This window comes from Variovorax sp. RO1 (genome assembly GCF_002849325.1).
Classification (GTDB): Bacteria; Pseudomonadota; Gammaproteobacteria; order Burkholderiales; family Burkholderiaceae_C; genus Variovorax.
The window spans coordinates 1,033,480-1,145,672 of sequence record NZ_PKMT01000002.1; the positions used below are offsets into that span (position 1 = coordinate 1,033,480).

103 protein-coding genes and 1 pseudogene (2 of these 104 only partly in view) are annotated in these 112,193 nt (G+C 68.0%); 47 read left to right on the plus strand and 57 right to left on the minus strand.

Annotated features, from left to right (window positions below; all coding sequences use genetic code 11):
- The 4 genes from cphA to CY658_RS15920 form a co-directional block, all read left to right on the plus strand.
- A protein-coding gene (gene cphA / locus CY658_RS15905) for a cyanophycin synthetase (protein WP_101491096.1) crosses the window boundary here: on the plus strand, positions 1-599 show its 3' portion. 1,969 nt of this gene lie to the left of the window's left edge; the window shows 599 of its 2,568 coding nt (coding positions 1,970-2,568); its start codon lies beyond the left edge, outside the window; its stop codon occupies positions 597-599.
- Between the two features lie 207 nt (positions 600-806).
- Entirely contained in the window at positions 807-1,223 is a 417-nt protein-coding gene (locus CY658_RS15910; RefSeq protein WP_101491097.1) for a hypothetical protein, read from the plus strand.
- Positions 1,224-1,272: 49 nt separating this feature from the next.
- On the plus strand, positions 1,273-1,779 hold the full coding sequence (locus CY658_RS15915) for a hypothetical protein (RefSeq protein ID WP_101491098.1): 507 nt from the start codon (positions 1,273-1,275) through the stop codon (positions 1,777-1,779).
- Between the two features lie 147 nt (positions 1,780-1,926).
- Positions 1,927-2,181, plus strand: a complete 255-nt coding sequence (locus CY658_RS15920) for a hypothetical protein (RefSeq protein ID WP_101491099.1) — start codon at positions 1,927-1,929, stop codon at positions 2,179-2,181.
- Between the two features lie 21 nt (positions 2,182-2,202).
- Here the strand turns inward: CY658_RS15920 and CY658_RS15925 are convergent, their stop codons facing one another.
- Positions 2,203-2,982: an SDR family NAD(P)-dependent oxidoreductase gene (locus CY658_RS15925; protein WP_101491100.1), complete on the minus strand. Its 780-nt coding sequence runs from the start codon at positions 2,980-2,982 to the stop codon at positions 2,203-2,205.
- Between the two features lie 119 nt (positions 2,983-3,101).
- Here CY658_RS15925 and CY658_RS15930 point away from each other — a divergent pair.
- Positions 3,102-3,968, plus strand: a pseudogene (locus CY658_RS15930) (LysR family transcriptional regulator); the annotation flags it as partial.
- A 49-nt stretch (positions 3,969-4,017) separates the two neighbouring features.
- On the opposite strand, the gene CY658_RS15935 reads toward CY658_RS15930, so the two are convergent.
- The 10 genes from CY658_RS15935 to CY658_RS15980 are packed head-to-tail and all read right to left on the minus strand — an operon-like array spanning position 4,018 to position 16,571.
- Positions 4,018-4,935 carry a dihydrodipicolinate synthase family protein gene (locus CY658_RS15935; RefSeq protein WP_101491101.1) on the minus strand — a complete coding sequence of 306 codons (918 nt, stop codon included), beginning with the start codon at positions 4,933-4,935 and terminating at the stop codon, positions 4,018-4,020.
- Between the two features lie 8 nt (positions 4,936-4,943).
- Positions 4,944-6,680 carry an IlvD/Edd family dehydratase gene (locus CY658_RS15940; protein WP_101491102.1) on the minus strand — a complete coding sequence of 579 codons (1,737 nt, stop codon included), beginning with the start codon at positions 6,678-6,680 and terminating at the stop codon, positions 4,944-4,946.
- A gap of 10 nt (positions 6,681-6,690) precedes the next feature.
- A complete protein-coding gene (gene yjfF / locus CY658_RS15945; protein WP_101491103.1) occupies positions 6,691-7,719 on the minus strand; it encodes a galactofuranose ABC transporter, permease protein YjfF in 1,029 nt (342 codons plus the stop codon).
- Positions 7,716-8,750 carry an ABC transporter permease gene (locus CY658_RS15950; protein WP_101491104.1) on the minus strand — a complete coding sequence of 345 codons (1,035 nt, stop codon included), beginning with the start codon at positions 8,748-8,750 and terminating at the stop codon, positions 7,716-7,718. Before CY658_RS15950 ends, yjfF begins: the two co-directional genes overlap by 4 nt.
- A complete protein-coding gene (locus CY658_RS15955) occupies positions 8,747-10,267 on the minus strand; it encodes a sugar ABC transporter ATP-binding protein (RefSeq protein WP_101491105.1) in 1,521 nt (506 codons plus the stop codon). The genes CY658_RS15950 and CY658_RS15955 overlap by 4 nt, the downstream gene beginning before the upstream one ends.
- Positions 10,268-10,271: 4 nt before the next feature.
- A complete protein-coding gene (gene mmsB / locus CY658_RS15960) occupies positions 10,272-11,477 on the minus strand; it encodes a multiple monosaccharide ABC transporter permease (RefSeq protein WP_101491106.1) in 1,206 nt (401 codons plus the stop codon).
- Positions 11,464-12,990, minus strand: coding sequence for a multiple monosaccharide ABC transporter ATP-binding protein (gene mmsA / locus CY658_RS15965; protein ID WP_101491312.1), 1,527 nt, complete (start codon positions 12,988-12,990; stop codon positions 11,464-11,466). The genes mmsB and mmsA overlap by 14 nt, the downstream gene beginning before the upstream one ends.
- A 29-nt stretch (positions 12,991-13,019) precedes the next feature.
- Positions 13,020-14,090 carry a multiple monosaccharide ABC transporter substrate-binding protein gene (chvE, locus tag CY658_RS15970; protein ID WP_101491107.1) on the minus strand — a complete coding sequence of 357 codons (1,071 nt, stop codon included), beginning with the start codon at positions 14,088-14,090 and terminating at the stop codon, positions 13,020-13,022.
- Positions 14,091-14,102: 12 nt separating this feature from the next.
- Positions 14,103-15,068, minus strand: a complete 966-nt coding sequence (locus tag CY658_RS15975) for an ABC transporter substrate-binding protein (protein WP_101491108.1) — start codon at positions 15,066-15,068, stop codon at positions 14,103-14,105.
- Positions 15,069-15,116: 48 nt separating this feature from the next.
- Positions 15,117-16,571: an aldehyde dehydrogenase family protein gene (locus CY658_RS15980; RefSeq protein ID WP_101491109.1), complete on the minus strand. Its 1,455-nt coding sequence runs from the start codon at positions 16,569-16,571 to the stop codon at positions 15,117-15,119.
- Between the two features lie 147 nt (positions 16,572-16,718).
- On the opposite strand from CY658_RS15980, the gene CY658_RS15985 reads away from it, so the two are divergent.
- Entirely contained in the window at positions 16,719-17,678 is a 960-nt protein-coding gene (locus tag CY658_RS15985) for a LysR family transcriptional regulator (RefSeq protein ID WP_101491110.1), read from the plus strand.
- 15 nt (positions 17,679-17,693) lie between these two features.
- Complete coding sequence (locus CY658_RS15990; protein WP_101491111.1) at positions 17,694-18,191, plus strand: DUF4274 domain-containing protein; 498 nt, start codon at positions 17,694-17,696, stop codon at positions 18,189-18,191.
- A gap of 4 nt (positions 18,192-18,195) precedes the next feature.
- Here the strand turns inward: CY658_RS15990 and CY658_RS15995 are convergent, their stop codons facing one another.
- Complete coding sequence (locus tag CY658_RS15995) at positions 18,196-18,969, minus strand: SDR family NAD(P)-dependent oxidoreductase (protein WP_374221115.1); 774 nt, start codon at positions 18,967-18,969, stop codon at positions 18,196-18,198.
- A 135-nt stretch (positions 18,970-19,104) separates the two neighbouring features.
- Here CY658_RS15995 and CY658_RS16000 point away from each other — a divergent pair, with 135 nt between their 5' ends.
- Entirely contained in the window at positions 19,105-20,049 is a 945-nt protein-coding gene (locus CY658_RS16000) for an SMP-30/gluconolactonase/LRE family protein (RefSeq protein ID WP_101491113.1), read from the plus strand.
- A 13-nt stretch (positions 20,050-20,062) separates the two neighbouring features.
- Here the strand turns inward: CY658_RS16000 and CY658_RS16005 are convergent, their stop codons facing one another.
- The 4 genes from CY658_RS16005 to CY658_RS16020 form a co-directional block, all read right to left on the minus strand.
- On the minus strand, positions 20,063-21,115 hold the full coding sequence (locus CY658_RS16005; RefSeq protein WP_101491114.1) for an aldose epimerase family protein: 1,053 nt from the start codon (positions 21,113-21,115) through the stop codon (positions 20,063-20,065).
- On the minus strand, positions 21,112-22,062 hold the full coding sequence (locus CY658_RS16010; RefSeq protein WP_101491115.1) for an alpha/beta hydrolase family protein: 951 nt from the start codon (positions 22,060-22,062) through the stop codon (positions 21,112-21,114). Before CY658_RS16010 ends, CY658_RS16005 begins: the two co-directional genes overlap by 4 nt.
- Positions 22,059-26,843 carry a CapA family protein gene (locus tag CY658_RS16015; protein WP_101491116.1) on the minus strand — a complete coding sequence of 1,595 codons (4,785 nt, stop codon included), beginning with the start codon at positions 26,841-26,843 and terminating at the stop codon, positions 22,059-22,061. Before CY658_RS16015 ends, CY658_RS16010 begins: the two co-directional genes overlap by 4 nt.
- A gap of 69 nt (positions 26,844-26,912) precedes the next feature.
- On the minus strand, positions 26,913-27,791 hold the full coding sequence (locus CY658_RS16020; protein WP_101491117.1) for a LysR family transcriptional regulator: 879 nt from the start codon (positions 27,789-27,791) through the stop codon (positions 26,913-26,915).
- 142 nt (positions 27,792-27,933) lie between these two features.
- Here CY658_RS16020 and CY658_RS16025 point away from each other — a divergent pair, with 142 nt between their 5' ends.
- On the plus strand, positions 27,934-28,902 hold the full coding sequence (locus CY658_RS16025) for a DMT family transporter (RefSeq protein WP_101491118.1): 969 nt from the start codon (positions 27,934-27,936) through the stop codon (positions 28,900-28,902).
- Between the two features lie 15 nt (positions 28,903-28,917).
- On the opposite strand, the gene CY658_RS16030 is transcribed toward CY658_RS16025, so the two are convergent.
- The 3 genes from CY658_RS16030 to CY658_RS16040 are packed head-to-tail and all read right to left on the minus strand — an operon-like array spanning position 28,918 to position 30,489.
- Positions 28,918-29,301, minus strand: a complete 384-nt coding sequence (locus CY658_RS16030; protein ID WP_101491119.1) for a PaaI family thioesterase — start codon at positions 29,299-29,301, stop codon at positions 28,918-28,920.
- A 46-nt stretch (positions 29,302-29,347) separates the two neighbouring features.
- Entirely contained in the window at positions 29,348-29,887 is a 540-nt protein-coding gene (locus CY658_RS16035) for a GNAT family N-acetyltransferase (RefSeq protein ID WP_101491120.1), read from the minus strand.
- On the minus strand, positions 29,884-30,489 hold the full coding sequence (locus tag CY658_RS16040) for a helix-turn-helix domain-containing protein (RefSeq protein WP_101491121.1): 606 nt from the start codon (positions 30,487-30,489) through the stop codon (positions 29,884-29,886). The genes CY658_RS16035 and CY658_RS16040 overlap by 4 nt, the downstream gene beginning before the upstream one ends.
- Before the next feature lie 159 nt (positions 30,490-30,648).
- On the opposite strand from CY658_RS16040, the gene putA reads away from it, so the two are divergent.
- A complete protein-coding gene (gene putA, locus CY658_RS16045; protein WP_101491122.1) occupies positions 30,649-34,392 on the plus strand; it encodes a trifunctional transcriptional regulator/proline dehydrogenase/L-glutamate gamma-semialdehyde dehydrogenase in 3,744 nt (1,247 codons plus the stop codon).
- A gap of 6 nt (positions 34,393-34,398) precedes the next feature.
- Here putA and CY658_RS16050 read toward each other — a convergent pair whose 3' ends face one another.
- A complete protein-coding gene (locus CY658_RS16050) occupies positions 34,399-34,791 on the minus strand; it encodes a carboxymuconolactone decarboxylase family protein (RefSeq protein WP_062481171.1) in 393 nt (130 codons plus the stop codon).
- A gap of 170 nt (positions 34,792-34,961) precedes the next feature.
- On the opposite strand from CY658_RS16050, the gene CY658_RS16055 reads away from it, so the two are divergent.
- Positions 34,962-36,431, plus strand: a complete 1,470-nt coding sequence (locus CY658_RS16055) for a YadA family autotransporter adhesin (RefSeq protein WP_101491123.1) — start codon at positions 34,962-34,964, stop codon at positions 36,429-36,431.
- Between the two features lie 53 nt (positions 36,432-36,484).
- Positions 36,485-36,889: an outer membrane protein assembly factor BamE gene (locus tag CY658_RS16060; RefSeq protein ID WP_101491124.1), complete on the plus strand. Its 405-nt coding sequence runs from the start codon at positions 36,485-36,487 to the stop codon at positions 36,887-36,889.
- On the opposite strand, the gene CY658_RS16065 is transcribed toward CY658_RS16060, so the two are convergent.
- Complete coding sequence (locus CY658_RS16065; RefSeq protein ID WP_374221116.1) at positions 36,890-37,333, minus strand: YbaN family protein; 444 nt, start codon at positions 37,331-37,333, stop codon at positions 36,890-36,892.
- A 118-nt stretch (positions 37,334-37,451) separates the two neighbouring features.
- On the opposite strand from CY658_RS16065, the gene CY658_RS16070 reads away from it, so the two are divergent.
- Entirely contained in the window at positions 37,452-37,964 is a 513-nt protein-coding gene (locus tag CY658_RS16070; RefSeq protein ID WP_101491125.1) for a bacteriohemerythrin, read from the plus strand.
- A 15-nt stretch (positions 37,965-37,979) separates the two neighbouring features.
- Here CY658_RS16070 and CY658_RS16075 read toward each other — a convergent pair whose 3' ends face one another.
- The 5 genes from CY658_RS16075 to CY658_RS16095 all read right to left on the minus strand — a co-directional run bounded on the left by CY658_RS16075 (position 37,980) and on the right by CY658_RS16095 (position 42,829).
- Entirely contained in the window at positions 37,980-39,491 is a 1,512-nt protein-coding gene (locus tag CY658_RS16075) for a tripartite tricarboxylate transporter permease (protein WP_101491126.1), read from the minus strand.
- Positions 39,492-39,524: 33 nt separating this feature from the next.
- Positions 39,525-40,013 carry a tripartite tricarboxylate transporter TctB family protein gene (locus tag CY658_RS16080; RefSeq protein ID WP_099795151.1) on the minus strand — a complete coding sequence of 163 codons (489 nt, stop codon included), beginning with the start codon at positions 40,011-40,013 and terminating at the stop codon, positions 39,525-39,527.
- 138 nt (positions 40,014-40,151) lie between these two features.
- Positions 40,152-41,531, minus strand: a complete 1,380-nt coding sequence (locus CY658_RS16085; RefSeq protein WP_101491127.1) for a sensor histidine kinase — start codon at positions 41,529-41,531, stop codon at positions 40,152-40,154.
- Positions 41,528-42,211, minus strand: coding sequence for a response regulator transcription factor (locus tag CY658_RS16090; RefSeq protein ID WP_099797390.1), 684 nt, complete (start codon positions 42,209-42,211; stop codon positions 41,528-41,530). The genes CY658_RS16085 and CY658_RS16090 overlap by 4 nt, the downstream gene beginning before the upstream one ends.
- A gap of 183 nt (positions 42,212-42,394) precedes the next feature.
- Entirely contained in the window at positions 42,395-42,829 is a 435-nt protein-coding gene (locus CY658_RS16095; RefSeq protein WP_101491128.1) for a hypothetical protein, read from the minus strand.
- A 270-nt stretch (positions 42,830-43,099) separates the two neighbouring features.
- On the opposite strand from CY658_RS16095, the gene CY658_RS16100 reads away from it, so the two are divergent.
- Both CY658_RS16100 and CY658_RS16105 read left to right on the plus strand, forming a co-directional pair.
- Positions 43,100-43,621 (plus strand): hypothetical protein, encoded by a 522-nt coding sequence (locus CY658_RS16100; protein WP_101491129.1) that lies wholly within the window; start codon positions 43,100-43,102, stop codon positions 43,619-43,621.
- 3 nt (positions 43,622-43,624) lie between these two features.
- Positions 43,625-44,431, plus strand: coding sequence for a DUF1266 domain-containing protein (locus CY658_RS16105; protein ID WP_101491130.1), 807 nt, complete (start codon positions 43,625-43,627; stop codon positions 44,429-44,431).
- A 226-nt stretch (positions 44,432-44,657) separates the two neighbouring features.
- Here CY658_RS16105 and glmS read toward each other — a convergent pair whose 3' ends face one another.
- Positions 44,658-46,538: a glutamine--fructose-6-phosphate transaminase (isomerizing) gene (glmS, locus tag CY658_RS16110; RefSeq protein WP_101491131.1), complete on the minus strand. Its 1,881-nt coding sequence runs from the start codon at positions 46,536-46,538 to the stop codon at positions 44,658-44,660.
- 140 nt (positions 46,539-46,678) lie between these two features.
- On the opposite strand from glmS, the gene CY658_RS16115 reads away from it, so the two are divergent.
- On the plus strand, positions 46,679-47,161 hold the full coding sequence (locus CY658_RS16115; RefSeq protein WP_101491132.1) for an Lrp/AsnC family transcriptional regulator: 483 nt from the start codon (positions 46,679-46,681) through the stop codon (positions 47,159-47,161).
- Positions 47,162-47,179: 18 nt separating this feature from the next.
- Here the strand turns inward: CY658_RS16115 and otsA are convergent, their stop codons facing one another.
- The 4 genes from otsA to CY658_RS16135 form a co-directional block, all read right to left on the minus strand.
- Positions 47,180-48,565, minus strand: coding sequence for an alpha,alpha-trehalose-phosphate synthase (UDP-forming) (gene otsA, locus CY658_RS16120; protein ID WP_101491133.1), 1,386 nt, complete (start codon positions 48,563-48,565; stop codon positions 47,180-47,182).
- Positions 48,562-50,496 carry a glycoside hydrolase family 15 protein gene (locus CY658_RS16125; protein WP_101491134.1) on the minus strand — a complete coding sequence of 645 codons (1,935 nt, stop codon included), beginning with the start codon at positions 50,494-50,496 and terminating at the stop codon, positions 48,562-48,564. Before CY658_RS16125 ends, otsA begins: the two co-directional genes overlap by 4 nt.
- A complete protein-coding gene (gene otsB, locus CY658_RS16130) occupies positions 50,493-51,284 on the minus strand; it encodes a trehalose-phosphatase (protein ID WP_101491135.1) in 792 nt (263 codons plus the stop codon). The genes CY658_RS16125 and otsB overlap by 4 nt, the downstream gene beginning before the upstream one ends.
- Before the next feature lie 72 nt (positions 51,285-51,356).
- Positions 51,357-52,628: a multifunctional CCA addition/repair protein gene (locus CY658_RS16135; protein ID WP_101491314.1), complete on the minus strand. Its 1,272-nt coding sequence runs from the start codon at positions 52,626-52,628 to the stop codon at positions 51,357-51,359.
- A gap of 165 nt (positions 52,629-52,793) precedes the next feature.
- On the opposite strand from CY658_RS16135, the gene CY658_RS16140 reads away from it, so the two are divergent.
- On the plus strand, positions 52,794-53,531 hold the full coding sequence (locus tag CY658_RS16140; RefSeq protein WP_101491136.1) for an OmpW/AlkL family protein: 738 nt from the start codon (positions 52,794-52,796) through the stop codon (positions 53,529-53,531).
- Between the two features lie 21 nt (positions 53,532-53,552).
- Here the strand turns inward: CY658_RS16140 and CY658_RS16145 are convergent, their stop codons facing one another.
- From CY658_RS16145 to CY658_RS16155, 3 genes are all read right to left on the minus strand, one after another.
- On the minus strand, positions 53,553-54,239 hold the full coding sequence (locus tag CY658_RS16145) for a glutathione S-transferase family protein (protein WP_101491137.1): 687 nt from the start codon (positions 54,237-54,239) through the stop codon (positions 53,553-53,555).
- A gap of 109 nt (positions 54,240-54,348) precedes the next feature.
- Positions 54,349-54,915 (minus strand): MgtC/SapB family protein, encoded by a 567-nt coding sequence (locus tag CY658_RS16150; protein ID WP_101491138.1) that lies wholly within the window; start codon positions 54,913-54,915, stop codon positions 54,349-54,351.
- Between the two features lies 1 nt (position 54,916).
- Positions 54,917-56,947 (minus strand): lytic transglycosylase domain-containing protein, encoded by a 2,031-nt coding sequence (locus tag CY658_RS16155; RefSeq protein ID WP_101491139.1) that lies wholly within the window; start codon positions 56,945-56,947, stop codon positions 54,917-54,919.
- A 9-nt stretch (positions 56,948-56,956) separates the two neighbouring features.
- Here CY658_RS16155 and CY658_RS16160 point away from each other — a divergent pair, with 9 nt between their 5' ends.
- A complete protein-coding gene (locus CY658_RS16160) occupies positions 56,957-57,574 on the plus strand; it encodes a 5-formyltetrahydrofolate cyclo-ligase (RefSeq protein ID WP_101491140.1) in 618 nt (205 codons plus the stop codon).
- Positions 57,575-57,580: 6 nt separating this feature from the next.
- Here CY658_RS16160 and CY658_RS16165 read toward each other — a convergent pair whose 3' ends face one another.
- Complete coding sequence (locus CY658_RS16165; RefSeq protein ID WP_101491141.1) at positions 57,581-58,564, minus strand: LysR substrate-binding domain-containing protein; 984 nt, start codon at positions 58,562-58,564, stop codon at positions 57,581-57,583.
- Positions 58,565-58,738: 174 nt separating this feature from the next.
- On the opposite strand from CY658_RS16165, the gene CY658_RS16170 reads away from it, so the two are divergent.
- Positions 58,739-59,056, plus strand: a complete 318-nt coding sequence (locus CY658_RS16170; RefSeq protein WP_101491142.1) for a DUF2917 domain-containing protein — start codon at positions 58,739-58,741, stop codon at positions 59,054-59,056.
- A gap of 81 nt (positions 59,057-59,137) precedes the next feature.
- Here CY658_RS16170 and CY658_RS16175 read toward each other — a convergent pair whose 3' ends face one another.
- A complete protein-coding gene (locus CY658_RS16175) occupies positions 59,138-59,572 on the minus strand; it encodes a BLUF domain-containing protein (protein ID WP_101491143.1) in 435 nt (144 codons plus the stop codon).
- 91 nt (positions 59,573-59,663) lie between these two features.
- On the opposite strand from CY658_RS16175, the gene CY658_RS16180 reads away from it, so the two are divergent.
- Entirely contained in the window at positions 59,664-60,434 is a 771-nt protein-coding gene (locus tag CY658_RS16180; RefSeq protein ID WP_101491144.1) for a Crp/Fnr family transcriptional regulator, read from the plus strand.
- A 22-nt stretch (positions 60,435-60,456) separates the two neighbouring features.
- On the opposite strand, the gene CY658_RS16185 is transcribed toward CY658_RS16180, so the two are convergent.
- Positions 60,457-61,299, minus strand: a complete 843-nt coding sequence (locus tag CY658_RS16185) for a DUF6279 family lipoprotein (RefSeq protein WP_257884888.1) — start codon at positions 61,297-61,299, stop codon at positions 60,457-60,459.
- Between the two features lie 55 nt (positions 61,300-61,354).
- Here CY658_RS16185 and glmU point away from each other — a divergent pair, with 55 nt between their 5' ends.
- The gene (gene glmU, locus CY658_RS16190; RefSeq protein WP_101491145.1) at positions 61,355-62,785 is read left to right on the plus strand and encodes a bifunctional UDP-N-acetylglucosamine diphosphorylase/glucosamine-1-phosphate N-acetyltransferase GlmU; all 1,431 of its coding nucleotides are present in this window, start codon (positions 61,355-61,357) and stop codon (positions 62,783-62,785) included.
- A gap of 46 nt (positions 62,786-62,831) precedes the next feature.
- Here the strand turns inward: glmU and CY658_RS16195 are convergent, their stop codons facing one another.
- Positions 62,832-63,170: a hypothetical protein gene (locus CY658_RS16195; protein WP_101491146.1), complete on the minus strand. Its 339-nt coding sequence runs from the start codon at positions 63,168-63,170 to the stop codon at positions 62,832-62,834.
- A 171-nt stretch (positions 63,171-63,341) separates the two neighbouring features.
- Between CY658_RS16195 and CY658_RS16200 the strand changes: the two genes are divergently transcribed.
- The gene (locus CY658_RS16200; RefSeq protein ID WP_101491147.1) at positions 63,342-64,856 is read left to right on the plus strand and encodes an aminotransferase-like domain-containing protein; all 1,515 of its coding nucleotides are present in this window, start codon (positions 63,342-63,344) and stop codon (positions 64,854-64,856) included.
- Here the strand turns inward: CY658_RS16200 and CY658_RS16205 are convergent.
- The 8 genes from CY658_RS16205 to CY658_RS16245 form a co-directional block, all read right to left on the minus strand.
- Complete coding sequence (locus CY658_RS16205) at positions 64,829-65,755, minus strand: ROK family protein (protein ID WP_101491148.1); 927 nt, start codon at positions 65,753-65,755, stop codon at positions 64,829-64,831. The two genes, CY658_RS16200 and CY658_RS16205, sit on opposite strands and share 28 nt — an antisense overlap.
- Before the next feature lie 51 nt (positions 65,756-65,806).
- Entirely contained in the window at positions 65,807-66,001 is a 195-nt protein-coding gene (locus CY658_RS16210) for a DUF2905 domain-containing protein (protein ID WP_056575522.1), read from the minus strand.
- Positions 66,002-66,010: 9 nt separating this feature from the next.
- Positions 66,011-66,787, minus strand: coding sequence for a histidinol-phosphatase (gene hisN, locus CY658_RS16215; RefSeq protein WP_101491149.1), 777 nt, complete (start codon positions 66,785-66,787; stop codon positions 66,011-66,013).
- Positions 66,788-66,889: 102 nt separating this feature from the next.
- Positions 66,890-67,759 carry an ABC transporter permease gene (locus tag CY658_RS16220; RefSeq protein ID WP_101491150.1) on the minus strand — a complete coding sequence of 290 codons (870 nt, stop codon included), beginning with the start codon at positions 67,757-67,759 and terminating at the stop codon, positions 66,890-66,892.
- 121 nt (positions 67,760-67,880) lie between these two features.
- Complete coding sequence (locus CY658_RS16225; RefSeq protein ID WP_101491316.1) at positions 67,881-68,642, minus strand: ABC transporter ATP-binding protein; 762 nt, start codon at positions 68,640-68,642, stop codon at positions 67,881-67,883.
- Positions 68,643-68,795: 153 nt separating this feature from the next.
- Positions 68,796-69,806, minus strand: a complete 1,011-nt coding sequence (locus tag CY658_RS16230; RefSeq protein ID WP_101491151.1) for an ABC transporter substrate-binding protein — start codon at positions 69,804-69,806, stop codon at positions 68,796-68,798.
- Positions 69,807-69,848: 42 nt separating this feature from the next.
- A complete protein-coding gene (locus CY658_RS16235; protein ID WP_101491152.1) occupies positions 69,849-70,745 on the minus strand; it encodes a TauD/TfdA dioxygenase family protein in 897 nt (298 codons plus the stop codon).
- A 405-nt stretch (positions 70,746-71,150) separates the two neighbouring features.
- Positions 71,151-72,263, minus strand: a complete 1,113-nt coding sequence (locus tag CY658_RS16245) for a class I SAM-dependent methyltransferase (RefSeq protein ID WP_101491317.1) — start codon at positions 72,261-72,263, stop codon at positions 71,151-71,153.
- Between the two features lie 40 nt (positions 72,264-72,303).
- Here CY658_RS16245 and CY658_RS16250 point away from each other — a divergent pair, with 40 nt between their 5' ends.
- Genes CY658_RS16250 through CY658_RS16275 form a run of 6 tightly spaced genes read left to right on the plus strand, consistent with a single transcriptional unit; the run spans position 72,304 to position 76,550 of the window.
- Entirely contained in the window at positions 72,304-73,086 is a 783-nt protein-coding gene (locus CY658_RS16250) for an SDR family oxidoreductase (RefSeq protein ID WP_101491153.1), read from the plus strand.
- Positions 73,087-73,100: 14 nt separating this feature from the next.
- Entirely contained in the window at positions 73,101-73,478 is a 378-nt protein-coding gene (locus CY658_RS16255; RefSeq protein ID WP_056576172.1) for a dihydroneopterin aldolase, read from the plus strand.
- 52 nt (positions 73,479-73,530) lie between these two features.
- A complete protein-coding gene (ttcA, locus tag CY658_RS16260; protein WP_101491154.1) occupies positions 73,531-74,460 on the plus strand; it encodes a tRNA 2-thiocytidine(32) synthetase TtcA in 930 nt (309 codons plus the stop codon).
- 46 nt (positions 74,461-74,506) lie between these two features.
- Positions 74,507-75,139, plus strand: a complete 633-nt coding sequence (locus CY658_RS16265) for a DUF4136 domain-containing protein (RefSeq protein ID WP_101491155.1) — start codon at positions 74,507-74,509, stop codon at positions 75,137-75,139.
- 22 nt (positions 75,140-75,161) lie between these two features.
- Positions 75,162-75,812 carry a histidine phosphatase family protein gene (locus CY658_RS16270; RefSeq protein ID WP_101491156.1) on the plus strand — a complete coding sequence of 217 codons (651 nt, stop codon included), beginning with the start codon at positions 75,162-75,164 and terminating at the stop codon, positions 75,810-75,812.
- Positions 75,813-75,857: 45 nt separating this feature from the next.
- Positions 75,858-76,550 (plus strand): Crp/Fnr family transcriptional regulator, encoded by a 693-nt coding sequence (locus CY658_RS16275; RefSeq protein ID WP_101491157.1) that lies wholly within the window; start codon positions 75,858-75,860, stop codon positions 76,548-76,550.
- Positions 76,551-76,791: 241 nt separating this feature from the next.
- Here the strand turns inward: CY658_RS16275 and CY658_RS16280 are convergent, their stop codons facing one another.
- Positions 76,792-79,962 (minus strand): efflux RND transporter permease subunit, encoded by a 3,171-nt coding sequence (locus CY658_RS16280; RefSeq protein ID WP_101491158.1) that lies wholly within the window; start codon positions 79,960-79,962, stop codon positions 76,792-76,794.
- On the minus strand, positions 79,959-81,104 hold the full coding sequence (locus CY658_RS16285) for an efflux RND transporter periplasmic adaptor subunit (protein ID WP_101491318.1): 1,146 nt from the start codon (positions 81,102-81,104) through the stop codon (positions 79,959-79,961). The genes CY658_RS16280 and CY658_RS16285 overlap by 4 nt, the downstream gene beginning before the upstream one ends.
- 256 nt (positions 81,105-81,360) lie before the next feature.
- Here CY658_RS16285 and CY658_RS16290 point away from each other — a divergent pair, with 256 nt between their 5' ends.
- From CY658_RS16290 to CY658_RS16330, 9 genes are all read left to right on the plus strand, one after another.
- The gene (locus CY658_RS16290) at positions 81,361-81,819 is read left to right on the plus strand and encodes a hypothetical protein (RefSeq protein ID WP_101491159.1); all 459 of its coding nucleotides are present in this window, start codon (positions 81,361-81,363) and stop codon (positions 81,817-81,819) included.
- Between the two features lie 88 nt (positions 81,820-81,907).
- Complete coding sequence (gene miaB, locus CY658_RS16295; RefSeq protein ID WP_101491160.1) at positions 81,908-83,272, plus strand: tRNA (N6-isopentenyl adenosine(37)-C2)-methylthiotransferase MiaB; 1,365 nt, start codon at positions 81,908-81,910, stop codon at positions 83,270-83,272.
- Entirely contained in the window at positions 83,272-84,699 is a 1,428-nt protein-coding gene (locus tag CY658_RS16300; RefSeq protein ID WP_101491161.1) for a sensor histidine kinase, read from the plus strand. The genes miaB and CY658_RS16300 overlap by 1 nt, the downstream gene beginning before the upstream one ends.
- A gap of 86 nt (positions 84,700-84,785) precedes the next feature.
- Complete coding sequence (locus CY658_RS16305) at positions 84,786-85,397, plus strand: hypothetical protein (protein WP_257884890.1); 612 nt, start codon at positions 84,786-84,788, stop codon at positions 85,395-85,397.
- Entirely contained in the window at positions 85,394-86,782 is a 1,389-nt protein-coding gene (locus CY658_RS16310) for a sigma 54-interacting transcriptional regulator (RefSeq protein WP_101491163.1), read from the plus strand. Before CY658_RS16305 ends, CY658_RS16310 begins: the two co-directional genes overlap by 4 nt.
- Positions 86,783-86,975: 193 nt before the next feature.
- Positions 86,976-87,176 carry a hypothetical protein gene (locus CY658_RS16315; protein ID WP_082818265.1) on the plus strand — a complete coding sequence of 67 codons (201 nt, stop codon included), beginning with the start codon at positions 86,976-86,978 and terminating at the stop codon, positions 87,174-87,176.
- 8 nt (positions 87,177-87,184) lie between these two features.
- A complete protein-coding gene (gene mdoH, locus CY658_RS16320; protein WP_101491164.1) occupies positions 87,185-89,200 on the plus strand; it encodes a glucans biosynthesis glucosyltransferase MdoH in 2,016 nt (671 codons plus the stop codon).
- Positions 89,201-89,504: 304 nt separating this feature from the next.
- Positions 89,505-90,410: an RNA ligase family protein gene (locus tag CY658_RS16325; RefSeq protein WP_101491319.1), complete on the plus strand. Its 906-nt coding sequence runs from the start codon at positions 89,505-89,507 to the stop codon at positions 90,408-90,410.
- Positions 90,407-91,546, plus strand: a complete 1,140-nt coding sequence (locus CY658_RS16330) for an AAA family ATPase (protein WP_101491165.1) — start codon at positions 90,407-90,409, stop codon at positions 91,544-91,546. Before CY658_RS16325 ends, CY658_RS16330 begins: the two co-directional genes overlap by 4 nt.
- Positions 91,547-91,611: 65 nt before the next feature.
- On the opposite strand, the gene ffh is transcribed toward CY658_RS16330, so the two are convergent.
- On the minus strand, positions 91,612-93,006 hold the full coding sequence (gene ffh, locus CY658_RS16335) for a signal recognition particle protein (protein WP_101491166.1): 1,395 nt from the start codon (positions 93,004-93,006) through the stop codon (positions 91,612-91,614).
- 194 nt (positions 93,007-93,200) lie between these two features.
- Between ffh and CY658_RS16340 the strand changes: the two genes are divergently transcribed.
- The 8 genes from CY658_RS16340 (at position 93,201) to CY658_RS16375 (ending at position 103,548) form a co-directional block, all read left to right on the plus strand.
- Positions 93,201-94,013, plus strand: a complete 813-nt coding sequence (locus tag CY658_RS16340) for a cytochrome C assembly family protein (protein ID WP_101491167.1) — start codon at positions 93,201-93,203, stop codon at positions 94,011-94,013.
- Positions 94,010-94,267 carry a PP0621 family protein gene (locus CY658_RS16345; protein ID WP_101491168.1) on the plus strand — a complete coding sequence of 86 codons (258 nt, stop codon included), beginning with the start codon at positions 94,010-94,012 and terminating at the stop codon, positions 94,265-94,267. Before CY658_RS16340 ends, CY658_RS16345 begins: the two co-directional genes overlap by 4 nt.
- Positions 94,264-95,961, plus strand: a complete 1,698-nt coding sequence (locus tag CY658_RS16350; protein WP_101491169.1) for a two-component system sensor histidine kinase NtrB — start codon at positions 94,264-94,266, stop codon at positions 95,959-95,961. The genes CY658_RS16345 and CY658_RS16350 overlap by 4 nt, the downstream gene beginning before the upstream one ends.
- Before the next feature lie 5 nt (positions 95,962-95,966).
- A complete protein-coding gene (locus CY658_RS16355; protein WP_101491170.1) occupies positions 95,967-97,520 on the plus strand; it encodes a sigma-54-dependent transcriptional regulator in 1,554 nt (517 codons plus the stop codon).
- A complete protein-coding gene (gene ampD / locus CY658_RS16360; protein WP_101491171.1) occupies positions 97,507-98,124 on the plus strand; it encodes a 1,6-anhydro-N-acetylmuramyl-L-alanine amidase AmpD in 618 nt (205 codons plus the stop codon). The genes CY658_RS16355 and ampD overlap by 14 nt, the downstream gene beginning before the upstream one ends.
- 348 nt (positions 98,125-98,472) lie before the next feature.
- On the plus strand, positions 98,473-101,385 hold the full coding sequence (locus CY658_RS16365; RefSeq protein ID WP_101491172.1) for a ribonucleoside-diphosphate reductase subunit alpha: 2,913 nt from the start codon (positions 98,473-98,475) through the stop codon (positions 101,383-101,385).
- Positions 101,386-101,597: 212 nt separating this feature from the next.
- The gene (locus tag CY658_RS16370) at positions 101,598-102,788 is read left to right on the plus strand and encodes a ribonucleotide-diphosphate reductase subunit beta (RefSeq protein WP_101491173.1); all 1,191 of its coding nucleotides are present in this window, start codon (positions 101,598-101,600) and stop codon (positions 102,786-102,788) included.
- A gap of 199 nt (positions 102,789-102,987) precedes the next feature.
- The gene (locus CY658_RS16375) at positions 102,988-103,548 is read left to right on the plus strand and encodes a histone H1-like DNA-binding protein (RefSeq protein WP_099795107.1); all 561 of its coding nucleotides are present in this window, start codon (positions 102,988-102,990) and stop codon (positions 103,546-103,548) included.
- Positions 103,549-103,664: 116 nt separating this feature from the next.
- On the opposite strand, the gene CY658_RS16380 is transcribed toward CY658_RS16375, so the two are convergent.
- From CY658_RS16380 to CY658_RS16410, 7 genes are all read right to left on the minus strand, one after another.
- Entirely contained in the window at positions 103,665-104,567 is a 903-nt protein-coding gene (locus CY658_RS16380; protein ID WP_101491174.1) for a carbohydrate kinase family protein, read from the minus strand.
- 58 nt (positions 104,568-104,625) lie between these two features.
- Positions 104,626-106,011: a zinc-ribbon and DUF3426 domain-containing protein gene (locus CY658_RS16385; protein ID WP_101491175.1), complete on the minus strand. Its 1,386-nt coding sequence runs from the start codon at positions 106,009-106,011 to the stop codon at positions 104,626-104,628.
- Between the two features lie 82 nt (positions 106,012-106,093).
- Entirely contained in the window at positions 106,094-106,984 is an 891-nt protein-coding gene (gene prmA, locus CY658_RS16390) for a 50S ribosomal protein L11 methyltransferase (RefSeq protein WP_101491176.1), read from the minus strand.
- 23 nt (positions 106,985-107,007) lie between these two features.
- Positions 107,008-108,357, minus strand: coding sequence for an acetyl-CoA carboxylase biotin carboxylase subunit (accC, locus tag CY658_RS16395; protein ID WP_099795103.1), 1,350 nt, complete (start codon positions 108,355-108,357; stop codon positions 107,008-107,010).
- Positions 108,358-108,359: 2 nt separating this feature from the next.
- Positions 108,360-108,818: an acetyl-CoA carboxylase biotin carboxyl carrier protein gene (gene accB, locus CY658_RS16400; protein ID WP_101491177.1), complete on the minus strand. Its 459-nt coding sequence runs from the start codon at positions 108,816-108,818 to the stop codon at positions 108,360-108,362.
- A 101-nt stretch (positions 108,819-108,919) separates the two neighbouring features.
- Entirely contained in the window at positions 108,920-109,480 is a 561-nt protein-coding gene (locus tag CY658_RS16405) for a TlpA family protein disulfide reductase (RefSeq protein ID WP_101491178.1), read from the minus strand.
- The gene (locus tag CY658_RS16410; RefSeq protein ID WP_101491179.1) at positions 109,481-110,077 is read right to left on the minus strand and encodes a hypothetical protein; all 597 of its coding nucleotides are present in this window, start codon (positions 110,075-110,077) and stop codon (positions 109,481-109,483) included.
- Between the two features lie 101 nt (positions 110,078-110,178).
- On the opposite strand from CY658_RS16410, the gene mpl reads away from it, so the two are divergent.
- Together mpl and CY658_RS16420 are read left to right on the plus strand one after the other, a co-directional pair.
- The gene (mpl, locus tag CY658_RS16415) at positions 110,179-111,588 is read left to right on the plus strand and encodes a UDP-N-acetylmuramate:L-alanyl-gamma-D-glutamyl-meso-diaminopimelate ligase (RefSeq protein ID WP_101491180.1); all 1,410 of its coding nucleotides are present in this window, start codon (positions 110,179-110,181) and stop codon (positions 111,586-111,588) included.
- The gene (locus CY658_RS16420) at positions 111,588-112,097 is read left to right on the plus strand and encodes a cupin domain-containing protein (protein WP_101491320.1); all 510 of its coding nucleotides are present in this window, start codon (positions 111,588-111,590) and stop codon (positions 112,095-112,097) included. The genes mpl and CY658_RS16420 overlap by 1 nt, the downstream gene beginning before the upstream one ends.
- A 12-nt stretch (positions 112,098-112,109) precedes the next feature.
- Here the strand turns inward: CY658_RS16420 and CY658_RS16425 are convergent, their stop codons facing one another.
- Positions 112,110-112,193, minus strand: the 3' portion of a protein-coding gene (locus CY658_RS16425) for a 3-deoxy-7-phosphoheptulonate synthase (protein WP_101491181.1). Its footprint extends 1,035 nt past the window's final position; the window shows 84 of its 1,119 coding nt (coding positions 1,036-1,119); the start codon falls outside the window, past its right edge; it ends in the stop codon at positions 112,110-112,112.

Below are 112,193 nucleotides of genomic sequence, written 5' to 3' on the forward strand. Positions count from 1 at the left end.
GCATCGCGCTGCGCGACGTGCCGATCACGCGCGGCGGCACCATCGGCTTCCAGGTCGACAACGTGATGGCCTCGGTGGCCGCCGCCTGGGCCGTGGGCCTCGATTGGGACACCATCCGCAGCGGCCTGTCGAGCTTCATGAACGACGCAGCCGGCGTGCCCGGGCGCTTCAACGTCATGGACTACCGCGGTGCCACGGTGATCGCCGACTACGGCCACAACACCGACGCCATGAAGGCGCTGGTGTCGGCCGTGGACACCATGCCCGCCAACAAGCGCTCGGTGGTCATCAGCGGCGCGGGCGACCGGCGCGATTCCGACATCCGCGACCAGACCGCGATCCTCGGCCAGGCCTTCGACGACGTGATCCTGTACCAGGACGCAGCGCAGCGCGGGCGTGCCGACGGCGAGGTCATGGCGCTGCTGCGCCAGGGCCTGCAGGGCGCATCGCGCACGCGCCAGATCGACGAGATTCGCGGCGAGTTCGTCGCCATCGACACCGCACTGGCGCGGCTGCAGCCGGGCGACCTGTCGCTCATCTTGGTCGACCAGGTCGAAGAGGCGCTGGCCCACCTCGCGCAGCGCATCGCGCAGGGCTGATCCCCTCGCACCGCAGCGCAGGAGGCACGCCCTCCTCGCGCTGACGGACGTGTCCCACACGCAGGGGCGCGTCCGGCCCGCTCCACGGCGTGCGGCTTGTCCCACAGCCCCGCGCCACCGGCCGGCCCACACTGGGACACCGGTCGCGCCCTGCGTTCTTTTGGTTTCTGTTCTCTGTTCGCACGGCGCGCCGCCTCAGGAGCCCCGATGACGATCCACACCTTCCGTTCCACGCTCTCGACGGCTGCCCTCGTGGCAGTCGGCGGCTTCTTCATGGCCGGTGCGCCGCTGGCTTCGGCCCAGGCGCCCGGCAGCGATGCCCGCATGCAGAAGGAGCGCGCCACCTGTGACGGCGTGCAACAGGACCGCGCGGCCTGCCTGCGCGAAGCCGGCGCCGCGCGCCAGGAAGCCGGGCGCCACGGCCTGACCACGCCCGACGCGGTGCGCGAAGACGCCAACGCGCTCGCACGCTGCCGCGAACAACCCGTGGCCGACCGGGCCGATTGCGAAGCACGCATCCGCGGCGGTGCACGCACCTCCACCGAAGGCAGCGTGATGGGCGGCGGCGTGATCCGCGAAACCGTCACCCCGCTGCCGCCACAGCCCGTGCAGCCGGTGCGTTGATCGAAACAAGGCCGGCCTTCACCCCGATACGCCAGACAAGGAGCACACCATGCCAAACAATGCGCGTTCGATGATCTTCGCCCTGCTCGCACTCAGCGGGCTGGCCACCACCACCATCGCCACGGCCGCCCGCGGCGACGGTGGCAGCACCTACCAGCAGGAGATTGCGGTCTGCGGCCACAACCAGCAGGACCGCGCCGCCTGCATCCGCGAAGCCGGTGCCGCACGCCAGGCCGCGGCACGCGGCGGCCTCACCTCAGCGCCCGACTACCGCGCCAACGCCGTGGCCCGCTGCGGCCTGCAGCCGCCGGCCGAGCGCGCCGACTGCGAAGCACGCGTGCTGGGCAGCGAGGGCAACATCCGCAGCAATGTCGATGGCAGCGTGATGGGCGGCGGTGTGATCCGCGAGTCGGTCTCGACCCGCGTGGTGAACATACCGGCCACCTCACTGCCGCCGCCGATGGTCGCGCCGATGCCGGCCCCCATGCCTGCGGAACCGATGCCCATGCCCATGCCGAGGCCCATGCCGCGCCCGGCACCGATGCCGCTGCAGTGACGCGATGCGCATCCCCCGGGAGCGTCTCGGTGATAACACCGACGGGCGCTCCCGTGGCGATGCCCTCGTTTGTCATGAAACGGTCACAAAACAAAGGCATGTGCTAGCTATAGTTCCCGGTCCCTGCCAACCGAGGAACACTTTCCCATGAATGCCATCAAGGTCGCTCGCCGATTCATCGAAACGGACCCGGCCAACGAATCGGCCAAGATCCTTGCCCAGCTGGTGCTGGCGCTCGAATCCGAACGCAGCTTCGAGCTGATCACGCTCTACAGCCTCGACTACAAGAGCTTCGAACTCGCGATGGACATCCTCAAGGAGTGGCGCCTGGACCGCTACTACGCCAGCAAGTCCAAGCTCTTCGACCTGTCCCTGCAAGTCACCGAACTCGAGAAAAACTGAGCCTCTCGCAGCACGCGGTGCTCAGGCGAACATCCCGCCCGACACCTCGATGCGCTGGGCATTCACCCAGCGATTTCTCTCTCCCAGCAAGCCCGCGATCGCACCGCCGATGTCATCGGGCTGGCCCGCACGTCCGAGCGCCGTGAAGCTCGCGACCATCGCGTTCACCTGTGCGTTGTCGCGCACCCTGCCGCCGCCGAAATCGGTTTCGATCGCGCCCGGCGCAATGGTGTTCACCGCGATGCCGCGCTTGCCGAGTTCCTTGGCGAGGTAGCGCGTCAGCACTTCCACGGCGCCCTTCATCGCGGCATAGGCCGAAGCGCCCTCCATCGCGAAGCGCGTGAGCCCCGACGACACATTGACGATGCGCCCGCCGTCGTTGATGACCGGCAGCAGCTTCTGCGTGAGGAAGTACGTGCCCTTGAAGTGGATGTTGTAGAGCGTGTCGAACTGCGCTTCGGTCATGTCCTCGAAGCTCACATGCAGGCCGACACCCGCGTTGTTCACCAGGAAGTCGAAGCGCTCGCGCTGCCACGTGGCGGCCAGCGCCGCCTTCACTGACGCGGCGAACGCGGCGAAGGCCGTGCTGTCGCCGACGTCGAGCTGCAGCGCGACCGCGCGGCGCCCCTTCGCCTCGATCTCCGACACCACCGCCTGCGCACTGGCTTCGTTCGACACGTAGGTCAGGATCACATCGACGCCGTCGGCGGCGAGCGCCAGCGCGGCGCTGCGGCCCAGGCCTCGGCTGCCGCCGGTGATGAGTGCGATGCGCGACGGGTTGGAAGTGGTGGAAGCGGTCATTTCAAAGTCCTCGGTGGTTGATCGGTGAATCGATGGGAGGACTTTAAAAATTACCGGCAGAAAGATAAATTCCGCCAGACGACGCACACTGTTGTCCAGAAACGAAACAATCAGCCGCCATGAGCACCGACGAACTGCGCATCTTCTCGAAGGTGGCCGAGCTCGCGAGCTTCAGCCGCGCCGCCGACCAGCTCGGCCTGACCCGCGCGCGCGTCTCGGTGGCCGTGCAGCAGCTCGAAGAGCGCCTGGGCACGCGGCTCCTGCAGCGCACCACGCGCAGCGTGCGCCTCACCGAAGACGGCACGCGCTTTCTCGACCGCTGCAAGGATTACCTGGACGAAGGCGAGCAACTGGCCACCATGTTCCGCGCGCACACCGGCGGCCTCACGGGGCGCCTGCGCATCGACCTGCCGGCCACCGTGGCGCGCGACCTCGTCATTCCGCGGCTGCCCGAATTCCTCGCGCGCCATCCCGCGCTGGAGATCGGCATCAGCACCACCGACCGCCGCGTCGATCTCGTGAACGAGGGCTTCGACTGCGTGCTGCGCGTGGGCGTGCTGGGCGATTCCGAACTCGTCGCGCGGCCGCTCGGCTTCATGCGCATGGCCAACGCCGCCAGCCCGGCCTACCTGCAGGCGCACGGCACGCCGCAGACGCTCGCCGACCTCGCGCAGCACCGCATCGTGCATTTCGCGCAGACCCTCTCGCCGAACGACGCAGGCTGGGAGTACTTCGACGCGGCCCAGGGCCGCTACCGCATGCACCCCGTGCGCGCCCTCGTCACGGTGAACGGCACCGACGCCTACAACGCCGCGGCGGTTGCGGGCCTCGGCCTGATCCAGGCGCCGATCAGCGGCCTCCTGCGCGGCTTTGCAGCGGGCTCGATCGTGCAGGTGATGCCGGCGTTCAGCGCGCGACCGATGCCGGTGTCGCTGGTGTACGTCAACCGGCGCCAGCTCGCGCCGCGCGTGCTCGCCGTGATGAACTGGCTGAGCGAGATCCTCGCGCCCTACTTCACCGACGACAGCGAACTCGCTATTTCCCCCAGCGCAGCACCAGCGGATCGAGCCGCTTCGCCGTCTCGATCAGGCCCGCGCGCGTCGCGGGGTGCATCGCCGGCAGCGGATGCCGCGGCGCCTCGCAAGCGATCACGCCGCCCTCCTTCATGAGCGACTTGCAGGCCAGCAGGCCCGCCTGGCGGTTCTCATAGTTGATGAGCGGCAGCCACTGCTGGTACAGCGCGAAGGCCTTGTCGCGATCGCCCGCGCGGTGCGCTTCGATGATCGGGCGAATGCCGTCGGGATAGCCGCCCCCGGTCATCGAACCGGTCGCGCCGGCATCGAGATCGGACATCAGCGTGATGGCTTCTTCGCCGTCCCACGGCCCTTCGATGGCATCGCCGCCCAAGCGGATCAGCTCGCGCAGCTTCGACGCCGCACCGGCCGTCTCGATCTTGAAGTACGCAACCTGCTCGATCTCCTTGGCCATGCGCGCGAGGAACGGCGCTGACAGCACCGTGCCGCTCGCGGGTGCGTCCTGGACCATGATCGGAATCGTCACCGCATCGGACAGCCGCGCGTAGAACTCGTAGATCTGTGGCTCGGGCACTCGGAAGGTCGCGCCGTGGTACGGCGGCATCACCATCAGCATCGCCGCGCCCATGTCTTGCGCGCGACGGCTGCGCTCGGCGCAGACCTGGGTGCTGTAGTGCGTGGTCGTCACGATCACCGGCACGTGGCCCTTCACGTGGTTGAGGATGGTGCGCGTGAGCACCTCGCGCTCCTCGTCGGAGAGCACGAACTGCTCGGAGAAATTCGCGAGGATGCACAACCCGTCGGAGCCCGCGTCGATCATGAAATCGACGCAGCGCTTCTGGCTCTCGAGGTCGAGCGCGCCCTGTTCGGTGAAGGTGGTGGGCACCACCGGGAAGATGCCGCGGTATCGGGGGGTCATGGGTGAGATCAATGGGAGTGGCGGGGAACGGCCGAGCCTCTGCAGCCGACCAGGAAATCGAAGTCGCAGCCTTCGTCGGCCTGCAGCACGTGGTTCACGTAGAGCTTCTGGTAGCCGCCGCCGCGCGTGCTCATCGGCTGCGCATCGGATGCGGACAGCGACGCGAGGCGCGACGCCAGTTCTTCATCGCTGATGTCGAGGTGCAGGCGTCCTGCGTCGCAGTCGAGCTCGATCCAGTCGCCGTCACGCACCGCCGCGAGCGGCCCGCCATCGGCCGCTTCGGGCGCGACGTGCAGCACCACCGTGCCATAGGCCGTGCCGCTCATGCGTGCGTCCGAGATGCGCACCATGTCCTTCACGCCCTGGCGCAGCAGCTTGGGCGGCAGGCCCATGTTGCCGACCTCGGCCATGCCGGGGTAGCCCTTGGGGCCGCAGTTCTTCAGCACCATCACGCAGCTCGCATCGATGTCGAGGTCTTCATCGACGATGCGTGCCTTGTAGTGCTCCAGGTTCTCGAACACCACGGCGCGGCCCCGGTGCTTGAGCAGCTCGGGCGTGGCGGCCGAGGGCTTGAGCACCGCGCCGCGCGGCGACAGGTTGCCACGCAGGATGCGGATGCCGCCATCGGCGATCAGCGGCTTGTCGAGCGGGCGGATCACCTCGTCGTCGAGGCTCGGCGCCTCGCGCACGTTGTCCCAGATCGAACGGCCGTTGACGGTGAGCGCATCGGGGTGCGGCAGCAGGCCGTTCTCACCGAGGCGGCGCAGCACGGCGGGCAGGCCGCCCGCGTAATAGAACTCTTCCATGAGGAAGCGGCCCGAAGGCATGAGGTCGACGATGGTCGGGGTGTTGCTGCCGATGCGCGTCCAGTCTTCCAGCTCCAGCTCGACGCCGATGCGGCCCGCGATCGCCTTCAGGTGGATCACCGCGTTGGTCGATCCGCCGATCGCCGCGTTCACGCGAATGGCGTTCTCGAAGGCCTCGCGCGTGAGGATCTTCGACAGCGTGAGCCCTTCCTTGGCCATCTGCACCGCGCGCATGCCCGACATCTGCGCCAGCACATAGCGCCGCGCATCGACCGCCGGAATCGCCGCGTTGTGCGGCAATGAAGTGCCCAGCGCCTCGGCCATGCATGCCATCGTCGAGGCCGTGCCCATCGTGTTGCAGGTGCCCGCCGAGCGCGACATGCCGCCCTCGGCCGAGAGGAACTGGTGCAGGTCGATCTCGCCGGCCTTCAGCGATTCGTGCAGCTGCCACACGGCCGTGCCCGAACCGATGTTCTTGCCGTCGAGCTTGCCGTTGAGCATCGGCCCGCCCGTGACCACGATGGCCGGGATGTCGCAGCTGGCGGCACCCATCAGCAGCGCCGGCGTGGTCTTGTCGCAGCCCGTGAGCAGCACCACGGCGTCGACCGGGTTGCCGCGAATCGCTTCTTCGACGTCCATGCTCGCGAGGTTGCGCGTGAGCATCGCGGTGGGCCGCAGGTTCGACTCGCCGTTCGAGAACACCGGGAACTCGACCGGAAAACCGCCCGCCTCCGAGATGCCGCGCTTCACGTGCTCGGCGATCTTGCGGAAGTGCGCGTTGCAGGGCGTGAGTTCCGACCAGGTGTTGCAGATGCCGACGATCGGCCGGCCATCGAACTCGTGGTCGGGGATGCCCTGGTTCTTCATCCAGCTGCGGTACATGAAGCCGTTCTTGTCGGCGGAGCCGAACCATTCGGTCGAGCGCAATTTCTTTGTCATGGGGAAGTGGTCAGCGGCGCGGGGCGCGCAAGGTGAAGAAGCGTTGGAGCAGGCAGAACGCGAAGAGCAGCGCGCCGACCACGATGCGGGTCCACCACGAACTCAGCGTGCCGTCGAAGGAAATCAGCGTCTGGATGATCCCGAGCATCAGCACGCCGAAGAGCGTGCCCGCCACGTAGCCCACGCCGCCCGTGAGCAGCGTGCCGCCGATCACCACGGCCGCGATGGCGTCGAGTTCCAGCCCGACCGCGTGCAGGCCGTAGCCCGAGAGCATGTAGAAAGTGAAGATCACGCCCGCCAGCGCAGAGCAGAAGCCCGAGAGCGTGTACACGCCCACGAGCGTGCGGCGCACCGGCAGGCCCATGAGCATCGCCGAATGCTCGCTGCCGCCGATGGCGTACACCGCGCGGCCAAAAGGCGTGCAGTGCGCGATGAACACCGCGGCCAGCAGCACCGCGATGGCGATCACCGCGCTGATCGACACCGAGGCCTCGCCCCAGATGGGAATGCGGACCTGCGAGACCTCCGAGTAGAACGCGTTCGTGATGCTGATCGAGTCGATGCTGATGAGGTAGCAGAGCCCCCGCGCGAGGAACATGCCCGCGAGCGTGACGATGAAAGGCTGCAGCCGGAAGCGCTCGATGAGCAGGCCCATGAACGCACCGAAGGCCGTGCCCATCGCCAGCACCAGCGGAATCACGACCGCCGGGCTCCACCCGTGCTTATCGACCAGCGAGGCCGACACCATCGTCGTGAGCGCAATCACCGAACCCACCGACAGGTCGATGCCGCCCGAGAGAATCACGAAGGTCATGCCGACCGCGACGACGATGAGGAAGGCGTTGTCGATCAGCAGGTTGAGGAACACCTGCGCCGAGAAAAAGCCGTCGTAGAACACCGAGCCCAGCGTCGCCATCAGCATGAACAGCGAGATGGTCGCGGTGAGCGGCAGGTACTTCGGATTGAGCCCCTTCTTGCCCCCTCTCCCGCGGGCGGGAGAGGGTTGGGGTGAGGGAGCCGCTTCGATCACGGCGCTCATGCCCTGCTCCCATCACGCACCGGCCGCTGCACCAGTGACCGCACTTCCGCCCTGAACTCCGGCGACTGCATCAGCATCACCACGAACACCACCACCGCCTTCACCACGAGGTTGATCTCCGGCGGCACGCCCAGCGAATAGATCGCGTAGGTCAGCGTCTGGATGATCAGCGCACCGATCACGCTGCCCACGAGGCTGAAGCGCCCGCCGGTCAATGCCGTGCCGCCGAGCGTGACCGCGAGGATCGCGTCGAGCTCCAGCAGTTGCCCGGCGTTGTTGCCGTCCGCGCTCTTCACGTTCGAGCTGATCAAGAGGCCCGCCACGCCCGCGCACGCGCCGCAGAACGCATACGCACCGACAACGAGCCGCCGCGACTGGATGCCCGCCACGCGCGCCGCCGTCGGGTTGATGCCGACCGCCTGGATGAACAGGCCGAGTGCGGTGCGCGTGATCGCCAGGTAGAGCAGCACGAACACCGTCGCCACGATGAACAGCGAGAACGGCAGCCCCAGCAGGTAGCCGCTGCCGAGGAAGAAGAAGGGCTTGTAGTAGATCGTGATGATCTGCCCGTCGGCAATCAGCTGCGCGATGCCACGCCCCGCCACCATGAGGATCAGCGTCGCGATGATCGGCTGCATGCCGACCTTGGCGACCAGCAGGCCGTTCCACAGGCCACACAGCAAGGCGACCGCGATGGCCGCGAGGATCGCGAGCGGCATCGGGAAGCGGCTCACGTCGCTGGAGACAGAGCCGCCGATCATCCAGGCCGCGACCGCCGCCGCGATGGCGACCACCGCGCCCACCGAGATGTCGATGCCGCGCGTGGCGATCACCAGCGTCATGCCGAGCGAAACCAGCACCAGCGGGGCCGCGCGGTTCAGGATGTCGATGAGGCTCCCGTAGAGATGGCCGTCGCGCCATTCGAGGTGGAGGAAGCTCGCGTTGAACGCGGTGTTGATGGCGAGCAGGAGCAGCAGCGTGATGACGGGCCAGGCAAGGCGATGGCTCATGAGGGACGAAAGGCGGTTCATGCGGCAGCAATCATTTCGTACACCTCGTCCTCGGTCGAACCGCCCGGCAGCTCGCCCACCTTCTTGCGATCTCGCAGCACCACGATGCGATGCGCCACGCGCACCACCTCGCTCATCTCCGACGAGATGAAGATCACCGCCATGCCCGCGCGCGCGAGCCGCAGGATCTCTTCCATGATTTCCTGCTTGGCAGCGACGTCGATGCCGCGCGTGGGCTCGTCCAGGATCAACAGGCGCGGCTCGGTCGCGAGCCAGCGCGCGATCATGGCCTTCTGCTGGTTGCCGCCCGAGAGCAGGCCGATGGGCGTTTCGACGCTCGCCGTCTTGATGCCCAGCGAAGCGACGAAGCGCTCGGCCATCGCGGTCTGCTCGGCGTGCGAAAGAAACTTCCGCGTGCCGAGCCGCGCCTGCAATGCGAGCGCGATGTTCTCGCGCACCGACAGCTCGGCCACGATGCCGTCGGTCTTGCGCTCTTCAGGGCACAGCGCGAGACCTTCACGGATCGCATCGGCCGGGTTCGAGAAGCTGACAGAGCGGCCGTCGATCTTCAACACGCCACGGTCCGGCGATTCGAGCCCGAACAGCAGCCGCGCAAGTTCAGTGCGCCCCGCGCCCAGCAGCCCCGCGATGCCGACGACTTCGCCCGCACGCACGCGCAGATCGGTCGCCTGCAGCTGCCCGGCCTGCCCCAACCCTTCGGACTGCAGCAGCGCGGGCGCCGCTTCGTCGAACGCCGGCAATGCCGCGGGCCGCGCCGATTGCGCCGCCAGCTCGCGCCCCAGCATCGCTGCGATCAGCGCCTGTGGCCCGAGGTCTGCCGCCTTCCACTCGCCCACCCAATGGCCATTGCGCAGCACCGTGATGCGGTCCGACACCGCGTACACCTGGTTGAGGAAGTGCGTGACGAACACGATCGCCAGCCCTTCGCCGCGCAGTCGCCGCAACACCTCGAACAGCTTCTCGACCTCGTCGTCATCGAGGCTCGAGGTCGGCTCGTCGAGGATCAGGACCTTCGACGACACACCGAGCGCCCGCGCGATGGCCACCATCTGCTGCACGCCCACCGAGTAGCTCGACAACAAGCGCGTCACGTCGATGTCGAGCCCGATGCGCGCCAGCAGCGCCTCGGCGCGACGGTTCACAGCCGCCCAGTCGATGCGAAAGCCCTGCAGCGCGCCGCAGCGCGGATAGCGCCCCGCGAACACGTTCTCCGCCACCGAGAGGTTCGGGCACAGGTTCACTTCCTGGTAGACGGTGCTGATGCCCAGCTTCTGCGCCTCCAGCGGCGAAGCGGGCCGGATGGCCTGGCCATCGAGAAACATCTCGCCGCCGCTCGACGGCAGCACGCCCGTGAGCACCTTGATGAGCGTGGACTTGCCCGCGCCGTTCTGCCCCATCAGCGCGTGGACCTCGCTCGGGTAGAGCTTGAGCTGCACGTCGTTCAGCACGGCGATGCCGCTGAAGTGCTTGTGGATGCCCCGCAGCTCCAGCACGGGGGTGACGCTGCTGCCGGTCATGCGTTCACTTGTTCTTGTTGTAGACGTCGATGAACACCGCCGCCAACAGCACCAGCCCCTTGATGACCTGCTGGTAGTCGATGCCGATCCCCAGGATCGACATGCCGTTGTTCATCACGCCCATGATGAAGGCGCCGATCACCGCGCCCATCACGCGGCCCACGCCGCCCGAAGCCGAGGCGCCGCCGATGAAGCAGGCGGCAATCACGTCGAGTTCGAAACCCAGGCCCGCCTTGGGCGTGGCCGTGTTCAGGCGCGCCGCGAACACGAGGCCCGCGAGTGCGGCCAGCGCACCCATGTTCACGAAAGTGAGGAACGCGAGCCGCTGCGTCTTCACGCCCGACAGCCGCGCCGCCTTCTCGTTGCCGCCCAGCGCATAGATGCGCCGGCCGATGGTCGTGCGGTTGGTGACGAAGTCGTACACCACGATCAGCACCGCCATCACCACCAGCACGTTGGGCAGGCCCTTGTAGGTGGAGAGCAGGTAGCTGAAGAAAAGAATGATCGCCGCGAAGAACAGGTTCTTCACGAGGAAGAAAGCGTAGGGCTCCTGCTCCATGCCGTGCGCCTTGAGCTTGGCGCGCCCGCGCAGCTTGAAGAACACCAGCGCCGCAGCCGCCAACGCACCCACGACCAGCGAAGTGGTGCGCAAGGTGTCGCCGCCCAGCGGATCGGGAATGAAGCCCGAACTCAGGCGCTGGAACTCCACCGGAAACGGCCCCACCGATTGCCCGGCGAGCAGCGCCAGCGTGAGCCCCTTGAACACCAGCATGCCCGCGAGCGTGACGATGAACGACGGGATCTTTCGGAACGCGACGAACCAGCCTTGCGCCGCACCGATGACGGCACCGGCCACGATGCTGATGAGCGCCGTGGGCACGAAGTGCCATTCGTACTCCACCATCAGCACCGCCGCGAGCGCGCCGATGAAGCCGCAGACCGAGCCCACCGACAGGTCGATGTGGCCCGCCACGATCACCAGCAGCATGCCCAGCGCCATGATGACCACGTAGCTGTTCTGCAGCAGCAGGTTGGTGAGGTTCAGCGGCCGCAGCAGCGTGCCATCGGTCAGCACCTGGAACAGCACCATGATCGCGACCAGCGAGATCAGCATGCCGTACTCGCGCAGGTTGTTCTTCAGGAAGCCCACGTGCAGCTTCGGTGCCACGGGGGCGGCGCCCTGCACCGCGTTGGCTTCAGGCGGCGACATGGACAGAACTCCCTGCACTCACGATGGCATGCATGATGCGTTCCTGCGACGCCTCGGCCGCCGTGAACTCGGCGACGAAGCGGCCCTCGTTCATCACGTAGATGCGGTCGCACATGCCGAGCAACTCCGGCAGTTCGGAAGAGATCATGAGAATGCCTTTGCCTTCGCTCGCGAGCTGGTCGATGATGGTGTAGATCTCGTACTTGGCGCCCACGTCGATGCCGCGCGTGGGTTCGTCCAATATCAGCAGCTCGGGTTTCGTGAAGAGCCACTTGCTCAGCACCACCTTCTGCTGGTTGCCGCCCGACAGGTTGACCACCAGCTGCTCGACGCCCGCGCAGCGGATGTTCAGCGCCTTCTTGTAGTCGTTCGCCACCTTGAACTCGCGGCCGTCGTCGATCACAGAGCGTTCGGAAATCGCATCGAGGTTCGCGAGGCTGATGTTCTTGCGGATGCCTTCCTCCAGCACCAGCCCGAGGCCCTTGCGGTCTTCGGTGACGTAGGCGATGCCGTGGTCGATGGCCTTGCGCACGGTGCTCACGTCCACGGGATTGCCGTGCATGCGCACCGAGCCGCTGATGCGCTGGCCGTACGACTTCCCGAACACGCTCATCGCCAGCTCGGTGCGGCCCGCGCCCATGAGGCCCGCGATGCCGACGATCTCGCCCTGACGCACATTGAGGTTCACGCCCTTGATCTGCTCGCGGTCGGCGTGCAGCGCGTGGTGCACGCGCCAGTCGCGCACCTCCAGCACGGTCTCGCCGATCTTCGGCGAGCGCTGCGGATAGCGGTGTTCCATGTCGCGGCCCACCATGCCGCGGATGATGCGGTCTTCGCTGATCGCCTGCTTTGCGCAGTCCATCGTCTCCACCGTCGCGCCGTCGCGCAGCACGGTGATCGAATCGGCCACCTTGGCGATCTCGTTGAGCTTGTGCGAGATGAGGATCGACGCGATGCCCTGGCGTTTCAGTTCGAGCAGCAGCATCAGCAGCGCATCACTGTCGTTCTCGTTGAGGCTCGCGGTGGGCTCGTCGAGGATCAGCAGCTTCACTTCTTTCGCGAGCGCCTTGGCAATTTCCACCAGCTGCTGCTTGCCCACGCCCAGGTCGGTCACCAACGTAGTGGGCAGCTCCTTCAGGCCCACCTTGGCGAGCAGCTCGCGCGTCTTCGCATAGGCGGCGAACCAGTCGATCACGCCGCCGGTGGCGATCTCGTTGCCGAGAAACAGGTTCTCGGCAATCGAGAGCAGCGGCACCAGCGCGAGCTCCTGGTGAATGATGATGATGCCGAGCTTCTCGCTGTCGGCAATGCCCTTGAAGCGGCGCAGCTCACCCTCGAAATGGATCTCGCCGGTGTACGAGTCGCACGGGTAGACGCCGCTCAGCACCTTCATGAGCGTCGACTTGCCCGCGCCGTTCTCTCCGACCACCGCGTGGATCTCCCCCGCGCGCACGGCGAGGTTGACGTTGCTCAGGGCCTTGACCCCGGGAAACGTCTTGGTGATCCCGCGCATCTCGAGGATCGTGCGTTCGCCTGCCTGGCTCACTTGACCTGGCTTTCCTTGTAGTAGCCGCTGTCCACCAGCACCTGCTTCCAGTTGGAGCCGTCCACGCTCACCGGCTTGAGCAGGTACGAGGGCACGACCTTGATGCCGTTGTTGTAGGTCTTGGTGTCGTTCACCTCGGGTGTCTTGCCCGAGAGCATGGCGTCGGCCATGGCCACCGTCACCTTGGCGAGTTCGCGCGTGTCCTTGAACACGGTGGAGCTTTGTTCCTTGCGCAGGATCGACTTGACCGACGGAATCTCCGCGTCCTGCCCCGACACCACCGGCATCGGCTGCGAGCCCGAGCCGTAGCCCACGCCCTTGAGCGACGAGAGGATGCCGATCGACAGGCCGTCGTACGGCGACAGCACCGCATCGACGCGGTTCTTCGTGTAGTAGGCCGACAGCAGGTTGTCCATGCGCGCCTGCGCCACCGCGCCGTCCCAGCGCAGCGTGCCGACCTTGTCCATGCCCATCTGCTTGCTGCGCACCACCAGCTTGCCGCTGTCGATGTAGGGCTTGAGCACCGACATCGCGCCGTTGTAGAAGAAAAAGGCGTTGTTGTCGTCGGGCGAACCGCCGAACAGTTCGATGTTGAACGGACCCTTGCCGCTCTTCAAACCCAGCGCCGCCTCGATCGATTGCGCCTGCAGCACGCCGACCTGGAAGTTGTCGAAGGTGGCGTAGTAGTCGACGTTCTTCGAGCCCTTGATGAGCCGGTCGTACGCGATGACCTTCACGCCCTTGTCTGCGGCCTTCTGCAGCACGTCGGACAGCGTGGTGCCGTCGATGGCCGCGATGACCAGCACCTTCGAGCCCTTGGTCACCATGTTCTCGATCTGCGCGAGCTGGTTCGGAATGTCGTCGTCGGCGTACTGCAGGTCGGTCTTGTAGCCCTTGTCCTTGAAGTACTTGACCATGTTGGCGCCGTCGGCGATCCAGCGCGCCGACGACTTGGTGGGCATCGAGATGGCGATGAGGCCCTTGTCCTGCGCATGGGCCATCGGCGTGAAGCCGACGACGGCAAAGGCGAGGCCCGCGAGCGAGGCTTTGAGGAAGTTGCGTTTCATGTCGGTCGGCTCTCAGTACTTGCGATTGGGAAATTCTTTGGCCGCGACTTCCATCGGGAAGATGCCTTCTTCGGTCACGATGCGCTTGGGCAGCGGCTTGCCGGCCTTGATGTCCTTCACCGCCTGCATGAGCTGCGGCCCGAGCAGCGGGCTGCATTCCACCGACACGTTGAGCTTGCCGGCGATCATGGCTTCGAAGGCGCCCTTCACCCCGTCGATCGAGATGATGGTGATGTCCTTCGCGGGCTTGAGGCCGGCTTCTTCGATCGCCTGGATCGCGCCGATGGCCATGTCGTCGTTGTGCGCGTAGAGCACGTTGATCTTCTTGCCCTCGGCCTTGAGGAAGGCTTCCATCACCTCCTTGCCCTTGGCGCGCGTGAAGTCGCCGGTCTGCGAGCGGGTGATCTTGAACTTCGGGTCGGCCTTGATGATCTCCTCGAAGCCCTTCTTGCGGTCGATGGCCGGCGCCGAGCCCACGGTGCCCTGCAGCTCGACGATGTTCACCTCGCCCTTCTGGTCCTTCATCTTCTCGACGAGCCAGCGGCCGGCTTTGCGGCCTTCTTCGGTGAAGTCGGAGCCCATGAAGGTCACGTAGAGCGAGTCGTCCTTGGTGCTCACGGAGCGGTCGGTCAGCACGACCGGAATCTTCGCGGCCTTGGCTTCGCGCAGCACGGTTTCCCAGCCCGACTCGACCACGGGCGAGAACGCGATCACGTCGACCTTCTGCGCGATGTACGAGCGGATGGCCTTGATCTGGTTTTCCTGCTTCTGCTGCGCATCGGAGAACTTCAGTTCGATGCCCGCCTCCTTGGCCGACGACTTGATCGACTCGGTGTTGGCCGTGCGCCATTCGCTCTCGGCGCCCACCTGCGCGAAGCCGAGCACGAGTTTCTTCTGCGCAAAGGCGGACACGGGCAGCAGGCTGCCCAGGGCTGCGGCGGCGAGCGCGGTGTGGAGGGTGCGGCGATTCATGGTCATGGTTGTCTCCTTCTTGATGAGTCTGTGGTGAGTCTGTGATGAGTTCGGTCAGGCCAGCATGTAGCCGGTCTTGACCGTCGTGTAGAACTCCGCGGCGTGGCGCCCTTGTTCGCGCGGCCCGTAGCCCGACCCCTTGCGGCCGCCGAAGGGCGCATGAAAGTCCACCCCCGCGGTCGGCAGATTGACCATCGTCATGCCGACCACGGCATGGCGTCTGAAATGCATCGCGTGCTTCAGCGAGTTGGTGCAGATGCCCGCGCACAGGCCGAAGGGCGTGTCGTTGCACAGCGCGAGCGCTTCGTCGTAATCGCCGGCGCGCAGCACGCAGGCCAGCGGCCCGAAGATCTCTTCGCGTGCGATGCGGTGCTCGGGCCTGGCCAGAAAGAGCGCAGGGCTCATGTAGTGGCCGGCGGTGGCGCGCTGCAGTGCGTCGCCGCCCCACACGTGCTCTGCCCCCTCTTCGCGCGCGATGTCGATCCACGCGAGGTTCTGCGCCAGCCGCTCTGCGTCGGCCACGGGACCGATGTCGATGCCGCGCTCCAGCGCGTGGCCGATCTTCAATATCTTCAGACGTTGGCGCAGCTTTGCCACGAAGGCGTCGTGCACAGTCGCCTCGACGATGAGCCGGCTCGATGCCGTGCAGCGCTGGCCGTTGGAAAAGTAGGCGCCCTGCACCGCGCAGTCGACGGCGCGGTCGAGGTCGGCATCGGCCAGCACCACGAGCGCGTTCTTGCCGCCCATCTCCAGCTGCACCTTGGCGCGCCGTGCGGCGGCGGCCTGCAGCACGCGTTCGCCATTGGCGGCCGAGCCGGTGAAGCTCAGCGCATCGACCAGCGCGCTGTCGACCAGCGCCTGGCCCGCTTCGCGCCCGCTGCCCATCACGAGGTTGAACACGCCGGCCGGCAGCGTCGCGCGGCTGATGATGTCGGTGAGCGCCCAGCCGCAGGCCGGCACCAGCTCGGCCGGCTTGAAAACCACGCTGTTGCCATGCGCCAGCGCCGCGGCAATCTTGGAGGCCGGCACCGCGAAGGGCGTGTTCCACGGCGTGATGAGGCCCACCACGCCGACCGGTTCGCGCGTCACGTCGACCTGCACGCCGGCGCGCACCGAGGCCACGTTCTCGCCACCGCCGCCGCGCAAGGCTTCGCCCGCGAAGAACTTGAAGATCTGGCCCGCGCGCGCCACCTCGGCCACGGCCTCGGGCAGCGTCTTGCCGACTTCGCGCGCCAGCAGCAGGCCCAGGTCGTCCTTGCGTGCGAGCAGCTCGGCGCCGATGCGGTCGAGCACGTCGGCGCGCCGCTGCGGCGTGCTGTGGCTCCAGTGCATGAAAGCCTCGTTGGCCGCGCGGATCGCCAGCTCGACCTGGCGCCGGTCGGCACGTGCGTACTCGGCCACCACCTCGCTGGTGTCGGAAGGATTGACGCTGACACCCGTGGTCGCGCTGGTTTCCCAGCGGCCGTTGATGTACTGGCGCACGCTCTGCCGAAGCTCGCCGTGGATCACCGTGGCGTTGCCTTGTCTCTGTTGTTGTGGGTCTGGGCCGGAAGTCTAGAAACGATTTCGATATCGATCCAATCGTTTTTTAGACAAAATGCATATCAATCGGTGGATTCTGGAAAACCCCGTCAGACCTTCGTTCCCACCTTCTTCATGAACACCTACAACCACTGGTTCATTCGCGCCCGCCTCAAGACCCGCCAGCTGCTGCTGCTGGTGGCGCTGGCCGAGGAAGGCAACATCCACCGCGCGGCGCAGGTGCTCAACATGACGCAGCCCGCTGCCTCCAAGTTACTCAAAGACCTGGAAGACGTGCTCGAGGTGCCGCTGTTCGACCGGTTGCCGCGCGGCATGCGCCCGACCTGGTACGGCGAAACCATGATCCGCCACGCCCGCGTGGCGCTGGCCAGCCTGAACCAGGCGCACGACGAGCTCACCGCGCTGAAGGCCGGGCGCTTCGGCCAGGTGAACGTGGGCGCCATCACCGCACCGGGCCTCACGCTGATGCCGCCGGCCGTGGCGATGGTCAAGCGCGAGCAGCCCGACCTGCGCGTGTCGCTGGAGATCGAAACCAGCGCGGTGCTGATGGAGCGTCTCGCGCAGGGCAAGCTCGACATCCTCGTGGCGCGGCTGTTCGCCGAGCACGACAAATCACAGCTGCGCTACGAGGCCCTGGCCGAAGAACCGGTGTGCGCGCTGGTGCGCCCGGGCCATCCGCTGCTGGGCGTGAGCGGGCTCACGCTGCGCGACGTGGTGGGCGCCGGCTGGATCGTGCCGCCCGCGGGCAGCGTGCTGCGCCACCGCTTCGAGCTGATGTTCCAGGAGGAAGGCCTCGCGCCGCCGGCCAACATCATCGAGAGCCCGGCGCTGCTGTTCATCACGCGCATGCTGCAGCAGAGCGACATGGTCGCGGTGCTGGCGAGCGACGTGGCGCGCTACTACGCGGCGCACGGCATCGTGTCGCTGCTGCCGCTGGACATGCCCTGCCACATGGACCAGTTCGGCATCATCACGCGCACCGACCGGCTGCCGTCGCCGGCCGCGAAGGTGATGATGAAGGCACTGAAGACGGCGAGCATGAGCGTCTACGGACGCAAACTCGAGATGGACTGAACCGGAAGAATTTCGATGACCGACGAAGAACGCACGCAAACCATCCGCGACATCGTGCTGTCGTACCTGGAGGGGGCCACGCCCGAGCAGCGGCACGTGTACGTGGCCCGCTCCAACTACGACGACAACGCCCCGGCGCTGCGCTGGCTGATCGACAACCCCCAACTCGACCGCGGCACCGCGCTCATGATCTATTGGTACCTGGGCGCGGCCGGCTACGTGCAGTTCGCGTCGGAGGACGGCTTGAAGGACTACGAGAAAGACACCTTCCAACTCCTGCTGCTGATCGAGCAGCGCTACGCCGGCGGCTTCTACACGCAAGCCCGCATCTGGTTCGCGCCGGAGCATTCCGAAGGCGGCGGGCCCGGCGACTCCCGCCTGCCGAATGTGCGCCCCGTCTCCACGCTCATGCGGGAAGAAGTGGGCACCGAGTTCGTCGATCTCGAACCCGAGAACTACGACGACGGCCTGCCCTTCGAAGTGGTCGAGAAAATCGAGGCGCTGTTCGACTGAGCGCTCAGGTCCAACCGGCGTCCACCGTGAACTCCTGCGCGGTGCACATCTTCGCGTCGTCGGATGCAAGGAACAGCACCATGCGCGCGATGTCTTCCGGCATCAGCTTGTCGGGCAGGCACTGGTTGCGGTGCAGCGCCTTCTCGCCCTCGTCGTCGAGCCACAGCTTCACCTGCCGCTCGGTCATCACCCAGCCGGGCGACACGGTGTTGATGCGAATGCGGTCGCGGCCCAGCTCCACGGCGAGCCCGCGCGTGAGGCCGTTCACCGACGACTTGGCGATCGCGTAGCAGGGGTAGCCCGAGCCCTTGGTCTGCCAGCCCGTGGAGCCGAGGTTGACCACCGAGCCGAAGCCCAGGCGCTTCATGCCCGGCACCACCGACTGGATCGCGAACAGCGCGGGCCGCTCGTTGATGGCCATGCGGTTGTCGTAGTAGTCGGGCGTGACCGATTCGAGGGTGTGGCGATCGTCGCTCGCCACGTTGTTGACCAGCACCGCGAAGTCGCCGAGTTCGGCGGCCGCGTCGGCCACGGCCTTCTGCAGCGCGCCGATGTCGCGCACGTCGCAGGCGCGCCACCACGGCGCAGCGTGGCCGGCCTCGGTGATCTGCGCGGCGAGCGCCGCGCTGGCACCTTCCGCAATGTCGACGAAGGCCACACGCGCGCCCTGCGCCGCGAAAGCAGCGACGATGGCCGCGCCGATGCCGCTGCCGCCGCCGGTGACGAACACGGTGCGGTTCTTGAGGCTGGGATGGATGGAAAGTTGAGGGGAATTCAAGGAAAAGGTCTCCAGGGCGCATCTCATGACATTGCAAAACAAATATCAATCGATGCCGATATTTTCGATTTCAGTTATCAATATGCCTTGATACGATCCGCCGCGTCAAGGCGACATGACATTCAGAAAGAACAAATGACCATGCAAGAGACAAGCGCCCCTTCTTCGCCGCTCGCGGCCCCTCGCGTGCTCGGCACGCCCGAATGCCTCTGGCCCGCCGCCGCCGATCTCGGCGAAGGCACGTTGTGGTCGGTGCGCGAGCAGGCGCTGTACTGGATCGACATCCTGCAGCCGCGCCTCTTCCGCTACGACCCGGCCACGGGCGCGCAGCGCACCTGGCACTTCGACGAAGAGATCACCGCGATTGCCGAGCGAGCGTCGGCGCCGGGCCTGTTCCTCACGCTGCGCCGCGGCTTCGCGCTGTTCGACACCACCGCGCCCGGCGACACCACAAAGCCGCGCTACCTGCACCAGCCCGAACCCGAGCGCATCGGCAACCGCTTCAACGACGGCAAGTGCGACAGCCGCGGCCGCTTCTGGGCCGGCAGCATGGACTTCGACTGCAAGGCGCCCACCGGCGCGCTCTACCGCTTCGACGCCGACGGCCACTGCACGCGGCACGACGACGGCTTCGAGGTGACCAACGGGCCGACGTGGTCGGGCGACGGCCGCACCATGTACTTCAACAACACGGCGATCAACCTGCTGTACGCCTACGACTTCGACATGGAGGCCGGTGCGGTGTCGAACAAACGCGTGTGGCACCGCTTCCCGAAGGGTGACGGCCTGCCGGACGGCATGACCACCGACGCGGCCGGGCGGTTGTGGATCGCGCATTGGGACGGGTCGTGCATCACCTGCCACGACCCGGTGAGCGCGGCCGAGCTGTGCCGCATTGCGCTGCCCGCAAGCAACGTGACCGACTGCGCCTTCGGCGGCGCCGACATGCAGACGCTCTACATCTCGACGGCGCGCAACAGCCGCACCGAAGAACAACTGAAGAGCGAGCCGCTGGCCGGTGGGCTCTTCTCGGTGCGCATCGACAGCCCGGGCGTGCCGGCTGCGTTGTTCGCAGGCTGAGCCGACGCGCGCTTCAGCAAACGCTGAAGCGGTGCTCGGTCGTGCTGGCGAACACCTCGCCGGGGCGCAGCACGGTCGACGCAAACGCCGGCTGGTTCGGCGCATCGGGAAAGTGCTGCGTCTCCAGGCACAGGCCGTCGCCCTGGCGCAGGCTCGCGCCCGCGCCGCCGAGCAGGCTGCCGTCGAGGAAGTTGCCCGAATAGAACTGCACGCCGGGCTCGCTGGTGTGCACGTCCATCACGCGGCCCGAGTCCTCGTGCGCGAGACGCGCAGCAAGCGAAAGCCCCGTGCCGCTGCGATCAAGCACCCAGTTGTGGTCGTAGCCATGCGCGCGCAGCAACTGCTCGTGGCCTTCGCGGATGCGCTCGCCGATGCGCGTCGGCGTGCGGAAATCGAAAGGCGTTCCGGCCACCTCGCCCAGCCCGAGCGGAATGAGCGTGGTATCCACCGGGCAGTAGCGGCTCGCGGGAAGCGTGAGCACATGGTCCATCACCGAGCCGCTGCCGGCGAGATTGAAGTAGTCGTGGTGGCTCAGGTTCAGCACCGTCGGCCGGTCGGTGGTGGCGCGGTAGTCGATGCGCCAGGTGTTGGCCGTGGCACTCAGCGTGTAGCGCACCGTCAGCTGCACTTCGCCGGAGTAGCCTTCTTCGCCGTCGGCGCTGGTGTAGCGCAGCTCGAGGGCGAGCTCGTCGGGCACCGGCACGATCTCCCAGTAGCGCTTGCCGAAGCCCGTGGCGCCGCCGTGCAGCGTGTTCGGGCCGTCGTTCAGGCCCAGCTGTTGAGCGGTTCCGTCGAGCGTGAAGCGGCCCGCCGCGATGCGGTTGGCATAGCGGCCGACGATGGTGCCGAAGTGCGGATGCGGCTTCAGGTAGTCATCGAGCGACGGCAGCCCCAGCACCACGTTCGCGCTGCGCCCCTGCCGGTCAGGCACGTGCAGCGCGGTGACGATGCCGCCGAGGTTGATGGCGCTCAGGCGCAGGCCGTGGCCGTTGTCGAGCGTGTATTCGGTGACGGGGCGGCCGTCAGGCATGGCGCCGAACGGGCGCGAGGTGATGGGGTGGGTCATCGGGCTTGAGATTGCAGCGCCTCGCGCGCGCATTGCGATGCGGTGCGCAGGCCGATGCGGTCTTTGAGGTCGTGGAAGGTCGGCGGCTCGGCCGCATGCGTCATCACTTCGACGCGGTGGCCCGCCTTGCCCACCGCATCGGCAAAGCGCTGCTGCAGCACGAACGGCGTGTTGCGGTCGTCGGGGTTGCCGATCAGCACGATGCGCCGCTGCGGGTCGCGCGGGATGCCGGCCACATGGTCCAGCGGGTCGTAGACCTGCGTGCTGCCCGTGGTGTCGGTGCGCCCGTCCTTCGAGCGGCCGAGCCGCCGCGCGCGCTCGAGCAGGTCGAACGCGCCCGAGGTGAGCACCGCGCAGGCCACGCGCGTGCGCCCGAGCGTGAGCAGCGCGGCGCCGGCCGTGGCGCCGCCGCTGTGGCCGACGATCACCACGCGCTGCAGCCGGTGGCGCTGCATCAGCGCCTCGAGCGCCGCATCGAGCGCATGGAACTCCACCGCCTCGCGCCGCCGGCGGTGGTCGCCCGACGAGCCGTAGGTGCCAGGCCGCGCCATGAAGATCCACGGCATGCCGGCGCGATCGCTCGCGGCCTGCGCATCGAGCGTGCGCAGCGGTTCGGTGTTGCCGGGAATGCGCGTGGGCGATTGGTTCATCAGGCTGTCGCGGTCGCCCGAGAACTGCACGATGGCGATGCGCGCGTCGTCGATGTCGCGGCTCGCGAAGTAGCGGATGCACGACGGCCCCTCGACCGCCTGCACCCAGAGGAAGCCGGGACGGTCGGGGCAGTTGGCGCGCACGGCGGGCTGGTTCCAGTGCAGCAGCGCGCCCTCGGCCGACGCGGAGGCCACCGGCTCGCGGGGCGTTGGCGTTCTCGGCGCATCGACGCGCTGCGCGCAGGCCGTCTGCACGAGAACCAGCAGCAGGCAGGCCAGGCGTGCGCGCGACTTCATAGCTTTTGCAGCAGCTCGGGAATGAGGCCGAAGTCGGACGCCAGGCGGTCGCCCTTCACCAGCACCAGGTCGCCGTCGCGCAGGAAATCGCCGAGGTAGCCGGTGAGCTGCGCGGCGTCTTCGAAGTGCGGGCCGAGCAGCGCGGCCGGCACCTCTTCGCGCAGCCAGCGCATCTCGGCGCCGTGCGTCACGAGGTGCGCGATGCCCGACGCGAGCAGCGGCGCCGCCAGGCCGCGGTGCATGGCCTCGGCGTCCTTGTCGAGGTTGACGATGCGCCCGAGCACGCCGATCTTGCGCGTCACCGGCCCGTGCGCGGCGCGCTCGCAGGTGCGCACGAACTCCATCGCGTTGCGCATCGACATGACCTCGGCGCTCCAGCTGTCGTCGATGAGCGTGGCCTGCACGCCGCCCTGCGTGCGCAGCGGGCGCAGCTGCATCACCGAGGCCGGCAGGCGCACGAAAGGCATGCGCGCGCATGCGGCCTCGGCGTCGAAGCCTAACGCCAGCAGCGCGGCAAAGGCCAGCGCCGAATTGCGCACCAGCCCCTCGCTCGCGATCGGGAACAGGTACTCGACCGTGCGACCCGGCAGCGCAATGCGCACGCGGCAGCCGCCGTCGGGCTCGGGCCGGGTGTCGACGATGCGGATGTTGGCGTCGGGCCCGCTGCCCACGACCCAGATGGCGCCCGCCGTGCGCGCGGCCGCCTGCACCACCTGCATCAGGCAGGGAATGTGATCGGGCACGATGGCCACGCCGCCGGGTTCCAGCCCGAGGAAGATGCGCGACTTGTAGTCGGCCGTCTGTTCCACCGTGGTCGCGCGGTAGGTCTGCGACAGGCCGAGTTCGGTGAGGATGGCCACGTGCGGCCGCGCCACCAGCGAGATCGGACCGCGATCCATCCACAGCCCGCTCTGCGCCATCTCGAGCACGCACACGTCGGCATCGGCCGGCAGGCAGGCCAGCGTGGCCGGCACGCCGACGCGCGAGTTGTAGTTGTCGACGGTGGTGTGCACGCGCGCCGCCTCGGGCAGCAGGTCGCGCAGCATGGCGATGGTGGACGACTTGCCGACCGTGCCGGTCACGCCCACCACGCGCCCCTTGAAGCGCGCACGCGCGGCCACGCCCAGGTCGATCATGGCGCGGATCGGGTCGTCCACCTGCAGCAGCGGAAAGTCCGGATCGAGCCCGTCCACCGGGTGCGCGACCACGGCGCCCGCGAGCGCGCGCTGCAGCACGGGCAGGTCGTCGTGGCGGTCGGGGTTGTCAGCGCGCGGCTTGCTGTAGTTCTCGTGTCTGGCGAGCGTGCGGTAGTCCGACGCGATGAACAGCCCCGGCTTCGGCAGCAGTGCCATGTGCGTCGGCCCGCGCACCACGGCGTTCGCGACCCAACCCGGCGGCGGCGGCACGAGCCACTGCCCGCCGGTGACGCGCTGCAGCTCGTCGGCCGTCCACACGGGCGATGCCTGCGGTGCGGCGCCCGGACGCAGCGCCGCGAGCACGGGCGCGGGGCGCTCGGGCAGCGGCGTCGGTGCCTTCAGGCGCAGGCCGCACCACACGGGCAGGCGGCGCGCGGGCGGCAGATCGGGCAGCGCGCCGCGCACGCGCACTTCGATCTGCAGCACGTCGTTCTCGAGCAGGCCCAGGCGCGGCGCGCGCAGGCCGTAGCGGTCGCGGTAGATGCGCCCCGGCGTCCAGCGGCTGGTGGGCCACATCCAGTCGCAGGGGTCGTGGTCCATGGCCTCGCCCCAGGCCGGCATGGTGGTGCTGCGCATCGCCAGCGCGCGGAACTGCACGCGCAGGTCGACGCTCACGGGCGCATCGGCGGTCCAGTACGACTCGACCCACAGCAGGCGTCGCCCGACGATCTGCGTCGGTGCGCAGCGGATGCCCACGAGGCGCAACGGACCGATCTGGATCGGGCGCATCTGCGCGTCGGCCGGCACCGCATCGACCGACCACTCGGGCCGGGGCGCGAGCACGGGACCGACCAGCGCGGGCGGGCGCGACGCCGACAGTGGCGCCAGCGGCGGGCGGCCGGCCGGCGCGGTGCGTTCGGGCGGCGACAGCTGCAGGGCGCAGCGCCCGTCGGGTCGCGGCGTCATCTCGGTGCCGAGCGCACGGCACAGTTCAGCGAAGCGCGCGCTCGCGGCCTGCGCCGCCTCGCCCTCGCGCTGCTGCGAGAAACCGAAGCCCACGCCGACCGGCGTGAACACCACCTCTTCGACGCCGTGCGGTCCGAGGCGCAGCGAGAACACGCCGGAATCCCCGAGGTCACGGCGGATCGCGTCGAACAGCAGGTCGCCTGCGTCGTGCAGGATGGGCCGGCCCTGGTAGACCTCGATGCCTTGCAGCAGGTGGGCCGAGGTGCCGAGCACCGCGTCGGCGCCGGCCTCGACGATGGCATGGCCGACGGCGATCTCGGCGCGCGAAGGCGCGGTCTCCTGGTTATTGCCCCAGTGCACGGCCACCAGCACCACGTCGGCCTCACGGCGCGCGGCGGCGATGCGCGGCGCGAGCGTGGCGCGCCAGGCGGCCGGGTCGCTGAGCGGCAGCCAGGCCGCGCCGGGAAGCTTCGCGGTCGCGGCAAAGCTCGGCTGCGTGGCGTCGAGCGAGAACAGCGCCACACGCAACCCACCGGCCTGGCGGAAGGCGGGGCTCAACGCCGAATCGAGGTCGGGCCCGGTGCCGGCGAAGGCGATGGCGGCGGCGTTGAGCAGCCCGTGCTGCTCCAGCAGCGCTTCGGGGCCGTAGTCGCCGCTGTGGTTGTTGGCGGTGGCGACCATGTCGATGCCGGCCTCGGTCAGCACCGACAGCATCTCGGGCCGTGCGCGGTAGTAGTACGGGCAGCCCTCGTTCTTCTCGACGCCCTGCGCGCCCGTCGTGGCGACCACGCATTCGAGATTCACGATGCGCAGGTCGGCCTCGCGCAGCGCGGGGATGTCGCCGAGCATGCGCGCAGGGCCACCCAGCTCGTGCATGCGGTAGTGCTGGCGGCGGCTCAGGTTGACGTCGCCGCCCCACAGCACGACGCCCTCGAGGCCGCGCGGCGCAACCGGCTCGGCCACGGCTTGCGAGAGCTGCGCGCTCTGCTGCTGCGCCTCGCGCGCTTCGAGCAGCCGGTGGTAGGCCACATAGCCCGACAGGTAGTGCTCCACGTCGTCGATGCGCACGCGGAAGCTGTGGTGCTTGATGAAGAACGAGCCCGCGATGCGGTCGGGGTGGCGGAAGAACATCGCCAGCTCGGGCCAGAAGTGGCCGTTGGCGAGGTAGCGCGCGCGGTGCTCCAGCGCGCGGTCGAACTTGTGGCGGTCGAGCCCCGCGAGCAGCGGGCGCAGCGCCGGGTCGGCTTCAAGCCGCAGCACCATCTCGCGCGCAGCCATCATCAGCTCAAGCAGCGTGGGGAAGGTGGTGATGCGCTCCAGCACGAAGTCCAGGTGGCCCGCCATGTTCTGCAGGCCGAACTGGTAGTAGCGCGTTTCGGGCTTGAAGCGCGTGAGCTCGTTGACGCAGTAGCTCAGCCAGTGGTCGTGCGCGCGCCAGTGGCCCGCCGCGATGAAATGCTCGAAGGCTTTTTCGACCACCGCGAGCCAGCGCGCATCGCGCGTGAGGCCGTACAGCCGCATCAAACCGAAGGCCGCTTCGCCGTCGTAATAGATGATGCGAAAGGGCTCCTTCACGTCGAGCCCCGGGTGGTTGAGCACGTGCACGAAGCGGCCGGTCTGCGCGTCCTGCATGGAGCGGATGCCGAGCGCGAGCTGCTCCATCAGCGGCTGGTACTGCGCATCGCCGGTGAGTTCGGTGTATTTCACGAAGGCCAGCAGGCACACGGCATTGCCGCCGAGCTTGATCTCGTTGCCGACATCGACCAGGAACGCGGCCTGCGTGCCGTCGGGCAGCGTGGCGCGGCGGATCAGCCGCTGGCTCAGGAAGCCCAGCGCGCGATCGATGGCAGCCTTCTGCGCATCGCTGCGCGTGAGCTCCCAGCCTTCGAGCATGGCGTAGGTCGAGCTGGCGTGGCGCAGCGTGTTGTAGGTGGGAATCGCGCGGTCGAAGCACGGGAACCAGCCGTAGTGGAACTCGCCCGTGGGCTTGACCTGCTCGGCCAGGTAGTCGCTCGCCGAATCGACCAGCGCACGCACCTGTTGTGCGTTCCAGTCGGTGAGCGTGCGAAAGCCCGCGGCCTGCCCTTCGGCCGTCAGTGGCCAGGCGCCGTCGACGTCGACATACACGGCGCGCGTGGTGAAGCACCACACGGGCGCGGCGTCGTCGGTGGGAAAGTCGCGCTCCTCGCCGAAGCGCCGCTGGGTGTGGGTGCGCAGGTTGCCGTTGTTGGGCTCCGCGTGGTCGACCGTGCCGTTGTAGAGCACGGCGCTGCCGTGCATCTCTTGTGCGAGCAGCGCGGTGTCGAAAAGCGCGTCGAGCGCGATGCCTTCGTTGAAGTAGTTGCGCTTGGTCTGTGCCAGCCGCGCCTTCAGTTCGCCCCAGGTCATCGGCGTGCTGCGCTCGACGATCTCCGCGCGCAGCCGCTGCGCGGGCCGCTCGGCGCGCTTCGCCTTCACGGCCAGCGCTTCGGCGGCGGCCTGCCACGCGGCCTCGGTGTCGGGCCCGCGACCCATGACGACGCGGGCGCGGCTCTCGCCCTCGCCGATGGCGAGGAACACCACGCACCCGGCTTCGTCGGTGGCGGGTACGGCCGGGGGCAGCGCCCCGTCCGGGGTGGCCAGGGCCTGCCTGGCGCGGTTCAACAGATCGGCGAGGGGAACGGGAGCTTGGTGAGTCATGCGCCGCGAATGATGACAGGCCCCGGCGCGGCCTGCCACTGCGGAAATCCGGGGCGCATCAGGTCCGGGTCAGGCCCAGGCGTCGAACACCGCGCCGCGCACGGCCTCGACCGCCGCCGAGCGCTCGCCGCCGGCCGGCGCGAGCCAGCACAGCCACGTGTGTGAGCGCCAACCGTTCCAGATCTTCAGTTCGCCCTGGCGCTCGCCCTGCTCGGCCTGGTCGAGCCGCATCAGGCCCGCGCCCATGCCGCTGGCGACCATGCTGCGGATGGCGCTCTCGCCGTCGGCAGTGACGCCCTGGCGGTAGTCGCGCCCGGCCGAAGCGAACAGTTTTTCGAGGTGCGCGCGCAGGATGCACGAAGGCGGCGTGCCGACCCAGGTCAGGTCGGTGAGCTGGTCGAGCGTGAGCTCGGGATGCGCCTGCGCCACGGCCAGCGGCAGGCCCACGGCCAGGTCGACCACGCCCAGGCGCCGCAGCTCGAAGCCTTCGAGCCGCTCGGCGTCGCTGAGCACATAGGCGCAGTCGAGTTCGCCGCGCTGCACGGCCGCCAGGGTTTCGTACGACAGCCCCTGCTTGAGTTGCAGCGTGACCTGCGGGTGCTGCTGCGCCAGCGTGACCAGCACGCTGCCCAGCCGCAGCGCCACCGGATCGACCACCGTGCCGAAGCGCACCACGCCCTGCGCCGCGCCGCGCAGCTGGTCGGCGGCCGACTGCATGCGCATCGCGGACGCCAAGGTGCGCTCGGCCTCTTCGAGCAGGCGCTGGCCGGCCGCGGTGGGCGACATGCCGCGCGGCGTGCGCTCGAACAGGCGCACGCCAAGCTCGTCTTCCAGCGCCTTGAGCTGCGCGCTGGCGGCCGGCGCGCTGGTGAACACGCGCTCGGCGGCGCGAGTGAGGTTGCCCTCCTTCGCGATGGCGACGAAGGTCTTCAGTTGGTACAGCTCCATGACCGCGGATTGTGAGCGCGTGCGGCGCGGCCGTCCGTTCGCTTTTTCGGAAGCCCCTGTCCAAAGAAACGAATGGTCTTCGCGGCGAGGCGTCCCCATCCTTCAGGCCACGCACTTCGCTGTTTCCTTGAAAGGTCTTCCCGTGTCCTCCCCTTCCTCACGCCTGCCGGGCATTGCGGCCCTGCTCTTCGCCACCGCCAGCTGGGGCAGCCTGTTCCTCGTCGGCAAGGGGGTGCTGCACCACGTGGCGCCCGTGTGGCTCACGCTCATTCGCTACACCCTGTCGGCGCTCGTGTTCGCCGCGCTGCTGGGCCTGCGCGGCGCCGGCGGCTGGCACAAGCTGCGGCGGCATGCGGTGCCGCTGGCGCTGCACGGCTTTGCGGGCTTCGGCGTGTTCAGCATCCTGCTGTTCATCGGGCTCTCGCACTCGGAGCCTTCGCACGGCGCGGTGCTGATCGCGACCACGCCGATCACCACGCAGCTGCTGCGCTGGTGGCTCGACGGCGTGCGCCCGACGCGCACCACCTTGTTGACCGCTGCGCTGGCGCTGGCCGGCGTGGCGACGGTGGCCGGGCTGCTGTCGCCCGGCGGCGCGGCGCTGTCGCACGACTCGCTGTTCGGCGACGCCATCGCCTTCGTCGGCACGCTGGGCTGGGTCTTCTACACGCGCGGCGCGGCGCACTTTCCCACGCTCGACACGGTGGAATACACCGCGCTCACGGTGCTGGCCTCGTGGCCGCTGCTGCTGGCCGTGGCGGTGGGCATGACCGCGCTGGGCGCATCACCCGCGCCCAGCGCGCAGGGGCTGCGCCTGTCGTGGCAGGTGCTGCTGTACGCGGGGCTGGTGCCGTCGGCGCTCGCGGTGCTGGCCTTCAACCACGGCGTGCGCGCCCTCGGCGCGGTCACGGGCACGGCCTTCCTGAACTTCGTGCCGGTGTCGACGCTGCTGATGGGCGTGGCACTGGGCAAGCCGCCCGCCACCCACGAGATCGTCGGCGTGGCGATGGTGGTGGCGGCGCTGCTGTTGCATGTGATGGCGGCGAAGCGGGCGGCGACGCCGGTGGCTGCGGTCCGTGCACCGGCGCAGCGCACCTGCGGCGTCACGCCCTGAGCAGCACGCGGACCGTCAGCCCTCGGCGCGGTTGCGCCGGAAGATCGCGTAGTTGCCGTTCGCATGCCCCACGAGCACGTCGCCCACGTACAGCCGCGACTCCAGGTTGGCGACGGTGCGCCCGCGGTTGAGCAGCGTGGTCTTGCAGACGACCTTGCCCTCGAACACGGGCTTGAAGTAGTTCATCTTGATCTCGATGGTGGCGCAGATCTCGCCTGCCTCAAGCGTGGGGTACAGCGCCGTGCCCATGCCCGTGTCGGCCAGCGCGTAGAGCACGGCGCCGTGCACCACCTCGTGCGGGTTCAGGTGCTGCGGCGCGACGACCAGCGTCATGGTGCTGGCGCCTGCGGTGGCTTGCTCGCAGTGCAGGTCGATCAGTTCGGCGAAGGGGTGTTTCATGGCGATGCGGAATGAAAGGGCTGGCCGACTGTAGACCGCACGGCCGTCAGTCGCCGAGCGCGCGGTAGAAGTAGGTGGTGCCGCACGGCGTGCCGTCGGGCAGCAACGCGTAGCCGGGGATGGTGCCCACGCGCTGCCAGCCGCAGCGGGTGTACAGCCGCTCGGCCTCGGGGCTGGAGGTGTCGAGCACCAGCAGGGTCTTGCCGTGGTCGCGTGCGCGCTGTTCGGCGCCCTTCATCAGCAGCGCGCCCAGGCCGAGCCGGCGTGCGCGGCGGTGCACCAGCATCTTCGCGACCTCGCCGCGGTGCGGCTGGTTCTCGGGCTGCGCCAGCACCAGCTGCACGGTGCCGACGATGCCTTCGTCGTCCTCGGCCACGAGCAGCTCGCGCTCGCCGCGCGCCACGCCGTCGGCCACGTGGCGCCAGAAGGCCCGCGCGCGCTCGGGCGTGAGCGGCTGCATGAAGCTCACCGAGGCGCCGCCCGCTACGCAATCGACGAGCACATCGGCCAGGGCGTTCAGCTCGGCCTCGCTGACGGTGGACAGGGCGCGCAGGCGCGGGGTGGTGGTGGCAGCAGTCATGGTCATTTCCTGTTCGGTGCGTGAGCGGGCGCGCTGGTGATGACGACCGCGTAGCGCGCCGTCTCGCGGGTGGGGTTGTGATAGCTCGTCGGCTGGTCGAGCACGAGCGCGAGGCAGTCGCCGGCGTCGAGCCGGTACTGCTGGTCGCCGACCGCGAGTTCGATGCAGCCTTCGAGCACCCACACCTGCTGGTGGATGCGCGGCTCGCGCGCGCCGGTTTCGTAGGCCACGCGCGCGCCGGGCGGAAACAGCACCTCGACGATCTGGATCGGCGAGGCGTCGCCGCCGGCGGAGACGTTGCGGCGCAGGTAGCCCGAATGCGGATCGCGCCATTCGAGCTGGTCGGCGCGGCGCGACACCGGGCTGGCCGTGGGCGCATCGGGCTCGAACAGCGAGGCCAGCGGCACGCCGAGGCCGGTCGCGAGTTTTTCGAGCAGCACGGCGGTCGGACTGCTCTCGCCGCGCTCGATCAGAGAGATCATCGAGCGGCTGACGCCGCAGTGCGTGGCCAGGGTATCGAGCGAGAGGTCGCGTGCGGCGCGCAGTGCGCGCACGCGCTGGGCGATGCGGTCGTTGAGGCTGGGGGCTGAACCTGATTCTTCTTTCATATTGGATGAAATATCCAATGAAATAGAAATTCAGTCAACCCCGGGTGAAAGCGTGCGGTCGCGACCCTCGGAGACTTGTTCGTCGAAGTGACTGTTATTTGGAGAAATATTCATGCCTATCGCTGAAATCATCCAACACATCACCACCACCGACGCACCATGAGCGCCAACGATCCCGCCCCCCTGCCCTCGCGTTTCGCCACCTTCGCCGACGGCCCCGCCGCGCCGTCCGCGCTGCGCTCCCGCATCACCGCCGCCTGCCGGCCGCCCGAAGCCGAGGCGCTGCAGCCGCTGCTCGACCAGGCCCGGCTGCCCGTCGGCCAGGCCGACGAAGCCCACGCCCTCGCCCATCGCATCGCGCACCAGCTGCGCCAGCGCAAGAACGGCGGCGGACGCTCGGGCCTCGTGCAGGGCCTGCTGCAGGAGTACGCGCTGTCGTCGCAGGAAGGCGTGGCGCTGATGTGCCTGGCCGAGGCGCTGCTGCGCATTCCCGACGCCGACACGCGCGACGCGCTCATCCGCGACAAGATCGCGCAGGGCCAGTGGCAGGCGCACGCGGGGCACAGCCCGTCGGTGTTCGTCAACGCCGCGACCTGGGGCCTGCTGCTCACGGGCAAGCTGGTGGCCACGCACAGCGAGACGGGCCTGTCGGCCACGCTCACGCGGCTGATCGGCAAGGGCGGCGAGCCGCTGATCCGCAAGGGCGTCGACATGGCGATGCGCATGATGGGCGAGCAGTTCGTCACCGGCGAAACCATCGGCCAGGCGCTGGCGCATGCGCGCACGCTCGAGGCGCAGGGCTTTCGCTATTCGTACGACATGCTCGGCGAGGCCGCGCTCACGGCCGACGACGCGCGCCGCTACCGCGCTGCCTACGAAGACGCGATCCACGCCATCGGCCGTGCTTCGAACGGGCGCGGCGTGTACGGCGGGCCGGGCATCTCGATCAAGCTCTCCGCGCTGCACCCGCGCTACAGCCGCGCGCAGTACACGCGCGTGATGGCCGAGCTGTACCCGGTGCTGCGCGACCTGGCGCTGCTGGCACTGCATTACGACATCGGCCTGAACATCGACGCCGAAGAAGCCGACCGGCTCGAGCTCTCGCTCGACCTGCTGGAGCGCCTGTGCTTCGAGCCCGCGCTGGCGGGCTGGCAGGGCATCGGCTTCGTGGTGCAGGGTTACCAGAAGCGCTGCCCCTTCGTGATCGACTGGGTGATCGACCTCGCGCGCCGCAGCGGCCACCGGCTCATGGTGCGCCTCGTGAAGGGCGCTTACTGGGACAGCGAGATCAAGCGCGCGCAGCTCGACGGGCTGGCGGGCTACCCGGTCTACACGCGCAAGGCCTACACCGACGTGTCGTACCTGGCCTGCGCGCGCCGCCTGCTCGACGCACCCGACGCGGTGTACCCGCAGTTCGCCACGCACAACGCCCACACGCTGGCCGCGATCTACACGATGGCCGACCCGGCGCGCTACACGCCGGGCCAGTACGAATTCCAGTGCCTGCACGGCATGGGCGAACCGCTGTACGAGCAGGTCGTGGGCCCGCTCGGCCGGCCCTGCCGCATCTACGCGCCGGTGGGCACGCACGAGACGCTGCTGGCCTACCTGGTGCGGCGGCTGCTGGAGAACGGCGCGAACACCTCGTTCGTGAACCGCATCGCCGATGCGTCGATTCCGCTCGACACGCTGGTGGAAGACCCGGTCGCCACCGTCGAGCGCATGGCTGCAGAGGAAGGCGCGATGGGCCTGCCGCACGCGGCCATTCCGCTGCCGGCCGCACTCTACGGTGACCAGCGCGCGAACTCGCAAGGCCTCGACCTCGCGAGCGAAGACACGCTGCATGCGCTCGCCGCCACGCTGCAGGCCAGCGCGGCCGAACCCTGGCGCGCCACGCCGATGCTCGCGGCGCCACGCGCCGAAGACGAAGCCGCCCGCACCTGGGCCGACGTGCGCAACCCCGCCGACCGCCGCGACCTCGTCGGGCAGGTGCAGGACGCGGTGCCGGGCGACGTCGCCTCGGCCATTGCACAGGCCGAAGGCATCGCCACCGCATGGGCCGCCACGCCGCCCACCGAGCGCGCCGCCGCCCTCGACCGCGCCGCCGCATCGCTCGAAGCGCAGCAGCCGCGCCTGCTCGGCCTGTTGATGCGCGAGGCCGGCAAGAGCAGCGCCAATGCCATCGCCGAGGTGCGCGAAGCGGTCGACTTTTTGCGCTACTACGCGGCGCAGGCGCGCACCGATTTCGCCAACGCCACGCACCGCCCGCTCGGGCCGGTGGTGTGCATCAGCCCGTGGAACTTTCCGCTCGCGATCTTCACCGGCCAGGTGGCCGCCGCGCTCGCCGCCGGCAACCCGGTGCTGGCCAAGCCGGCCGAGCAGACGCCGCTGGTCGCCGCCGAAGCCGTGCGCGTGCTGTGGGAGGCCGGCGTGCCGCGCGCGGCGGTGCAGTTGCTGCCGGGCCGCGGCGAGACCGTCGGTGCTGCGCTGGTCGGCGACGCGCGCGTGCAGGGCGTGATGTTCACGGGCTCGACCGAGGTCGCGCGCCTGCTGCAGAAGACGCTGTCGACGCGCCTCGGTGCACACGGCGCGCCGGTGCCGTTGATCGCCGAGACCGGCGGGCAGAACGCGATGATCGTCGACTCGTCCGCGCTGGTGGAACAGGTGGTGGCCGACGTGATGGCCTCGGCCTTCGACAGCGCGGGCCAGCGTTGCTCGGCACTGCGCGTGCTGTGCGTGCAGGAAGAAGCGGCCGACCGCCTCGTCGCGATGCTGCAGGGCGCGATGGCCGAGAACTGCATCGGCAACCCCGCGCGGCTCGCGGTGGACGTGGGCCCCGTCATCGACGACGAGGCGCGCGACGGCATCGAGCGCCACATCGCCGGCATGCGCGGGCGCGGCCGGCGCGTGTTCCGCCAGGGCCGCGAGTTCGGCCACGACACACGCCACGGCACCTTCGTGCTGCCCACGCTGATCGAGCTCGACCACCTGGGCGAGCTGGAGCGCGAGGTGTTCGGCCCCGTGCTGCACCTGCTGCGCTACCGCCGCCGCGACCTCGGTGCGCTCATCGGCCAGATCAACGGCAGCGGCTACGGCCTCACGCTGGGCGTGCACACGCGCATCGACGAGACCATCGCGCAGGTGGTGGCGCAGGCGCAGGCCGGCAATGTCTACGTGAACCGCAACATGGTCGGCGCGGTGGTGGGCGTGCAGCCTTTCGGCGGCGAAGGGCTGTCGGGCACGGGGCCGAAGGCCGGCGGGCCGCTGTACATGGCGCGCCTGCTGTCGGCACGGCCTGACGATGTGCTCGCGCGCGCCGTGGCCGACGGCGACGAAACCGCTGCGCCTTCCCACGGCCTCGCAGCACTCGAAGGCTGGGCGCGCGACACGGACCGCGACGCACTCGCCGCGCAGTGCCGTCGCTTCGCCGGCCTTGCGCCCGTGGGCCGCGCGCGCACGCTGGCCGGCCCGACCGGCGAGCGCAACGTCTACACGCTGCAGCCGCGCGAGGCCGTGCTGTGCCTTGCCGATGCAGAGGCCGACCGGCTCGTGCAACTGGCGGCCGTGCTGTCGGTCGGCAGCACCGCCATCTGGCCGGCCGATGCGCCCGGCGCGCACACGCTGCTGGCCGCGCTGCCCGACGAAGCGCGCCACGCGGTCGTGCTCGCCAACGACTGGCGCGCACCCACCGTGGTGTTCGATGCCGCGCTGCACCACGGCGACGCAGGCCATCTCGCGAGCGTGCTGCAGCAGGTGGCGGCGCGGCCCGGCCCCATCGTCGGCGTGCGCGGCTTCGCGCCGGGCGACACCGGCATCCCGCTCGAAAGCCTGGTGCTGGAACGCGCGCTGAGCGTCAACACCGCCGCGGCCGGTGGGAACGCGAGCCTGATGACGATCGGGTGAACGGGCTTATTTGTCGAACGCCGGATCGATCGGTACTCGGTAGCCATTGACCAGCCGGTTCGTCTCGTTCGCCATGCCGACCACGGCCATCAGTTCGGCGAACATGGCCGGCGTCATGCCGGCCTTTTCCGCGCCCGCGTGGTGGCTCGCGATGCAGTAGCCGCAGTTGTTGGTGACGCTCACCGCCAGATAGATCATTTCCTTCACCACCGGGTCGAGCGCGCCCGGTGCCATCACCTCCTTGAGGCTGGCCCAGGTGCGCTTCAGCGTGGCCGGGTCGTTGGCCAGATACTTCCAGAAATTGTTGACGTCGGGCACGTTGCGCGACGCCTTGATGTCGTCGAACACCGCGCGGACTTCGTCGGAAGCGGCGGCGTGCTCGATGGGCTGGGGTTTCATGCGATCTCCTGAGGGAAGTGTGAATGCGGGTTGGAAAGCAACATTTGCTTTCGGTACCTTCACATTTATTGTGAATTAGGTCCTAGGTTCGCGCGGCCTCCGATTCATACAGTCGAAGCGTCACACATCAAGCGCGCCATCAGGCGCCATCTCAGGGAGCAGAGAGAACCATGGAACACGTCATCCAGCACGTGGGGATCGGTGCGCGCGTCGCATTCGTCCACAAGAAGAAAACCCAAGGCATCGCGGGCGCCGTGCTCGCACTGGCCGCCAGCCTCGCGGGACCATCGGCCTGGGCCGACGTGAGCCTGGGCGGCGCCAGCTACACCACCGGTTCGGGCGCGGTATGCAGCTCGGGCAGCGCCGGCCCGGCATGGGCCTGCCAGGTGCCCAACGGCAGCGGCGGCTTCGCGCTCATCACCGGCGTGCCGACCGACCCCGTCAATGGCGGCCCCGATGCCGCGGCCTTGCAGGGGATGGTGAGCGGCAACCTCGGCGGCGACGCCCTGCTGCTCGGCGGCACGTCTGCCAAGGCCACCGGCTTCGGCAGCGCGGCCGCGGGCTCCGACGCGCGCGCCACCGAAACCTACGCCACCGCCATCGGCTCCACCACCGTGGCCGCGGGCGTGAGCAGCACGGCCGTGGGCAACGTGGCGCAGGCCTTCGGCACCAACGCCACCGCCATCGGCGCCAACACCACCGCGGTGGCCACCAGCAGCCTGGCGGCGGGCGACCGCGCCACCGCGAGCGACATCAATTCGACTGCGCTCGGCGCCAACACGCAGGCGCGCAAGAAGAGCAGCCTCGCGGCCGGCGACAAGGCGATTGCCGACGGCATCAACGCCGCCGCGCTGGGTGCGAACACGCAGGCACTGGCCGACAGCGCCGTCGCCGTGGGCGACCGCGCCACCGCGAACGCCGAATCGGCCGTGGCCGTAGGGCGGCAGAGCACCGCATCGGCCGCGTCCGCAGTCGCGATCGGCACCGGTGCGACGGCCAGCGCGGACAACGGCGTGGCCCTGGGCGCCGGCGCGGTTGCTGATCGCACCGGCATGAGCGGCCAGAAGGAACGCTTCTCGAACATCGCCGTGGGCTCGACGCAGGGCGCGCTCTCGGTCGGCAGCGCGGGCGGCGAACGGCAGATCACCAACGTCGCGGGCGGCACGCAGGCGACCGACGCGGTCAACGTGCGCCAGCTGCAGGCGGTGCAGGCGGGCTCGGTCAACTACGTCACCAACGTGGACGGCAGCGTGAACCACAACCAGATCGTGCTGGGCAACGGACAGGCGCCGAACGGCACCACCGTGTCCAACGTGGCGCCCGGCGTGGCCGGCACGGATGCGGTCAACGTCAACCAATTGAACGCGCAGGGTGCGCAGTGGCGCGACGCCATCCGCCTGAACCAGCGCGACGCCAACGCCGGCACCGCCGGTGCGATGGCCATGGCGGGCATGCCGCAGGCCTACATGCCGGGCAAGAACATGCTCGCGGCGGGCGTGGCCGGCTACGAAGGCCAGAGCGCCGTCGCGCTGGGCTTCTCGAGCATCTCGGACAACGGCAAGTGGGTGATGAAGTTCACCGGCTCGGCCAACTCGCGCGGCAACGTCGGCGTGTCGGCTGGTGCGGGCTTCCAGTGGTGAGTTGCATGAGCCACAGAACCGCCATCGATCCAGTCCACAGGACTTCTTCTCTCATGACCCGCACCTTCTTCCCCATCGGCACGCTGTTGACCGTGCTGGCGCTCACCGGCTGCACCTCGTACGTGAGCCGCGGCATCGACAGCGACGGCAAGGCCACCGAACTCGTCTGGCCCGGCGCCGATCAACAGCAGACCTGGCAGACCGAAGGCAGCTTTCCGAACCGAGAGAACCTGCGCGCCATCGGCCCCGGTGCGACCAAGGATCAGCTCTACGCCCTCATCGGCCGCCCGCACTTCGACGAAGGCATGGCGGCCGTGCGCGAGTGGGACTACGTCTTCCACTTCCGCTCGGGCGGCGGCGCCACGAGCTGCCGCTACAAGGTGATCTTCGACACCGACTACAAGGCGCGCAGCTTCCACTGGAACCCGGCGATCTGCGCGGAACTGGCGAAGGGCTGATCAGCAGCCCTGCTGCTGCTGCGACGGTTCCGGCCGCCGCCACAGCCACGCCAGCACGACCGCCATCGACCCGATGGCGACACCCGCGAGCCACGGCTTGTGCGCGGTGAACACGATGACGACCGCGCAAAACGCCATCGCCGCGGTGGCGCTCCACTTCGCGCGGCGGCTCACGGTGCGGCCGTTTTCCCAGTTGCGCAGCAGCGGGCCGAAGAGCCGGTGGTTCAGCAGCCAGCGGTGCAGCCGCGGCGAGCTGCGCGCGGCGGCCCATGCGGCCATCAGCACGAAGACCGTGGTCGGCATGCCCGGCGCGACCACGCCGATGGCGGCCAGCACGAGGCACAGCACGGCAAAGACCATCAGCAGCCAACGCACGACGAGCGGCAACGGCCGGGGCTCGACAACAGCGGGCGGGTTGTGGTGAGGGTCTTCGTCGGGCGTCACGAGACGATTGTCTTTCTTTCTCCTTCGCCCCACGGACGCGCTTGATTCAGATCAAGCGCGTGCGGGTTTCGCCTGCCGATACTGGACTTTTACATCCACCTGCAAAGTTCTGAAGACCATGGCCCACCTTGTATGGAAGACCGAGCTCAATACGGGGATCCATGAGATCGACACGCAGCACCAGCGCATCGTCCAGTACATCAACGCGCTGGACGACGCCCGGCGCACCAACGACCGCAAGGTCGTGGGCCGGATCATCGAAGAGACCATCGACTACACCGCCTCGCACTTCGCATTCGAGGAGGCCATGATCGAGGACGCAGGCTACCCCTTCTCGGGCCCGCACCGGAAGGTGCACGAGATCTTCGTGCGCCGCGTCACCGAATTCCGCGCCCGCTTTGAATGCGGCGAAGAGGTGCTGGCGGAGCTGCACGACATGCTGTCGCGGTGGCTGTTCAATCACATCCGCCATGAAGATGGCGCGTATGTGGCGACGGTGAAAGCGCACCTTCGAACGACGGATTCATCGGCCGAAGTCCTCGTGCATGCGCAGGTCCGCCAGGCGGTGCAGCAAGGCGGGGCCGCGGGGCAGGTCAAGCTCGGATGGATGCGGCGACTGTTCGGCGGATGACGCGCCGCAGCCGCGTCACTCCTCCACGAAGGCTTCTTCGCGCTTGGCCTTCACCGAAGGCAGGAGCACCACGATGAGCAGCAGCGCCGCCGCAGCCAGCAGCCCCGCCGACAGCGGGCGCATGACGAACACGCTCCAGTCGCCGCGCGACAACAGCAGTGCGCGGCGCAGGTTCTCTTCCATCATCGGCCCGAGGATGAAGCCCAGCAGCAGCGGCGCGGGTTCGCACTTGAGCTTCAGGAACAGGTAGCCCACGATGCCGAAGATCGCGACCATCCACACGTCGAAGGTGTTGTTGTTCTCGGAGTACACGCCCACCGCGCAGAACAGCACGATCGACGGAAAGAGCCACTTGTAGGGAATGGTCAGCAGCTTGATCCAGATGCCGATCATCGGCAGGTTCAGCACGATGAGCATCAGGTTGCCGATCCACATCGAGGCGATCAGGCCCCAGAACAGCTCGGGGTTGCTGGTCATCACCTGCGGACCCGGCTGGATGTTGTGGATCGTCATGGCACCGACCATCAACGCCATCACGGCGTTGGGCGGAATGCCCAGCGTCAAGAGCGGAATGAACGACGTCTGCGCGCCCGCGTTGTTGGCCGACTCCGGGCCCGCCACGCCGCGGATGTTGCCCTTGCCGAAGGGCACCTCGCCCTGCTTGAGCTTGATGCGCTTCTCGATGGTGTAGGCCGCGAAGGCCGACAGCAGCGCGCCGCCGCCCGGCAGGATGCCCAGCGCAGAACCGAGTGCCGTGCCGCGCAGCACGGCAGGCGTCATGCGCTTGAAGTCTTCCTTGGTGGGCCACAGGCCCTTGACCTTGGCGGTGAACACCTCGCGCTCGTGCTCGGGCACCGCCAGGTTGGCAATGATCTCGCCGTAGCCGAACACGCCCATCGCAATCGCAATGAAGCCGATGCCGTCGGTGAGTTCAGGAATGTCGAAGCTGTAGCGCGCGACGCCCGAGTTGACGTCGGTGCCCACGAGGCCCAGTGCCAGCCCGAGCAGGATCATCGTGATGGCCTTGAGCAGCGAACCCGAGGCAAGCACCACGGCGCCGATCAGGCCCAGGATCATCAGCGAGAAGTATTCGGCCGGGCCGAACTTGAAGGCCAGCTCGGTCAACGGTGGCGCGAAAGCGGCAAGGATGAGCGTGCCGACGCAGCCTGCGAAGAACGAGCCTAAACCCGCCGCAGCGAGCGCCGGCCCGGCCCTCCCCTTGCGCGCCATCTGGTAGCCGTCGATCACGGTCACCACCGACGACGATTCACCCGGCAGGTTCACCAGGATCGCGGTGGTCGAGCCGCCGTACTGCGCGCCGTAGTAGATGCCCGCCAGCATGATCAGCGCCGACACGGGCGGCAGCGCGTACGTGGCAGGCAGCAGCATCGCGATGGTGGCCACGGGGCCGATGCCCGGCAGCACGCCGATCAGCGTGCCCAGCAAGCAGCCGACAAAGGCATAGACAAGGTTCTGCGCGGTGAAGGCCACGCCGAAGCCGATCGAAAGATTGGTAATCAGGTCCATTGTTCTCTTGGATTTCTTGTTGTTCTGCGCGGGTCAACCGGCGATGAAGGTGGGCCACACCTGGAACTGCAGCTTCAGCGCCACCACGAAGGCCAGGTAGCTGCCCAGCGCGAGCACGGTCGCCAGAAGGGTCACGCCCTTCCATCCGAAGCTGTCGCCCGCCAGGCTCGCAATGAAGGTCAGCGCATAGATCGCGACGATGAGCCCCATCGACGGCAAGCCGATGCTCGGCAGGCCGCCCAGCAGCACGCCGAAGACCAGGTTGGCGCCGATGATGAACAGCAGCGGCTTCCATGCGATGCGGCCCACGGGCTCGCCGTCGTCGGTCTCGACCGTGAGGGCCTTGAACGTGATCAGCACGCCCATGAAGGCGATGAGGATGCCCACGATGAGCGGAAAGTAGCCGGGGCCCATGCGGGCGCCGGTGCCCACGTTGTAGGTCGTGGCGCCCCATGCGAAGGCCACGCCGAAGGCGCTGAAAAGCACGCCCGAGCAGAAGTCTCTCTGACTCTTGATTCTCACCGTTGATGTCTCCTGGAACTGCGTTGATCGGCACACGATGTGCGTCAGCGATCCTAGGAATTCAGCGCCGCGGTGTGTATGAACAAAGCATTGCCGTTTGGCAATGTTCGGGGCGCAAGGAGACGGCGAAGGCCGCGCTCAGTCGTCGGCGGTCGGCAGGTCGATGCACGCGCGCAGGCCCGGGCCGGCATCGCCGAACTGCAGGCGCCCGCCATGCAGCGCCACCACCGCCTGCACGCTCGCAAGCCCCAGGCCATGGCCCGGCGTGCTGTGGTCCAGCCGATGGAAGCGCACGCCGAGATGCGCGTACTCGGCGCTCGGAATGCCGGGGCCGTCGTCCTGCACGACGAGCTGTGCACGCCCGTCGACCGTGTGCGTGCCGATGCGCACCGTGGCGCCTTCCCCACCGTACTTCAGCGCGTTGTCGAGCAGGTTGGCCGCCGCCCCCGCGAGCAGGTCTCGGTCGCCCAGCGCCACGGCGCGGTCGGCGGGCTCGCGCAGCAGCGTGATGCCCCGCATCTCGGCCACCGCCTCGTACAGCTCCGCCACGTCGTCGGCGATGACGTGCAGCGCCACCGGCGCGAACTGCTGGCGCCGCGCGCCGGCCTCGACCTCGGCGATCTGCAGCAGCTTCTCGAACATCACCGCCAGCTCCTCGAGCTCGCGGATGGCGGTGGCCACGGGCTCGCGCTGCGGGTGGTTTGCGTCGCCGAGCCCGAGCCCCGCTTCCACCGCACGCAGGCGCACCAGCACGCGCGTGAGCGGCGTGCGCAGGTCATGCGCGATGGTGTTCGACACATGGCGCACGCCGTCCATCAGCGACTGGATGCGGTCGAGCATCGCGTTGATGTCGCCCTCCAGCAGCGCGAACTCGTCCTCCTCGCCGGAAGGCGCCACGCGCTCCTGCAGCTCGCCGGCCGCGATGCGCGCGGCCGTGCGCCGCACCGCGCCCACGCTGCGCTCCAGCTCCTGGCGGAAGACAAAGGTGCCACCGATGAGCAGCAGCACCGCCACGATGCCCGCCGCCGCGCTGGCGCTGGCCACCAGCGATTCGATCGACTCCTGGTCGCGCAGGTCGTGCCCCACCACGAGCATGCCGCCGTCGGGCAGCGGACGCATCACGAGGTAGGCGATGACGGTCTGGCCCGCGCGCACCACGCGGCGGTGCACGCCGTCGCCCGCGTCGGGCGCCAGCGAGGGCATCTGGTCGAGGTTGCCCGCGCGCTTGTTTCCCTCGCGGTCGGTGAGCAGATAGATCTCGTTGTCGGAGTTGCGGCCGTCGGAGAGCGCGTGGGTGATCTCGCCCGCCACGCCCTCGGCGCCACGCGCTTCGTAGCGCACCACCAGCTGTTGCATGCTGGTCGCCACCTGACGCGCCATGCGCTGCTGCAGCACGCCCACGGTCTGCATGTAGACGATGGCCAGTGCGGCCAGCATCGTGATGGCGACCAGCAGGCCGTAGTAGAAGGCGAGCCGGAAGCCGACCGAGCGCCACAGCTGGCGCAGGGCCCGGGTCATTGCGGCGCGGCCAGCGTGTAGCCCACGCCGCGCACGGTGTGGATCAGCGTGGGCGCGCCGCCCGCATCGAGCTTGCCGCGCAGGCGGCTCACCTGCACGTCGATCACGTTGGTCTGCGGATCGAACTGGTAGTCCCACACGGCCTCGAGCAGCATGGTGCGCGTGACCACCTGCCCCGGATGCATCATGAGATAGGCCAGCAGCCTGAACTCGCGCGGCTGCAGCGCGATGGGCCGGCCGCCGCGCTCCACGTGGCGGCGCGCCAGGTCGAGCGTGAGGTCGGCCAGCTGCAGCGTGCGGATCTCGGGCCCGCTGCGCGAGCGCCGCACCAGCGCCTCGGCGCGCGCCGCGAGTTCGGAAAAGGCAAAGGGCTTGGCGAGGTAGTCGTCACCGCCGGCCTTGAGCCCGCGCACGCGCTCATCGAGCGCACTCAAGGCGCTGAGCACCAGCACCGGCGTCTTCTTGCCGAGGGCGCGCATCGTGGTGAGGATCGACAGGCCGTCCACGTCGTTGGGCAGCATGCGGTCGAGGATGACCAGGTCCCAGGTCTCGCCCGTGGCGCGCGCGAACGCATCCGCGCCGTCGCGGCTGATCACCGCCACATGGCCGAGCGAACGGAAGCCTTCGGCGATGTAGCGCGCGTTGTCGGCATCGTCCTCGACGATGAGGCAGTGCCAGATGACGGTGGGGCCGAGCACGTCAGTCGGTGCGGCCACGACAAGAAATACCCATGGATGACGGCACTGTTGGACTCATGTGGTGCCCCTGGGATGCAGGGGCTGCAACATAAATCCTAGCCCAGCTGGAAGCGGGAAAGGCCCGCGCTTCATTACCATTTGTCCATGAAGGCGGCGTGGCTGAGCTCACTCTCCGTTCACCAGAGACACCCCGTCCACCGGCTTGCGCATCCATTTCGCAAGGTCCACGCCCAACCCGTGAATCACTGCGTCCATTGCGCTGCATTCGGTCGTCTCCGCCGTGACATCGGCGTAGGGGGTGTGCACCTGGCGCAGGCCTTTGAATTGCGCAGTGGGCAGTCCCGGTCGTTCAAGCACCGCATGGATGACCACGATCGTGGGGCCACCGGCGCTGACGGTCACGATGTCCATGATTTCGATCTTCAGCCAAAGGGCGGCTTCCCTGCCGGTGGTACCCGGCTCGGGGCGCACCACGTCATACCGCGCCTTCAACTGATCCTGCACGGCCTGACGCAGCGGGTTCGGCACGCCGCACGCGTCATCGGATTCAGACATCTGGCGGCCCTGGTCATGCCCGTACGCGACGGGCGGCAGCACCACCGTGGTGTGGGCAGCAGGTGCGGGTGGCATTCGCTCGGGCGGCTGGGAATCGTGTGAACTGCAAGCAGCCAGAAGTGCGCTCGCCGCCATCGCGATGCACGTGTTGCGCACGAAGGCAGGCGAAATCTCTGCAGGCGCATTGGAGGTACAGCAGGCTGGCGGCATCAAGATGCGACTTGTTACATTAGTCTGGGGGTTGGAGGAATTTTTCAGGACCGACTACCTGCCGGCGATCGCCCGGCCAAAATCAACTATAAGGAAATATGCTACATGCAGACCATTAATTACAAAATGGAATACTCGATTCTCGAGTACGTTTTCGGCCTTATTGGCCCGGCAATCATCATTGCCGCCATTTTTTATCCGATTGCCGATCTGAAAATTGGAACCCTTCGGCTTCACCTGCCGACCGGCGTAGCCAATGGCGTTCTCATGTTGATCGGGGCGTATGTCACGTACCTTACGGTCGGAACACTTTTCAAGAAGCGCGCAGCCAACAGCCAGGGCGCCAGCATTGTTCTTGATGAAAAGAGCATGTCTTTCACGACCGTCAAGAAATTCTCGGGCGTGCTGACCACGGTGGGCTATGACGCCATCAACAAAGTCACCGTCACGGACATTCCGGAAACCTCGACATCGAGTGCAGAGAAAACAGTAGAAATCAGCACGCCGTCGATGGCCTCCAAGAAGCATGAATTCGATGCCATTCACATGGTGAAAGATTCCGACTTTGACGTTCTTGTGAATGCACTCAAGCATCGCGCCGTCAATGCCGCTTTCAAGCAAATCTGACCCATGGGTTTCTTGAAGAAGTTGTTCCAGATAGTTTCTGGAAAAAAATACAGGAATTGCCCCGATGGGGCCGCAGTGGACCCGGTCGCGCAGCGAGCACTTCAAGCGGGGCTCATCAACTCCGAACAGATCATGGCGTATTGCGACAGCTACGCAACGGGGCTGTCTGACGAAACTCTCGCCGAGGGACTTGGCTCGCACTGGGGCATACGCTCGCCTCAGGAGGCTGCTGAAACCCTGGCGTCGCTCGGTCGCCATGGCCATCGCTTTTTTTACGACATTGTTTTTCGTATTGACAGCGATGGTGCTTCAGGAGACGGCCGCCAGGAGATTCTCGAGGCCTTGATAGCCAGCGGTCGATACGGTTCCCCGGAAACGGTGCGCGAGCAGATTGCCGCACAGGGGCCATGCGAGGAAAAAGACCTCGTTTTCTCGGCTTTGGCGCAGGCGATGGAGATGCTGGAAAATCTGCGGTCCGTTTTTCGTCTTCTCGAAGACAAAGTCAATGGCTCGTACCTTCCCAAGGATTACAGCGCCGGCATCCTTGCCTGGGATCTGGGTCGCCTCGTCACGGTTGCACGGATGTCATTGGACTGCAAATACATCGAGCAGGCTGAATTCGATCGCATTCTTGCGCATGCAGACAAAGAATTGCGCTCAAATTTCTCGTCCTGGCCGCAGTTTGCAAAGAGCTACATCATTGGCCGGGCCAGCTGGGCGGGTCAGAACATGACGCTGGGTGGAATCATCGGCATTGCCGAAGATCTCATGACCGATGCGCGGAGCCCTTGGGTGCTGTCGCCTCTGTGAGTTGCATTCGACGCTAGCGTCGGATCACTCCCTGTTGATTTCCGTGGACGTTTGATCCATCTTTCCGTCGCGAACTGACCGGCCGTAATTTCTTTCGGCCGTTGCTCGCATGGAAAACTGGATCACTCGCCAACGGGAATCAACAAATGCAGAGTATTTAAAGCTCTATTTGCACGTTTGAGACTTTATTTGGCGCGATCATCAGGATCGCGCCGCCCACGCACTCTCACTCCACCGTCACGCTTTTAGCGAGGTTGCGCGGCTTGTCCACGTCCGTCCCGCGCGCACACGCCGTGTGATACGCCAGCAGCTGCAGCGGCACCACGTGCAGCAGCGGCGACAGCGCACCGTAGTGCTCGGGCATGCGGATCACGTGCAGGCCTTCGCCGCTGGCGATCTGCGTGTCGCCGTCGGCCAGCACGTAGAGCACGCCGCCGCGGGCGCGCACTTCCTGCAGGTTGCTCTTGAGCTTTTCGAGCAGCGCGTCATTGGGCGCCACGGCCACCACGGGCATCTCGCTCGTGACGAGCGCGAGCGGGCCGTGCTTGAGTTCGCCGGCGGCGTATGCCTCGGCGTGGATGTAGGTCACTTCCTTGAGCTTGAGCGCGCCTTCGAGTGCGATCGGGTAGTGCAGGCCGCGGCCCAGGAACAGGGCGTTGTCCTTGCGCGCGAAGTCTTCGGCCCAGCCGATGAGCTGCGGCTCGAGCGCGAGCACCGACTGCAGCGCGACGGGCAGGTGGCGCATTTCCTTCAGGTAGCGCGCTTCGTCGACGGCGCTCAGGCGGCCCTTGGACTGCGCGATGGCCAGCGTGAGCAGGAACAGGCCCGCGAGCTGGGTGGTGAAGGCCTTGGTCGAGGCCACGCCGATTTCGACGCCGGCGCGCGTGATGTACGCCAGCTTGCACTCGCGCACCATGGCGCTGGTGGCGACGTTGCAGATGGTCAGCGTCTGTTCCATGCCCAGCGAGCGCGCGTGCTTGAGCGCGGCCAGCGTGTCGGCGGTTTCGCCCGACTGGCTGATGGTGACGACCAGTGTCTTGGGGTCGGGCACGGAGTCGCGGTAGCGGTACTCGCTGGCGATCTCGACCTGGGTCGAAATCTGCGCGATGCTCTCGAGCCAGTACTTGGCGGTGCAGCCGCTGTAGTAGCTGGTGCCGCAGGCCAGGATGAGGATCTTGTCGATGTCCTGGAACACGCGGTGCGCGCTCGCGCCGGTGGCGCCGTCCTGCCCGATGCCGTCGAACAGCTCGGGCACGATGCCCTCGACGCCTTCGAGCGTGTCGCCGATGGCGCGCGGCTGCTCGAAGATTTCCTTCTGCATGTAGTGGCGGTACGGGCCCAGTTCGGCCGCGCCGCTGTGGGCGTGCACGGTGCGCACGGTGCGGGTGGCGGGCTTGTGGTTCTTGTCGACGATCCAGTACTTGCCCGGCTGCAGGTCGACCACGTCGCCCTCTTCGAGGTAGACGATCTGGTCGGTCACGCCGGCCAGCGCCATCGCGTCGCTGGCCAGGAAGTTCTCGGTGCCGTCCTTGCCTGCGCCGAGGATCAGCGGCGAGCCGGCACGCGCGCCGATGACGCGCTGCGGTTCGTCGCGGCAGATGACGGCAATGGCGTAGGCGCCATGCAGCTGCAGCACGGCGGCCTTGACGGCTTCGAACAGGTCGCCGTTGTAGAGGCTGTCGACGAGGTGGGCGATGACCTCGGTGTCGGTCTGGCTCTCGAACACGTAGCCCTTGGCTTCGAGCGCGGCGCGCAGCGGTTCGTGGTTCTCGATGATGCCGTTGTGCACGAGCGCGATGCGGCCCGGGCGCGCGGCCGGTGCGTCGGCGCCGGGGCCGTGGCTGAAATGGGGGTGGGCGTTGTGCACGGCCGGTGCGCCGTGGGTGGCCCAGCGCGTGTGGGCGATGCCGGTGAGGCCTTCGATCTTGTCGTCGCGCACCTGGGTCAGCAGCTCGGCCACGCGCGAGGTGGTGCGCGCGCGGCTCAGGCCGCCGGCATGCACCGCGACGCCGCAGGAGTCATAGCCGCGGTACTCGAGCCGCTGAAGGCCCTGGACCAGGACCGGAACGATGTCGCGATGGGAGGCTGCGCCGACGATGCCGCACATAGGTGTACCTTGTCTTGAAGAACAGAAGGGCTCGATGGTAGGGAGGCGACCAAGAAATATGGCGTCTAAATTTCCATGGTTTTGGACTTTTATTTCACCAAAACCTGTAGATGGAGTTTTATTCCATAATTTCAACCAATATGGAATCAATCTCCCTCGACGCGATCGATCTCAAGCTGCTCGATGCGCTCCAGCACGACGCCTCGCAGACCAACCAGCGCCTGGCGGGCGAGGTGGGCATCTCGCCGCCGACCTGCCTGCGCCGTGTACAGCGGCTGCGGCAGGAAGGGCTCATCGAGCGCCAGGTCGCCCTGCTCTCCCCCGACCGGCTCGCCACGGTGCTGGGCCACGGCCTGCAGGCGGTGGTGGAGATTTCGCTCGACCGGCAGGACGCCGCCGCGCTCGACGCCTTCGAGGCCCGCGTGATCGCGGACGATGCGGTGCAGCAGTGCTGGCGCGTGTCGCCGGGGCCCGATTTCGTGCTGGTGGTGGTGGCGCGCGACATGCCCGGCTACGGCGCGCTGACGCAGCGGCTGTTCACGGCCGACGCCAACGTGCGCAACGTGAAGGCGTTCTTCAGCCTGAAGCGCGCGAAGTTCGGGGCCCGCGTGCCACTGGGCTGACGCAGGCTCCGGTCGCGATCAGCGCTCGCTCGCCGCCTCGCGCAGCGCTTCGAGAAACGTGCGCCGCCACCAGTGGATGTCCTGCGCCCGGATGCGCGACAGCAGCTTCTGGTGCCGTTCGCGCCGCTCTTCCAGCGGCATCTGCAGCGCCTGTTGCACCGTCTCGGCGGTGCCGTGCGTGTCGTACGGATTCACCAGCAGCGCTTCCTTCAGCTGCTCGGCTGCGCCGGCAAAGCGCGACAGCACGAGCACGCCGGGGTCGGCCGGGTCTTGCGCGGCGATGTATTCCTTGGCCACGAGGTTCATGCCGTCGCGCAGCGGCGTCACCAGCCCCACGGCCGCCGCGCGGCACAGCCCCGGCACCCGCTTGCGCGCCACCATGCGGTGGATGTAGCGCACCGGCATCCAGTCGAGTTCGCCGTAGTCGCCGTTGATGGCGCCGCACAGCGATTCGAGTTCGCGGCGGATGTCGCCGTACGCATCGACCGTTTCGCGCGTGGGCGAGGCGATCTGGATCAGCGTGGCGCTGCGGCGGTTCTCGGGGTAGTTGGCCAGCAGCTCGCGGAACGAGCGCACGCGCTGCGGGATGCCCTTCGAATAGTCGAGCCGGTCGATGCCCAAGAGCAGCCGGCGGCTCGAGTACTCGCGCTTCATGGTCTCGTACATGTCGCGCGATTCCTTGGCGTGCGTGAGCGCCGCGAATTCGTCGACGTCGATGCCGATCGGAAAGGCCGCCGCGCGCACCGTGTTGCCGTAGGCGCGGAACAGGTCGCCGCCCAGCGCTTCGCCGTGCGCCTCGTTGTGCACGTAGTGCGCGAAGTGCTGCACGTCCTGCTCGGCCTGGAAGCCGATCAGGTCGTATGAGAACAGCGAGCGCATCAGCCACTCGTGCTGCGGAATGGCCGCCATGATGATCTGCGGCGGCAGCGGGATGTGCAGGAAGAAGCCGATGCGCTGCTTGCAGCCCATGGCGCGCAGCTCGGCCGCGAGCGGGATCAGGTGGTAGTCGTGCACCCAGAGGATGTCGTCCTCGCGCAGCAGCGGCAGCAGCTTGCGCGCAAAGAGCTGGTTCACGCGCCGGTAGCCGCCGATGAAGCCGGCCTCGAAGTGCGCCAGGTCGAGCCGGTCGTGGAACACCGGCCACAGCACGTCGTTGCTGTAGCCCAGGTAGTAGCTGTCGTGGTCGTCGCGGCTCAGGTCGATGGTGGCGAGCGTGACCTTGCCGGCCTGCTGCGTGTGCAGCTCGCCTTCGCCCGTGGGGCCGCCTTCGACGATCTGCCCGCTCCAGCCGAACCACAGGCCGCCGCTCTGCTGCAGGCTCTCGCCCAGCGCCACGGCCAGGCCGCCGGCTGCCGGCTTGCGTGGGTCGGCCACGCGGTTCGAGATGACGACGAGACGGCTCATATGCACGAATCCCAAGGAGCGGATAAGCGCACAGCCGCATTGATGATGCCGACCATCGAATAGGTCTGCGGAAAGTTGCCCCACATCTCGCCCGTCACCGGGTGCGTGTCTTCCGACAGCAGCCCCAGCGGGTTGCGCGCAGCGAGCATGGTTTCGAAAATCTGCCGCGCCTCGGCCTTGCGGCCGATCTTGGCCAGCGCGTCGATGCGCCAGAAGGTGCAGATGTTGAAGGCGGTCTCGGGCTTGCCGAAGTCGTCGGCGGCTTCGTAGCGGCGCATGTAGGGGCCGTCGCAGAGCGACTTTTCCATCGCGTCGACGGTCGAGATGAAGCGCGGATCGCGCGCGTCGATCAGGCCGACCTCGACCATCAGCAGGATGCTGGCGTCGAGCTCGTTGCCGCCGAAGCTCTCGGCAAAGGCTTGTCGCTCTTCGCTCCACGACTTGGCCAGAATCTCTTCCTTCATGCGCGCCGCATGGCCGTGCCAGTAGGCCGCGCGCTCGGGCAGCTCCAGCGTGCGCGCGATCTTGGCGAGCCGGTCGCAGGCGGCCCAGCTCATGAGGGCCGAGCTGGTGTGCACGCGGGCGCGCGTGCGCAACTCCCACATGCCGGCGTCGGGCGTGCCGTACACGCGCACCGCTTTTTCGCCGACCGCTTCGAGGTGCGGAAACTCCGCCACGCCCGCGCGGCTCAGCAGCCGGTGGTCGTGAAACGCCTGCGCCGCGCCGAGCACGATGTTGCCGTACACGTCGTGCTGGAAGTGCTCCTGCGCCTGGTTGCCCACGCGCACCGGGCCCATGCCGCGGTAACCGGGAAGGCCGTCGACAAAAGACTCGGGCAGCTCGCGCTCCAGCCCGATGCCGTACAGCGGCTGGATGTGCTCGCCGTGCGAACCGATCACCACGTTGCCGAGCCAGCGCAGGTAGTCTTCCATCGTGCCCACTTCGCTCAGTGAGTTGAGCGCGCGCACCACGAAGAAGGCGTCGCGCAGCCAGCAGTAGCGGTAGTCCCAGTTGCGCTGGCTGCCCGGCGCCTCGGGGATGCTGGTGGTCATGGCGGCGACGATGGCGCCGGTGTCTTCGTACAGCGAGAGCTTGAGCGTGATGGCCGCGCGGATCACCGCATCCTGGTACTCGAAGGGAATGGCCAGGCGCTTGCTCCAGGTGCGCCAGTACGCAATGGTTTCCTGCTCGAACTTGCGCGCGGTGTCGGCAATGCCTTCGAGCAGCGTCTCGTCCACGCCGAACATGAAGTTGTACTCGCGCGAGATCACGAAGGGCTGGCGCGACAGGATGTGCGAGATCGACGCGTCGGTGTTCAGCCGCAGCGTGACGTCGGGCCCGACGTAGCGGATGTGGTTGCTGCCGCGCGTGACCTCGATGGGTTCCGAAGCGCCCCACTGGAAGCGCGGGTCGAGTGCCACGCGGATGCGCGGCGCGCCGGCAATGGGACGCACGCGGCGCACCATCATGAGCGGACGGAAGTAGCGCGAGCGGCTGTAGAAGCGCGGCGCGAAGTCGGTGATCTCGATGCCCTGCCCCGCGCTGTCGAACAGCTGCGTGCGCAGCACGGCGGTATTGGGCTCGTACCACTGCTTGCTGGAAGCGAAGTCCTCGATCTCGATGGCCCAGGCGCCGGCTTCCTCGCCGGGGTGCAGCAGCGCGTTGAAGACCGGGTCGCCGTCGAAGCGCGGCAGGCAGCACCAGACGGCGCGGGCGCGCGCATCGATGAGCGCGCTGTAGGCGCAGTTGCCGATGACGCCGACATTGAGCGAGGGCTCGGCCGGCGGCGCAAAGCCGCGCGGCGGGGCCGCGGCCACTTTCGCCGCAACTTTCGCGACGTCCGCCGGCGCCTGTTCGTCGGGGCCCGCCGCGCCAGCCAGGGCGTCGCCCGCGCGGTCCTCCGGGGCCTCCGACAGTTGGTGTTCGCTCATGCGGGATTCCTCGGTGATGTGTTCTTGGGGGCAGGTGCGGCCAGCTGATCGCGTGCCTGCACCAGCCATTCGTAGACCGCGCGCGGCGATTCGAGCCGGTGCAGCGCCAGGCTGGGCCCGGCGCCAACCTTGATCGCGACACCGCCGCGCGGCTGCACGACGGCAAAGCCGCTCTCGTCGGTGGTGTCGTCGCCCGCAAAGATCGGCGTGCGGCCCGCGAAGGGTGCCTCGTTCATGAAAGCCTCGATCGCGAGGCCCTTGTTCACGCCCGTGGGCTTCACCTCGAACACGAACTTGCCGTGCAGCAGTTCGAGCTGCGGATGGCCTTCGATGGCGCGCGTCATCGCGTCGCGGCACACGGCTTCGAGCTGCGGCGCGAGCCGGTAATGCAGCGCAATGGCGGCGTGCTTGCGCTCGACCAGCAGGCCTTCGTGGATGCGTGCGAGTTCGTTGGCCACGTCGAGGATGGGCACGAGGTCGGGCGCGCGCTGCTCCTGCATGCCGCCCTTCGCATCGCGTCGCTGCACGCCGTGCTCGCCCGCGGCGGGCAGCCGCAGCGGCGCGAGAAAGCGGTCGATGGCGTCGATCTGGCGGCCCGACACCACGGCGAGCGCGCCACCGAGCAGGTCGCGCAGGTCGCTCAACAGGGGCACGAGGGCGGGCGGCACCTCGATGGCTTCAGGCGTGGCGGCAAGGCCGACCAGCGTGCCGTCGAAATCAAGAAAAAGGGCGGCGTCCCGGCCCGGCGGAGGAGGCAACTGTGCGTTGCTGCTGGAGGACTTTGGCATTGGGAAAAACCATAGCACGCCTCGCACGCGGCGCGTGTCGGCCAAAGTCCCGGCGTGCGCCGATGGGGGCGATCAGTCAGCTGTGGCTGGCAATGACGCCGCCACCGCCGTGATGCGCGCGCGGTGGATCGCCTCGCCGATGCGCGGCCCGGTGGCGCCGGCCTGCTGCGCCTCGCGCGCCACCACGTCGGTGGCCACGGCCTGGGCCGCCGCGAGCACCGCGAGCAGGCGCGGGCGCTGCGGGTAGGCGTTGTCTTCGAAGCCGAGCCGGCCGCGCGCGTCGCATTCGCAGGCCAGCAGCGCCTCGGCGAAGCGCGCCGGCTTGCGGAAGGCGTCGCAGCGCTCCAGCAGCCGCACCAGCGGCGTGGCGCCGAGCGCGGCACTGCGGTGGATGTTGCCGTGCTCGCGCGCCACCACCTCGGCCAGCTCGCGCAGCTCCACGGGCACGCGCCAGCGCTCGCACACGGCCTGCAGCAGGTCGACGCTGCGCAGCTCGTGGTTGATGTGGCGCGGCAGCATGTCGGCCGGCGTGGTGCCCTTGCCGAGGTCGTGCATGAGGCAGGCGAAGCGCACGGGCAGCGTCGCGCCCAGCCGCGCGCTGGTGTCGAGCACCATCATCAGGTGCACGCCGGTGTCGATCTCGGGATGGTGCTGCGCCGGTTGCGGCACGCCCCAGAGCCGGTCGACCTCGGGCAGCAGCACGGCGAGCGCGCCGCAGTCGCGCAGCACGTCGAACATGCGCGAGGGCCGCGTTTCCATTAGGCCGCGCGCGAGCTCCTGCCACACGCGCTCGGGCACCAGCGCATCGACCTCGCCGGCCGCGACCATCTCGCGCATGAGCGCCATGGTTTCGGGGGCGACGGTGAAGTCGTCGAAGCGCGCGGCAAAGCGCGCCACGCGCAGGATGCGCACCGGGTCTTCGCGGAAGGCGTCGGTCACGTGGCGCAGCACCTTGTCGCGCAGGTCGCGCTGGCCATGGAAAGGGTCGGCCAGCGTCTCGGGGCGCGGATCGAAACTGCCGTCGTCGCCCACGTGCTCGGCGGGCAAGGCGATGGCGTTGACGGTGAGGTCGCGCCGCGCAAGGTCTTGCTCCAGCGTGACGTCGGGCGCCGCATGCACGACGAAGCCGCGGTAGCCCGGCGCGCTCTTGCGTTCGGTGCGGGCCAGCGCGTACTCCTCGCGCGTGCGCGGGTGCAGAAACACGGGGAAATCGCGCCCCACGGGCAGGTAGCCGCGCGCCACCATGGCCTCGGGCGTGGCGCCCACCACGAGCCAGTCATGGTCGGACACAGGACGGCCCAGCAGCCGGTCGCGCAGTGCACCGCCGACGAGAAAAATGTTCATGAGTGCAGTGTAGGGATACTCGCCCTGCACAAAAAGAACGGTCGTTCGATAATCTTCGAGCGATGCGAACGACCGTTCGTAAATTCGCATCGCGCGAAGCACCGGTCGCTGGCCGGCGCCCCCGTGCGCGGGGCTGTTTTCAACACCCAAGGAGCATTCACACCTATGAAAAAACTCACAACAACAGCATCGTTGGCATTGGCGGCATTCGGGGGCCTGGCGTCGGGCAGCGCCATGGCGCAGAACGCGGGCGACTGGGTCGTCGGCACCGGCTGGTTCCACCTCTCGCCGCAGGATTCGAGCAAGCCCCTGACCGTGACCTCGCCCGTGCACAGCGTGCTGGCCGGCTCGGGCGCGAGCGTCAGCAACTCGGACACGCTGGGCATGAACATCGCCTACTTCGTCGACAGCCACTGGGCCGTCGAGGGCGTGCTCGGCGTGCCGCCCAAGTTCAAGCTCCACGGCACCGGCACGCTGGCGCGCGTGGGCGAACTCGGCCAAGCCCGCCAGTGGAGCCCGACCGTGCTGGCCAAGTACTACTTCAACGAAGGCAACGACGCCTTCCGTCCGTTCGTCGGCCTGGGCGCCACCTACGTCTGGTACAGCGACGTGAAGCTCACGTCGAACCTGCAGGGCGCGCTGGCCAGCCAGTTCCATGTGCGACCGTCGTCGGTGAACACCACGGCCAAGCTCGACAGCGCGTTCGCGCCCGTGCTCAACGCCGGCGTGGCCTACCAGTTCGACAAGCACTGGGGCGTGTCGTTCTCGGTGTCGTACATCCCGCTGAAGACCAAGGCCAAGCTCACGACGACCAGCATCACCGGCCTGCCGGTGGCGCGCAGCGAGTCGAGTTTGAAGCTGAACCCGATCGTCACCTACCTGGCGGCGACGTACCGGTTCTGATCGATCGGTTCTAGACGAGCCTCAGTCGCGCGAGGTGCGATAGGGCTCGTCGAAAGCCACGAAGGTTTTTTCGGCCAGGGCGCCGTCGATCCACGCGGCGACGCCCGGCAAGGCCGCCACACGCGCGATGTACGCGTCGATGGCCGGCGGCACCGGCAGGCCGTAGCCGCGGATGCGCATACCCACCGGCGCAAAGAAGGCGTCGGCGATGGTGAAGGCGCCGAACAGCATCGGGCCGCCGTGCGTCTCGAGCAGCTCGGTCCACATCTGCACGATGCGGTCGAGGTCTTCCTGCACGCCGGGTTGCTCGGCCAGCAGCCGCGCACCCACCTCGGGCAGCGAGGCCTCGATGTTCATCGGGCAGTTGCCGCGCAGGTTGCCGAAACCCGAATGCATCTCGGCGCAGACGCTGCGCGCACGGGCCCGCTCGGCCACGCCCTGGGGCCACAGCTGCTTCTCGGGGAAGCGCTCGGCCAGGTACTCGGCGATGGCCAGGGTGTCCCACACGGCGAGGTCGCCGTCGACCAGCACCGGCACCTTGGCGACCGGGTTGATGGCGCCGATCACGTGCTTGAACTGCGAGGTGGCGTCGAACGAGTCGAAGCACACCATCACCTCTTCGAAGGGAATGCCGGCCTGGGTCATGAGCACCCAGGGGCGCATGGACCACGACGAGTAATTCTTGTTGCCGATGTAGAGCTTGGACATCTGTCAGGGTCTCCGGGTCAGTGCGGGAATGCGGGGCAAAGCCGTCGATGCTAGCCGGGCGGCGCGCTGCGATTGATGCCGAAGGCGGCGCGAATTGATGCGGGCCGCGTCAGCGCTGCTCGTCGTCGCGGCGCGATTCGGGCGGCACGATCACGCGCGGGCCGGAGGCGCCGGCATCCGCCGCTGGCTTCACGACGCGTTCGATGAGGGTCACGAGGCGCGGCACCAGCGACAGCACCGCGAGCGCCAGCAGCGCGCTGAGCACGGCCGTGACCTCGCGGCCCAGCCCGCAAGCCATGCCGATGGCGGCCGTCATCCAGAGCCCGGCGGCGGTGGTGAGGCCCTGCACGTGCGATTCGTCCTTGCCCTGCTTGAGGATGGTGCCGGCGCACAGAAAACCGACGCCGGCCACCAGCCCCTGGATCACGCGGCTCATGTCGGCCGGCACGATGCCGGTCTGCTGCGGAATCAGCACGAACAGCGCCGAGCCGATGGCCACCAGCATGTGGGTGCGCACGCCGGCCGCCTTGCCCTGCTGCTCGCGCTCGAAGCCGAGGAAAAAGCCCAGCACGGCCGCGAGCAGCAGCCGCACCGAGATGCGCGTGAGCTGCGCGACATCGCCCACGTCCGAGAATTCGGACGCGACGGTGTCGAGCACCTCATCGCGCCAGCTCATGTCAGGGCAGGTCCTTGTTGGGCTCGGGCTCGGCGGCGTTGCGCGGGCCCACGCGGCCCAGGCGCTCCTTCAGCGACTGCGGCTTGCCACTGATGAGGGCGGCGTAGTTGGTGGTGTTGGCCAGCACCTTCTTCACGTAGTCGCGCGTCTCGTTGAAGGGCACGTTCTCGGCCCAGATGGCCGCGTCGATCACCGGACCGTTGCGCCAGTTGCGCGGCCGGCCGGGGCCGGCGTTGTAGGCCGCGGCGGCCAGCGCCATCGAACCGTCGAAGTCGTCGAGCGCGAGCTTCAGGTAGTTGGTGCCGATGGTGATGTTGGTCTCGCGGTCGTTGATCTGGCCCGGCGTGAAGTCGGTCATGCCGATCTTGCGGGCGGTCCAGCGCGCCGTGGCGGGCATGACCTGCATCAGGCCCGAGGCGCCGACGCCCGAGCGCGCGTCCATGATGAAGCGGCTTTCCTGGCGGATCAGGCCGTACACGTAGGCGGGGTCCAGGCCGATGTCCTGGCTCTTGCGCAGCACCGTGTCGTGGAAGGGCATGGGGAAGCGCTGCTCGACGTCGATCACGCCCTTGGTGCGCTCGCTGGTGTTGATGCAGCGGTCCCACACCTCGCGCTGGCAGGCCAGGTCGGCGGCGGCCAGCAGGGCGCGGTCGTCCATGCCGCCCTTCTCGTGCAGGTTGGTGGCGTAGTTCCACTCGCGCGTGCCTTCGGAGCGCAGGCCCATGCCGATGGCCTGCAGGCCGCGCTGCAAGCCCGGGTTGGTGCGCGCGGCGTTCTTTTCTTCGGGCGTGAGCGGCGCGGGGCGCGTGGCGGCCACGACGCGCTGCCCCAGCTCTTCGAGCGCCAGCATTTCGTAGAAGCCGCGCGTGCCGGCGATGCTGGTGTAGAGCTCGCGGGCCTGGGCGCGGCGCTCGTCGCCACCGGCGGTGCTGAGTGCGCGGGCCTTCCAGTAGACCCAGGTGGGGTCTTGCTGGGCGGCGTCGCTCATGGCGTTGATGGCGGGCGCGACCTCTTTCCACTGGCTGGCGCGCAGTGCGGCGCGCACGCGCCAGCCGAGCATGTCGTCCGACAGGTCGCTGTTCTTCGTGACGTTGCCGAAGTAGCTCACGGCCATCGGCGAGAGCTTGTTCGCGGCCGCACGGCCGATGGTGCCCCAGACCCAGTTGCGCTCTTCGGCGGAGAGCATCGGGCTCCACTTGCTGTCGAGCTGCGCAGCGCCCTGGTCGGGGTCGGCGACCGCGATCTTGATGAGCGCGAGCACCACCAGTTCCTTGCGCGACTTGGCGGCCACGAAGGCGCGGCCGGTGAGGAACTTGGCGGCGCTGGCGTTGACCTCTTCGAACAGCGGCAGCGCATCGGGTGCGGCGATGGTGACCGCGCCGCGTGCGGCCGCGGGCCGGTTGGCCTCGATGGCCAGGCGCGCCTTCTTCCAGGCGTCGTTGGTGGTCATCAGGCGGGCCGCGACCATGCGGTCGGCGGCGGTGAGGCAGCCGTCGTCGCTGTCTTTTTGTGCGAACCAGTTGCGGCGCACCTCGTCGGCCTGCGCCTGCGTGGCCGTGCCGGTGCGCAGCGTGTCGACCAGCACAGCGTAGCAGCGCACCTGGGCGTCGTCGGCCATGCGGAAGCCGGCGATGTTGGCGGCAAAGCCGTCCCAGTCGCGGCGCTGGCCGAGCAGCAGCAGCCAGTCGTTGCGCAGGCGGTCTTCCTGGTAGGTGTTCGGGTAGCGGGCGTAGAAGTCCTGCACCTCGTTGGGCGCAGCCTCCTGCAGGCGGGCCTTGAGCTCCCAGTAGGCGGCCCAGGGTTCGAGGGCGTGACCGCGGGCCTGCGGCAGCAGGGCCGTGAGGCGGGCCTTGTCGCCGCGCTGGAAGGCCTGCTTCATCTGGACCAGCACGTCGTCGTTGGTGTTGTTCTGCGCGGCGGCGGGCTGTTGCGACAGCAGCGCGGCGAGTGCGAGAACGGCGGAAAAAACCAGGGCGGGCGCGCCGCGACGCGGATGAGCGCGCGCGGATGCCAAAATGCTTGGGAACTGCATCGGGGGATTATGGACAAGTCAAAGGATGCCGACACCTCGGCCACCGCGAGTTTTCTGAAGGGTCAACTGCGAAAGGCGCTCATCGAGCAACGGCTGGGCATGCCTGACCGCCTCGCGCGGGCCGACCTGCTGCAGCGGGTGATGCGGATCTGGCTGGTCGGCCGGCCCGACACCGTGATCGGCGCCTACTGGCCGATCAAGGGCGAGTTCGACCCCCTGCCCGCCCTGCACCGCTGGAAGGAAGACGGCGAGCTCATGGAAGAAACGCAGCGCCGCCGCATCGGCCTGCCGGTGATCGACAAGGTCCACAAGACGCTCACCTTCCACGCCTGGTACCCGGGCTGCCAGATGGAAGAAGACGCCTACGGCATTCCCAAGCCCAAGGACACCGAACTGATCGTGCCGACCCTGCTGTTCGTGCCCTGCGTGGGCTACAGCGCCGGCGGCTACCGGCTGGGCTACGGCGGCGGCTTTTATGACCGCACGCTGGCGGCGCTGGAGCCCCGGCCGGTCACCGTGGGGCTGGGCTTCACGAACGGCTTTCTCGACAACTTCGAGCCCGAGGCGCACGACCTGCCCCTCGATGCCATCCTGAACGACAACGGCGTCGTCTGGCCGACCTCCTGAGCCGGCTCAGTCGAGGTTGTCGACGGTGTCCGGGTCGGGCACCTCGCCCACCGTTTCACGCGTGATGGCGGCCTGCGCTTCCAGCCAGTCGGAAAAGGCCTTGATCTCGGGCCGCAGCGCATTGCGCGGCCCCGAGATGAGCCAGTAGGCCATCGGCGAATCAAGGCGGTGCTGCGGCAGCACCTCGATCAGGTCGCCATTGGCCAGGCTCTCGGCCACCAGCGAGTTGCGGGCCAGCACCACGCCCTGGCCAGTGAGCGCAGCTTGCACCATCTGGTAGGCGTAGTTGAAGTAGAGCCAGCGCTTGGGCTGCGCGCGCTCCATGCCGTTCACCTCGAACCAGCGCCGCCACGTGAGCCATTCGAGGTGCGTGCGGTGCGCGTCGCCGGCCTCGATGAGCGTGAAGCGGGCGATGTCGGCCGGCGTCTTGATCGGTGGGTTGCTCTTGATGAGCCACGGGCTCGCCACGGGCGTCAGGTTTTCACCGAACAGGCGCACGGCGCCGGCGGGCATGGCCTCCGGCGGGCCGTAGCGCAGCGCGATGTCCACGTCGGCCACGTCGAGGTCGACCGCGATGTCGCTGGCATCGATGCGGATGTCGATCTCGGGGTTGTCGCGCTGGAAGGCTTCCAGCCGCGGAATCAGCCACATCGAAGCGAACGAGGCAAAGGTGGTGAGCGCCACGCTTTTGCGCCCCGCGCTCTGGCGGATCTGCCGCACCGCCATGTCGATGCGCGGCAGCGCCTGCTGCACCGACAGCAACAGCTGCGCCCCGGCGCTGGTCAGCTCGACCGCCCGCGTGTGGCGCAGGAACAGCGACACGCCCACCTCTTCCTCGAGCGACTGGATCTGCCGGCTCACGGCCGACTGGGTGAGCGCCATTTCCTCGGCCGCGGCGCGGAAATTGAGGTGCCGCGCGACCGCCTCGAAGGCCCGCAGGTGCCCTGCAGAAATGGGGCGGGAACGCAGGTGGGTTTGCGAATGTTGCATGGGTATGACTTTGGTGTGCGTTCCCGGCGGCCGGTTGATTGATGCGGGAATCGCATCAGTAGGCTACCTCGTTTTCATTGGACCTCCAAGGCCGCAGAAACGATCATTCATTCCCGAACTGCGCCAACCTCTCTGTCTGTCAATGCGCTTCGGACCAGCTTAGGAGTCCACACCATGTCCACCGCCGTCTGCACCAACGAATCGCTCGCTTCCCTGTCCCGCTCCAACCGCACCGCGGCCATTCCGCCGGCCGTGCGCCGTGGCGCCTGGCAGATCGCGCCCGGCGAGGCGATGAGCCTGAAGGCGCGGTCGGCCAGCGTACTGCGCGTCAAGCAGGGCCGCGTGTGGGTCACGCCCGACGCCACGGCCCATGGCCCCAGCGAAGACATCGTGCTGGCCCCGGGCGAGTCGCTCACGGTGGCCGCCGGCCAGCGCATCGTGATGGAAGCCTGGGATGGCTACGGTGCCACCTACGCGTGGGACCCGGTCTGATCGACCGCCTGCACGACTGGCACCTCCAGCACTCCTGAACCAAGGCGGCTTCGGCCGCCTTTTTCTTTGCCTGCCGTTTTTTCAGCTGCTGATGTCGAAGCTGCCTCGCAGCGCCAGGAAGTGCGCCAGCGCAACCTCCCCGCGCAGGGCCTGCAGGGCCGAGATCGGGTCGGGGCCCTCGCACTCGGCCAGGCCCATCGCAAAGCCGGTGTAACGCCGCTCGGCCAGCGGGCCTTCGTGGACCACCACGAGTGCCACGTGCCGCGGGTCGCGCTGCAGCCGCGCCATCAGCCCCTGTACCGCCTCGCGCGGCCCCTCGAAATGCTGGCAGAAGCACTGGCCGTCGAACACCAGCAGGCCGGAGATGCCGTCCTCGGCGTTGCGCGCGCGGGCCTGGGTGACGATGGCGCCCACGGTGGCGGGCGGCAGGTCCTGCACGAGCAGGCTGCAGTAAAGGAATTCGTGCAGTTGTTCCGGTTCTGCGGTGGCTGATGCGGGTGATTGTTCTTGTGTCATTCGGTGCGGAAGGGTAATCGCTTCCGAGTCTAGGGAGCCGCCCGGCGCGCCGAAATGTCAAAAGACACAGCGCCGCGGCCTATAGTGCGGCGTGAAATTCGAGGACTATCCCGTTGCCGCCGCACCGCCCCAGGGCGCGAACGCGTGCGAACACTGCGCCCTGCGCCGTCTCGAGGCCTTTTTGCCGGTGACGGCGCAGCAGCTCCAGGCCATCGAGTCTTTCCGCGTCGGCACCCGGCGCGTCGAGGCGGGTGGCACCGTCGTCGAGGAGCACCGCGCCAGCCCGCAGCTGTTCACGCTCTACGCGGGCTGGGCCTTCCGCTACAAGACCCTGAGCGATGGCCGCCGGCAGATCCTGGGCTTCCTGCTGCCCGGCGACTTCATCGGCCTGCAGGACGAGTTCGCCGACGGCCAGACGCACGGCGTCGAGGCCGCGACCGACGCCACGCTCTGCGCCTTTTCGCGCGACCGCCTGTGGGAGCTTTTCCACGCCGAGCCCCGGCTCGGCTACGACATCACCTGGCTCGCCGCGCGCGAGGAAAAGATGGTCGATGACCACCTCGTCACCGCGGGCCGCCGCAACGCCGGCGAGCGCGTGGCCATGCTGCTCATGCACCTGTACCGCCGCGCCCAGCGCCTGGGCATGGTGCGCGACGAGTGGGTCGAGTTTCCGTTCAACCAGCAGCACATCGCCGACGCGCTGGGGCTGTCGCTGGTGCACACCAACAAGACGATGCGGCGGCTGCAGCGCCTGGGTTTGTACAAGCTCGACGGCGGCTGGCTGCGCATCCTGGAGCCGCATGCGCTCGAAACGCTGGGCGACTACTTCGAGCGCCCGCTGCGGCCGGTGCCGATGATCTGAGCGAGGGCGCCGGCCAGTCGCCTCAGCGCGCGGCGACCAGCTGCCGCAGGTCGCTCTGGTAGGCCTGCAGCCGCCGCACCGCCTGCTCGCGCTGCGTGGCGCTGGTGGTGTTGTGCAGCGCCGCCAGGTTGCGACAGCCCTCCTGCAGCAGCGCCTGCTGCTGGTCGCGCCACGGGCCGGGCGGCGGATCGGCGATGCGCAGGATGTAGGCGTGCAGTGCGGCGCGGGCCTCGGCCGGCGAGGTGCGCGGACCGCCATTGACCCCAAGAAAGCCGCGCAGCAGCACCAACGCCTCCTGCTGGCGCTGGCGCCGTTCCTCAAACGCCAGCTTCGGGCTGAACACCGACTGCGCCACCTGCTGGCGCAGCAGCGCGCGCTGCTCGGTCGTCAGGCGGCCGTAGAAATCTTCCTGGCGCTCGAGGAACTGGTCGTAGCGCTTCTCCTGCACCTGCGCGGGGCTGCGGTCGAGCCAGTCCTTGCGGTACTCCGTGTTGTTCTTCGCGTACTTCCGCTCGAGCTGCTGCAGCTGCGCCTCGCTCAGGCTCAGCACGAGTTCGGCGCTGGCGGCCTCGGCACGCTCGGTGACGGCCAGCAGCCGCTCGCGGACCCGGTCGGCCAGCTGGCAGGCCTGGGCGGGCGTCACGTCGGCCGACGCCAGGCCCTGGGCCTCCTGCAGCAGGCCGATGATGCGCGGCAGCTCGTTCTGGCGGTGCCAGGCCAGCAGCTGGGCCAGCTCGTCGCGCACCTTCGGGGCCTGGGCGTCGTCGAAGTCGAAGTAGCCGTCGAGCCACCAATAGCTCAGCTCGGGCAGGTTGTTGTAAGCAAGCTTGACCGCGCTGCAAGCCCCCAGGGCAGCAGCCAGCACCAGCACACCGATAATTCGGGCCAGTCCAGCACAACGAATCCGGGAAGAAAAGCGCATGAATCAGACTCCGCAGCAGAGCAACCAGGGACCGGTCGACGTCGTCATCATGGCGGCCGGCAAGGGCACGCGCATGAAGAGCAAGCTGCCCAAAGTGTTGCATCGTTTGGCCGGCCGCGCCTTGCTGGCCCACGTGACCGACACCGCCGCGCGCATCGGCGCGCGCCATGTCGTGGTCGTGACGGGCCACGGCGCCGAGCAGGTCGAGACCGCCATCAAGGCCACCGCCGTGAACGCCGCCGCCCTCGGTTTCGCGCGCCAGGAGCCCCAATTGGGCACCGGCCACGCCGTGCAGCAGGCCACGCCGCAGCTGCCGGACGACGGCACCGTGGTCATCCTGTCGGGCGACGTGCCCCTGATCGCCGAAGACACGCTGCGCACCCTCATCGCCGCCAGCGGCGGCGAGCGGCTCGCGCTGCTGACCATCGAACTCGACGACCCCACGGGCTATGGCCGCATCATCCGCACCACGGCGGGCGGTGAAGTGACGGCCATCGTCGAGCACAAGGACGCCACCGAGGCGCAGCGCGCCGTGCGCGAGATCAACAGCGGCGTGATGGCCGCACCCGCGCGCCTGCTCAAGGGCTGGCTCGCGCGGCTGGACAACAAGAACGCCCAGGGCGAGTACTACCTGACCGACATCGTGAAGTTCGCGGCCGACGACCACGTGCCGGTGGTGGCGCACGTCACGACCGACGCGCTGCAGGTGGCGGGCATCAACAGCCCGGCCCAGCTCGCGGCGCTGGAACGCGCCTGGCAGCTGCGCCAGGCCAATGCGCTGATGGAACAGGGCGTGCGCCTGGCCGACCCGGCGCGCTTCGACCTGCGCGGCACGCTGAGCTGCGGCGCCGACGTCGACATCGATGTCAACTGCGTGTTCGAAGGCACGGTGTCGCTGGGCGAAGGCGTGCGCATCGGCGCAAACTGCGTCATTGCCAACGCGCGCATCGAGGCGGGCGCGGTGATCCACCCCTTCACCCACATCGACGGCGAGAAGGCCGGCGTGACGGTGGGCGCGGGCGCGCTGGTCGGGCCCTTTGCGCGGCTGCGACCCGGTGCCCAGCTGGGCGCCGAGGTGCACATCGGCAATTTCGTCGAGGTCAAGAACTCCACGCTGGCGGCGGGCGCCAAGGCCAACCACCTGGCCTACCTGGGCGACGCCACGGTGGGCGAGCGCGTGAACTACGGCGCGGGCAGCATCACGGCCAACTACGACGGCGCCAACAAGCACCGCACCGTGATCGAGGCCGACGTGCACGTGGGCAGCAACTGCGTGCTCGTGGCACCGGTGACGATCGGCGCAGGCGGCACCATCGGCGGTGGCTCGACGGTGAACAAGTCGACCGAGCCCGGCGCGCTGACCGTGGCGCGCGGCAAGCAGGTCAGCTTTGCGAACTGGAAGCGGCCGCAGAAGTTGCCGAAGAACTGACGGCGGCTTTGGGCTTTGGTTCGGGGCAGGCGCCCTGCCCCGGACCTCACCAGCCCGTCAGCAGGCGCACGAAGCGCATCACCGGCCGCGCCGCTTCTGCCGGCGCCGTGGCCCGCGCGCCCCGTACTGGCGCATGCACCCGCAGGTGCACCGGCGTGATCGCCGACACCTCGATCCACCCGCCCTGCGGCACGCAGTGCACGTCGCCTTCGCCGAGCAGCGTCTCGGTCATGAACACCGTTTCGCCCAGCCAGCCAGGTGGCGACACCACGCGGGCGCGGCCCTCGGCCAGCTGAAGCCAGGCGCCCGCATCGACCGCGGTGCGCAGCGACTGGCCGGGTTCAAGGACGATGGAATCGGGCGCTTCGCAGAGGGTGGTGATCATGGCGGACCTCGGGTGGATGAGGGTTCATCGTAGGAATTTCGCCGCCCAAAAAACAGGCACACCCGATGGCTATTGCGACCGGAACAGTCAGGCCGCCGCGCCATCTGTTATGGTCGTTTTCCCGAGCAACTGCATCTGTTTTCAGATGCCCGATGCGGGGAACATCGACCCATGGACTCGCTACCGCTCTACCGCCAGCTCGCGGCGCACTACGTCGACGCGATCCACGCCGGTTCGCTCAAGGCCGGCGACAAGCTCCCGTCGCTGCGCAGCCTGATGCGGCTGCACGACATCAGCCTCTCGACCGCGCTGCAGGTCTGCCGCGCCATGGAAAGCGAAGGCTGGGTCGAGGCGCGCGACCGCTCCGGCTACTTCGTGCGCCGCCCGCAGCGGCTGGCCATCGCGGCGATGGAAGAACCCGTGTCCGGCCTGCCGCCCGACCCGGCGCAGTTCGTCAACATGCGCACGCGCATGGCCAACTTCATGGCGCGCGGACGGCTCAACGACGTGAAGCTCAACTTCGCGATCTCGCGCGCCGCCCCCGAGCTCTACCCCGCCGAGGCGCTGCGCAACGCCATGACGCGCGCGCTGCGCCAGCGCCCCGAGCTGCTGACCACCGCCTCGTCGCAAAAAGGGCATGAGCAGTTCCGCCAGGTGGTGGCCCAGCGCAACCTGCGCGTAGGCATGACCGTGGCGCCCGACGACGTGCTGGTCACCAACGGCTGCATCGAGGCGCTGAACCTCGCGCTGCGCGCCATCGCCAAGCCCGGCGACACCGTCGCCGTCGAATCGCCCACCTTCTACGGCCTGCTGCAGGTGCTCGAAAGCCTGGGCCTGCGCGGGCTGGAGATTCCCACCAGCCCGCAGACCGGTATCTCGCTGGAGGCGCTCGACCTGGCCATCCACACCTACGACGACATCAAGGCCGTGGTGGTGGTGCCGCACCTGCAGAACCCCATCGGCAGCGTGATGCCCGACGCCCACAAGCAGCGGCTGGTGCAGATGTGCGAGAACCACGGCATCGCGCTGGTCGAAGACGACACCTACAGCGACCTGGTGGAAACCGAGGTGCCGCTGCGCGCCATCAAGTCCTGGGACCGCACGGGCAACGTGGTGTATTGCGCGTCGCTGCACAAGGTGCTGGCGCCGGGCCTGCGGCTGGGCTGGATCACGGCCGGGCGCTGGCACGCGCAGGTCGAAATGCTCAAGTACGCGCAGACGCGCAACAACGAGGCGCTGGCGCAGATCGCCGCGGGCGAGATCATTGCCAGCGGCGGCTACGACCGCCACCTGCGCCGGCTGCGCGAACGCCTGCACACGCAGCGCGACCAGACGGCCGACGCCATCGCCCGCTACTTTCCGGCCGGCACCCGGCTCAACCTGCCGCGCGGCGGCTTCCAGCTGTGGGTAGAGCTGCCCGATCGGCTGTCGTCGGTGGCGGTGTTCGAGGCGGCCCTGCGCGAGCACATGCTGGTGGCGCCGGGCGCGCAGTTCTCGAACGCCTCGCGCTTCGACCACTACCTGCGCATCAACTGCGGCTGGCCTTTCAGTGAGGCGGTCGATGCGGGGCTGCGGCGGCTCGGACGGATCGTCGAGGAAGGCTGCGCCGCGCAGAAGAACCAACCAACCACGCTGGTCCGGTCGCCGCGCGCCGCAACTCAGTCGAGCAGCGCCAGGGCCGCGTAGTCGCCCACCTTGTCGCCGAGCCCGGCGGGCACCAGCAGCACGCCGCGCGTGAGCGGCGGCAGCTTGCCGTCGACCTGCGCCTGCAGCCGCGGCAGCACGAAGTCGCGGTGGTGCCAGAACACGCTGCCACCCAGGCTGATGCGCTGCAGGTCGAGCGTGATGACCAGGTTGTAGAGCATGCGGCCGATCACGCGGCACAGCGCATCGGCCTTTTCGAGTGCAGCGGCGTCACCGGCCGCGGCCGCCGTGAACAGGTCGGCCGCGGGCTGGCCGAAGCGGTGCGCGATCGAGTTGCCGCCGGCCAGCGCTTCCACGTCGCCCAGGTTGCCGCAGCCGCACAGCGCGCCGCTGTCGTCGTCGACCACGAAGCTGTGGCCCGCATGGCCCGCGTTGCCGTTCTTGCCGCGCAGCGCCTTGCCATCGACGCACAGGCCCACGCCCACGCCGGTGCTCCAGGTCGCGTAGGCGCAGTTGTCGAGCCCCTTCAGCGCGCCCCAGTGGCGCTCGGCCTCGAGCGCGGCCACGGCGTCGTTCTCGACGCGCACGTGGCCGAAGCGGCGCGCCAGCGGCGCCTCGACGATGGCCGTCATCCAGTTGTTGGGCAGCCCGCGCGAGGGGCCGGCGATGCCGCCGCAGATGTTGGGCGTGGCCAGCTCGACCATGCCGTCGTGCAGCTCGAAGGGCCCGGTCGACGACACGCCCACGCGGTCGATGCTCGCCGGGTCGACGCCCTGCTCGGCGCAGACCTCGTCGATGAGCCGCAATATCTGCACGGCCACGGCGTCGTTGCTGCCGGTCTTGGCGGTGGGCTCGCTGCGGCGGCCGATCAGCGGCGCGTCGCTCGAAGCGGAAAGGCTCACGGCCACCTTGGTGCCGCCGATGTCTACGCAGACTCTCATTGCGGGGTTCTCTTCTTTCTCAAGTGCTTCTCAGGCGTCGCCGCACCATGCTCAGAGCAGCCGCGCCACCAGCGCCGCGATCATGCTGAGCACCACCGTGCTCGCGATCGGCAGCTGCCAGTCGCGGCCGAAGGCGCGAAACTCGAAATCGCCGGGCAGCCGTCCGAAGCCGAAGCGGCGCAGCCAGGCGGTCAGGCCGCTCATGAGCACCAGCGCAAGGACTACGACGATCAGCCAGCGGAACATGAAAACAGTCTAGGCGGCCAGTACAGCCAGGGCTTGTCGGTGAAGTTCGGGTGTGGCTGCAGCGATCACGCGCTGATCGGGATTCAGCCCCAGCGGCCGGCCCTCCCAATCGGTGACGACGCCGCCTGCGGCCTCGATCAGACCCGCCGGGCCCAGGAAGTCGTAGGGCTGCAGGCCTGTCTCGACCACAAGGTCGATGGTGCCGCCTGCCAATTGGGCGTAGCCGTAGCAGTCGCCGCCGAAACGGCGCATCGCGCACTGGCGGCTCAGGCGGTCGAAGGCGCTCCAGTCGGCCGGCGAGAAGATGTCGGGCGAGGTGGTGACGATGCGGGCCTTGGCGATCTCGGTGCAGCCGCTCACGCGCACGGGCTGGCCGTCGCGCGTCGCGCCCTTGCCGGCCTCGCCGACCCAGCGTTCTTTCAACACCGGCATGTCGACCATGCCGAACACCACGCGACCGCCCTGCAGCACGCCGATGAGCGTGCCCCACAGCGGCGAGCCGGTGATGAAGCTGCGCGTGCCGTCGATCGGGTCAAGCACCCAGATGCGGTCGGCGTCGAGCCGCTCGGGGCCGTGCTCTTCGCCGAAGATGCCGTCGACCGGCACACGTGCGCCGAGGATCTCGCGCATCGCCGTTTCGGCGGCGCGGTCGGCCAGCGTGACCGGGCTTTCGTCGGCCTTGGTGATGATGTCCAGCGGCGTGCGGAAGTAGCGCATCGACTGGGCGGCGGCGGCATCGGCCAGCGCACCGGCGATCGCGGAAAGGTCGGGGGCGGAAGAGCTCATGGGAAGGAGAACGCGTGCCAAAAGCTGCGATTAGACCCGAGCCCGCGCCCGTTTCGCCATCGCCGGGGCATTCGTCCGCCCCGCCCCATCACCTGCTTGCCGTCAGCGCTGCTGGCCCCAGCGCCGCACCGTGAGCCGCTCCAGCGTGCGAAAGCCCAGGCTTTCCACCAGCAGGCCGATCAGCACCACCAGCGCCAGGGCTGCGAACACGCGGTCGGTGTACAGCTCATTGCGGTTCTGGAAGATGTACCAGCCCAGCCCGCCCTTGCCCGACGAGGCGCCGAACACCAGCTCGGCCGCGATCAGCGTGCGCCACGCAAAGGCCCAGCCGATCTTCAGCCCCGACAGGATCGACGGCAGCGCGGCCGGCACCAGGATCTGCAGCACGTAGCGCAGCCCCGTCAGGCCGTAGTTGCGCCCCGCCATGCGCAGCGTCTCGGGCACGCCCTGGAAGCCCGCATAGGTGTTGAGCGCCAGCGGCCACAGCACCGAATGGATCAGCACGAACACCAGGCTGCCGCGGCCCAGCCCGAACCACAGCAGCGCCAGCGGCAGCAGCGCGATCGCGGGCAGCGGGTTGAACATCGAAGTCAGCGTGTCCAGCAGGTCGCGCCCGATGCGCGTGGACACCGCCAGCGTCGTGAGCCCGAAGGCCAGCAGCACGCCCGCCAAGTAGCCCTGCAGCAGCACAGCGAGCGAGATGCGCACCTTCTCGACCAGCTCGCCGCTGGCCAGCCCTTCGACCAATGCGCGGGCGGTGGCGGTGAAGGTGGGCAGCAGCAGGTCGTTGTCCTGCCAGCGCGCTGCCAACTCCCACAGCACGGCGATGACGGCAAGGATCAGGCCCTTGCGCAGCCAGGTGTGCGAGGCGAGGCGCGTGGCCAGCGGCAGCGCGCGTTCGACCGGCAGCTCGGTGAAGGGCTCGAGCGTGCGCTCGTACTCGGGGCGGATAGGGGGCGTCAGGGTGCTCATCGTGTATTGCTCCTTCCCCCTCTGGGGGAAGGTTGGGATGGGGGCAGGCAGAGCGCCCAATAGGAACGCCGCGTGCCCCCACCCCTACCCTCCCCCGGAAGGGGAGGGAGAAAGACCGGGGTCATGACGCGACCTTCTCTTCCTCGAACAGCATGTCGTGAATGCGCCGCGCAGTCGCCTGGAAGTCCGCACCGCCCAGACTCTCGAGCGAGTAGCCGTGGCTGTTCAGTTCGGCGCGCATGCGCCCCGGATGCGGCGACAGCAGCGCCACGCGGTTGCCCACCACCAGCGCCTCTTCGATCGAGTGCGTGACGAACAGCAGCGTGAAGCGCACCTCGTCCCACAGCTCGAGCAGCTCCTGCTGCATGCGGCGGCGCGTGAGTGCGTCGAGCGCGGCAAAGGGCTCGTCCATCAACAGCACGCGCGGCTGCATCGCCAGCGCCCGCGCAATCGCCACACGCTGCTTCATGCCACCCGAAAGCTGGTGCGGATGCACGTCGGCGAACTTCGAGAGGCCCACCTTGTCCAGGTAGTGCAGCGCGCGCTCGGCCGCTTCCTTGCGGCCCAGCGTGCGCGAGGCGAGCAGCGGGAACATCACGTTCTGCTTCACTGTCTTCCACGGCGGCAACTGGTCGAACTCCTGGAACACGACGATGCGGTCGGGGCCCGGCTGCGACACGCGCCGGCCGTCGAGGCGGATCTCACCCTCGACCGGCGGGATGAACCCGGCCACGGCCTTCAGCAGCGTCGACTTGCCGCAGCCCGAAGGCCCGAGCAGCACGAAGCGGTCGGCGGCGTGCACGTCGAAGCTCACGCGGTGCGTGGCGCGGACGACGCGCTCGGGCGTGCGGTACTCGAGGCTGACGTTGTCGACCTGGAGCAGCGGGGCGAGGTCTGTGTTTTGCCCCCTCTCCCGCGCGCGGGAGAGGGTTGGGGTGAGGGCTGCCGACGATGCCGAAGGCTCCCCCCTCACCCCCGCCCTCTCCCGATGGGAGAGGGAGTCAATCCCCGACGGCAAAGCGACCGCGTTGCTCACTCAGTTCCCCGAAGCCGTGTGCGCGTCGTCGAAGAAATAGTCCTTCACCGACGCCGGCTTGTTCTTGATCGCTCCCACGCGGTGCATGAACTCCGCGAACACGTAGGTGTTCTGCGGCGCGGTCTTGAACTGCACCTCGGGGTTCTTGATGATCTTCAGCAGCAGCTCGCGGTCGAGCTTCGCGTTGCTCACCTTGAGGTAGATGTCCGCCGCCTTCTCGGGATTGGCCGTGACGAACTTCGCCGCCTCGTCGAGCGCATCGACGAAGGCCTTGTAGGTCTTCGGGTTCTCGTTGCGGAATTTCTCCGTCGCGTACAGCACCGTGGCCGACGACGGCCCGCCCAGCACCTGGTACGAGTTCAGCACGATGCGCGCATTCGGGTTGCCCGCGAGCTCCTGCTCCTGGAACGGCGGATTGCCGAAGTGCCCCGTGATCTCCGTGCCGCCCTTGATGATGGCCGCGGCCGCATCGGGGTGCGGCAGCGCCACGCTGATCTTGTCGAGCCGGTTGAACTCCTTCTCGCCCCACAGCTTGGCCGACGCGATCTGCAGCACCCGCGACTGCACCGACACGCCCACCGCAGGCAGCGCGATCCGGTCCTTGTCCGTGAAGTCGGCGATCGTCTTCACGTTCGGGTTGTTGCTCACCAGGTAGTACGGAAAGTTGCCCAGCGAAGCCACGCCCTTCACGTTCTGCTTGCCTTTGGTGCGGTCCCACAGCGTGAGCAGCGGCCCCACACCCGCACCCGCGATCTCGATGTTCCCCGACAGCAATGCGTCGTTCACCGCCGACCCGCCCGAGAGCTTGACCCATTCCACCTTCGCATCCACCCCCGCGGCCTTCGCGTGCTTCTCGATCAGCTTCTGCTCCTGCGCCACGTTGAGCAGCAGGTAGACGATGCCGAACTGCTCGGCGATGCGGATCTGCCCTTCGGCCTGCGCGGCCAGGCTGCCGGCGAGAAGGCCGAGGCCGGTGACGAGCGCGGCGGCGCGGCGTGTGAAGCGGTTCATTGGAAAGTCCGAGAGAAAGAAGAAAGGAAGGAAGGAAGGGAATCAGAAAGGCGTATCGCCCACGACCGTGGTGCGGTTGAGCCGGCGGCGCAGGTGATCGGGCGTGCCCGCCGCGAGGTGCATCAGCGAGCGGTTGTCCCAGAACACCAGGTCGTGCGGCGCCCACGCGTGGCGGTACACGAACTCGGGCTTCACGCTGTGCGCGAACAGCTCGGCCAGCAGCGCATCGCTCTCGTCCTGCGGCAGGCCGACGATGCGCGTCGTGAAGTGCTCGCTGACGAACAGCGCCTTGCGCCCCGTCTCCGGGTGCGTGCGCACCACAGGCTGCACTGCGGGCGCGACCTGGTCGATCTGCGCCTGCGACAGCTTGGGCCGCCACGGATTCTTCGCACGCAGCTCTTCGTACTTCGCGAGGTAGCTGTGCTCCGCCTTCAGCAGCAGGACGCGTTGCTGCAGCGCCAGGCTCAGCGCGTCCCACGCCAGGTGCTGGTCGGCAAACAGCGTGTCCCCGCCTTCGCTCGGCAGCTCCTGCGCGTGCAGCAGCGAGCCGAGGCTGGGCTTGGGCTTGTACGAAATGTCGGAGTGCCAGTACACGCCCGCATCGCCGAGCCCGATCGGCTCGCCGTTCTCCTTGATGTTCGAAACGATCAGGATCTCGGGGTGGTTCTCCAGCTGAAACTGGTGCAGCACATGGATCTCGAGCGGCCCGAAGCGGCGGCTGAAATCGATGTGCTGCGCGGGCGTGATGCGCTGGTCGCGAAAGACCAGCACATGGTGGTCGAGGTGCGCGCGGTGGATGCGCTGGAAGTCGGCAGCGTTGATCGGCTCAGCAATGTCGAGCCCGACGATCTCCGCGCCGACCGGCGCATCGAAAGGCCGCACCTCGAAGTGCTGCGCCGGGGCATCTGCAGTGGGAACGCGGGAAAGAACGGCAGTCATGCCGCGAATGTAGAAGCGCGCCCTCCGTTCCCCAACGAAGTCTTTGTTGCTTGCTTATGACCAAGTCTTCTCGTTGAAAGCACAAGGCGCCAAAGGCGCGCAGCGCCTGTGGCGCCGTGGTGGCCGAGCGCAGCGACGGCCCGCCCGGCTCCCAAGCCCCTCTGTATGCGCCGAGGAGCGCAGCGTTTCGCGGATCAGGGCTCGCCCTTGTTTGAGCGAAGCGAGTTTGGGCGAGACCCCGCGAAACGCGAGCACCGCAGGTTGCCCGCAGCGAAGCGGAGGGACGCAGACAGTGGGGTCGCCTTTTCTTTGCTTACTTTCTTTTGGCGAAGCAAAAGAAAGCAAGTCGCCCGCCGGGGCGAGTCCCGGCCTCGGGAAGCAAACACTCAGCCCAAAACAAAGACCTCAGAGCGTATGACTCCGATCCCCCTCACCAAACCCAACAGCGTCCCAGGGTTCCCCCACAGCAAACCCCACCACCTTAAACAACTCCCCCATCTCATGCTCATGAATCAACCGAGCCGCCATCCCCCGCTGCGCCACAGTCCCTCGCTCCATCAACCCCAACATCCCGCAGTTCAAAAGAAACCGAGCCTGGCTCGTGTAGCCAAGAACAGAAAGCCCCGCCTCCTGCCCCGCCACAGCGATCCCCGTGAAGTCGACGTGTGCAGTGATGTCCTTGTAGCCCACCTCCGACAGCGGATCGCCATCCGCCTGGTGCCCCCGATGGCACATCACCGTCCCCATGTGCCGTTGCGGGTGGTAGTACTCGCCCTCGGGAAATCCGTAGTCGATGAGAAAAGCCGCGCCCTTCTCAAGACGGTCCGCCAGCGTCGCAATAAAAGCCTGAGCCTGCGGATGCACCTCCGTGAGGTAGTCATGCACCCCCGACACCTCGACCGGCGGCCGAAGATCAGTCGGCCGGTCCGCCCAGGTCCACCCATCCCCCGCCGGATTCCGCACCACCCCCCGCTCGAACCACGCCCCCTTCACCCGCGCCAGCAACTGCACCGGCATCGCATCGAGCACCTCGTTCCCGACCACCACGCCCTGCATCACCTCAGGCAGTTCCCCCAGCCATTCAACCCGCCCCGCATGCCCCGCCAGCGCCTGCTGCTGCCGCTCCCGCAAGGTGCCCGACAGATCGACGATGCGGTAGCGCACATCGCTGCGCCCCATCTCGCCCAGCGCATGCAGCAGCTGCACCGCCAGCGCCCCCGAGCCCGCGCCGAATTCCCACACCGTGTCGGTGCCGGTTTTCTCCAACGCCTCGAGCACCTGCACCGCGAGCGTGTGGCCGAACATCGGCGTCAGCTCAGGCGCGGTCACGAAGTCGCTGCCGGATGAAGGCATGTGGCCGAACTTGGCCGAGGTGTTGGCGTAGTAGCCGAGCCCCGGCGCATACAGGGCGAGGGCCATGAAGCGGTCGAAGCCGATCCATCCGCCCGCACGTTCGACAGAACGGGTAATCAGATGGTCGAGGGCGATGGGTAAACTGTTTGTCGTTGGCGTCGTCACGGGCGCCATTGTCCTCTTCCTCCTCGTTTTCTTCCCTCGCATGAGTGCCACTCCACCCACCTCCCCCGATCGCCGCCGCACCGTCCTCGTCACGGGCGCAGGCCGCCGGCTGGGCCGCGAGATCGCACTGGCGCTCGCGGCGGGCGGCTGGCAGGTGGCGGTGCACTACCGCAGCTCGCGCGCCGAGGCCGAGCAGACCGTGGCCGATTGCGCCGCGCGCTCGGGCGACTCGGCGCTGTTCGAGGCCGACCTGGCCGACGAGCAGGCCACGCGCGCGCTGCTGCCGCGCGTGGCAGCGCGCTTTCGCGCCGTGGATGCGGTCGTGCACAGCGCCGCCCTCTTCGAGCACGACGACGCCGCCAGCTTCAGCTACGCGCTCATGGAGCGCCACGCGCGCAGCAACACCGGCGCGGCCATCCTGCTGGCGCAGGCGCTGCACGACCACCTGGCCCGGCGCGACGCGCAGGGCGCCGTGGTGCACCTGCTCGACCAGAAGCTCTGGAACCCGAACCCCGATTTCCTGAGCTACACGCTCTCCAAGGCCGCGCTTGAGGCCGCCACCCCGATGCTGGCGCTGGCACTGGCGCCGCGCGTGCGCGTGGTGGGCGTGGCGCCCGGCCTCACGCTGGCGAGCCACATGCTCGACGACGACAAGTTCGCGCAGCTGCACAAGCTGTCGCCGCTGGGCCGCTCGTCCACATCGGAAGACGTGGCCGCCACTGTGAAGTTCGCGCTGGAAAACAGCTCCATCACCGGCACCACGCTGCTCGTCGACGGCGGCCAGCACCTCATGAAATTCGAGCGCGACTTCTCGCTCATGTGACGAGCACCACCACCATGTCCACGAACACACCGCACGGCCACCAGACACTCACCCTCCAGGGCCTGCGCTTCGACGCCAACCTGGGCATCCTGGAGCAGGAAAAAACCGCGCCGCAGCCGATCCTGGTGGACGCCGAACTCAACCTCGGCCCGCAGCCGCTGCTGCCGCAGGACGACGACATCTTCCACGTGCTGGACTACCGCAAGGTGCGCCGCATCATCATCGACGAGTGCACCGCCGAGCACGTCAACCTGCTCGAAAGCCTGATCGGCAAGCTCGCGCAGCGCCTGCTGCAACTGCCCGGCGTGCGGGGCGTGCGCGTGAAGATCGCCAAGCTCGAAATCTTCGACGACTGCGAAGTCGCCATCCGCATCGAAGCCGGGGAATGGTGATCCAAGGCAAAATCGGGGGTCTTTCCCCCGATTTGCCCGAAGTAGCCACCCAATGAACGCCGTCTGGATCGACGAAACGCCCGAAGCCGGCGCGCCCCCCAATTCGCTGAAGATCGAGCGCGAGACGCACAAGCTCGAGAAGCGCCTGTGCCGCGAGGTCGGCCGTGCCATCGTCGACTACAACATGATCGAAGAGGGCGACAAGGTCATGGTGTGCGTCTCGGGCGGCAAGGACAGCTACGCGCTGCTCGACATCCTGCTCAAGATGAAGGCGCGCGCGCCCATCCACTTCGACATCGTCGCGGTCAACCTCGACCAGAAGCAGCCCGGCTTTCCTGAAGAGGTGCTGCCCAAGTACCTGAGCGAGCTCGGCGTGGCCTTTCACATCGAGAACCAGGACACCTACAGCATCGTCAAGCGCGTGATCCCCGAGGGCAAGACCACCTGCGGCCTGTGCAGCCGGCTGCGCCGCGGCATCCTGTACCGCGTGGCCGACGAGCTGGGCGCCACCAAGGTCGCGCTGGGCCACCACCGCGACGACATGCTGCAGACCTTCTTCCTCAACATGTTCTTCGGCGGCAAGCTCAAGAGCATGCCGCCCAAGCTGGTGAGCGACGACGGCAAGCACGTCGTGATCCGCCCGCTGGCCTACGTGGCCGAAAAAGACACGGTGCGCTGGGCGCAGCACCGCGAATTTCCGATCATTCCCTGCACGCTGTGCGGCAGCCAGGAAAACCTGCAGCGCAAGCAGGTTGGCGAGATGCTGCGCGAGTGGGACAAGAAGTACCCCGGTCGCGTCGAAAACATGTTCACCGCGCTGCAGAACGTCGTGCCTTCGCACCTGCTCGACGGAACGCTGCACGACTTCCAGGGTCTGAAGGCGACGGGCGTGGCCGACGAGAACGGCGACAAGGCCTTCGACACGCCCGCTTTCGACCTGCTCTCCCAGGCACCCTCAGCCTTGCGCATCGTTCAAGGCTGACTCGGGCAACCCAGGGGAATTTAGGGCACTTGGCCCGGAGACCCTTATGTATCGTGCGTTTTCAGCTCTATTTTTAGTAGCAACCCTGAGCGGCTGCGCCACCTCCTGGGTGGTCGACAGCAACGTCAAGAGCTTTGCCACGCCGGGCACGACCGTGCCGCCCGGCGCCACCTACCGCTTCGAGCGCCTGCCTTCGCAGCAGGCCGACACGGCGCGCCAGGACGGGCTCGAGGCCATGGCCACAGCTGCGCTCGACAAGGTCGGCCTGCGCCGCGACGACGCCCGGCCGCAGTACACGGCGCAGATCGGCGCGCGCGTCACGGCGGCGCTGTCGCCCTGGGCCGATCCGTGGCTGTACGGGCCCGGCCCCTGGGGCTATGGCTACGGTGGCTACAGCGGCTACTACGGCCACCGCTGGCATGGCGGCGGCTGGTACGGCGGCCCGATGTTCACGCCGCCGGCCAACCCCTGGTACCAGCGCGAGGTGAGCCTTGTGCTGCGCGAGGCGGGCGGCAGCCACCGCGTGGTGTACGAGACCCGCGCGCGAAACGACGGCCCCTACAGCTCGAGCGCGGCGATCCTGCCGGTGATGTTCGAGGCCGCGCTGCAGGGCTTTCCGAACCCGCCGCCGGGCGAGCGCCGCGTGAACATCGAGCTCACGCCCGCAGCCAAGAAATGACGCACTTCTAGAATTCGGACGGATGGAAGCCAACCTCACCCGCCTGATCGCCGTGCGCCACGGCGAAACCGCCTGGAACGTCGACACCCGCATCCAGGGCCACCTCGACATCGGCCTCAATGCCACCGGCCTCTGGCAGGCGCAGCGCGCCGGACAGGCGCTGGCCGACGAGCCGATTGCGGCGGTCTATGCCAGCGACCTCTCGCGCGCCTGGCAGACCGCCCAGGCCATCGCCGCGCCCCACGGCCTCGAGGTGCAGCCCGACCTGGGCCTGCGCGAGCGTGCCTTCGGCCGCTTCGAGGGCATGAGCTTCGCCGAGATCGAAGCCACGCTGCCCGAAGACGCCCGCCGCTGGCGCGAGCGCGACCCTGAGTTCGAGCCCGAAGGCGGCGGCGAGAGCCTGCTGACCTTTCGCGACCGCGTGACAGGCACCGCCTCGGCCATCGCCGCGCGCCACCCGGGCCAGCTCGTGGTGCTGGTGGCCCACGGCGGCGTGATGGACGTGCTCTACCGCGCCGCCACGCGCCAGGAACTGCAGGCGCCGCGCACCTGGCAGCTCGGCAATGCGGCCATCAACCGCATGCTGTGGACGCCCGAGGGCTTCACTCTTGTCGGCTGGAGCGACATCACGCACCTGGCCGCGGACACGCCGCTCGACGAGTCCACGACCTAGCGCGACGGACCGCTTGCCGTTTTCCGCTCCGGGCAAGACGCTCCCATGAAAAGAACAACGCCCACCCCCTCGGCGTACGCCAGCTGGGATGCCTCCCAGACACTGTCTGCGCCGTGGACCGACGCCACGCACCTGGGAAGCTTCGTCACCCTGGAGGCCGGCGACACCATTGCGCGCGAAGGCGAACGGCACGATTACTTCTACCTCTTGCGATCGGGCTTCGTGCATTCCACGATCCAGCGAAGCAACGGCTCGGAGTTCCTGCTCGAGATCTTCGGGCCCGGCGCGATCTTTGGCGAAGGCCCGGCGTTTGCCGACAGCCCTCGGCCCACGACGACCCGTGCGGTCGCGCCGGCCATGCTCAGCCGCTACCGTCCGGCGGATGTCGCGCAGCAGTTCTCGGCGCTTCCCGAACTCGCGACCTCGTTGATCCAGCTGCTCGGCTTCAAGAACCACATGATCGTCGCCAAGCTGGCCGGGGTGGCCTCGGCGGCGCCCAAGGAGCGGGTCGTCGATCTGCTGCTGCGTGTGGCGCGTCCGCCATCAACGCAGGCATCGAACACACTCACCGTCGATCTGACGCACGAGCAGATCGGCGCCATGACGGCGTTGAGCCGCGTCACCGTCACCCGCACGTTGAATGCGCTGGTGGGACACGGGCTCATTGAAACGCGGGCCCGGCAGGTCACCATTCCGAATGCGGCGGCCTTGCGTCGTTACCGCGACGCGACACCGTAAGAAAAAAGCCCACTTCCTGTATCGCTGGATACCTTCGGCACCTTCACCCCCTCGCCATCATTCATCCCGTCACACACAGGGATGGGAAGAGGGCAGGAGGAAAAAACGGAGGGACCGTTGAAGCAAGAGGCCAGAGCGCCCTCAATGGACGATGGCCCGGTGTGACGTTTCGCAGGACTGCAAAAGTTCTTCTGGCCGGGTGGCTCACGCGCGTGGCCATCCGGCATCTTTTGGATCGCCGTCAGGCGTGCGAGGCGGCGTGACCGCCCGCTGCAGCCTCGGCCTTCGCCTCGCCCGGCAGCGCCACCATCGGACCGCTGCCGCTGTAGCGGTCGAGCGCCAGGTAGATCGCGGGCGTGATGTACAGCGTGATCACCTGCGAGAAGATCAAGCCACCCACCACCGCCACGCCCAGCGGCTGGCGCAACTCGGCGCCGGCGCCCAGGCCCAGTGCGAGCGGCAGTGCGCCCATCAGCGCGGCCAGCGTGGTCATGAGAATCGGGCGGAAGCGCAACCGGCAGGCCTCGCGGATCGCATCGACCGGCTTCATGCCTTCGGTGCGCTGCGCGTCGAGGGCGAAGTCGATCATCATGATCGCGTTCTTCTTCACGATGCCGATCAAGAGCAGGATGCCGATGGTCGCGATCAGCGTGAGGTCGAAGCCGAAGAGCTTCAGCGAGAGCAGCGCGCCCACGGCCGCCGAAGGCAGGCCCGCCAGGATCGTCAGCGGGTGGATGTAGCTTTCGTACAGCACGCCCAGCAGCACATAGATGACCAGCACCGCGAGCACCAGCAGCACGGCCTGGCTCGACTGCGAACTCTGGAACACCGCCGCGTCGCCGCCGTAGGTCGTGATGATCGACTGCGGCATCTTCAGCTCGTCCTTGAAGCGGTCGATCTTCGCGGTCGCGTTGCCCAGCGGCACGTCGGGGCCGAGGTTGAACGACACCGTCACCGCCTGCAGCTGGCCCTGGTGGTTGACCGAGGTCGGGCCCACGGTGCGCTTGACGGTCGAGAAGGCCGACAGCGGCACCAGCTTGCCGGTGGTGCTGCGCACCGACAGGCGCGCCACGTCTTCCTCGAACTGGCGGTCGCTGTCGGCCGCCGACAGGATGACCTGGTAGGTGTTGCTGGCGCCGTAGATGCTGCCGATCTGGCGGTCGCCGTACGCGTTGTACAGCGCGGTGCGCAGGTCGCCCACGGCCACGCCGAGCACGCCGGCCTTGTCGCGATCGATCTCGAGCGTGGCCTGCAGGCCGCGGTTCTGCGAGTCGCTGGTGACGTCGCGGAAGTCGGGGTCGGCGCGCATGCGCTCCATGAGCCTGGTCGACCACGGCACCATCTCGCCGGCATTGACGCTCTGCAAGGTGTACTGGAAACGCGCCTTGCTCTGGCGCCCGCCCAGGCGCAGGTTCTGCACCGGCTGCATGTAGACGGCCACGCCCGGAATTTCGCGGAAACGCTGGCGCAGCGACTCGAGCACCTTCGGCATCTTGGGCCGCTCGCTGCGCGGCTTGAGCACCGCGAACAGCCGGCCCGAGTTCTGCGTGGCGGTCGGGCCGCCCACGCCGACGAAGGAACTCACGTAGGCCACGCTCGGGTCGGCCTGGAGCGCGGCGGCCACACGGTCCTGCAGCGCCTTCATGGCGGTGAACGAAATGTCTTCCGCCGCCTCGGTGGTGATCTGGATCTGGCCGATGTCTTCCTCGGGGAAGAAGCCCTTGGGAATGCTGACGAAGAGCCACGCCGTGACGACGAAGGTCAGGCCCGCCATGGCCAGCATCAGCGCGCGGTGGCCGAGCGTCCAGTCGAGCGTGCGCATGTAGCCGCCGTGCACCGCGCGGTAGCCGCGCTCGAAAGCACGGCCGATCGCCGTGCCGGGTTCGGGGTGCTCTTCTTCATGGTCCAGCCCCCTCTCTTTTTCCTTGCGCGGCACGTGCTTGAGCAGCCGGCTCGCGAGCATGGGCACGAGCGTGAGCGACACCACGGCCGACACCAGCACGGCCAGCGCCACCACCACGGCGAACTCGTGGAACAGCAGGCCGATCACGCCCGGCATGAAGAAGATCGGAATGAACACGGCCACCAGCGAGATCGAGATCGACACGATGGTGAAGCCCACCTCGCGCGCGCCGCGCAGCGCGGCGGCCATCGGCTCCATGCCCTTCTCGACGTAGCGCATGATGTTTTCGAGCACCACGATGGCGTCGTCCACCACCAGGCCCACAGCCAGCGTGATGCCCAGCAGCGAGACGTTGTCCAGGCTGTAGCCGAAGGCGTAGAGCAGCGCCACGGCGCCGATCAGCGAGATCGGAATGGTGGCGGCCGGAATCAGCGTGGCCACCAGCCGGTGCAGGAACAAAAAGATCACCAGCACCACCAGCGCGATGGTGCCCAGCAGCGTGAGCTGCACGTCGTGCACCGCCTCGCGGATGGAGATCGAGCGGTCGTTGACCATCTGGATCTCGACCGACTGCGGCAGCTCGGCCTTGAAGCGCGGGATGAGCGCGCGCACCGCGTCCACCACCTGCACGGTGTTGGCATTGGGCTGGCGCTGCACGGCCAGCGAAATCGAGTCTTGCCCGTTGAAGCTGCTGCCGGTCTTGACCGACTCGAAGCTGTCTTCGAGCGTGGCCACTTCGTCCAGCCGCACCGGCGCGCCATTGCGTTGGGCAATGATGAGCTTGGCGAAGTCGGCCGCCTTCATGAGCTGGCGGTTGGCCTGGATGGTGAGCGTCTGGCGCGGGCCGTCGAGCGTGCCGACCGGCGTGTTGGCGTTGGCCGAGTTCACGGCCTTGGCCAGTTCGTCGAGCGTGATGTTGCGCGCGTTGAGCAGGTCGGCGTTGGCCTTGATGCGCACCGCGAAGGCCTTGCGCCCGTACACGCCCACCTGCGCCACGCCGTCAATGGTCGAGAGCGTGGGCGAAATGAGGTTCTCGGCGTAGTCGTTGAGCTCCGACGGGTTCATCGACGGCGAGATCAGCGCAATGAACAGCACCGGCGCGTCGGCCGGATTCACCTTGCGGTACGAGGGCAGCTGCGTGAGTTCTTGCGGCAGCTGGCGCTGGGCGCGCAGCAGCGCGGCCTGCACGTCGACCGCGGCGGCGTCGATGTCGCGGCTGCTGACGAATTCGAGCGTGAGCGAGGTCACGCCCTGGGTGTTCACCGAGCTGATGGTCTGCAGGCCGGGGATGGTCGAGAACTGCTTTTCGAGCGGCAACGCAACCGAACTCGCCATGGTGTCGGGGCTGGCGCCCGGCAACTGCGCGTTGACGTTGATGACCGGCGTGTTGTAGCTCGGCAGCGCCGCGACCGGGATGCTGAAGTACGCAAAGATGCCGATGACCACGACGGCCGCCGACAGCAGCACCGTCATCGCCGGACGGCGGATGCAGAGCTCTGAAATGTTCATGCCCGTTCCCGCGTGGGCTTGATGTCCGACGAGGCTGCACTGCCCGGCGTGACGCCCGTGGTGCCGTTGCCGGGCGCGCCGCCGGGGCCGGCCGGCGCCTTGACGTCGATGCGCACCTTGCCGCCCGGGCGCACGTTCTGGCTGCCTTCGATCACGACCTGCTCACCAGGCGTCACGCCGCTCACGGCAACTTTGGTGCCGAAGGTGTGGAGCACCTTGACCTGGCGGCGCGCCGCGTTGCGCTCGGCATCGACCACGTACAGCGAGGTGCCGTCGGACAGCATCATGAGCGCCGCGGCCGGCACCACGGTGACGCCGTCGAGCATGCGCACCGTGATGCGCGTGTTGACGAACTGGCCGGGCCACAGGCTCTGGTCGGCATTGGCGAACACGGCCTTGGCGCGCACGGTGCCAATCTGCGGATCGACCGTGTTGTCGACGAAGTCGAGCGTGCCGAACAGCGGCTCGCGCCGGCCCGTGACCAGCGCCTCGACCTTGGCGCGCGTGCGCGCCGCGGCCAGCAGGTCCTGCAGGTTGCCTTCGGGCACCGGGAAGCTCACGGCGATCGGGTCGAGCTGGGTGATGGTGACCAGCGACAGCGTGGGCTGCACCAGCGTGCCCGGGTAGATGTTGACGGCGCCGATGCGCCCGGCGATGGGCGCGCGCAGCGTGGCGTAGCCCAGCGCCACCTGCGCCGACTGCACGGCCGCGCGGTCGGCCGCAACGGCGGCGCGTTGCGCCTGGAGCTGCGACAGCGTGGCGTCGGCCGCGCTCTTGGCAATGAAATTCTGTGCCACCAGGTCCTGGCTGCGCTTGTACTGGCGCTCCAGGTCGGCCATGGTGGCCTCGTCCTTCTGCTGCTGAGCCCGGGCGCGCGCCAGGTTGGCCTGGTCGTTGCGGTCGTCGAGCGTGAAGAGCAGCTGCCCTGCTTTGACGAACTGGCCTTCCTTGACGTGCACCGCGCTCACGGTGTTGGTGACCTGCGGACGAAGATCGACGCTGTTGAGCGAGACCACGCTGCCGTTGACCTGCACGGTGACCGGCACGTCCTGCTTTTCAGCGGTGGCCAGGGTCACGAGCGCGGCGGCGGCGGGCTTGGCCTCGTCTTTCGCGCTTTTCGTTACCGCGCGGTCGCCGGACATGCGCCACCAGCCCCCTGCGACGGCTACGATCAACACGCCCGCGAGGGCGAAGGCGGCAGTTTTCTTCATGGGTTTCTTGTGCACTTTGGGCTGACAGCAGCTATTGGAGCAGTGGCCGACGCGCGGTGTTCACGGGCACCGTAAAGAAATGTAAAGCAGACCCGACGGAAAGCCCTTCACCACCCGCTGCGCCCCGGCATGAGGGAAAACACCCCCTCGCTAAAATCGCCGGTTCCACAGCCTCTGGATATACCCCATGAACCGCTGCAAGGCACCCACGAAAACGCTCACTTCCCTCGCCCTTTGCGCAGCCCTTGCCGGCGCCGCAGGTCTTTTCTCCCTTCACGCCAGCGCCCAGGACGAGGTGCCCCGTCCGCAGACGCAGAACGAATCGCTCAATGGCGGGCGCAACTTTCCCATCGGCACGCTGCGCGGCAAGTTCATGGTGACCAGCGCCCCCGACGTCGAACTCGACGGCCGGGCCGACCGCCTGGGCGCCGGCGCGCGCATCCGCAGCCCGCAGAACATGCTGGTGCTGCCCGGCGCCATCATTGGCCAGAAGTACCTCGTGAACTACACGCGCGACGCCGCCGGGCTGCTGCGCGAGGTCTGGATCCTGACGCCCGACGAGGCGATGGCCAGCCGCGAATCGCTGAACAAGCCGTTCCTGAACATCTGGCCGTTCACCTCGAACGACACGGTGAACACGCAGTAACGCGACCTCCCCGCAAGCAAGAAAAAATCCGCGGGCGCCACGAGCGCCCGCCGCCCTTCCACTTCGCGAAGGGCACAGAGAGCTCCCCATGAAAAAAGTATTCATCAAGACCTTCGGCTGCCAGATGAACGAGTACGACTCGGACAAGATGGCCGACGTGCTCCACGCCGCGCAGGGCTACGAGCCCACGCAGAACGTGGACGAAGCCGACCTCATCCTGTTCAACACCTGCTCGGTGCGCGAGAAGGCGCAAGAGAAAGTGTTCTCCGACCTCGGCCGCGTGAAGCACCTGAAGGCCAAGGGCGTGAAGATCGGCGTGGGCGGCTGCGTGGCGAGCCAGGAAGGCCAGGCCATCATCGCGCGCGCGCCCTATGTCGACATCGTGTTCGGCCCGCAGACGCTGCACCGCCTGCCCGAGATGCTGAACGACCGCGACAGGCTCGACCGCCCGCAGGTCGACATCAGCTTCCCCGAGATCGAGAAGTTCGACCACCTGCCGCCGGCGCGCGTCGAAGGCGCGACCGCCTTCGTGTCGATCATGGAAGGCTGCTCCAAGTACTGCAGCTACTGCGTGGTGCCCTACACCCGCGGCGAGGAAGTGAACCGCCCACTCGACGACGTGCTGGTCGAGATCGCCGGCCTCGCCGACCAGGGCGTGCGCGAGATCACGCTGCTGGGCCAGAACGTGAACGCCTACCGCGGCAAGATGGGCGACACCACCGAGATCGCCGACTTCGCGCTCCTCATCGAGTACGTGGCCGAGATCCCCGGCATCGAGCGCATCCGCTACACCACCAGCCATCCGAACGAGTTCACGCCCCGACTCATCGAGGCCTACGCCAAGGTGCCGCAGCTCGTGTCGCATTTGCACCTGCCGGTGCAGCACGGCAGCGACCGCATCCTCATGGCGATGAAGCGCGGCTACACCGCCATGGAATACAAGAGCACGGTGCGCAAGCTGCGCGCCATCCGCCCCGACCTCGCATTGAGCAGCGACTTCATCGTCGGCTTCCCCGGCGAGACCGATGCCGACTTCGACAAGATGATGAAGCTCATCGACGACTGCCAGTTCGACAACAGCTTCAGCTTCATCTTCAGCCCGCGCCCCGGCACGCCCGCCGCGACGCTGCAGGACGAGACCCCTTACGACGTGAAGCTGGCCCGCCTGCAGACGCTGCAGCGCGTCATCGACGGCAACGTGCGCCGCTTCGGCGACGCGCTCGTGGGCAGTACGCAGCGCGTGCTGGTCGAGGGCGCCTCGCGCAAGGACGCGAACGAACTCATGGGCCGCACCGCCTGCAACCGCGTCGTCAACTTCGAGGGCGACGCCCGCCTCGTGGGCCAGATGGCCGACCTGCGCATCACGCGCTCGCTGGCCTACACGCTGCGCGGCGAAGTGGTCACGCGCGAATCGGCCCTGGCTGCTGCTGCCGCCACGGCGCTCGCCCACTGATGGCGAAACGTCCGTCCGTCCGGGGCTCGTTCCAGCAGCTCCTGCTGTTTGCCTTTTTGCTGATCACCGCGCTGCTGGTGGGCGTGGCGCTGCGCTCGGTGCTGCAGTACGACGCGCTCGTCACGCAAAGCCGCGACGCCGCCGCGCGCGCGCTGCGCCTGTCGGGCGCTTCACAGTCGCTGGCCGAACGCAGCGCGGCCATGGAGCGCGCGGGGCGCCAGTCGCTGGTGCTCAACGACGCCGTGCTGCGCCGCCGCTTCGACGAGGCGGCGCGCGAATCCCACCAGGTGCTGGAGCGGCTGGAACGCAACGGCCTGCCGGCCGCCGGCATCGACATGTGGCGCGGCCAGCTCGGCGTGATCGAGGGGCTGCTCAGCGGCAGTCCCGACAGCGCCCTGGTGCGCGAAAGCACGATGGCGATGCAGTTCCGCGAACTCGACGCGCTGAACACCAACCTCGCCCAGCAGGCGCAGTTCCTCATCGAAACGCAGAACGACGCGCTGGCCAAGCGCATCGAGAACGCGCGCCGCCGGCTGATGCGCGAGGTGGTGGCCGCCAGCGTGCTGGCCGTGTCGCTGGCGCTGGCTTTCGGCATCTGGCTGGCGCGCCCCTTCAAGCGGCTCGAGAACGCCATCGTCGGCCTGGGCCAGAACCGGCTCGACGAACCCATCGACATCCGCGGCCCGGCCGACGTGCGGCGCGTGTCGCAGCAGCTTGAGTGGCTGCGCCTGCGGCTGACCGAGCTCGACGCCGACAAGGCGCGCTTTCTGCGCCACGTGTCGCACGAGCTGAAGACGCCGCTGGCGGCGCTGCGCGAAGGCGTGTCGCTGCTCGAAGACGGCGTGACCGGCCCGCTGAACCCGGCCCAGCTCGAAGTCGCGCAGATCCTGCAGCAGAACACCGTGTCGCTGCAGAACCAGATCGAGGCGCTGCTGCGTTTCAACGCCGCCGCCTTCGAGGCGCGCGAGCTGCGCCGCGAGCGCACCGAGCTGCTGCCGCTGATCGAAGAGCAGATCGAGTCCCAGCGCCTCCAGTGGCAGGCGCACGGCCTGCGCGTGCGCGCCGAGGGCGAGCCGATCACGCTGACGGTCGACCGCACCAAGCTCGGCACCGCCATTGCCAACCTGCTGTCGAACGCGATCCGCTTCTCGGCCGCGGGCGGCGTGATCACGCTGGCCGTGTCGGGCACGCCCGAGGCGGTGCACATCGACGTGTGCGACGCCGGCCCGGGCATTGCCGTGGGCGACCGCGACCGCATCTTCGAACCCTTCTTCCGCGGCGAGCGCCAGCCCGAGCACACGGTGAAAGGCACCGGCATCGGACTTTCCATCGTGCAGGAGTACATTGCAGCCCATGGGGGCCGCATCGCCCTGCTGCCGGACGGCCCCGGTGCACGCTTTCGCATCGAACTGCCGCGCACGACCTGACCCCGGACACCCCCACTCAACACCGCCCCGCGCTTTTTCGACCCATGTTCCTTTCGTTCGTCCGCAGATCCACCTTCGCCGGGGCCATGGCCGTGCCATTCGCCCTGCTGCTGGCGGCCTGCGCCTCCCAGCCCAAGCCGCCGGCCGAAGCCGACGCGCTGCCGCCGCCCGTGGCCGCGCCGCGCGTGGTGCCGGTCGAGGCCGAGCCCCGCGCACCGGCCACGCAGCCGGCCTCGCTGTTCACGCAGCTCACGCAGGGCCCCGTCGCGGCCCTGCTGGCCTACGCCGACAAGGTGCGCCCGCTGGGCGGCGCCGACCTGAGCGCCGAAATTTCGCGCGTCGGCGAACAGGGCGAAACGCCCGCGGCGCAGGTGCAGCTCGCGATCCTGCTCGCGCAGACCCGCGTGCCGGCCGACCTGGCGCGCGCGCTGGGCCTGCTGCAGCGCGTGATCGGCAACCCGGCCCCCGAGGCGCAGCCTCTGCAACCGCTCGCGCGGGTGCTGGCGGCGCGCTACATCGAGCAGCGCCGCGTCGAGGACGACCGCGACAAGCAGGTGCAGCAGCTGCGCGACAGCCAGCGACGCATCGACCAGCTCAACGAGCGCATCGAGGCGCTGCGCGCCATCGAGCGCAGCTTCGCCCGGCCCAACACGCCGGCACCTGTCACCGCCCCCAACGGAAGCAGATCCAACCCATGAGCACAACTGGCGCCCGCCTCCTCGTGGTCGATGACGACCCGGACATGCTGCGGCTGCTCTCGATGCGGCTGGTGTCGGCGGGCTACCAGGTCACGGCAGTCACCTCGGCCGAAACCGCGCTCACCCAACTCGAGATCGAGCACCCGCAGCTGGTGCTCAGCGACGTGCGCCTGCCCGGGCGCGACGGCCTGCAGCTGTTCGACGAGATCCGCAAGCGCCACCCGACGCTGCCGGTCATTTTGCTGACCGCGCACGGCACCATTCCCGACGCGGTCGAGGCCACGGCGCGCGGCGTGTTCACCTACCTCACCAAGCCCTACGACGCGCGCGAACTGCTCGAGAAGATCTCGCAGGCGCTGGCACTCGGTGCGCCCACCACCACGCCCAGCAAGACCGGCGACGACAGCTGGCGCTCGGAAATCGTGAGCCGCAGCAACCGCATGGCCGAGCTGCTGGCCGAGGCGCGCATGGTCGCCAAGTCGGACGCGTCCGTGCTGCTGCGCGGCGACTCCGGCGCCGGCAAGGAACTGCTCGCGCGCGCCATCCACAAGGCCAGCGCACGCGCCGACAAGCCCTTCGTGGCGGTCAACTGCGGCGCCATTCCCGAGGCGCTGCTCGAGTCGGAACTGTTCGGCCACATGAAGGGCGCCTTCACCGACGCCCACGCGAACCACAAGGGACTGTTCCAGCAGGCCGACGGCGGCACGCTGCTGCTCGACGAAATCGGGGACATGCCGCCCGCGCTGCAGGTCAAGCTGCTGCGCGTGCTGCAGGAGCGCGCCGTGCGCCCGCTGGGCGCGAGCCAGTCGATCGAGGTCGACGTGCGCATCGTCTCGGCCACCCACCGCGACCTGGACGCCGCGATGGAAGCCGGCCAGTTCCGCGAAGACTTGTATTACCGCCTGAACGTGGTGACGCTCACGCTGCCGCCGCTGTCGGCGCGGCGCGAAGACATTCCGCTCCTGGCCAACCACTTCCTGCAGAAGCTGTCGACCAAGTACGGCAAGCGGCTGTCGGGCTTCGCACCCGAGGCGCTGAAGGCGTTGACCACCGCCGCGTGGCCGGGCAACGTGCGCCAGCTCTACAACGTGGTGGAGCAGGTCTGCGCGCTGTCGGGCTCGCCGCTGATCCCGCTGGCGCTGGTGCAGCGCGCACTGCGCGTGCCGAGCGTCGAGGTGCTCACCTACGCCGAGGCCAAGCAGCGTTTCGAGCGCGATTACCTCGTCGGCCTGCTCAAGCTGACCGACGGCAACGTGGCCGACGCCGCCCGCCTGGCCGACCGCAACCGCACCGAGTTCTACCGCCTGCTGCAGAAGCACGAGCTCACGCCGGGCAACTTCAAGGCCGACGTTGTCGCTCCCGGTGGCGACCCTGTCGCCGAGTAGCGACAGGCCTAAGTCGTTGATTTGAAAGGCTGTTTTCCGAGGGGCCCCAGGGCTTGTCGGGATTCGGCGACAAAAACAGGGGTTTCGGGGGCCTGGCGGGCCCCTCCCCCACGGAAAACGGCTCCGAGTCACGCCAAGTCGTTGATTTGAAAGCGTTTTTCCAGGCTGGCACAGGGTTTGCCCCTGTACTGGCATGACAGCACTTACCAGCCCATCTTTCGCACTGCGTCCGCAGCGCGACGGCCTGCGTCAAAAGCAGTTTTCCTCCTCGCGGCCCCGTGCCGCGGGCCATTCGCTGACCGCGCTCTCGGGCGTTGGCGGCGCCGCCACGGACTGCGTCTTCAAGCGCCTTCCGGCCATTGGCGACACCCCCCTCGACAAGCAACGTTGGTGAATGAAACGATGAAGCCGAACGACTTCTCCCACCTCAACGTCCTCGCAGAATCCGATTTCGCGCGCCGCAGCGCGCTGCGCGAGGAACGCCACCCCAACGCCGTCACCGCACCGCCGGTGAACCGCGGTTCCATGGCACCGCGCCCCTGGCGCGGTTTCTGGAACAGCCTGGGCACCGCCATGCTCGTGCGCCTGGGCGCCGGCCGCAATGCCGACAGCGCCCCCGCCGCCAAGCAGGCCACCCCGGCCCCGCAGGCCTGGGAACGCGCCGCCGGCCAGCGCCGCCTCGCCTTCATGTTGCTCACGCTGCTGAGCACGGTGATCGCATCGTCGCTGTTCGCCAGCGTGCAACCCGACTACGACAACGTCTGGCTCGAATACGGCCAGATCGGCCTGTACGGCCTGCTGTCGGGCTGGGTCGTCACGGGCTTCGTGACCGCGCTCATGGGCTTCTATGTCTCCGTGCGCGGTGACAAGCACGCCCTCTCGGCGAAACAGGTGGCCCACCACCCGATGAACCCCGAGGCACGCACCGCGATCATCATGCCGATCTGCAACGAGGACGTTGCCACCGTGTTTGCCGGCCTGCGCGCCACCTGCGAATCGGTTGCCACCACGGGCCACGCCAAGCAGTTCGACGTGTTCGTGCTGTCCGACAGCTACAACCCCGAGACCGCCGCCGCCGAGCGCGCCGCCTGGGAAGACCTGCGCGCCGCCCTGGCTGAAAGCCCGAACCAGCCGCAGGTCGAGGTGTACTACCGCCTGCGCACCCGCCGCACGCACCGCAAGGCCGGCAACGTCGCCGACTTCTGCCGCCGCTGGGGCAAGGACTACCGCTACATGGTCGTGCTCGACGCCGACTCGGTCATGAGCGGCGACTGCCTGTCCTCGATGGTCAAGCTGATGGAAGCCAACCCCACCGCCGGCATCATCCAGACCGCGACGCAGGCCATCGGCCACGTCACGCTGCACGCCCGCGCACAGCAGTTCGCTTCGCGCGTGACGGGTCGCCTGTTCACGCTGGGCATGCAGTTCTGGCAGCTCGGCGAGTCGCACTACTGGGGCCACAACGCGATCATCCGCGTCGAAGCCTTCATGAAGCATTGCGCGCTGGCCCCCATCAAGGGCACCGGCGGCATGTCGGGCGGCATCATGTCGCACGACTTCGTCGAAGCCGCGCTGATGCGCCGCGCCGGCTACCACGTGTGGCTGGTGTCCGACCTGGTCGGCAGCTACGAGCAACAACCGCCGGACCTGCTGGCCGAGCTGCAACGCGACCGCCGCTGGTGCCAGGGCAACCTGCAGAACGCCCGCCTGATGGCCGAACCCGGCATCCACCCGGTGCACCGCGCGATGTTCGTGACCGGCACCATGGCGTATGCCTCGGCCCCGCTGTGGCTCGCGTTCCTGACGCTGGGCACCGCCCTGTGGCTGAGCGGCTCGAGCCTCGTGTCGAGCTGGAGCGTGCTGCCCGCCGAACTGGCCGGCCTCTGGGTCTGGACCCTGTGCCTGCTGTTCCTGCCGCGCGTGCTGGGCATCGCCGCCGTGCTGATGCGCGGCGAGCAACGCCAGTACGGTGGTGTGTGGGGCCTCGTGAAGAGCTCGGTGCTCGAAGCCGGCCTGGCCATCGTGCAAGCCCCGGTGCGCATGCTGGCCCACTCGCTGTTCGTGCTCGTCGCCCTCACCGGCATCAAGCTCGACTGGAAGTCGCCCCCGCGTGAAGCCAACGCCGTGCCGTGGAAGGTCGCTGCAACCCAGCTGGCCCCCATGACGCTGGTGATCGCCATGCTGGCCGTCGGCGTCGCCATGATCGACCCGAGCGCACTGATCTGGCTCATGCCTGTCGGCCTGCCGCTGCTGCTGGCCATTCCGCTGACCGTGCTGACCAGCCAGATCGCGCTGGGCACCACGCTGCGCGACCGCGGCTTCCTGCTGATTCCCGAGGAATCGCGTTCGCCCGCCGTGCTGCGTCGTGCGTGGATGCATGCCTTGCGCCTGGCGCGCCCGGCACTGGCAACCGCCTGATGCGCTGAAGACACAGCACTCACAAGAAGCCGACCTCAGGGTCGGCTTTTTTCATGGTGCATGGCTAGAATCGCGCCTTCCTTTTTTCAACCCACGGATCTCTTCGATCCCCTGGAGCGCCAAGTGCCCCGATTCGCCGTCATCACTCTCTGACGCCGACAACACCACTCGCTGGTCATGTCGGGCGCCAAGCTGCGTTCCCCCACTGACCAGACACGGCCCGCTCCGGCCGCCGAGTCGATCTCTCTTCCAGCTTCGCTCCCGCACGTTGTCGGTTCTTCCTGATTTGCATCTGGAGAACAACGTGTTCCCTCTCTCTTCCCTTTCTCTTTCGTCGATTCCGCTGCTCAAGTACCCGCGTACTGCGCACCTGGAAGGCTCGCGCCTGCAGGCCGGCGACACCGACGACGGCCAGACGCCGTTGTCCGCACTGCACGGCCAGCAGGTGGTCATCGAGGAAAAACTCGATGGCGCCAACGCGGCCGTGTCGTTCACCTCGGCAGGCGAGTTGCTGCTGCAATCGCGCGGCCACTACCTGGCCGGCGGCGCGGGCGAGCGGCAGTTCAACCTGTTCAAGCACTGGGCCGCGGCACATGAAGCTGCGCTGCTCGAACGGCTCGAAGACCGCTACGTGATGTACGGCGAGTGGTGCTTTGCCAAGCACAGCTGCTGGTACGACCGGCTGCCGGCGTTCTTCCTCGAGTTCGACATCTACGACCGGCAGGCGCAGTGCTTCCTGTCGACGCCCGCGCGGCATGCGCTGCTGGCCGACGGCCCGGTGCTGTCGGTGCCTGTGCTGTACGAGGGCGGAATGCCGCAGCAAGCGAAGGCCTTGCGCTCGCTCGTGCGGCCCTCGCTCGCGCGCAGTGTCGACTGGAAGCCGGCCTTCGAGCAGGCGGTGGCGCACGAAGGCCAGCCGCTCGACCTCGTGCGCCAGCAAACCGACCTGTCTGATCTGGCCGAGGGCCTGTACCTCAAGACCGAATCGGTCGGGCAGGTGACCGGCCGCTACAAGTGGGTGCGGCCGGACTTCGTGCAGACCATCCTCGACTCGGGCTCGCACCACAGCCGTCGGCCGGTGCTGCCCAACCAGCTCGCGCCGGGCGTGGACCTCTACGCGCCGACGCCGCAAGTGAGCTGGCAAGACCTGGGGCTGCGCACGCTGCGCGACCCCGCAGAACTGACAACAACCACAAGGAGGCCGCGATGACCTACGACGATCTGCGGGCGCTGGTCCCCGCGCCCGCGCAAGGTTATGACTGGGCGCAGTGCTGCGATCTGCTGCCGGCCTTGCTGCGCTTGGAAGAAACGCCACAGGACCCGTACTACCACGCCGAGGGCAACGTCGGCATCCACACGCGCATGGTGCTCGACGCGCTCCTGGCCGACGCGCACTACCAGCGCGCCGACGCCGACGGCCGCTTCGTGCTGTTCATGGCCTGCCTGCTGCACGACATCGCCAAGCCCGACACCACGGTGATCGACGAGGCCAGCGGCCGCATCGGCCAGCCCGGCCATTCGCGGCGCGGATCGGTCGATGTGCGCGTGCTGATGTGGAAGGCCCGCGTGCCGTTCGCGTTGCGCGAGGCCGTGTGCCGGATCATCGCCGTGCACCAGGTGCCGTTTCACGCCTTCGCCTCGCGCAAGGGCGTGCGGCCCGAGTGGCTGGTGCACAAGCTCTCGTGGGAGCTGAGCCTGCCCGACCTGTGCTGCGTGGCGCGCTGCGACATGCTCGGCCGCCACTACGAAAAGCGCGCCGACAGCCTGGCCGACATCGCACTCTTCGAGCAGCTGGCGCAGGAAGAAGGCTGCTGGAGCGGTCCGCGACAGATGGCCGATGCGCACACGCGCCTGGCCTACTTTCGCGGCGCCGACACCAGCCCCGACTACCCGCTGTTCCAGACGCCGGGCTCGCAGGTCACGGTGATGTGCGGCCTGCCCGCAAGCGGCAAGAACCACTGGGTGGCGCAGCACCGCAAGGGCTGGCCGGTCGTGTCCTTCGACGATGCGCGCGCCGAGCTCGGGCTCAAGCACGGCGAGAACGATGGGCTCGCCGCGCACCACGCGGTCGATCAGGCCAAGGCGCTGCTGCGCAAGCAGGAACGCTTTGTCTGGAACGCCACGCACCTCAGCCAGCAGATGCGCACCAAGACGCTGGACCTGCTCTGGGCGTACCACGCGCAGACCGAGCTGGTGTACCTGGAGGTGCCGCATGCGGAGCTGATGCGCCGCAACCGCGCGCGCGACACGACGCTCTCGAACGCAGGCATCGAGCGGATGCTGCACCGCTGGGAGCTGCCCGCGCCCGCCGAAGCGCACGCCACGGTCTACGACGTGCAGGCCTGAAAACGACAAAGCCCGCCGGGGCATCCCCTGGCGGGCTTCTGTCTGTCTCTATATATGTAGGGGGATCAGAACGGCAGCTTGCCGCCGCCTCCGCCCATGCCGGGCATTCCGCCCATGCCCTTCATGCCGCCCATCTTCTTCATCATCTTCATGAGGCCGCCGCCCTTCATCTTCTTCATCATGCCCTGCATCTGCTCGAACTCGTTGAGCAAGCGGTTCACTTCCTGAACCTGCACGCCGGCACCGGCTGCGATGCGGCGCTTGCGCGTGGCCTTGAGCAGTTCGGGCTTGCGGCGCTCCAGCGGGGTCATGCTCTGGATGATCCCTTCCTTGCGGCGGATGTCGCGCTCGGCACGCGTCATGTCGGCCTCGCTGGCCTTGGCGGCCATCTGCTGGGGCAGCTTGTCCATCAGGCTGGAGAGGCCGCCCATCTGCTTCATCTGCTGCAGCTGGCCGAGGAAGTCGTTGAGGTCGAAGCCCGCGCCGCTCTTGACCTTGGCCGCGAGCTTCTGCGCCGCTTCGACGTCGACGCCGGCCGTGACCTGCTCGACCAGCGCGACGATGTCGCCCATGCCGAGGATGCGACCCGCATGGCGCTCGGCGTCGAACACCTCGAGGCCGTCGATCTTCTCGCTGGTGCCGGCGAACTTGATCGGCACACCCGTGACCTGGCGCACCGACAGCGCCGCACCGCCGCGCGAGTCGCCGTCGGTCTTGGTCAGGATGATGCCGGTGAGGGGCAGCGCTTCCTTGAAGGCCTTGGCGGTGTTGATCGCGTCCTGGCCCTGCATGGCATCGACCACGAACAGGGTTTCGACCGGGTCGAGCGCCGCATGCAGCTGCTTGATTTCGGTCATCAGCACTTCGTCGATCGCCAAGCGGCCGGCCGTGTCGACCAGCAGCACGTCGAAGTAGTGGCGCTTGGCGTGGTCGAGCGCGGCGCGTGCGATGTCTAGCGGCTTCTGGTCGGGCGTGCTCGGGAACCACTCGGCGCCGGCCTGCTTGGTCACGGTCTTGAGCTGCTCGATGGCGGCCGGACGGTACACGTCGCCCGACACGGTGAGCACCTTCTTCTTGCGCTTCTCGATCAGGTGCTTGGCCAGCTTGGCGGTGGTGGTGGTCTTGCCGGCGCCCTGCAGGCCGGCCATGAGGATCACGGCGGGCGGCTGGGCCGCGAGGTTGATGTCTGACACGCCCTCGCCCATGGTGGCGGCGAGTTCGCGGTTGACGATGCCGACCAGCGCCTGGCCCGGCTTGAGCGAGCCCAGCACTTCCTGGCCGAGCGCCTTCTCTTTCACGCGGGCGACGAAGTCGCGCACCACGGGCAGCGCCACGTCGGCCTCCAGCAGTGCCATGCGCACCTCGCGCAGCATGTCCTGCACGTTGCTTTCGGTGATGCGCGCCTGGCCGCTCATCGTCTTGACGAGGCGGGAGAACTTTTCGGTGAGGGCGGTGGCCATGAAGGAAATACCTTGTTGTCCGCGGCAGCGGACCGATGGAAAGTCGTGAAAACCTGGAAGCGGTACGCGGGCTCGCTCTGTCGTGGAACCCCGCGCAACCGGCTGTGCCGGACCACGGGTGTTGCCCCCGGCAGGGGGTGGGCGAAGCGACACGACGTGCGCGAAGCCTCGGGGCGAGCCTATACACTCCACCGATGATTTTAGCGATCCCCTCTCCACTCGGCGTGGCGCTGGGCATCGCCACCGCGGCGGCCTACGGTTTTGCCGCTGCCGCCGGTGCGCGGCTCAGCCGCCAGACCACCCAATGGGCGCTCGGCATCGCATGGCTGCTGCACGCTGCAGTGCTGGGCCACGGGCTGATCGGCGGCGACCCTCGCTTCGGTTTTGCGCCGGCGTTGTCGGTCACGGCGTGGCTGGTGCTCACGGTCTACGCGGTCGAAAGCCGCCTGTACCCGCAACTGAAGGCACGCCGCGCGCTGGCCTGGCTGGGCGCGGCCGCCGTGCTGCTGGCACTGCTGTTTCCCGGCACGCCGCTGCATGTCAGCGCCTCGCCCTGGCTGCCGCTGCACCTCGCGCTGGGCATCGCCTCGTACGGCCTGTTCGGCGCCGCCGTGGTGCACGCCTGGCTGATCACGCGGGCCGAAAAGCAGATCCGCCTTGTCAGTGCCGATGCACAGGCCGGCGTGCCGCTGCTCACGCTGGAACGGCTCACCTTCCGCTTCGTCACCGCGGGATTCGTGCTGCTGTCGGCCACGCTGCTGGCCGGCCTGCTGTTCAGCGAACAGCTCTACGGCGCCGCCGGCCGCGCCTGGAAGTGGGACCACAAGACCATCTTCTCGGTGCTCGCCTGGCTCAGCTTCGCGGTCCTGCTGACCGGGCGCGCGCGCTTCGGCTGGCGCGGACGCACGGCGCGGCGCGTGCTGTACGCGGGCGCAGCGCTGCTGCTGCTGGCCTACGTGGGCTCGCGCTTCGTGCTCGAAGTCGTGCTGACGCGCCTGCCCGCATGAAGTACCTGCTCGTTCTCGCGGTGGTGTGGGTCGCGATCTGGCTCTGGCGCAAGAACCGGCGCGAAGAGATGCGCGACGCGCAACAAGAGCGCGCCAAGAAGGCACAACAGCGCACACCGGCCGTCGGCCCGCCGCAGGCGATGGTGCGCTGCGCCCATTGCGGGCTGCACCTGCCCGCGGCCGACGCACTCCTCGGGCCCGACGGCGCGGTGTACTGCAGCGCCGCGCACCGCCAGGCCGGCACCTCCGCATGAGTTCGTTGCGCCGGTCGCGCGGCGAGCCGGCCACCGACTGGGACGTGCTCGACCTGGGCGCCGGCGACAGCACCGCGCTGCTGCGGCTGTGGCGCGGCTTCATGGCGGCGCGCTGTTTCGTGGCGGTGGTGCTGGTGCTGCTGCAGGGCGTGGCCTTCGCCATCGGGCAGGCCGTGCAACCGCTGCCGATCGTGCTGTCGGGCGGCTACCTCGTGCTGGCCTGGCTGGAGATGCGCTACGCGCACTTCGAACCGCCGATCCGCGGCTTCTCGACGCTGTGGCTGCTGACCATCGGGGTCGACCTGGGCATCTTCAGCGCCTTGCAGGTGCTGCAGGGCGGCAGCGTCAACTACACGCCGCTGTTCGCGCTGCCTGTCTTGATGAGCGCGGTGCTCGGCACGCTGCTCGTGGGCCTGGGCACCACAGCCACCGTGACGCTGCTGCTGCTGGCCGACGCCGGCTGGCACTGGCTGCAGCAACCCAACGACCCGTCGGCGCGCTTCGTGCAGGCCGCCCTCACCGGCACCGGCCTGTTCGTGGTGGCGCTGCTCGCGCACGAGCTGGCCCGCCGGCTGGCGCGCGAAGAGGCGGTGGCACAACGCAGCCGCAGCCACGCGCAGATGCAGGCGCAGGTCAACGACCTGGTGATCGAAACCCTCACCGAAGGCGTGCTGGTGATCGACGCTGAGGGCCTGGTGCACACCGCCAATCCGGCGGCCGACGCGATCCTCGGCCAGGGCCTGGCGCAGTTGCCAATGCCGTTCCCGCTGCACACCCAGCCGGCCTGGCACGCGCTGGCCGCGCTGGCGCGCCAGACCTTCGCGCGGCGCGCGCCGCAGACCGAAGAAATTCCGGTGGCGCAGGCGCGCGGCGCGGCGCGCGAGGTGCGCGTGCGCACCCGGCTCACGCCCACCGACGACCGCCGCGCCGACAGCCTGTGCGTGATGTTCCTGCAGGACCTGCGCGAACTCGAAGCCCGCATCCGCACCGAAAAGCTCGCCGCGATGGGCCGCATGTCGGCCGCGGTGGCGCATGAAATCCGCAACCCGCTGGCCGCCATCGCGCAGGCCAGCGCGCTGCTCAGCGAAGACCTGACCGACCCGGCGCACCGCAAGCTGACCGACATGGTCCAGCACAACGCGCAGCGCCTGGCGCGCATCGTGGACGACGTGCTCGACGTCTCGCGCGCGCGCCAGCAGCGCGTGCTCTCGCTGGGCGAACAGCTGGTGCTCGACCCGGCCGCGCAGATCCTGGCCGAGGAGTGGGTGCGCCAGACCCAGCGCAAGGGCGTGCGCGTGGCGCTCGACGCGCCGGGCAGCGAGGTGCGCTTCGAGGCCGAGCACCTGCGCCGCCTGCTCGTGAACCTGCTGGACAACGCCGCGCGCTACGCGAGCCAGCGCGAGGGCGCGATCCAGGTCATCACCACCTTGCAGCGGGCCGGCGTGCAGCGCGCCGCGTTGCTGGTGTGGAGCGACGGCGCGCCGCTGGAACCGGCGGTGCAGCGCCACCTGTTCGAACCCTTCTTCTCGTCCGAGAGCCGCTCCAGCGGCCTGGGCCTGTTCCTGTGCCGCGAGCTGTGCCGGCGCCACGGCGCGACCATCGGCTACGAGCGGCGCGCGCTGGTGCCGGGCGGGCCCGAGGGCAACGAATTCTTCGTCAGCTTCGCCCCGAGCGAAAACCGGCTGACACAATAGCGGCCGTGAGCTCCCTCCCGCCCTCCGCCGCCGCCTCGCGCCCCGCGCAGATCCTCGTCATCGACGACGAGCCCGACCTGCGCACGCTCTACGAACTCACGCTGCTGCGCGAAGGCTACCGGGTGGAAGCGGCGGGCAGCGTGTCCGAAGCCTGGCAGCACCTCGAAGCCGGCCGCTTCGACGCCGTGATCACCGACATGCGGCTGCCCGACGGCGAAGGCATGGAGATCATCCACCGCATCCAGAAAGACCAGCGCAGCGAGCGCTGCGTGGTCATGACCGCCTACGGCTCGGCCGAGAACGCGGTCGAGGCGCTGAAGGCCGGCGCCTTCGACTACCTCACGAAGCCGGTCGACCTGAAGCAGTTCCGCGCCGTGGTGGCGTCGGCCGTGCAGGCCAACCGCGCCGCGGTGGTCGTGCCGCAGAAGCCTGCGCCGCAAGCCGCAAGCCACGGCGGCGAACGCCCCGATGCGCTGTCCGTGACGCGCAGCGGCGCCACCGCGCTCGACCGGCTGGTCGGCGACTCCGACCCGATGCGCCTCGTGAAGTCGCGCATCGCCAAGGTGGCGCGCGGCATGGCGCCGGTGCTGGTGCGCGGCGAGTCGGGCACCGGCAAGGAGCTGGTCGCGCGCGCCGTGCACGGCTGCAGCCAGCGCAGCGACGGCCCCTTCGTCGCGGTGAACTGCGGCGCGATTCCCGAGAACCTGCTTGAGGCCGAATTCTTCGGCGCCAAGAAGGGCTCGTACACCGGCTCCTCGCAAGACCGCGACGGCTACTTCCAGGCGGCGCGCGACGGCACGCTGTTCCTCGACGAGATCGGCGACCTGCCGCTGGCCATGCAGTCGAAGCTGCTGCGCGCCATTCAGGAACGCAGCGTGCGCGCCATCGGCTCGACGCAGGAAGATGCAGTCGACGTGCGCATCGTGAGCGCCACCCACAAAGACCTGCACGCCGAGGTGCTGGCCGGCCGCTTCCGACAAGACCTGTTCTACCGGCTCAACGTGATCGAGATCGCGGTGCCCGCGCTGCGCGAGCGCCGCGAAGACCTGCCCGCGCTGTGCACCGCGCTGCTCGCGCGCATCGCGCAAGACGGCGGCCTGCCGGCGCCGCGCCTGTCCGACGCGCTGCTGCAGCGCCTCGCCCAGCACCCGCTCGACGGCAACGTGCGCGAGCTCGAGAACCTGCTGCACCGCGCCGTGGCGCTGAACGACGGCGACGAGCTGCAGATCGACCTCATGGGCACGATGCCGGCGGCGCCCCGCAACGAATCCGGGGCCGTACCGACCGAGGCGACGACGGCCGCTGCTGCTGCGCCCGCACCGGCACCAGCCTTCGAACCCAAGCCCGCACCGCCGCCGCTGCCTTCCGATCTGCAAGCCTGGCTCGACCAGCAGGAGCGCGAGATCCTCGTGCGCGCGCTGCACGAAAGCGGCTTCAACCGCACGGCCGCCGCCGCGCGGCTCGGCATGAGCCTGCGCCAGATCCGCTACCGCATCGCGCGCCTGGGCATCTCCACGCCCAACGGCGACGACGGTGCCACCTCGCATGCCGACGACTGACGACCTCGTCACCCCACCCGCCGGCGACGACAGACTCTGGCGCGCCGGCTGGTACCGCTTCGCCAAGTCCCTGCCCTCGCCCAACTTCGGCCCGCGCCCCGTCGGCGCGCAGACCGACCTGATCGTGCTGCATTCGATCAGCCTGCCGCCCGGCGAATACGGCGGCAACGCGGTGCAGCAGCTCTTCACCAACCGGCTCGACTGGGATGCGCACCCGTACTTCCAGTCGATCCGCGGGCTCGAGGTGTCGTCGCATTTCTATGTGCGCCGCAACGGCGAGCTGTGGCAGTTCGTGAGCTGCGACGACCGCGCCTGGCACGCCGGCGTGTCGTCGTGGCGTGGACGCAGCAACTGCAACGACGACTCGGTCGGCATCGAGCTCGAAGGCCTCGAGGGCGAGCGCTTCGAAGAGGGGCAGTACGAAACGCTGGCCAGCCTCTGCGCGGCGCTCGCGCAGCACTACGCCATCGCCCACATCGCCGGCCACGAGCACATCGCGCCCGGTCGCAAGCAAGACCCCGGCGCCGGTTTCGACTGGCGCGTGCTGCGCGAACAGCTCGGCTGGAGTCCACAAATGTTTCCCGAGCAGGTGGTGGCGCGCTAATTTTTTCAATCGCGTGGCGCCTCGTGATGCGGCGCTCTCGCAGCGCAGCAATTCGATGAGTGCAAGCGCGCAGCACAGCAACCATGCGGCCTGCAGGCCCAAATCGTCTTGCAAGCCGCGCCCAGCGTGGGTTGCGCCACCATGGTCCAGTATTCATGCGGCATCGCTGGTGATGCGCTGAGTCCTGCGCAATTCCTGCCGAGTTGCATTTACAAGAAAACACTACCTGTAGTGGCTTGTGGGGCACCGACACCCTAGATATAGTGTCTTCCCGTTCGGCAACAACGCCGACGCAAGGCCCGCGAGGCCTTGCCAACCAACAAGAATTGCACAACCGAGAGGAAGCGAATGCAAACTGCACTGAACACCCCGTCGACCCCCCGCGCCGTCCCCGCGACGCCGCAGCAGCAACAAGACACTGCGGGCTCGCCCACCGGTCAGAACCTCGCCCACTACCAGATCATTCGCCGCAACGGCGCCGTGGTTCCCTTCGAACCGAACAAGATCGCCATCGCGATGATGAAGGCCTTCCTGGCCGTGCACGGCACCCAGGGCGCGGCCTCGGCCAGCGTGCGCGAGACGGTCGACGTGCTCACGCAAGGCGTGATCCGCGCCATGGTGCGTTCGCGTCCGGGCGGCGGCACCTTCCACATCGAAGACGTGCAAGACCAGGTCGAGCTCGGCCTGATGCGCGGCGGCCACCATGAAATCGCACGTGCCTACGTGCTGTACCGCGAACGCCGCACGCAGGAGCGCTCCAAGCAAGTCGAGCAAGACCTGCCCGCCGCGCCGGTGCTGCATGTGCTCGACAACGGCGAGCGCGTGGCGCTTGACCTGAACGAGCTCAAGGGCCTGATCGAATCGGCCTGCGAAAACCTGGGCGACAGCATCACCGCCGCACCGATCCAGGCCGAGACGATGCGCAACCTGTACGACGGCGTGCCGCTCGACGAGGTCTACAAGGCCTCGATCCTGGCGGCCCGCACGCTGATCGAAAAAGACCCCGACTACACCTTCGCCACCGCGCGCCTGCTGCTGCACACGATCTTCAAGGAGATCATCGGCCGCGAAGTGATGCCGGCCGACCGTGCCACCGCCTACGCCGACTACTTCCCGCAGTTCATCAAGAAGGGCGTGGACAACGAACTGCTCGACGAGAAGCTGCTGCAGTACGACCTGCCCCGCCTGGGCGCCGCCCTGAAGGCCGAGCGCGACAACCAGTTCGACTACCTCGGCCTGCAGACGCTGTACGACCGCTACTTCCTGCACGTGCGCAAGTCGCGCATCGAGCTGCCGCAGGCTTTCTTCATGCGCGTGGCCATGGGCCTGTCGCTGAACGAAATCGACCGCGAAGCGCGCGCCATCGAGTTCTACGAAGTGCTGTCGTCGTTCGACTTCATGTCGAGCACGCCCACGCTGTTCAACGCCGGCACGCTGCGCTCGCAACTGTCCAGCTGCTACCTGACCACCGTGCCCGACGACCTGGACGGCATCTACGAGTCGATCAAGGAAAACGCGCTGCTGTCGAAGTTCGCCGGCGGCCTGGGCAACGACTGGACCCGCGTGCGCGCACTGGGCAGCCACATCAAGGGCACCAACGGCGAATCGCAAGGCGTCGTGCCGTTCCTGAAGGTGGTGAACGACACGGCCGTGGCCGTGAACCAGGGCGGCAAGCGCAAGGGCGCCGTCTGCACGTACCTGGAAACCTGGCACCTCGACATCGAGGAGTTCCTGGAGCTGCGCAAGAACACCGGCGACGACCGCCGCCGCACGCACGACATGAACACGGCCAACTGGATCCCCGACCTCTTCATGCGCCGCGTGATGGAAAAGGGCACCTGGACGCTGTTCTCGCCCTCCAACGTGCCTGACCTGCACGACCTGTTCGGCGCCGACTTCGAAAAGGCCTACGTCGCCTACGAAGAAAAGGCCGCCCGCGGCGAGATCAAGCCCGCCCGCACGCTCCAGGCGTCGGACCTGTGGCGCAAGATGCTCACGATGCTGTTCGAGACCGGCCATCCCTGGATCACGTTCAAGGACGCCTGCAACGTGCGCTCGCCGCAGCAGCACGCCGGCGTGGTTCACTCGTCGAACCTGTGCACCGAGATCACGCTGAACACCAGCGACACCGAAACGGCCGTGTGCAACCTGGGTTCCGTGAACCTGCTGCAGCATCTGAAGGACGGCAAGGTCGACCAGGTCAAGCTGCAGAAGACGATCTCGACGGCGATGCGCATGCTCGACAACGTGATCGACATCAACTACTACGCCGTGAAGAAGGCGCGCGACTCCAACCTGCGCCACCGTCCGGTCGGCCTGGGCCTCATGGGCTTCCAGGACGCGCTGTACGAACTGCGCATTCCCTACGCCTCGCAGGAAGCCGTGCAGTTCGCCGACGAGTCGATGGAAGCCATCTGCTACCACGCGTACTCGGCATCGGCCGACCTGGCGCGCGAACGCGGCAAGTACTCGAGCTACAAGGGCTCGCTGTGGGACAAGGGCATCCTGCCGATCGACACGCTCGACCTGCTCGAAAAAGCCCGCGGCGGCTACGTCGAAGTGGACCGCTCGTCCACGCTCGACTGGGACGCACTGCGCCAGAAGATCAAGAGCCAGGGCATGCGCAATTCGAACTGCGTGGCCATCGCTCCGACCGCGACCATCTCGAACATCATCGGCGTCGACGCCTCGATCGAACCCTGCTTCGGCAACCTGTCGGTCAAGTCGAACCTGTCGGGCGAGTTCACCGTGATCAACCACTACCTGGTGCGCGACCTGAAGCGCCTGGGCCTGTGGGACGACGTGATGGTCATGGACCTGAAGCACTTCGACGGTTCGCTGCGCCCCATCGACCGCGTGCCGCAAGACGTGAAGGCGCTGTACGCCACCGCGTTCGAAGTGGAAACCACGTGGCTCGTCGAAGCCGCCTCGCGTCGCCAGAAGTGGATCGACCAGGCGCAGTCGCTGAACATCTACATGGCCGGCGCCTCGGGCAAGAAGCTCGACGACACCTACAAGCTCGCATGGCTGCGCGGCCTGAAGACCACGTACTACCTGCGCACGCAGAGCGCGACGCACGCTGAAAAGTCGACGGTGCAATCGGGCCGTCTCAACGCGGTGTCGTCGGGCAACGACGCACCCTCGGGCATGAGCGCACTCGAAGCCGCCGCTGCAGCAGCGAAGGCACAGATGAGCGCCATGCCCGCCACCGACATCGCGTTCTGCGGTGTCGACGACCCGACCTGCGAAGCCTGCCAGTGATGTGCAAGTGAAGCGTCAAAGAAGAAGACGCTTCGATCGATCAGCGAGGTGCTCGCAGAACTGAAAAGCGCGCGACGTTCAATCAATCAAGGCATTGACTGACGTCGCGCGATGCATGCGAGCAACATAACAACCCCATAAATGGCGCACGATGTGAACGAGCACTTTGCAACTCACATCGTTGCTCCGATAATTGCGCATTGGATTTTTCTATGTTGACCTGGGACGAAGAAGTCAAGCCCTCCTTACCAAAGGATATGCAACAAGGATTGCAGCAGCACCACGCATCGACCAGCGGTTCTTCCGCAGGTCGCGCGGTCGCCGCTCCGACTTCGTCGCTTGCACAACCCGCCACTGCCACCGCATCGGTGGCCGCGCCTGCAGCGCAGCGCGTCAAGGCTTCCGACAAGCGCATCATCAACGGCCAGACCGACGTCAATCAGCTGGTGCCGTTCAAGTACAAGTGGGCCTGGGAAAAGTACCTCGCCACCTGCGCCAACCACTGGATGCCGCAGGAAGTGAACATGACGCGCGACATCGCGTTGTGGAAAGACCCGAACGGCCTGACCGACGACGAGCGCCGCATCATCAAGCGCAACCTCGGCTTCTTCGTGACCGCCGATTCGCTGGCCGCCAACAACATCGTGCTGGGCACCTATCGCCACATCACGGCCCCCGAGTGCCGCCAGTTCCTGCTGCGCCAGGCCTTCGAGGAAGCGATCCACACGCACGCGTACCAGTACATCGTCGAGTCGCTCGGCCTGGACGAGAGCGAGATCTTCAACGCCTACAACGAAGTGGCATCGATCCGCGAGAAGGACCAGTTCCTGATCCCGTTCATCGACGCCATCAGCGACCCGCACTTCAAGACCGGCACGCACGAGACCGACCAGACGCTGCTCAAGTCGCTCATCGTGTTCGCCTGCCTGATGGAAGGCCTCTTCTTCTACGTCGGCTTCACGCAGATCCTTGCGCTGGGTCGCCAGAACAAGATGACCGGCGCCGCCGAGCAGTACCAGTACATCCTGCGCGACGAGTCGATGCACTGCAATTTCGGCATCGACCTGATCAACCAGCTCAAGCTCGAGAATCCCGGCCTGTGGACCACAGAGTTCAAGGCCGAGATCAAGGACCTCTTCATGAAGGCCGTCGAGCTCGAATACAAATACGCCGAAGACACCATGCCGCGTGGCGTGCTCGGCATGAACGCCTCCATGTTCAAGGGCTACCTGCGCTACATCGCCAACCGGCGCGCGCAGCAGATCGGCCTCGAAACGCTCTTCCCGAACGAAGAAAACCCGTTCCCCTGGATGAGCGAAATGATTGACCTGAAGAAAGAGCGCAACTTTTTCGAAACCCGCGTGATCGAGTACCAGTCGGGTGGTGCGCTCTCCTGGGATTGAATTTTTCGATACACAACAATTCATGAATTCAAGAATTGCCCTTGCCACCGACTGCGCCACAGAGCGCGGCATGGATGAGGGCTCAGGTGTTCATGGTGCTGGGGCTTAGATTCCAACGCCATGAATCACTTCACGCTCCCAACGCGCGTGGAGTGCTTCAATAGGTTGATTTTTTCAACTTGATCAAGGAGAAATAGAAATGGCAACTGCAAAGAAAGCGCCGACCAAGAAGGTCGCTGCAAAGAAGGCTCCGGCAAAGAAGGCTGTCGCCGCGAAGAAGGCTCCGGCAAAGAAGGTCGCTGCCAAGAAGGCACCGGCTAAGAAGGCTGTCGCCAAGAAGGTCGTAGCGAAGAAGGCTCCGGCAAAGAAGGTCGCGGCCAAGAAGGTTGCAGCCAAGAAGGTCGTAGCGAAGAAGGCTGCACCGGCGAAGAAGGCCGCTGCCAAGAAGGCTCCGGCAAAGAAGGCCGCCGCCAAGAAGGCGCCTGCCAAGAAGGCCGTAGCAAAGAAGGCGCCTGCCAAGAAGGCTGCTGCCAAGAAGGCCCCTGCGAAGAAGGCTGCCGCCAAGAAGGCTCCTGCCAAGAAGGCAGCAGCCAAGAAAGCCGCGAAAAAGCCCGCTGCCAAGCCTGCCGCTGCTGCCAAGAAGCCTGCTGCCAAGAAGGCCGCCGCGCCTGCGAAGGCTGCCGTAGCGCCTGCCCCTGCGGCGCAAACGACGCTGAATCCCCAGGCAGCCTGGCCGTTTCCGACGGCCAGCAAGCCCTGAGTGAATTCTCAGCGGCCCTGAAAGGCACAAAGCCCGGTACCGCAAGGTGCCGGGCTTTTTTCATGGGCGCCCCCGCTGTTGCCGCATCGCCGAAGCGATGTGGGCACGTCAGCGAATCACAGGTCGAGCGTGGCGCGATCGATCTGGTAGTTCTGCGGTCCGCGTTGTGCGATCTTGAGCGCACCGATGTGGTTGCCGAGCGCCGCGCAGCGGGCCAGCGGCCATTCCTTTTCCAGACCGTACAACAGGCCGCCGCGCCAAGCGTCGCCGCAACCCGTGGGTTCGATCACGGCCGTCGGCGTCACACCGGGCACATGCTCGCGTTCGCCGTCGGTCCACACCTCGCAGCCTTCAGCGGCCAACGTGACCACGAGGCCGCGCACGCGCTGCGAGATCTCGGCCAGGCTCCAGCCGGTGCGCTGCGACAGCATCTTGCCTTCGTAGTCGTTGACCACGACCCAGCTCGCGAGCTCGATGAAGTGACGCAGTGCGTCGCCGTCGAACATCGGCAGGCCCTGGCCCGGATCGAACACGAAGGGAATGCCGCCGGCGGCGAATTGCTCGGCGTGCTGCAGCATCGCCTCGCGGCCGTCGGGCGCGATGATGCCGAGCTTGATGTCCTCGCGCGCCACCACCTTCGTGACGTGCGCCTGCTGCATCGCGCCGGGGTGGAACGCCGTGATCTGGTTGTTGTCCGTGTCGTTCATGATCATCGCCTGCGCGGTGAACGTGTCGTCGAGCTGACGCACGAACTCCGTGCTGATGCCCAGCGTGCGCATGCGTTCGGCGTAGTCGGCGCCGTCGCTGCCCAGCGTGGCCATCGGCAGCGCCGTGCCGCCGAGCGCGTTGAGGCTGTAGGCGATGTTGCCGGCGCAACCGCCGAAGTCGCGACGCAGGCCCGGCACCAGGAACGACACATTCAGGATGTGCAGCTGGTCCGGCAGGATCTGGTCGGCGAACCGGCCTTCGAAAGTCATGATGGTGTCGAACGCAAGAGAACCGCAAATCACTGCTGCCATGGGTGGACCGTAGGTTGGATGAGAAAGGGAACGAACGGCGCGCGTGTCGGCGCTCCGCTCAGGGATAGAAAGCTTCGACGCGGTAGCCCGCGATCGGCGGCAGCGTCGCCGCTTCGCTGGCCGACAAGGTCAGCGGCAGCGAGGCCGCGCGGTCGGCACGCGCCGCCAGCACGCCCGGCGCACCGTAGTCCGTGGGCGTGATCACGCGCCGCACGACGGCTTGTTCTTGCGTGTCGAGCAGCGACAGCTCGATGGCCGGCATGGCCAGCGGCACGGTCGCCGCATTGCGCAAGGTGAAGCTCAGCCGGTAGTCGTTGCCACCGCTCTTCTCACGCGCGAAGGCCGCGCCTTCGATCACGATGTCGCCGATCTGGCGCAGCGCCGCGAGCTCGCAGCCGGTGTACTGGCACAGCGCCGACAGGGCTGGCCGCAGGTTCGGCTGACGCGCCACGATGCCGTCGCGCTCATGGCGAACGATCTGCGCGATGAGGACCAAGGCCGCGAGCACGGCCAGCACCAGCAGCAGGCGACGCACGCCCTTGCGCTGCCAGAAGCCGGCGGACTTGTCAGCCGGCTCGTCTTCTTCGGCGAAGGGATGGTCCTCGGGCGCCTCGAAGGTCGCGGAGAGCGAGAAGTCCGGCTCGCCTTCGGCGCGGATGCCGGGGCCCGGCAGCGGTGCGGCAACCTCTTCGTGGTGTTGCGCATCGCGGGCCTTGGCGTTCGCGATCTTGGCCGACTTGGCGCGCGCACGGCGCAGCGCCTTCTGGATCAGGAGCTGGTCGTGGTCTTTTTCTTCCTGCTCGCGCTCCGCGGCCGCGCCATCGTCGTTCTCACCGGTCGCCGCGACCAGCCCTCGCAGCGCGCTGCTGCGCGGCAGGTTGGGCAACGGCGGCGCAGGCGACGGCGATGCAGGCGGCGGTGCGCCGAGGTTCAGATCGATGTTCGGGAACGGCGGCAGCGAACTCGCGGGCGGACGCCAGGCGGGCTCGGTGGTGTCGAGATCGGACCAGGGCTCGTCTGCAGTGAGACCGTGCTCTGGCAGCGTCAGCGAGAAAGGCAGTGGCGGTGCGGCCGGCGCGACGGTGGCGACGGCGGTCGACAGGCCGACCTCCTCTTGCGAAGCAGCCGACGGCGCCTGCGGCTCGGACTCGTCGTCGAGAAAGTCCGCCTCCTCGACCGCCGGCCGCACGGCCGTCAGGTCGATGCGTGCGTCGTCGAAAGACGCCACCAGTGCGGCCATCGAAGCCATCGGCGAAGGGGCCGGCGCGGGTGCCGGTGTGGCTGGCGCGGACACGGCACCGTCGGGCGCATCCTGCAGGTCGAGCGTCGCATCGAACACATGGCTGCAGCGGCCGCAGCGCACCCAACCGTCCGAGATGCGAAGCTGGTCGCGCACCACCTTGAAGGTGGTGGTGCAGGCGGGGCAACGCGTGACGAGGCTCATGACCGGGCGATTGTAGGGTTGGGCCCTCGCCGTGCAGGCAGGTGCCCGGGGCACCCGCAGCGCGAGCGCCCGGCCGCGCGCCTCAGCAGCGCGCGGTCATGAGGATCCAGCCGTCCTCGGTGTCGCTGACCTCGAGTGCTGCGTACGGCGCATAGGCCGCCTTCAGCTCGTCGGCCTGGCGCTCGAGGATGCCGGCCAGCACCAGCGAACCACCGGCGGCCACATGGCTGCGCAGCAGCGGCGCCAGCACCTTGAGCGGCGTCGCGAGGATGTTGGCGAGCACCGTCTGGTACTCGCCCTGAGCCGCGTCGGGCAGCCCGGCGTTCAGTTGCACGCTGTTGGCTTCGGCGTTGAGCCGGGTCGAGGAGACCGCAGCCTCGTCGATATCGACGGCGTCGATGGCGCGCGCGCCGAACTTCGCCGCACCGATGGCCAGGATGCCGGAGCCGCAGCCGTAGTCGAGCACGCGCTGGTCGGCAAAGGCGCCCTCGCCTTGCGTCGCGATCCAGCGCAGGCACATGCGCGTGGTCGGATGCGTGCCGGTGCCGAAGGCCAGGCCCGGGTCGAGCCGGATCACCTGCTTGGCTTGCGCGGGCGGCTCGTGCCAGGTCGGCACGATCCAGAACTCGGGCGTGATCTCGACCGGTGCGAACTGCGATTGCGTGAGCCGCACCCAGTCCTGGTCAGGCACCGGTGCCACGCCGAGCACCGCACAACCGCCGAAGAGGTCCTGCAGCGCGAGCACCGAAGCCGCCTCGTTGGCAGCAGCTTCATCGGGGAACAGCGCGATCACGCGCGAACGCTGCCAGCCCTCCTTGGGCGGCGGCATGCCGGGCTCGCCGAACAGGGCCTGCTCGGCATCGGTTTGCGCGTCGGCGTCTTCGACCGACACGCTCAGCGCATCGAGTGCGTCGAGCGCATCGCCGAGCCATTCGACCCGGTCTTCCGGCGCCATCAGGCGGAGTTCAAACATACAGGGCGTTTTCGCGCGTGGACTCAGCGCTTGTGCGCTGCGAGCCACTCTTCGAGGTAGTGGATGTTCGTGCCGCCGCTCATGAACTTGGCGTCGACCATCAGCTCGCGGTGCAGCGGCATGTTGGTCTGGATGCCTTCGATCACGGTCTCGTTCAGGGCCGTGCGCATGCGCGCCATGGCCTGCTCGCGCGTGTCGCCGTACACGATGATCTTGCCGATCATCGAGTCGTAGTTCGGGGGCACGAAGTAGTTGGTGTACACGTGCGAGTCGACGCGAACGCCCGGGCCACCCGGCGGGTGCCACATCGTGATGCGGCCCGGCGACGGCGTGAACTTCCACGGGTCTTCGGCGTTGATGCGCACCTCGATGGCGTGGCCGCGCATCTCGATCTGGCGCTGCGTGAACGGCAGCTTCTCGCCGGCGGCGACCATGATCTGCGTCTTCACGATGTCGATGCCGGTGGTGAACTCCGTCACCGGATGCTCCACCTGCACGCGCGTGTTCATCTCGATGAAGTAGAACTCGCCGTTCTCGTACAGGAACTCGAAAGTGCCGGCGCCGCGGTAGCCAATCTTCTTGCAGGCCGCTGCACAGCGCTCGCCGATCTTCTCGATCAGCTTGCGCGGAATGCCGGGGGCCGGCGATTCCTCGATCACCTTCTGGTGGCGGCGCTGCATGGAGCAGTCGCGCTCGCCCAGATAAACGGCGTTCTTGTGCTTGTCCGCGAGGATCTGGATTTCGATGTGGCGCGGGTTCTGGAGAAACTTCTCCATGTACACGGCCGGATTGTTGAAGGCCGCGCCGGCTTCCGCCTTGGTCATCTGGATCGCGTTGACCAGCGCCGCCTCGGTGTGCACCACGCGCATGCCGCGACCACCGCCGCCGCCTGCCGCCTTGATGATGACCGGGTAGCCGATCGCACGGGCGATGCGCTTGTTGGTGGCGGCGTCGTCGGACAGTTCGCCTTCCGAGCCGGGCACGCAAGGCACGCCGGCCTTGATCATGGCCTGCTTGGCCGAAACCTTGTCACCCATCGTGCGGATGTTGTCGGGCGTCGGGCCGATGAACTGGAAGCCGCTTTGCTCCACGCGTTCGGCGAAATTGGCGTTCTCGCTGAGGAAACCGTAGCCGGGGTGAATGGCTTCGGCATCCGTCACCTCGGCGGCCGAAATGATGGCCGGCATGTTGAGGTAGCTCAGGCCCGACGGCGCGGGGCCGATGCAGACGGCTTCCTGTGCCAGCTTGACGTACTTGGCGTCGCGATCAGCCTCGGAATAGACCATCACGGCCTTGATGCCCATCTCGCTGCAGGCACGCTGAATCCGAAGGGCAATCTCGCCGCGATTGGCGACCAGAATCTTCTTGAACATGCTTACTCGATGATGAACAGCGGCTGGCCGTATTCGACCGCCTGGCCGTTTTCGCCGAGGATCTGCGTGATCGTGCCGGACTTGTCGGCCTCGATTTCGTTGAGGATCTTCATCGCCTCGATGATGCAGACCGTGTCGCCTTCGTTGACCTTGCTGCCGACTTCGACAAAGGCCGCAGCACCGGGGCTGGACGAGCGGTAGAAGGTGCCGACCATCGGTGACTTCACGGCATGGCCGCTCGGTGCGGCTTCAACGGCGGGGGCAGCGGCGGCCGGGGCGACAGCACCAGCCACGGGCGCTGCCACAGCGGGCGCAGCGGCCAGGGTCTGCACGTACTGCACGGGGGCGGCACCGCCACCCTTGACGATGCGGACCTTGCCTTCGGTTTCGGTGATTTCCAGTTCGGAAATATTCGATTCGGACACCAGATCGATCAGTGTCTTGAGTTTGCGCAGATCCATGGGACTCCAGTGCCAGCTTTGCCGGTCTTTAGGAAAGAACTTGACCGAAAACCGTCGATTTTCGGCGTTTGGCGTCTAACGCCAGCTTGTGTATTTAAATTCTAACCGTGAACAAGTTGGCGTCGCCAAGCGTCCAGGTCGGTGGTTTCAAGCTTGCCCATTTTACGAGCCAGCACGGAACCATCGCCGTGGAGCACCAGGGTGAACGGCAGGCCACCCCCCGTGTTGCCCAGATTCTTGACCAGTTCCATGCCCTGCAACCCGGCCAATGCGGTCGGGTAGGTGACGGGCGTGCGCTGCAGGAACTTGCGCACGGCGCTGGGTTGATCGATGGCCAAGCCGACAACTTGCCAGCCGTTGGCGCCATGTTCACGAAAAAAGGCGTCGATCATCGGCATTTCTTCGACGCAGGGCGGGCACCACGTGGCCCAGAAGTTGAGCAGCACGGGCTTGCCGCGCAAGCTCGTCAGGGCGAGTTCGCCGCCCTCGGGGCGCTCGAAACGCTGGTCCCAGAACATGGCCGCATCGAGCTTTTCACCGCCTGTGGCCGCGACGCCGCTGTCATTGCGCTCCCGCCACCAGGCGCCGGCCACGCCGGCCGCGGCAGCGACTGCCGCCACGCCGGCATACAGCATGCCGCGTCGTGTGGGCGTTGAAGTCATTCACTGGTCCTTTTCTTGTTCAATGCGTCGGCGCAGCGCGTTCAGGTCGCCGCGTGGCGCGCGCCCCTGGGCGTCGGGCTTGAGGGCACCGCGCAGGTCGTCGAGGTCGTACACCAGCAGGTGGACCCCGATTTCCTCGCCCAGCGCCCGGCTCGGCGCGTGGACGCTGAGGGCTTCGACCTGCTCGCCATGGAAGCCGGTCACCATGCGCGGCTCGTAGTCCACGTGGTGATCGATCAGGGCGATTTCGGCCGACTTGGAATCATCGCAGAACAATTGAATATAAATGTCTGACAAACGTGTGGCCGTGCCATGCCAGACCGCGCCGCCCACATGCGGCCGAAACACGGCCATGCGCTCCATCCACTCGAGCGCAAGCAGGCGCAGTGCGTGCAGTTCCTGGGGTTGGGTGTCGGCGCAGAAGAGCGCGATGTAGTCGCGCACCTCGGCCTCGACCTCGTCGTTGTTGGGCAGCGCGGTGCGCGTCGGGAGGCCGAGTTCGCGCAGCGCCCGGCGCTTGGCCGGGCCGTACTCGAGCCCCTCCTCGACGACGAGTCGGGCGGCAACGGCTGCGATTTCGCGCTTGGACGTGTCCATCGGGGCATTTTGCCCGCTGCGGGCGCCCCTCACATGAACATCAGTACGGCGCCCGGGGCGAAGCGGCCGGGGCACCCGCAGCGCCTCCCTAGAATTGGCCGATGCACATTCATATTCTGGGTATCTGCGGCACGTTCATGGGCGGTGTGGCCGCTCTCGCACGCGAAGCAGGCCACCGGGTCACGGGCTGCGACGCCGGCGTGTACCCCCCGATGAGCGACCAGCTGCGCGCGCTCGGCATCGACCTGATCGAAGGCTTCGGCGCCGACCAACTGGACCTCGCTCCCGACATGTTCGTGGTCGGCAACGTGGTCTCGCGGGCCCGCCTGCCCGACGGCAGCCCCAAGTTTCCGCTGATGGAAGCCATCCTGGACGCCGGCAAGCCCTACACCAGCGGCCCGCAGTGGCTGGCCGAGCACGTGCTGCAGGGCCGGCACGTGCTGGCCGTGGCCGGCACGCACGGCAAGACGACCACCACCTCGATGCTGGCCTGGGTGCTCGAACAGGGCGGCAAGGCGCCCGGCTTTCTGGTCGGCGGCGTGCCGCTGGACTTCGGCGTGTCGGCCCGCCTCGGCGACGGCCCGGCCTTTGTGATCGAGGCCGACGAGTACGACACCGCCTTCTTCGACAAGCGCAGCAAGTTCGTTCACTACCGGCCGCGCACCGCGGTGCTGAACAACCTCGAGTTCGATCACGCCGACATCTTTGACGATCTGGCCGCCATCGAGCGCCAGTTCCATCACCTCGTGCGCACCGTGCCCAGCACCGGGCGCCTGGTGGTGAACGCCACTGAAGATAGTTTGCAGCGCGTGCTGGCCCAGGGCTGCTGGAGCGAACTCGCCCGTTTCGGCGATGGCGGCCCAGCCACGGAATGGCAGGCGCGCGGCACGCACGACGCCTTCGACGTGTTGCACCGCGGCGAGGTGGTCGGCCGGGTCGAGTGGGCACTCTCGGGCCTGCACAACCAGATGAACGCGCTGGCCGCCATCGCGGCCGCCGACCACGTCGGCGTGCCGCCGGCCGATGCGGCCCGCGCGCTCGGGCGCTTTCGCAACGTGCGCCGCCGCATGGAACTGCGCGGCACAGTCGAGGGCAGCGGCGGCGCGATCACCGTGTATGACGACTTCGCGCACCACCCCACCGCGATCCGCACCACGCTCGACGGTCTGCGCAAGAAGCTCGACGACGCCGACAAGCAAAGTGAGCGCATCCTCGCGGCCTTCGAGCCGCGCAGCAACACGATGAAGCTGGGCGTGATGGCCGCGCAACTGCCATGGAGCCTGGAATCGGCCGACCTGTCGTTCTGCCACACAGCCGGCCTCGACTGGGACGCAGCCGCCGCGCTGGCGCCGATGGGCGCACGCGCGCAGGTCGCCGGCGCCATCGAGCCGCTGGTTCAGCAGGTCGTGGCCGCTTCGCGGCCGGGCGATCACATCGTCTGCATGAGCAACGGCGGCTTCGGCGGCGTGCACGAGAAACTGCTGGCCGCCCTGCGCGCCGCCCACGGATGATGAGCGGCATGCGCGCGCGTGAGCTGATCGACAGCTTGAAGCTCCAGCCCCACCCCGAGGGCGGCTGGTATGCCGAGGTGTTCCGGTCGGCCGCAAGCGTGGTCCCCGCCGACGGCCGCGCGCCGCGCAGCGCGCTGACCAGCATCTATTTCCTGCTCGAAGCCCACCAGCATTCGCGCTGGCACCGGGTGCTGTCCGATGAAGTCTGGGTGCATCTGGAAGGCGTGCCGCTGGCGCTGTGGACTTGCGATGCCGCGATGCGAACCGCGCCGGCCCACGTGAAGCTGGGCCCGGTCGATGTCCACGGCACGCGCCCGCAGCACGTGGTGCCCGCCGGCCAATGGCAGGCCGCGCGCCCGATCCAGGGCCACGCGGCCGGCGACTACACGCTGGTCGCCTGCATGGTCGGTCCGGGCTTCGACTTCGCGGATTTCTCGCTGGTGCCGCAGGGCAGCGACGAAGCGGCGTCGATGCGGCACCACTGGCCCGACCTGGCTCCCATGCTCTAACTAACTACCAGCTCAGCCGCGGCGCTGCTTGACGGCTTGAGACAAGGTCTCGAGCACCTGCACCGAATCGTCCCAGCCGATGCACGCATCGGTGAT

Excerpts from the sequence above, each read along its gene's own strand:
- CY658_RS16375 (WP_099795107.1), top strand. The coding sequence starts at position 102,988 with ATGGCAACTGCAAAGAAAGCGCCGACCAAGAAGGTCGCTGCAAAGAAG.
- CY658_RS16310 (WP_101491163.1), top strand. The coding sequence starts at position 85,394 with ATGAGCACAACTGGCGCCCGCCTCCTCGTGGTCGATGACGACCCGGAC.
- ttcA (WP_101491154.1), top strand. The coding sequence starts at position 73,531 with ATGAACGCCGTCTGGATCGACGAAACGCCCGAAGCCGGCGCGCCCCCC.
- CY658_RS16040 (WP_101491121.1), bottom strand. The coding sequence starts at position 30,489 with ATGAAAGAAGAATCAGGTTCAGCCCCCAGCCTCAACGACCGCATCGCC.
- CY658_RS16420 (WP_101491320.1), top strand. The coding sequence starts at position 111,588 with ATGAGCGGCATGCGCGCGCGTGAGCTGATCGACAGCTTGAAGCTCCAG.
- otsA (WP_101491133.1), bottom strand. The coding sequence starts at position 48,565 with ATGAGCCGTCTCGTCGTCATCTCGAACCGCGTGGCCGACCCACGCAAG.
- CY658_RS16330 (WP_101491165.1), top strand. The coding sequence starts at position 90,407 with ATGACCTACGACGATCTGCGGGCGCTGGTCCCCGCGCCCGCGCAAGGT.
- CY658_RS16205 (WP_101491148.1), bottom strand. The coding sequence starts at position 65,755 with ATGAGAGTCTGCGTAGACATCGGCGGCACCAAGGTGGCCGTGAGCCTT.
- CY658_RS16060 (WP_101491124.1), top strand. The coding sequence starts at position 36,485 with ATGACCCGCACCTTCTTCCCCATCGGCACGCTGTTGACCGTGCTGGCG.
- CY658_RS16350 (WP_101491169.1), top strand. The coding sequence starts at position 94,264 with ATGAGTTCGTTGCGCCGGTCGCGCGGCGAGCCGGCCACCGACTGGGAC.
- CY658_RS16170 (WP_101491142.1), top strand. The coding sequence starts at position 58,739 with ATGTCCACCGCCGTCTGCACCAACGAATCGCTCGCTTCCCTGTCCCGC.
- CY658_RS16140 (WP_101491136.1), top strand. The coding sequence starts at position 52,794 with ATGAAAAAACTCACAACAACAGCATCGTTGGCATTGGCGGCATTCGGG.
- CY658_RS16165 (WP_101491141.1), bottom strand. The coding sequence starts at position 58,564 with ATGCAACATTCGCAAACCCACCTGCGTTCCCGCCCCATTTCTGCAGGG.
- CY658_RS15985 (WP_101491110.1), top strand. The coding sequence starts at position 16,719 with ATGAACACCTACAACCACTGGTTCATTCGCGCCCGCCTCAAGACCCGC.
- accB (WP_101491177.1), bottom strand. The coding sequence starts at position 108,818 with ATGGATCTGCGCAAACTCAAGACACTGATCGATCTGGTGTCCGAATCG.
- accC (WP_099795103.1), bottom strand. The coding sequence starts at position 108,357 with ATGTTCAAGAAGATTCTGGTCGCCAATCGCGGCGAGATTGCCCTTCGG.
- CY658_RS16150 (WP_101491138.1), bottom strand. The coding sequence starts at position 54,915 with ATGAGCTGGCGCGATGAGGTGCTCGACACCGTCGCGTCCGAATTCTCG.
- CY658_RS16300 (WP_101491161.1), top strand. The coding sequence starts at position 83,272 with ATGGCGAAACGTCCGTCCGTCCGGGGCTCGTTCCAGCAGCTCCTGCTG.
- otsB (WP_101491135.1), bottom strand. The coding sequence starts at position 51,284 with ATGCCAAAGTCCTCCAGCAGCAACGCACAGTTGCCTCCTCCGCCGGGC.
- CY658_RS16030 (WP_101491119.1), bottom strand. The coding sequence starts at position 29,301 with ATGAAACACCCCTTCGCCGAACTGATCGACCTGCACTGCGAGCAAGCC.
- miaB (WP_101491160.1), top strand. The coding sequence starts at position 81,908 with ATGAAAAAAGTATTCATCAAGACCTTCGGCTGCCAGATGAACGAGTAC.
- CY658_RS16365 (WP_101491172.1), top strand. The coding sequence starts at position 98,473 with ATGCAAACTGCACTGAACACCCCGTCGACCCCCCGCGCCGTCCCCGCG.
- mmsA (WP_101491312.1), bottom strand. The coding sequence starts at position 12,990 with ATGCGCGGGATCACCAAGACGTTTCCCGGGGTCAAGGCCCTGAGCAAC.
- glmS (WP_101491131.1), bottom strand. The coding sequence starts at position 46,538 with ATGTGCGGCATCGTCGGCGCAGCCTCCCATCGCGACATCGTTCCGGTC.
- CY658_RS16235 (WP_101491152.1), bottom strand. The coding sequence starts at position 70,745 with ATGACTGCCGTTCTTTCCCGCGTTCCCACTGCAGATGCCCCGGCGCAG.
- CY658_RS16070 (WP_101491125.1), top strand. The coding sequence starts at position 37,452 with ATGGCCCACCTTGTATGGAAGACCGAGCTCAATACGGGGATCCATGAG.
- putA (WP_101491122.1), top strand. The coding sequence starts at position 30,649 with ATGAGCGCCAACGATCCCGCCCCCCTGCCCTCGCGTTTCGCCACCTTC.
- ampD (WP_101491171.1), top strand. The coding sequence starts at position 97,507 with ATGCCGACGACTGACGACCTCGTCACCCCACCCGCCGGCGACGACAGA.
- hisN (WP_101491149.1), bottom strand. The coding sequence starts at position 66,787 with ATGAGCTCTTCCGCCCCCGACCTTTCCGCGATCGCCGGTGCGCTGGCC.
- CY658_RS15940 (WP_101491102.1), bottom strand. The coding sequence starts at position 6,680 with ATGACAAAGAAATTGCGCTCGACCGAATGGTTCGGCTCCGCCGACAAG.
- CY658_RS16250 (WP_101491153.1), top strand. The coding sequence starts at position 72,304 with ATGAGTGCCACTCCACCCACCTCCCCCGATCGCCGCCGCACCGTCCTC.
- CY658_RS16145 (WP_101491137.1), bottom strand. The coding sequence starts at position 54,239 with ATGTCCAAGCTCTACATCGGCAACAAGAATTACTCGTCGTGGTCCATG.
- CY658_RS16230 (WP_101491151.1), bottom strand. The coding sequence starts at position 69,806 with ATGAACCGCTTCACACGCCGCGCCGCCGCGCTCGTCACCGGCCTCGGC.
- CY658_RS16315 (WP_082818265.1), top strand. The coding sequence starts at position 86,976 with ATGACAGCACTTACCAGCCCATCTTTCGCACTGCGTCCGCAGCGCGAC.
- CY658_RS16405 (WP_101491178.1), bottom strand. The coding sequence starts at position 109,480 with ATGACTTCAACGCCCACACGACGCGGCATGCTGTATGCCGGCGTGGCG.
- CY658_RS16220 (WP_101491150.1), bottom strand. The coding sequence starts at position 67,759 with ATGAGCACCCTGACGCCCCCTATCCGCCCCGAGTACGAGCGCACGCTC.
- CY658_RS16200 (WP_101491147.1), top strand. The coding sequence starts at position 63,342 with ATGGACTCGCTACCGCTCTACCGCCAGCTCGCGGCGCACTACGTCGAC.
- mmsB (WP_101491106.1), bottom strand. The coding sequence starts at position 11,477 with ATGTCGCCGCCTGAAGCCAACGCGGTGCAGGGCGCCGCCCCCGTGGCA.
- CY658_RS15990 (WP_101491111.1), top strand. The coding sequence starts at position 17,694 with ATGACCGACGAAGAACGCACGCAAACCATCCGCGACATCGTGCTGTCG.
- CY658_RS16010 (WP_101491115.1), bottom strand. The coding sequence starts at position 22,062 with ATGAAGTCGCGCGCACGCCTGGCCTGCCTGCTGCTGGTTCTCGTGCAG.
- CY658_RS16100 (WP_101491129.1), top strand. The coding sequence starts at position 43,100 with ATGCAGACCATTAATTACAAAATGGAATACTCGATTCTCGAGTACGTT.
- ffh (WP_101491166.1), bottom strand. The coding sequence starts at position 93,006 with ATGGCCACCGCCCTCACCGAAAAGTTCTCCCGCCTCGTCAAGACGATG.
- CY658_RS16270 (WP_101491156.1), top strand. The coding sequence starts at position 75,162 with ATGGAAGCCAACCTCACCCGCCTGATCGCCGTGCGCCACGGCGAAACC.
- CY658_RS16055 (WP_101491123.1), top strand. The coding sequence starts at position 34,962 with ATGGAACACGTCATCCAGCACGTGGGGATCGGTGCGCGCGTCGCATTC.
- CY658_RS15935 (WP_101491101.1), bottom strand. The coding sequence starts at position 4,935 with ATGACCCCCCGATACCGCGGCATCTTCCCGGTGGTGCCCACCACCTTC.
- CY658_RS16000 (WP_101491113.1), top strand. The coding sequence starts at position 19,105 with ATGACCATGCAAGAGACAAGCGCCCCTTCTTCGCCGCTCGCGGCCCCT.
- CY658_RS16105 (WP_101491130.1), top strand. The coding sequence starts at position 43,625 with ATGGGTTTCTTGAAGAAGTTGTTCCAGATAGTTTCTGGAAAAAAATAC.
- chvE (WP_101491107.1), bottom strand. The coding sequence starts at position 14,090 with ATGAAACGCAACTTCCTCAAAGCCTCGCTCGCGGGCCTCGCCTTTGCC.
- yjfF (WP_101491103.1), bottom strand. The coding sequence starts at position 7,719 with ATGAGCGCCGTGATCGAAGCGGCTCCCTCACCCCAACCCTCTCCCGCC.
- CY658_RS16085 (WP_101491127.1), bottom strand. The coding sequence starts at position 41,531 with ATGACCCGGGCCCTGCGCCAGCTGTGGCGCTCGGTCGGCTTCCGGCTC.
- CY658_RS16135 (WP_101491314.1), bottom strand. The coding sequence starts at position 52,628 with ATGAACATTTTTCTCGTCGGCGGTGCACTGCGCGACCGGCTGCTGGGC.
- CY658_RS16290 (WP_101491159.1), top strand. The coding sequence starts at position 81,361 with ATGAACCGCTGCAAGGCACCCACGAAAACGCTCACTTCCCTCGCCCTT.
- CY658_RS16005 (WP_101491114.1), bottom strand. The coding sequence starts at position 21,115 with ATGACCCACCCCATCACCTCGCGCCCGTTCGGCGCCATGCCTGACGGC.
- CY658_RS16050 (WP_062481171.1), bottom strand. The coding sequence starts at position 34,791 with ATGAAACCCCAGCCCATCGAGCACGCCGCCGCTTCCGACGAAGTCCGC.
- CY658_RS16155 (WP_101491139.1), bottom strand. The coding sequence starts at position 56,947 with ATGCAGTTCCCAAGCATTTTGGCATCCGCGCGCGCTCATCCGCGTCGC.
- CY658_RS16115 (WP_101491132.1), top strand. The coding sequence starts at position 46,679 with ATGGAATCAATCTCCCTCGACGCGATCGATCTCAAGCTGCTCGATGCG.
- CY658_RS15975 (WP_101491108.1), bottom strand. The coding sequence starts at position 15,068 with ATGACCATGAATCGCCGCACCCTCCACACCGCGCTCGCCGCCGCAGCC.
- CY658_RS15955 (WP_101491105.1), bottom strand. The coding sequence starts at position 10,267 with ATGACCGGCAGCAGCGTCACCCCCGTGCTGGAGCTGCGGGGCATCCAC.
- mpl (WP_101491180.1), top strand. The coding sequence starts at position 110,179 with ATGCACATTCATATTCTGGGTATCTGCGGCACGTTCATGGGCGGTGTG.
- CY658_RS16265 (WP_101491155.1), top strand. The coding sequence starts at position 74,507 with ATGTATCGTGCGTTTTCAGCTCTATTTTTAGTAGCAACCCTGAGCGGC.
- CY658_RS15925 (WP_101491100.1), bottom strand. The coding sequence starts at position 2,982 with ATGACCGCTTCCACCACTTCCAACCCGTCGCGCATCGCACTCATCACC.
- CY658_RS16285 (WP_101491318.1), bottom strand. The coding sequence starts at position 81,104 with ATGTCCGGCGACCGCGCGGTAACGAAAAGCGCGAAAGACGAGGCCAAG.
- CY658_RS16275 (WP_101491157.1), top strand. The coding sequence starts at position 75,858 with ATGAAAAGAACAACGCCCACCCCCTCGGCGTACGCCAGCTGGGATGCC.
- CY658_RS16195 (WP_101491146.1), bottom strand. The coding sequence starts at position 63,170 with ATGATCACCACCCTCTGCGAAGCGCCCGATTCCATCGTCCTTGAACCC.
- CY658_RS15950 (WP_101491104.1), bottom strand. The coding sequence starts at position 8,750 with ATGAACCGCCTTTCGTCCCTCATGAGCCATCGCCTTGCCTGGCCCGTC.
- CY658_RS16345 (WP_101491168.1), top strand. The coding sequence starts at position 94,010 with ATGAAGTACCTGCTCGTTCTCGCGGTGGTGTGGGTCGCGATCTGGCTC.
- CY658_RS16035 (WP_101491120.1), bottom strand. The coding sequence starts at position 29,887 with ATGACCATGACTGCTGCCACCACCACCCCGCGCCTGCGCGCCCTGTCC.
- CY658_RS15920 (WP_101491099.1), top strand. The coding sequence starts at position 1,927 with ATGAATGCCATCAAGGTCGCTCGCCGATTCATCGAAACGGACCCGGCC.
- CY658_RS16015 (WP_101491116.1), bottom strand. The coding sequence starts at position 26,843 with ATGACTCACCAAGCTCCCGTTCCCCTCGCCGATCTGTTGAACCGCGCC.
- CY658_RS16380 (WP_101491174.1), bottom strand. The coding sequence starts at position 104,567 with ATGGCAGCAGTGATTTGCGGTTCTCTTGCGTTCGACACCATCATGACT.
- CY658_RS16410 (WP_101491179.1), bottom strand. The coding sequence starts at position 110,077 with ATGGACACGTCCAAGCGCGAAATCGCAGCCGTTGCCGCCCGACTCGTC.
- CY658_RS16125 (WP_101491134.1), bottom strand. The coding sequence starts at position 50,496 with ATGAGCGAACACCAACTGTCGGAGGCCCCGGAGGACCGCGCGGGCGAC.
- CY658_RS16175 (WP_101491143.1), bottom strand. The coding sequence starts at position 59,572 with ATGACACAAGAACAATCACCCGCATCAGCCACCGCAGAACCGGAACAA.
- glmU (WP_101491145.1), top strand. The coding sequence starts at position 61,355 with ATGAATCAGACTCCGCAGCAGAGCAACCAGGGACCGGTCGACGTCGTC.
- CY658_RS16020 (WP_101491117.1), bottom strand. The coding sequence starts at position 27,791 with ATGGAGCTGTACCAACTGAAGACCTTCGTCGCCATCGCGAAGGAGGGC.
- CY658_RS16340 (WP_101491167.1), top strand. The coding sequence starts at position 93,201 with ATGATTTTAGCGATCCCCTCTCCACTCGGCGTGGCGCTGGGCATCGCC.
- CY658_RS15910 (WP_101491097.1), top strand. The coding sequence starts at position 807 with ATGACGATCCACACCTTCCGTTCCACGCTCTCGACGGCTGCCCTCGTG.
- CY658_RS16210 (WP_056575522.1), bottom strand. The coding sequence starts at position 66,001 with ATGTTCCGCTGGCTGATCGTCGTAGTCCTTGCGCTGGTGCTCATGAGC.
- CY658_RS16370 (WP_101491173.1), top strand. The coding sequence starts at position 101,598 with ATGTTGACCTGGGACGAAGAAGTCAAGCCCTCCTTACCAAAGGATATG.
- prmA (WP_101491176.1), bottom strand. The coding sequence starts at position 106,984 with ATGTTTGAACTCCGCCTGATGGCGCCGGAAGACCGGGTCGAATGGCTC.
- CY658_RS16075 (WP_101491126.1), bottom strand. The coding sequence starts at position 39,491 with ATGGACCTGATTACCAATCTTTCGATCGGCTTCGGCGTGGCCTTCACC.
- CY658_RS16255 (WP_056576172.1), top strand. The coding sequence starts at position 73,101 with ATGTCCACGAACACACCGCACGGCCACCAGACACTCACCCTCCAGGGC.
- CY658_RS16305 (WP_257884890.1), top strand. The coding sequence starts at position 84,786 with ATGGCCGTGCCATTCGCCCTGCTGCTGGCGGCCTGCGCCTCCCAGCCC.
- CY658_RS16385 (WP_101491175.1), bottom strand. The coding sequence starts at position 106,011 with ATGAGCCTCGTCACGCGTTGCCCCGCCTGCACCACCACCTTCAAGGTG.
- CY658_RS16280 (WP_101491158.1), bottom strand. The coding sequence starts at position 79,962 with ATGAACATTTCAGAGCTCTGCATCCGCCGTCCGGCGATGACGGTGCTG.
- mdoH (WP_101491164.1), top strand. The coding sequence starts at position 87,185 with ATGAAGCCGAACGACTTCTCCCACCTCAACGTCCTCGCAGAATCCGAT.
- CY658_RS16160 (WP_101491140.1), top strand. The coding sequence starts at position 56,957 with ATGGACAAGTCAAAGGATGCCGACACCTCGGCCACCGCGAGTTTTCTG.
- CY658_RS15915 (WP_101491098.1), top strand. The coding sequence starts at position 1,273 with ATGCCAAACAATGCGCGTTCGATGATCTTCGCCCTGCTCGCACTCAGC.